The sequence below is a fragment of the Pseudarthrobacter sulfonivorans genome, assembly GCF_031454915.1.
Lineage (GTDB): Bacteria > Actinomycetota > Actinomycetes > Actinomycetales > Micrococcaceae > Arthrobacter > Arthrobacter sulfonivorans_C.
Map to the genome: position 1 here is coordinate 1 of NZ_JAVDRS010000003.1, position 115343 is coordinate 115343.

At 63.7% G+C, this 115343-nt stretch carries 107 protein-coding genes, 4 pseudogenes and 1 riboswitch (1 of these 112 running past the window's edge); of the genes and pseudogenes, 55 read left to right on the forward strand and 56 right to left on the reverse strand.

Annotation, left to right across the window (positions count from 1 at the left end; translation table 11 throughout):
• Positions 1-32 precede the first annotated feature (32 nt).
• Both J2808_RS07910 and J2808_RS22350 read right to left on the reverse strand, forming a co-directional pair.
• Positions 33-494, reverse strand: a complete 462-nt coding sequence (locus tag J2808_RS07910) for a hypothetical protein (RefSeq protein WP_309814272.1) — start codon at positions 492-494, stop codon at positions 33-35.
• Positions 495-735: 241 nt separating this feature from the next.
• Positions 736-1844: pseudogene (locus J2808_RS22350) on the reverse strand (IS30 family transposase).
• Positions 1845-2248: 404 nt separating this feature from the next.
• Between J2808_RS22350 and J2808_RS07915 the strand changes: the two are divergent.
• Positions 2249-3310: an IS110 family RNA-guided transposase gene (locus J2808_RS07915; RefSeq protein WP_309814277.1), complete on the forward strand. Its 1062-nt coding sequence runs from the start codon at positions 2249-2251 to the stop codon at positions 3308-3310.
• Positions 3311-3737: 427 nt separating this feature from the next.
• Here J2808_RS07915 and J2808_RS07920 read toward each other — a convergent pair whose 3' ends face one another.
• The 3 genes from J2808_RS07920 to J2808_RS07930 are packed head-to-tail and all read right to left on the reverse strand — an operon-like array spanning position 3738 to position 6340.
• On the reverse strand, positions 3738-4889 hold the full coding sequence (locus tag J2808_RS07920; protein WP_309814284.1) for a glycosyltransferase family 4 protein: 1152 nt from the start codon (positions 4887-4889) through the stop codon (positions 3738-3740).
• A 5-nt stretch (positions 4890-4894) separates the two neighbouring features.
• Positions 4895-5758, reverse strand: a complete 864-nt coding sequence (locus J2808_RS07925; RefSeq protein WP_309814287.1) for a glycosyltransferase family 2 protein — start codon at positions 5756-5758, stop codon at positions 4895-4897.
• Positions 5759-5791: 33 nt separating this feature from the next.
• Complete coding sequence (locus J2808_RS07930) at positions 5792-6340, reverse strand: LbetaH domain-containing protein (protein WP_309814290.1); 549 nt, start codon at positions 6338-6340, stop codon at positions 5792-5794.
• Positions 6341-6445: 105 nt separating this feature from the next.
• Between J2808_RS07930 and J2808_RS07935 the strand changes: the two genes are divergently transcribed.
• From J2808_RS07935 to J2808_RS07970, 8 genes are all read left to right on the forward strand, one after another.
• Positions 6446-7690 carry a glycosyltransferase family 4 protein gene (locus J2808_RS07935; protein WP_309814293.1) on the forward strand — a complete coding sequence of 415 codons (1245 nt, stop codon included), beginning with the start codon at positions 6446-6448 and terminating at the stop codon, positions 7688-7690.
• Positions 7691-7735: 45 nt separating this feature from the next.
• The gene (gene gmd, locus J2808_RS07940; protein WP_309814297.1) at positions 7736-8764 is read left to right on the forward strand and encodes a GDP-mannose 4,6-dehydratase; all 1029 of its coding nucleotides are present in this window, start codon (positions 7736-7738) and stop codon (positions 8762-8764) included.
• Positions 8764-9738: a GDP-L-fucose synthase family protein gene (locus J2808_RS07945; RefSeq protein WP_309814300.1), complete on the forward strand. Its 975-nt coding sequence runs from the start codon at positions 8764-8766 to the stop codon at positions 9736-9738. The genes gmd and J2808_RS07945 overlap by 1 nt, the downstream gene beginning before the upstream one ends.
• Before the next feature lie 10 nt (positions 9739-9748).
• Positions 9749-11197 carry a sugar transferase gene (locus tag J2808_RS07950; RefSeq protein ID WP_309814302.1) on the forward strand — a complete coding sequence of 483 codons (1449 nt, stop codon included), beginning with the start codon at positions 9749-9751 and terminating at the stop codon, positions 11195-11197.
• Positions 11198-11260: 63 nt separating this feature from the next.
• Positions 11261-12574 carry a UDP-glucose dehydrogenase family protein gene (locus J2808_RS07955; protein WP_309814304.1) on the forward strand — a complete coding sequence of 438 codons (1314 nt, stop codon included), beginning with the start codon at positions 11261-11263 and terminating at the stop codon, positions 12572-12574.
• Between the two features lie 2 nt (positions 12575-12576).
• Positions 12577-14451, forward strand: a complete 1875-nt coding sequence (locus J2808_RS07960) for a DUF4012 domain-containing protein (RefSeq protein ID WP_309814307.1) — start codon at positions 12577-12579, stop codon at positions 14449-14451.
• Between the two features lie 177 nt (positions 14452-14628).
• A complete protein-coding gene (locus J2808_RS07965) occupies positions 14629-15264 on the forward strand; it encodes an LPXTG cell wall anchor domain-containing protein (RefSeq protein WP_309814310.1) in 636 nt (211 codons plus the stop codon).
• A gap of 171 nt (positions 15265-15435) precedes the next feature.
• Positions 15436-15882 carry a VanZ family protein gene (locus tag J2808_RS07970; protein ID WP_309814311.1) on the forward strand — a complete coding sequence of 149 codons (447 nt, stop codon included), beginning with the start codon at positions 15436-15438 and terminating at the stop codon, positions 15880-15882.
• 23 nt (positions 15883-15905) lie between these two features.
• Here the strand turns inward: J2808_RS07970 and galU are convergent, their stop codons facing one another.
• Positions 15906-16796 (reverse strand): UTP--glucose-1-phosphate uridylyltransferase GalU, encoded by an 891-nt coding sequence (gene galU, locus J2808_RS07975; protein ID WP_309814315.1) that lies wholly within the window; start codon positions 16794-16796, stop codon positions 15906-15908.
• A gap of 165 nt (positions 16797-16961) precedes the next feature.
• On the opposite strand from galU, the gene J2808_RS07980 reads away from it, so the two are divergent.
• The 8 genes and pseudogenes from J2808_RS07980 (at position 16962) to J2808_RS08015 (ending at position 28410) form a co-directional block, all read left to right on the forward strand.
• Positions 16962-19718 carry a LuxR C-terminal-related transcriptional regulator gene (locus J2808_RS07980; protein ID WP_309814318.1) on the forward strand — a complete coding sequence of 919 codons (2757 nt, stop codon included), beginning with the start codon at positions 16962-16964 and terminating at the stop codon, positions 19716-19718.
• Between the two features lie 15 nt (positions 19719-19733).
• Positions 19734-22394 carry a LuxR C-terminal-related transcriptional regulator gene (locus J2808_RS07985; RefSeq protein ID WP_309814320.1) on the forward strand — a complete coding sequence of 887 codons (2661 nt, stop codon included), beginning with the start codon at positions 19734-19736 and terminating at the stop codon, positions 22392-22394.
• Positions 22395-22553: 159 nt separating this feature from the next.
• Positions 22554-23447 (forward strand): NAD-dependent epimerase/dehydratase family protein, encoded by an 894-nt coding sequence (locus J2808_RS07990; protein ID WP_309814325.1) that lies wholly within the window; start codon positions 22554-22556, stop codon positions 23445-23447.
• A gap of 1 nt (position 23448) precedes the next feature.
• Complete coding sequence (locus J2808_RS07995) at positions 23449-24939, forward strand: polysaccharide biosynthesis protein (RefSeq protein WP_309815550.1); 1491 nt, start codon at positions 23449-23451, stop codon at positions 24937-24939.
• Positions 24936-26276, forward strand: a complete 1341-nt coding sequence (locus J2808_RS08000) for a YveK family protein (protein WP_309814327.1) — start codon at positions 24936-24938, stop codon at positions 26274-26276. Before J2808_RS07995 ends, J2808_RS08000 begins: the two co-directional genes overlap by 4 nt.
• Positions 26273-26722: a PssD/Cps14F family polysaccharide biosynthesis glycosyltransferase gene (pssD, locus tag J2808_RS08005; protein ID WP_309814330.1), complete on the forward strand. Its 450-nt coding sequence runs from the start codon at positions 26273-26275 to the stop codon at positions 26720-26722. Before J2808_RS08000 ends, pssD begins: the two co-directional genes overlap by 4 nt.
• Positions 26723-26889: 167 nt before the next feature.
• Positions 26890-27291: a glycosyltransferase gene (locus J2808_RS22270; RefSeq protein WP_397428028.1), complete on the forward strand. Its 402-nt coding sequence runs from the start codon at positions 26890-26892 to the stop codon at positions 27289-27291.
• Positions 27292-27307: 16 nt separating this feature from the next.
• Positions 27308-28410 (forward strand): annotated as a pseudogene (locus tag J2808_RS08015) (IS630 family transposase).
• Positions 28411-28510: 100 nt separating this feature from the next.
• Here J2808_RS08015 and J2808_RS08020 read toward each other — a convergent pair.
• The 7 genes and pseudogenes from J2808_RS08020 to J2808_RS08050 form a co-directional block, all read right to left on the reverse strand.
• Positions 28511-28887 (reverse strand): annotated as a pseudogene (locus tag J2808_RS08020) (transposase); the annotation flags it as partial.
• 92 nt (positions 28888-28979) lie between these two features.
• On the reverse strand, positions 28980-30365 hold the full coding sequence (locus J2808_RS08025; protein WP_397428012.1) for a polysaccharide biosynthesis C-terminal domain-containing protein: 1386 nt from the start codon (positions 30363-30365) through the stop codon (positions 28980-28982).
• Between the two features lie 128 nt (positions 30366-30493).
• Entirely contained in the window at positions 30494-31621 is a 1128-nt protein-coding gene (locus J2808_RS08030) for an O-antigen ligase family protein (protein ID WP_309814341.1), read from the reverse strand.
• Positions 31622-31773: 152 nt separating this feature from the next.
• A complete protein-coding gene (locus tag J2808_RS08035) occupies positions 31774-32700 on the reverse strand; it encodes a glycosyltransferase family 2 protein (RefSeq protein ID WP_309814344.1) in 927 nt (308 codons plus the stop codon).
• Positions 32700-33452 carry a CDP-alcohol phosphatidyltransferase family protein gene (locus tag J2808_RS08040; RefSeq protein ID WP_309814347.1) on the reverse strand — a complete coding sequence of 251 codons (753 nt, stop codon included), beginning with the start codon at positions 33450-33452 and terminating at the stop codon, positions 32700-32702. Before J2808_RS08040 ends, J2808_RS08035 begins: the two co-directional genes overlap by 1 nt.
• Before the next feature lie 53 nt (positions 33453-33505).
• A complete protein-coding gene (locus J2808_RS08045; RefSeq protein ID WP_309814350.1) occupies positions 33506-36382 on the reverse strand; it encodes a fibrinogen-like YCDxxxxGGGW domain-containing protein in 2877 nt (958 codons plus the stop codon).
• Between the two features lie 22 nt (positions 36383-36404).
• The gene (locus J2808_RS08050; RefSeq protein WP_309814352.1) at positions 36405-37196 is read right to left on the reverse strand and encodes a hypothetical protein; all 792 of its coding nucleotides are present in this window, start codon (positions 37194-37196) and stop codon (positions 36405-36407) included.
• Between the two features lie 415 nt (positions 37197-37611).
• Between J2808_RS08050 and J2808_RS08055 the strand changes: the two genes are divergently transcribed.
• Positions 37612-39114, forward strand: coding sequence for a sugar transferase (locus tag J2808_RS08055; protein ID WP_309814355.1), 1503 nt, complete (start codon positions 37612-37614; stop codon positions 39112-39114).
• Positions 39115-39158: 44 nt separating this feature from the next.
• Entirely contained in the window at positions 39159-39620 is a 462-nt protein-coding gene (locus J2808_RS08060; RefSeq protein WP_309814358.1) for an FAD synthase family protein, read from the forward strand.
• Between the two features lie 23 nt (positions 39621-39643).
• Here J2808_RS08060 and J2808_RS08065 read toward each other — a convergent pair whose 3' ends face one another.
• The 5 genes from J2808_RS08065 to J2808_RS08085 form a co-directional block, all read right to left on the reverse strand.
• Positions 39644-40561, reverse strand: a complete 918-nt coding sequence (locus tag J2808_RS08065) for a nucleotidyltransferase family protein (protein WP_309814363.1) — start codon at positions 40559-40561, stop codon at positions 39644-39646.
• 8 nt (positions 40562-40569) lie between these two features.
• Positions 40570-42111, reverse strand: a complete 1542-nt coding sequence (locus tag J2808_RS08070; RefSeq protein WP_309814367.1) for a tyrosine-protein kinase domain-containing protein — start codon at positions 42109-42111, stop codon at positions 40570-40572.
• Positions 42112-42201: 90 nt separating this feature from the next.
• Positions 42202-43392 (reverse strand): hypothetical protein, encoded by a 1191-nt coding sequence (locus tag J2808_RS08075; protein ID WP_309814369.1) that lies wholly within the window; start codon positions 43390-43392, stop codon positions 42202-42204.
• A 35-nt stretch (positions 43393-43427) separates the two neighbouring features.
• On the reverse strand, positions 43428-43709 hold the full coding sequence (locus J2808_RS08080; protein WP_309814372.1) for a PqqD family protein: 282 nt from the start codon (positions 43707-43709) through the stop codon (positions 43428-43430).
• Entirely contained in the window at positions 43709-44395 is a 687-nt protein-coding gene (locus J2808_RS08085) for a hypothetical protein (protein WP_309814375.1), read from the reverse strand. The genes J2808_RS08080 and J2808_RS08085 overlap by 1 nt, the downstream gene beginning before the upstream one ends.
• Positions 44396-44771: 376 nt before the next feature.
• On the opposite strand from J2808_RS08085, the gene J2808_RS08090 reads away from it, so the two are divergent.
• The 4 genes from J2808_RS08090 (at position 44772) to J2808_RS08105 (ending at position 48746) form a co-directional block, all read left to right on the forward strand.
• Positions 44772-46886: an acyltransferase family protein gene (locus tag J2808_RS08090; protein ID WP_309814377.1), complete on the forward strand. Its 2115-nt coding sequence runs from the start codon at positions 44772-44774 to the stop codon at positions 46884-46886.
• 693 nt (positions 46887-47579) lie between these two features.
• Positions 47580-47777, forward strand: coding sequence for a hypothetical protein (locus tag J2808_RS08095; protein ID WP_309814380.1), 198 nt, complete (start codon positions 47580-47582; stop codon positions 47775-47777).
• A gap of 119 nt (positions 47778-47896) precedes the next feature.
• The gene (locus J2808_RS08100; RefSeq protein WP_309814384.1) at positions 47897-48334 is read left to right on the forward strand and encodes a helix-turn-helix transcriptional regulator; all 438 of its coding nucleotides are present in this window, start codon (positions 47897-47899) and stop codon (positions 48332-48334) included.
• 10 nt (positions 48335-48344) lie between these two features.
• On the forward strand, positions 48345-48746 hold the full coding sequence (locus tag J2808_RS08105) for a VOC family protein (protein ID WP_309814386.1): 402 nt from the start codon (positions 48345-48347) through the stop codon (positions 48744-48746).
• A 124-nt stretch (positions 48747-48870) separates the two neighbouring features.
• Here the strand turns inward: J2808_RS08105 and J2808_RS08110 are convergent, their stop codons facing one another.
• Positions 48871-49365: a DUF2243 domain-containing protein gene (locus tag J2808_RS08110; protein ID WP_309814390.1), complete on the reverse strand. Its 495-nt coding sequence runs from the start codon at positions 49363-49365 to the stop codon at positions 48871-48873.
• A 185-nt stretch (positions 49366-49550) separates the two neighbouring features.
• Here J2808_RS08110 and J2808_RS08115 point away from each other — a divergent pair, with 185 nt between their 5' ends.
• The 12 genes from J2808_RS08115 to J2808_RS08170 all read left to right on the forward strand — a co-directional run bounded on the left by J2808_RS08115 (position 49551) and on the right by J2808_RS08170 (position 57721).
• The gene (locus J2808_RS08115; RefSeq protein WP_309814393.1) at positions 49551-50720 is read left to right on the forward strand and encodes a zinc-dependent alcohol dehydrogenase; all 1170 of its coding nucleotides are present in this window, start codon (positions 49551-49553) and stop codon (positions 50718-50720) included.
• The gene (locus J2808_RS08120) at positions 50713-51318 is read left to right on the forward strand and encodes a hypothetical protein (RefSeq protein WP_309814397.1); all 606 of its coding nucleotides are present in this window, start codon (positions 50713-50715) and stop codon (positions 51316-51318) included. Before J2808_RS08115 ends, J2808_RS08120 begins: the two co-directional genes overlap by 8 nt.
• Positions 51319-51404: 86 nt before the next feature.
• A complete protein-coding gene (locus tag J2808_RS08125; RefSeq protein WP_309814400.1) occupies positions 51405-52331 on the forward strand; it encodes an alpha/beta fold hydrolase in 927 nt (308 codons plus the stop codon).
• Between the two features lie 231 nt (positions 52332-52562).
• Positions 52563-53447 (forward strand): hypothetical protein, encoded by an 885-nt coding sequence (locus J2808_RS08130; RefSeq protein ID WP_309814404.1) that lies wholly within the window; start codon positions 52563-52565, stop codon positions 53445-53447.
• Positions 53448-53563: 116 nt separating this feature from the next.
• Positions 53564-54298 carry a GAF and ANTAR domain-containing protein gene (locus tag J2808_RS08135; protein ID WP_309814407.1) on the forward strand — a complete coding sequence of 245 codons (735 nt, stop codon included), beginning with the start codon at positions 53564-53566 and terminating at the stop codon, positions 54296-54298.
• Positions 54299-54317: 19 nt separating this feature from the next.
• Positions 54318-54686, forward strand: coding sequence for a VOC family protein (locus J2808_RS08140; protein WP_309814410.1), 369 nt, complete (start codon positions 54318-54320; stop codon positions 54684-54686).
• A 48-nt stretch (positions 54687-54734) separates the two neighbouring features.
• Complete coding sequence (locus J2808_RS08145; RefSeq protein ID WP_309814412.1) at positions 54735-55118, forward strand: hypothetical protein; 384 nt, start codon at positions 54735-54737, stop codon at positions 55116-55118.
• 78 nt (positions 55119-55196) lie between these two features.
• Entirely contained in the window at positions 55197-55676 is a 480-nt protein-coding gene (locus tag J2808_RS08150; RefSeq protein WP_309814416.1) for a TRADD-N-associated membrane domain-containing protein, read from the forward strand.
• A 113-nt stretch (positions 55677-55789) separates the two neighbouring features.
• Complete coding sequence (locus J2808_RS08155; protein WP_309814418.1) at positions 55790-56539, forward strand: GAF and ANTAR domain-containing protein; 750 nt, start codon at positions 55790-55792, stop codon at positions 56537-56539.
• Between the two features lie 270 nt (positions 56540-56809).
• Entirely contained in the window at positions 56810-57067 is a 258-nt protein-coding gene (locus J2808_RS08160) for a hypothetical protein (protein ID WP_309814421.1), read from the forward strand.
• Positions 57068-57165: 98 nt separating this feature from the next.
• Positions 57166-57501, forward strand: a complete 336-nt coding sequence (locus J2808_RS08165) for a hypothetical protein (protein WP_309814424.1) — start codon at positions 57166-57168, stop codon at positions 57499-57501.
• 13 nt (positions 57502-57514) lie between these two features.
• On the forward strand, positions 57515-57721 hold the full coding sequence (locus J2808_RS08170; RefSeq protein ID WP_309814426.1) for a hypothetical protein: 207 nt from the start codon (positions 57515-57517) through the stop codon (positions 57719-57721).
• 132 nt (positions 57722-57853) lie between these two features.
• Here J2808_RS08170 and purU read toward each other — a convergent pair whose 3' ends face one another.
• The 14 genes from purU to J2808_RS08240 all read right to left on the reverse strand — a co-directional run bounded on the left by purU (position 57854) and on the right by J2808_RS08240 (position 72984).
• The gene (gene purU / locus J2808_RS08175) at positions 57854-58708 is read right to left on the reverse strand and encodes a formyltetrahydrofolate deformylase (RefSeq protein WP_309814429.1); all 855 of its coding nucleotides are present in this window, start codon (positions 58706-58708) and stop codon (positions 57854-57856) included.
• On the reverse strand, positions 58709-60202 hold the full coding sequence (gene cycA, locus J2808_RS08180; RefSeq protein WP_309814431.1) for a D-serine/D-alanine/glycine transporter: 1494 nt from the start codon (positions 60200-60202) through the stop codon (positions 58709-58711). It lies immediately after the preceding gene.
• A complete protein-coding gene (locus tag J2808_RS08185) occupies positions 60192-61022 on the reverse strand; it encodes a methylenetetrahydrofolate reductase (RefSeq protein ID WP_309814434.1) in 831 nt (276 codons plus the stop codon). The genes cycA and J2808_RS08185 overlap by 11 nt, the downstream gene beginning before the upstream one ends.
• Positions 61023-61047: 25 nt before the next feature.
• Positions 61048-62058 carry a lipoyl synthase gene (gene lipA, locus J2808_RS08190; RefSeq protein WP_309814437.1) on the reverse strand — a complete coding sequence of 337 codons (1011 nt, stop codon included), beginning with the start codon at positions 62056-62058 and terminating at the stop codon, positions 61048-61050.
• 13 nt (positions 62059-62071) lie between these two features.
• Entirely contained in the window at positions 62072-63484 is a 1413-nt protein-coding gene (locus J2808_RS08195; RefSeq protein WP_309814439.1) for an L-serine ammonia-lyase, read from the reverse strand.
• A gap of 145 nt (positions 63485-63629) precedes the next feature.
• Positions 63630-64952 carry a serine hydroxymethyltransferase gene (gene glyA, locus J2808_RS08200; RefSeq protein WP_309814442.1) on the reverse strand — a complete coding sequence of 441 codons (1323 nt, stop codon included), beginning with the start codon at positions 64950-64952 and terminating at the stop codon, positions 63630-63632.
• On the reverse strand, positions 64949-65332 hold the full coding sequence (gcvH, locus tag J2808_RS08205) for a glycine cleavage system protein GcvH (RefSeq protein WP_309814445.1): 384 nt from the start codon (positions 65330-65332) through the stop codon (positions 64949-64951). Before gcvH ends, glyA begins: the two co-directional genes overlap by 4 nt.
• Positions 65333-65500: 168 nt before the next feature.
• Positions 65501-66613 (reverse strand): glycine cleavage system aminomethyltransferase GcvT, encoded by a 1113-nt coding sequence (gcvT, locus tag J2808_RS08210; protein ID WP_309814447.1) that lies wholly within the window; start codon positions 66611-66613, stop codon positions 65501-65503.
• Between the two features lie 34 nt (positions 66614-66647).
• Positions 66648-69500: an aminomethyl-transferring glycine dehydrogenase gene (gene gcvP / locus J2808_RS08215; protein ID WP_309814450.1), complete on the reverse strand. Its 2853-nt coding sequence runs from the start codon at positions 69498-69500 to the stop codon at positions 66648-66650.
• A gap of 159 nt (positions 69501-69659) precedes the next feature.
• A riboswitch (glycine riboswitch) is annotated at positions 69660-69757 on the reverse strand.
• Between the two features lie 179 nt (positions 69758-69936).
• On the reverse strand, positions 69937-70332 hold the full coding sequence (locus J2808_RS08220) for a LapA family protein (protein ID WP_309814452.1): 396 nt from the start codon (positions 70330-70332) through the stop codon (positions 69937-69939).
• A gap of 71 nt (positions 70333-70403) precedes the next feature.
• Positions 70404-70988, reverse strand: coding sequence for a histidine phosphatase family protein (locus J2808_RS08225; protein ID WP_309814455.1), 585 nt, complete (start codon positions 70986-70988; stop codon positions 70404-70406).
• An 87-nt stretch (positions 70989-71075) separates the two neighbouring features.
• Positions 71076-71495: a hypothetical protein gene (locus J2808_RS08230; RefSeq protein WP_309814458.1), complete on the reverse strand. Its 420-nt coding sequence runs from the start codon at positions 71493-71495 to the stop codon at positions 71076-71078.
• Between the two features lie 17 nt (positions 71496-71512).
• The gene (locus J2808_RS08235; protein WP_309814461.1) at positions 71513-72613 is read right to left on the reverse strand and encodes a cation diffusion facilitator family transporter; all 1101 of its coding nucleotides are present in this window, start codon (positions 72611-72613) and stop codon (positions 71513-71515) included.
• Positions 72610-72984 carry an ArsR/SmtB family transcription factor gene (locus J2808_RS08240; protein WP_309814464.1) on the reverse strand — a complete coding sequence of 125 codons (375 nt, stop codon included), beginning with the start codon at positions 72982-72984 and terminating at the stop codon, positions 72610-72612. Before J2808_RS08240 ends, J2808_RS08235 begins: the two co-directional genes overlap by 4 nt.
• A 191-nt stretch (positions 72985-73175) precedes the next feature.
• Between J2808_RS08240 and J2808_RS08245 the strand changes: the two genes are divergently transcribed.
• The 5 genes from J2808_RS08245 to J2808_RS08265 all read left to right on the forward strand — a co-directional run bounded on the left by J2808_RS08245 (position 73176) and on the right by J2808_RS08265 (position 78666).
• Entirely contained in the window at positions 73176-75317 is a 2142-nt protein-coding gene (locus tag J2808_RS08245; protein WP_309814466.1) for a heavy metal translocating P-type ATPase, read from the forward strand.
• Between the two features lie 50 nt (positions 75318-75367).
• Positions 75368-75829, forward strand: a complete 462-nt coding sequence (locus J2808_RS08250) for a hypothetical protein (protein ID WP_309814469.1) — start codon at positions 75368-75370, stop codon at positions 75827-75829.
• A gap of 59 nt (positions 75830-75888) precedes the next feature.
• Positions 75889-76521 (forward strand): DUF305 domain-containing protein, encoded by a 633-nt coding sequence (locus J2808_RS08255; RefSeq protein WP_309814472.1) that lies wholly within the window; start codon positions 75889-75891, stop codon positions 76519-76521.
• 265 nt (positions 76522-76786) lie between these two features.
• A complete protein-coding gene (locus J2808_RS08260; protein ID WP_309814475.1) occupies positions 76787-77428 on the forward strand; it encodes an arsenate reductase/protein-tyrosine-phosphatase family protein in 642 nt (213 codons plus the stop codon).
• A gap of 134 nt (positions 77429-77562) precedes the next feature.
• A complete protein-coding gene (locus J2808_RS08265) occupies positions 77563-78666 on the forward strand; it encodes an LCP family protein (protein WP_309814477.1) in 1104 nt (367 codons plus the stop codon).
• Between the two features lie 365 nt (positions 78667-79031).
• Here the strand turns inward: J2808_RS08265 and J2808_RS08270 are convergent, their stop codons facing one another.
• Both J2808_RS08270 and J2808_RS08275 read right to left on the reverse strand, forming a co-directional pair.
• The gene (locus tag J2808_RS08270; RefSeq protein ID WP_309814480.1) at positions 79032-79757 is read right to left on the reverse strand and encodes a GmrSD restriction endonuclease domain-containing protein; all 726 of its coding nucleotides are present in this window, start codon (positions 79755-79757) and stop codon (positions 79032-79034) included.
• 333 nt (positions 79758-80090) lie between these two features.
• Positions 80091-80501: a hypothetical protein gene (locus J2808_RS08275; RefSeq protein WP_309814481.1), complete on the reverse strand. Its 411-nt coding sequence runs from the start codon at positions 80499-80501 to the stop codon at positions 80091-80093.
• Positions 80502-80746: 245 nt separating this feature from the next.
• On the opposite strand from J2808_RS08275, the gene J2808_RS08280 reads away from it, so the two are divergent.
• Both J2808_RS08280 and J2808_RS08285 read left to right on the forward strand, forming a co-directional pair.
• Complete coding sequence (locus tag J2808_RS08280; RefSeq protein ID WP_309814484.1) at positions 80747-81523, forward strand: histidine phosphatase family protein; 777 nt, start codon at positions 80747-80749, stop codon at positions 81521-81523.
• Positions 81507-82508 (forward strand): NAD(P)H-hydrate dehydratase, encoded by a 1002-nt coding sequence (locus tag J2808_RS08285; protein ID WP_309814486.1) that lies wholly within the window; start codon positions 81507-81509, stop codon positions 82506-82508. The genes J2808_RS08280 and J2808_RS08285 overlap by 17 nt, the downstream gene beginning before the upstream one ends.
• Before the next feature lie 98 nt (positions 82509-82606).
• On the opposite strand, the gene J2808_RS08290 is transcribed toward J2808_RS08285, so the two are convergent.
• Positions 82607-83029 (reverse strand): Hsp20/alpha crystallin family protein, encoded by a 423-nt coding sequence (locus tag J2808_RS08290; RefSeq protein WP_309814491.1) that lies wholly within the window; start codon positions 83027-83029, stop codon positions 82607-82609.
• Between the two features lie 66 nt (positions 83030-83095).
• On the opposite strand from J2808_RS08290, the pseudogene J2808_RS08295 reads away from it, so the two are divergent.
• A pseudogene (locus tag J2808_RS08295) lies at positions 83096-83579 on the forward strand (DUF4383 domain-containing protein).
• A gap of 369 nt (positions 83580-83948) precedes the next feature.
• Entirely contained in the window at positions 83949-86225 is a 2277-nt protein-coding gene (locus tag J2808_RS08300; RefSeq protein WP_309814494.1) for a S9 family peptidase, read from the forward strand.
• A gap of 72 nt (positions 86226-86297) precedes the next feature.
• Here J2808_RS08300 and J2808_RS08305 read toward each other — a convergent pair whose 3' ends face one another.
• Together J2808_RS08305 and J2808_RS08310 are read right to left on the reverse strand one after the other, a co-directional pair.
• Entirely contained in the window at positions 86298-86837 is a 540-nt protein-coding gene (locus tag J2808_RS08305) for a hypothetical protein (protein ID WP_309814497.1), read from the reverse strand.
• A gap of 349 nt (positions 86838-87186) precedes the next feature.
• Positions 87187-87654: an SRPBCC family protein gene (locus J2808_RS08310; RefSeq protein WP_309814500.1), complete on the reverse strand. Its 468-nt coding sequence runs from the start codon at positions 87652-87654 to the stop codon at positions 87187-87189.
• A 174-nt stretch (positions 87655-87828) separates the two neighbouring features.
• On the opposite strand from J2808_RS08310, the gene J2808_RS08315 reads away from it, so the two are divergent.
• Positions 87829-88047 (forward strand): hypervirulence associated TUDOR domain-containing protein, encoded by a 219-nt coding sequence (locus tag J2808_RS08315; RefSeq protein ID WP_309814505.1) that lies wholly within the window; start codon positions 87829-87831, stop codon positions 88045-88047.
• Positions 88040-89242 carry an NAD(P)/FAD-dependent oxidoreductase gene (locus tag J2808_RS08320; RefSeq protein ID WP_309814508.1) on the forward strand — a complete coding sequence of 401 codons (1203 nt, stop codon included), beginning with the start codon at positions 88040-88042 and terminating at the stop codon, positions 89240-89242. The genes J2808_RS08315 and J2808_RS08320 overlap by 8 nt, the downstream gene beginning before the upstream one ends.
• A gap of 95 nt (positions 89243-89337) precedes the next feature.
• Here J2808_RS08320 and J2808_RS08325 read toward each other — a convergent pair whose 3' ends face one another.
• The 5 genes from J2808_RS08325 to J2808_RS08345 all read right to left on the reverse strand — a co-directional run bounded on the left by J2808_RS08325 (position 89338) and on the right by J2808_RS08345 (position 93807).
• Positions 89338-89727 (reverse strand): RidA family protein, encoded by a 390-nt coding sequence (locus J2808_RS08325; protein ID WP_309814511.1) that lies wholly within the window; start codon positions 89725-89727, stop codon positions 89338-89340.
• 77 nt (positions 89728-89804) lie between these two features.
• Entirely contained in the window at positions 89805-90569 is a 765-nt protein-coding gene (locus tag J2808_RS08330) for an amino acid ABC transporter ATP-binding protein (RefSeq protein WP_309815553.1), read from the reverse strand.
• Positions 90569-91540 (reverse strand): amino acid ABC transporter permease, encoded by a 972-nt coding sequence (locus J2808_RS08335; protein WP_309814514.1) that lies wholly within the window; start codon positions 91538-91540, stop codon positions 90569-90571. Before J2808_RS08335 ends, J2808_RS08330 begins: the two co-directional genes overlap by 1 nt.
• Before the next feature lie 12 nt (positions 91541-91552).
• A complete protein-coding gene (locus J2808_RS08340; protein ID WP_309814516.1) occupies positions 91553-92506 on the reverse strand; it encodes an ABC transporter substrate-binding protein in 954 nt (317 codons plus the stop codon).
• Complete coding sequence (locus tag J2808_RS08345; RefSeq protein WP_309814519.1) at positions 92506-93807, reverse strand: alpha-hydroxy acid oxidase; 1302 nt, start codon at positions 93805-93807, stop codon at positions 92506-92508. The genes J2808_RS08340 and J2808_RS08345 overlap by 1 nt, the downstream gene beginning before the upstream one ends.
• 129 nt (positions 93808-93936) lie before the next feature.
• On the opposite strand from J2808_RS08345, the gene J2808_RS08350 reads away from it, so the two are divergent.
• On the forward strand, positions 93937-95562 hold the full coding sequence (locus tag J2808_RS08350; RefSeq protein WP_309814522.1) for a PucR family transcriptional regulator: 1626 nt from the start codon (positions 93937-93939) through the stop codon (positions 95560-95562).
• Positions 95563-95624: 62 nt separating this feature from the next.
• On the opposite strand, the gene J2808_RS08355 is transcribed toward J2808_RS08350, so the two are convergent.
• Together J2808_RS08355 and J2808_RS08360 are read right to left on the reverse strand one after the other, a co-directional pair.
• Positions 95625-96185 (reverse strand): GNAT family N-acetyltransferase, encoded by a 561-nt coding sequence (locus tag J2808_RS08355; RefSeq protein WP_309814524.1) that lies wholly within the window; start codon positions 96183-96185, stop codon positions 95625-95627.
• Between the two features lie 75 nt (positions 96186-96260).
• The gene (locus J2808_RS08360) at positions 96261-97421 is read right to left on the reverse strand and encodes an acetate kinase (RefSeq protein ID WP_309814527.1); all 1161 of its coding nucleotides are present in this window, start codon (positions 97419-97421) and stop codon (positions 96261-96263) included.
• 151 nt (positions 97422-97572) lie between these two features.
• On the opposite strand from J2808_RS08360, the gene J2808_RS08365 reads away from it, so the two are divergent.
• From J2808_RS08365 to J2808_RS08375, 3 genes are all read left to right on the forward strand, one after another.
• Positions 97573-98688 carry a GTP-binding protein gene (locus tag J2808_RS08365; RefSeq protein WP_309814530.1) on the forward strand — a complete coding sequence of 372 codons (1116 nt, stop codon included), beginning with the start codon at positions 97573-97575 and terminating at the stop codon, positions 98686-98688.
• A gap of 62 nt (positions 98689-98750) precedes the next feature.
• A complete protein-coding gene (gene ykgO, locus J2808_RS08370) occupies positions 98751-98873 on the forward strand; it encodes a type B 50S ribosomal protein L36 (protein ID WP_309814533.1) in 123 nt (40 codons plus the stop codon).
• A 110-nt stretch (positions 98874-98983) separates the two neighbouring features.
• Positions 98984-99262, forward strand: a complete 279-nt coding sequence (locus J2808_RS08375; protein WP_309814536.1) for a hypothetical protein — start codon at positions 98984-98986, stop codon at positions 99260-99262.
• Here J2808_RS08375 and J2808_RS08380 read toward each other — a convergent pair.
• The 4 genes from J2808_RS08380 to pta form a co-directional block, all read right to left on the reverse strand.
• The gene (locus J2808_RS08380; protein WP_309814539.1) at positions 99259-99504 is read right to left on the reverse strand and encodes a hypothetical protein; all 246 of its coding nucleotides are present in this window, start codon (positions 99502-99504) and stop codon (positions 99259-99261) included. The genes J2808_RS08375 and J2808_RS08380 overlap by 4 nt on opposite strands.
• A gap of 43 nt (positions 99505-99547) precedes the next feature.
• On the reverse strand, positions 99548-100237 hold the full coding sequence (locus J2808_RS08385; RefSeq protein WP_309814542.1) for a hypothetical protein: 690 nt from the start codon (positions 100235-100237) through the stop codon (positions 99548-99550).
• 151 nt (positions 100238-100388) lie between these two features.
• Entirely contained in the window at positions 100389-103151 is a 2763-nt protein-coding gene (locus J2808_RS08390) for a LuxR C-terminal-related transcriptional regulator (protein WP_309814545.1), read from the reverse strand.
• 169 nt (positions 103152-103320) lie between these two features.
• A complete protein-coding gene (gene pta / locus J2808_RS08395; protein WP_309814547.1) occupies positions 103321-105408 on the reverse strand; it encodes a phosphate acetyltransferase in 2088 nt (695 codons plus the stop codon).
• Between the two features lie 177 nt (positions 105409-105585).
• On the opposite strand from pta, the gene J2808_RS08400 reads away from it, so the two are divergent.
• Positions 105586-106674: a S1C family serine protease gene (locus tag J2808_RS08400; RefSeq protein ID WP_309814549.1), complete on the forward strand. Its 1089-nt coding sequence runs from the start codon at positions 105586-105588 to the stop codon at positions 106672-106674.
• Positions 106675-106689: 15 nt separating this feature from the next.
• Here the strand turns inward: J2808_RS08400 and J2808_RS08405 are convergent, their stop codons facing one another.
• The 3 genes from J2808_RS08405 to J2808_RS08415 all read right to left on the reverse strand — a co-directional run bounded on the left by J2808_RS08405 (position 106690) and on the right by J2808_RS08415 (position 110025).
• On the reverse strand, positions 106690-107097 hold the full coding sequence (locus J2808_RS08405; RefSeq protein ID WP_309814550.1) for a VOC family protein: 408 nt from the start codon (positions 107095-107097) through the stop codon (positions 106690-106692).
• 175 nt (positions 107098-107272) lie between these two features.
• Complete coding sequence (locus J2808_RS08410) at positions 107273-109309, reverse strand: S1 family peptidase (RefSeq protein ID WP_309814552.1); 2037 nt, start codon at positions 109307-109309, stop codon at positions 107273-107275.
• The gene (locus J2808_RS08415) at positions 109306-110025 is read right to left on the reverse strand and encodes a tyrosine-protein phosphatase (RefSeq protein WP_309814557.1); all 720 of its coding nucleotides are present in this window, start codon (positions 110023-110025) and stop codon (positions 109306-109308) included. Before J2808_RS08415 ends, J2808_RS08410 begins: the two co-directional genes overlap by 4 nt.
• A 164-nt stretch (positions 110026-110189) precedes the next feature.
• Between J2808_RS08415 and J2808_RS08420 the strand changes: the two genes are divergently transcribed.
• Positions 110190-111008 (forward strand): SGNH/GDSL hydrolase family protein, encoded by an 819-nt coding sequence (locus J2808_RS08420; RefSeq protein ID WP_309814560.1) that lies wholly within the window; start codon positions 110190-110192, stop codon positions 111006-111008.
• Between the two features lie 24 nt (positions 111009-111032).
• Here J2808_RS08420 and J2808_RS08425 read toward each other — a convergent pair whose 3' ends face one another.
• Positions 111033-111641 (reverse strand): GNAT family N-acetyltransferase, encoded by a 609-nt coding sequence (locus J2808_RS08425; RefSeq protein ID WP_309814564.1) that lies wholly within the window; start codon positions 111639-111641, stop codon positions 111033-111035.
• Positions 111642-111717: 76 nt separating this feature from the next.
• On the opposite strand from J2808_RS08425, the gene J2808_RS08430 reads away from it, so the two are divergent.
• Positions 111718-111951 carry a DUF6480 family protein gene (locus J2808_RS08430; protein WP_309814567.1) on the forward strand — a complete coding sequence of 78 codons (234 nt, stop codon included), beginning with the start codon at positions 111718-111720 and terminating at the stop codon, positions 111949-111951.
• 14 nt (positions 111952-111965) lie between these two features.
• Here the strand turns inward: J2808_RS08430 and J2808_RS08435 are convergent, their stop codons facing one another.
• Positions 111966-112628, reverse strand: coding sequence for a pentapeptide repeat-containing protein (locus J2808_RS08435; RefSeq protein WP_309814569.1), 663 nt, complete (start codon positions 112626-112628; stop codon positions 111966-111968).
• Positions 112628-113086: an SRPBCC family protein gene (locus J2808_RS08440; protein ID WP_309814571.1), complete on the reverse strand. Its 459-nt coding sequence runs from the start codon at positions 113084-113086 to the stop codon at positions 112628-112630. The genes J2808_RS08435 and J2808_RS08440 overlap by 1 nt, the downstream gene beginning before the upstream one ends.
• A gap of 132 nt (positions 113087-113218) precedes the next feature.
• On the opposite strand from J2808_RS08440, the gene J2808_RS08445 reads away from it, so the two are divergent.
• Positions 113219-113392 carry a CsbD family protein gene (locus tag J2808_RS08445; RefSeq protein WP_309814573.1) on the forward strand — a complete coding sequence of 58 codons (174 nt, stop codon included), beginning with the start codon at positions 113219-113221 and terminating at the stop codon, positions 113390-113392.
• Positions 113393-113562: 170 nt separating this feature from the next.
• On the forward strand, positions 113563-114306 hold the full coding sequence (locus tag J2808_RS08450; protein WP_309814575.1) for a dienelactone hydrolase family protein: 744 nt from the start codon (positions 113563-113565) through the stop codon (positions 114304-114306).
• Positions 114307-114530: 224 nt separating this feature from the next.
• Here J2808_RS08450 and J2808_RS08455 read toward each other — a convergent pair whose 3' ends face one another.
• On the reverse strand, positions 114531-115343 hold the 3' portion of the coding sequence (locus tag J2808_RS08455; RefSeq protein WP_309814577.1) for an amino acid permease. 648 nt of this gene lie beyond the right edge of the window; the window shows 813 of its 1461 coding nt (coding positions 649-1461); its start codon lies beyond the right edge, outside the window; its stop codon occupies positions 114531-114533.

Below are 115343 nucleotides of genomic sequence, written 5' to 3' on the forward strand. Positions count from 1 at the left end.
TGGGCAGATCTGTTGGCCATCACCGGGCAGCTTTACTGGCCCACAGCGGGCACATCAACTGGCCGCCCGTGGGCAGAACCTAATGGCCATTGACAGTTCCGCCGCCCCATTTCGGTCTCGTTATCCCAGATCAGCCGCCGAGGAGCCGCGCCGAGGGTCCCGATCAGCTCCCACATCCCGGTCAGCAGGTCCCGGGTCATCCGGGCCATGATGAACCGCGAATGCGAGGACACCATCACCGACACCGGCAGAACCCTCGGATTGCTCGACCCGACGGGTATCCGCACCTCCGGGAACCACAGAACGCACTGCGCCTGATCGCCCGGTTCGTAACTGATCCGGTCCGCGGGATCGGCAGGGGCATACTGCGGCCGGACCCTGGCCACCTTCTCACGGAACCACGCCGGAGACCCGGACCAACCCACACGCTCCGCGAGCACCGTTGCCGGCATCCGCGGGTTCTCCCTCAGCAGCGCACGAATGGCCGGTTCCACCGCCTTGATCCCGGAGTCCTGCGGCGCACGCACATAGGTCGGCGGCCTGTCAGCACGGACTGCCTTCGCGACCGTGTTCCGAGAAATACCCAACCGTGCCGCTATCGACCTCATCGACTCACCCTCGGCAAGATGCAACCGCCGAATAAGCGCCCAATCCTCCACTGCGATCACCCACCCAATCGTTTGGAACGGGTGGCTCCGTTTTCAAGCGGGCGGAAATCAGCAGTCGTTGCAACGGTTATGGTTCCGTCGAGGATGGAGCCAGTCTAGCCAGGGCTCCATAGGACTCTGCCAACCCAGCATTTCGCGCGGTCGCCGGTTGAGTTCAGCGGCCACCATAGCGAGGTATTCCGGCTTTGGACGCTGTTGGCATTTTCGTTTGAGCCGCGCTCCAGGGGCACTAGGGGTCACAGAAGTACACCGGGATTAGCGTCTGCCGCGTGAAATCCTGATGGCAGGACATTTCAGTGCCCTGATCCAAGTCAGGGAACGGCGGAGATGGGCCGGGAGCGGCCTCATCGATTCAGCCAACCCGTCGCGCAGATTTTCAGCGCCGCGGTTCCCTTCCAGATGCACAAGATGATGAAGCGCGTGGTCCGTTCTACCAGTGTGGCGATGGCCGAGCGGCTGCCCTTCCTAATGATTAAGTCCCCCTCCCAATGCCCTGGTACTAACCTGCCGATCGGTTCCGCGGGCCTGTCTCGGATCATGACCATGTCCGGGAAGCGCCTGGTCCGGTGCTCCTTCCGGCGGCGTGGCCGGCGACCGGTCCGTCCGCTGCGCAGGGAGACGGCCGGATCCACGGCTAGGTCCAAGCTTCCGCGCCCGTACAGGGCCTGATAAACGGTCTCAGGCACGATGTGCATTTCCGGGTTGTCCCGGGAAATCAGCGCGCAGACGGTTGCTGATCTGCCGGGGACTCCAGCGTTGTTTCAGGTGTTCGCGCACATACTCCCGCAGCTCCGGGTTGCCGGCGATCTTCCCAGGCCGCTGTCGGCTCCGTCTGCGCTCGGCAGTGCGCTGAGCCGTCCGCGGACGGTAACTCCCAGAGGGTTCCTTAATGTTCCGGCGGACCTCCCTGCTCAAAGTAGACGGACTACGCCCGAGCTCCATGGCAATGGCACGGATGCTGCGCCGGGCATGCAAGAGGTCCGCGATCGTGATGCGTGCGGACTCGGAGAGAAATCGGGCGGAGATCACGGCCGGCCTCTGATGGGAGATGGGAGCGTACTTCTTCATGTCTCCGGACTTCAGAACGACCGCGTGCCCGTGCCGCCATCGAGTGCCTGAACTACGGCTGATTCCTACGATCCGGCACGCTTCGGAATTGCCCATTCCCTGTTTCATCAGCTGATCATAGTGAGCCCGGGCAGCGTTCTTCAGAGGGGCGCCCCGGGACTTTCTTGGTCTTTTCATCTCTTCCAATTGCAACTCCAAAAAGCTCAGGTGTTGCAACTGTGAGAGTTGTTTGTAGCTGGTCTGGGACTGGCTGGCAGGATAGTTATCGGCCCGTTCCGCCCCGTGGACGTGACTCATGTTGCAACTGACCCCCAGGTGTCATTCGGTCGACTTGTCCGTCCATCGGGGTGGTCCGGCCGGCACCCGTCCGGCCCACCTCGGTAGCTTGATCAGAAGATTGCCCACCCCTTGCGGGGCGTGGCCCATCACAGTGCTGTTCCTTTGGTGACCTCTACCCGGACTGGTGCCGGCCGGTGACGGCCATGACCACATCCGTCAAGAGGAAGGTACGAATGACCGCCATGTCTATCGTCGCGCATGCCCATCCGTTTGTCGTGGGTGTCGACACGCACGCCCGAAACCATGTCTACGCCATCCTCGACGCTACCAACCGCGCACTACTGGATACGCAGTCGGTCCCCACCACCGCATCCGGGATCAACCGGGCCATCAAATGGGTCGCACGCCGCACCAACGCTGACGCAGACACGCTCTGGGTCATCGAAGGCGCTGCGTCCTACGAGGCGATCCTCGCCGGCACCGTGGCTGCCCACGGATTCCCGGTCGCCGAGGCCCCGTGGATGGATGCCAAGAAGAGCCGGGGCGTGGGCAAGTCTGATGCCTTGGACGCCCACCGGATCGCCATGGCCATTCTGCCTCTGCCGGTGGACAAGCTGCGCCGACCACGCCTTCATGACGGGGTCCGCCAAGGCGTGCGGATCCTGGTAACCGCGCGGGGATCCATGAGCAAGGACCGGACCCGGTCGGTCAACGCGCTCAACGCGCTGGTGCGCGGCAACGACTTGGGCATCGATGCCCGCCAGAAGCTCACAGACGCCCAGATCACGGAAGTCTCGAAGTGGCGTTCCCGCGAGGAAGAGCTTTCCTTGTCCATCGCCCGTGTCGAGGCAGTGCGGCTGGCCAAACACGTCCTGGCGCTGGATGAGCAACTCACGGCCAACGAGAACCAGCTGGACGATCTGGTGAAGGTCAGCGAGGCCGCACCGTTGCTGGAGGAGACGGGGTTCAGGGCGATCAGCGCTGCGAAGTGCCTCGCCGCGTGGTCGCACGAAGGCCGGGTCCGTAACGAGGCAGCATTTGCCTCCCTGGCAGGGGTAAATCCGATCCCCGCGTCCTCCGGGAACACTGTCCGGCACCGGTTGAACAGGGGCGGTGACCGGTCTCTGAATAGTGCCCTACACATGGTCGCGATCGTCAGGATGACCCATGACGGCGAAACCCGCGAGTACGTGGAGAAGCGACGCGCCGAGGGCCGTACAGACAAGGAAATTCGTCGTTGCATCAAACGCTACCTGGCCCGCCGCATCTACCGCACGCTCAGCGCGGCGCGGTAGGTGCGACGAACGCGGCTTGACAGATATAGAAGAGTCGACCACTAGACGCCAAGCCATCACGACGGCTCAGTTTTCGACCGTCACCGACACGGGACCCAACCATCAACTCGCCGCCTCGTCCGACAAATCGAAAGGCTCGGAGCGGAGGTCACCATCACCCGTCCAGCCAGCTGGCACACCTTCCCGACTCAACGCGGGGACTCACACTTCAGTGCCAGAAACGCCAACTGAAACAGGGCCACCGACCGGGAATAACGAGTTTTGATGTGTTTGCTCCCAGGGGGTGGGGTGCCATGGTTCCACGTCCCGGTTCCGGGCGAAGGTCGCCGCGATCCGGCCGGGATAAGCCCTACGACTGTATTGAGCGTTCTCTCGGAGACTCAGCAGAAGCGCCAAGCGAGATTTCGAAAGTCGATGAGTAGCTGTACTAGCTCACCCTGTGCCGGAGTGCATGCGCTCCCACTATGGCGGCCATCCATTGCTCGGCCGCCGCCGACCAAGAAAAGCTCTCTACCGCATAGTCACGAGAAATAGACTGAGCCGCAAGATATTCAGTCGGTGCCATTAGCTCTATTACGGCAGCGGCAAGTGTTTCACCGGTTGGATTCCTCACTAACCGGCCAGCCTGAACGGGCAAGTCCTTCGCCGCCGCAACATTCGTACTCACTACGCACGGTAGACCGAAGGAAACCGCCTCGGCAAAGCCAATGCCAAAGTTCTCATCCTCGCTTGGAAGCAAAAAAAAGTCCGAATCTATGAATGCCTTCATCTTTGCAGCGCCAGAGAGCTGCCCGACGAACCGTACGTTGTCCGACACTCCTCTACTCAATGCATGACCTGCAAGGCGCTCAATCAAATTGAGCGGTCCTTCTCCGGCAATTGTCAAACTCGCATCAATATTTCGTTCTTTTAGATGCGCCAGCGCATCAATCGAAAGATCGATTCGCTTTTTCTCGGCAATTCGTGAGAACGAAAGCAAACGAATAGGATCATGCGGCTGTGGTTCCTGCCTGTATTCTGTCGGGATGGGCACCCCAACCCCGGCAACCTGAACGTTCGCGCCGGCGAACTTCTGGACTAATTCCTCCCGCTCAATCATAGAACCCGTGACGAAGGAACACACTCGCAGTCTAGTAACCAATCCTGCACTTGCATCAAAAATAAACTTTTTGAAGCGGCTGTAACCTTGCTGACGAACTGTAAGAGCCCCATGCGGCATAATAAATACGCAACAATTGAAGAGTCTACCTAGAAGACTAGCGAACGGAACCCAAACCAAATAGTAACCATGGATAATCAAAGCATCCGCAGACCTGAGTGTTCGCAGAAACGGAAGAAGGCCCAACCACCTCCCGGCGTTATCAGAACGCAGGCCGATCCTCCGCGGGCCTGGCGACGGCAGGTCTGCAACAAGCCTGCTCTCCTCGTATAAAACCGACTGATGAATATCACCCGCAATCCAGAACAGGTCTGCCTTGCACTCAGGCATTCTGTTAAGTGCGCGGTTTAATTCAAATGAGTTCCGTGCTGGCCCACCATCAGCAATCGACAAAGTATTCACCATTTGAACAATCTTCATAGAAGTTAAATCGTTTCTTCTCGTTGGTCAGCCGTGAGAATATTGGTTCGCTCGATCTCGCGGACCTTTAGCCCGATCTGCCAGTAATAGGATGCAAGGGCAAAAGCATAATCAAATCCAGGTCGCCCGTCCCGGAATCCGTGCTTTCCTAGGTATGAATAGAGGAAGAAAAATAGCGGCTTGAACGGAACCTTGTCAAAGAGTCTTCCTTGGGGAGTGCGTCGCTGTGCCGCCGCTTCCCTCACCGCCGGATGCGTCCTTAAGAACGCCTCCCACTCAGAGTATCGATTATGGCGTTCAAACCAAGTTCTGACCGGATCCTTGTCATCGTGGAGTATCCGACCTAACAATTTCGGCACGTTTCCGATGGCAGTCGGCTGGTAGTGACCCTCAAGCTCACCCATACCCGGGGCAGCCAAATCGTCAATAACCGGAAACGCTACCAGCGCGCGGTTAACCAAAGCACGTTTAAAAACGCGATGACCGTGCTTAAGGATTCTTCCGGCAAAGACGTAGTCTAGCGGAATATCATAAGCGGCATTCACCTTGGCCTGGAGTTCAGGAATTAGACTACGCAACTCCTGGAGTAATCCATGGGTTGGAACCTCATCAGCGTCTATGAATAGGATCCATTCATGTTTCGTGACAACATTATCGAGCTGCCACTGTTTCTTCTTAGGATATTCTCCATTCCATGTGAAGTTAACAATAGAGAAGCCTAGAGACGATGATATTTCAACGGTTCTATCAGTACTATCTGAGTCCACGACTATGACTTCACTAAAGTCGCCCAGCCCCATCAAGCAGGCCTCGATTCCAACTTCCTCATTTTTAGTCTGCACCAGAACACTTATAGGTAGTTTTTCCATCAGTAATTCATTTCTAGTTCAGTTCCAATTTGCTTAGAATCGTGGACCCTTGACCTCTGCGTCCGGTGCACCATAAATTACACCGCTAGCCACCTCGCCCGAGACGACAGTCATAGGCTTTACAAGTGTTGAATCTCCTATTATTGCGCCCCCTGTTACAACACATCTCGCCGTGAGCCAGGTACCATTCCCAATCACCACTGGTTTCGTTATAAGGGCCATATCTCTCCTGTGCGCATGACTGCCTGTAGTGATCATGGTTTCTTGGGAAACAACGGTATCGTGACCGATCCGGACGAGATCTTGATTATGAATCCAGACCCCCTCTCCAATCCAAGACCGATCACCAACGCTTAACTTCCAGGGAAACTTGACTCTGGTTCGCGGCCGAAAGATCACTCCCGGTCCTATGTCCGCGCCAAAAGCGCGAAGGACGGCGACCCTCAGGCCTGAACTCACCTGCCACGGATTGGTGACGAAGATCAGCTCTACGGCTGCCCAGAGGTATATAACGGCTTTGGGTCTATCCCAAGCCATCGCTTCCCCCGGCGCCTTGGACAAGTCTATTACCTTGTTTGACATGACTTCCCGCCCCCATCGTCCTAAACTTGCCCCGTTCCGACGTGAACAGGCCCGGCGGGCCTGCCTCGAACAAAGACAAGGATGCTCCGCACTATTCTTACACTTGTGACTAAACCACATCTGCGGATAACCATCCTGGGCCTCAACTACGCACCAGAGCCCTCCGGCAACGCCCCATACACCACGAGCTTGGCGGAAGGGCTGTTTGCTGCCGGTCACTCTGTTCACGTCGTCACCGGTTACCCTCACTATCCCGAATGGGACCTACGGGCCGGATACACGGGCTGGATGAAGACGGAGATCATCAATGGCGTGACCGTGAAGCGTCTTCGTCATCACATTCCTCGCCACCCCACACCTCTGGGCCGCTTGCACATGGAGTTGAGCTTCGGATTTCGACTTATGTTTGCTCGTTGGCAGAAGCCTGACGTCGTTCTTGTTGTTAGTCCGGCTCTATTTTCGTGCGCACTCGCCATCCTGCGGATCCGACTGCGGCCCAACAGGCCCGCTGTCGGGATTTGGATTCAGGATCTATACAGTCGCGGAGTCAGCGAAACTGGCACCGGTGGAAGAAGATCGGCTCAGCTTGCTACCTCGTTGGAATCAACAATTCTCAACGCGGCAGACGGAGTTGCAGCAATTCACGAGCGGTTCAAGAGGCACATGGTGGTCTCCTTAGGAGTGCCGGAGAACCGGGTCGAAGTCATCCGCAACTGGACCCATCTGCCAACTTCCCCGACGTCGGGCATTGCTGAAATGAGAACCCAGCTCGGCTGGGCTTCAAGCGATATCGTGGTGCTGCACGCTGGAAACATGGGAAAGAAACAAGGACTTGAAAACGTCATCGAAGCTGCCCGGATCGCAGGCGCGCGAGGAAGTTCCGTACGATTCGTCCTTATGGGCGACGGGAACCAGCGCCGCCGGCTAGAGGAGCTAGCGCGAGACGTGCCTAATATCACCTTTGTCGATCCCCTTCCTGGACATACATTTCAAGTCGCGCTGGCCGCGGCCGATGTTCTCCTTGTTAACGAGCTACCTGGAGTCAAGGACATGGCAGTTCCAAGCAAATTGACCTCGTATTTCAATGCTGGGGTTCCTGTCATGGCAGCCACAGACTCGGACAGCGTCACGGCCCACGAAATAGAAACCTCAGGTGGAGGTGTGCGGGTGGACGCTGCTGTTCCCTTGGCATTGGTGGAAACTGCTGAGTCCCTCGCCCGCGAGCCAGCGATCGCAGCGAGGATGGTGGAAAACGCTCTGCGCTTCAGGCATGAAACATTGTCGGAATCCGCAGCCGTTGCCCACTATGATGAGTTCATCACGAGTCTGGCATCGTCGCGCGGCCGATAGGCCGGGCGACTATTTTTTGCATAATAACTATTTTCTGGGGGTAGCATGACCAAGCGCGCACTGATAACCGGGATCACGGGCCAGGACGGCTCGTATCTGGCGGAGCTTTTGCTCTCAAAGGGATACGAAGTGCACGGCCTCATTCGGCGGGCTTCCACTTTCAATACCGCCAGGGTTGATCACCTCTACGTAGACCCACACGATCCAAAGGCAAAGCTTTTCCTCCACTACGGAGATTTGAGTGACGGGGCCAGGCTGGTCACCCTTCTCGCGGAGATCAATCCGGACGAGGTCTACAACTTGGCTGCCCAGTCTCACGTCCGTGTGTCATTCGATGAACCAGAACACACCGCGGACACAACTGGCGTTGGCACCATCCGACTACTCGAAGCTGTCCGCATGTCCGGCATCGAAACCAGGTTCTATCAGGCCTCCTCCTCCGAGATGTTTGGCGCCACGCCTCCTCCTCAAAATGAAGGGACTCCGTTCTATCCGCGCTCCCCGTACGGGGCTGCAAAGGTGTACAGCTACTGGATTACTAAAAACTACCGTGAGGCGTACGGGATGTTTGCCGTCAACGGCATCCTCTTCAATCATGAGTCCCCCCGTCGTGGCGAAACCTTTGTGACGCGCAAGATAACCCGTGCCGTAGCGGCCATTAAGGCGGGCAAGCAGGACCTGCTTTACATGGGTAATTTGGATGCAGTTCGCGACTGGGGCTACGCAGCGGAGTATGTTGAAGGAATGTGGCGCATGTTGCAGGCCGATGAACCTGACGACTTCGTTCTGGCCACGGGTGGCAATTACACGGTGCGCGATTTCCTCCAGATTTCCTTTGAGCATGCTGGCTTGGACTGGGAGAACCACGTGCGATTCGATGAGCGCTACCTTCGTCCCACCGAGGTTGATGCCCTAGTCGGCGACGCCTCTAAGGCACAGGAAAAGCTAGGCTGGAAGGCCTCGGTTCACACTCCCGAGTTGGCCCGCATCATGGTCGATGCTGACATTGAAGCCCTTAAACACGCTGGGAATCATTGGATTGACTCCGTCGAGCTCGAAAGCTGGAAGAACTAGTGTCTGAAGACGTCAGATTTACTCCCAGCGCACTTGACCGATCATCGGCTTTTTACATTGCTGGTCACCGGGGACTTGTAGGTTCGGCGATCTGGCGGAACTTGGAATCCGAAGGGTTCACAAACCTTATTGGACTGACGTCATCTGAACTCGACCTAACAGACCGCGATGCGGTGTTTGCCTTCTTTTCAGAGTCAAAGCCCCGCTACGTCGTTCTTGCCGCTGCCAAGGTCGGCGGCATTCTTGCGAATAGTACATGTCCCGTTGACTTTCTTAGTGACAACCTGAGGATCCAGGTCAACGTCCTCGATGCGGCGCGTGAACACGGGGTGGAACGTCTGCTGTTCCTGGGGTCTTCCTGCATCTATCCAAAATTCGCCGATCAGCCTATCCGCGAAGATTCGTTGCTCACTGGGCACCTGGAACCAACTAACGATGCTTATGCCATTGCCAAAATCGCGGGAATCATGCACGTCCAGGCAACTCGCCGACAGTACGGACTACCGTGGATCTCGGCAATGCCGACTAACCTCTACGGGCCCGGAGATAACTTCTCGCCTACGGGTTCCCACGTCTTGCCAGCTTTGATAAGGCGCTATGACGAAGCGGCGCGGTCGGGTGCCCAAGTTGTGACCAACTGGGGCACCGGATCACCACGGAGAGAATTTCTGCATGTGGACGACATGGCGGCAGCGTGTCTACACCTGATGGAGAAGTACGACGGGCCATCGCAGGTCAACGTGGGAACGGGCAGCGACGTAACAATTCAAGAGCTTGCTTCGCTGGTGGCATCAGCGGTCGGTTATAAGGGCGAAATCGCCTGGGATGCTACGAAGCCCGACGGAACGCCTAGGAAGCTGCTCGATGTTTCCAAACTGGCCGACGCGGGCTGGTCTGCGTCAATCGGACTTGAAGAAGGGATTCGTACAACAGTCGAATGGTTCAGAGAGAATTCTCTGTCTGTTCGCAGCTAGCCTTCGGGGAATGGGGGATTCGGTGAGTGAGGACGCCAACTGGCGCAGGCGTTCGTCGCGGCGTTTACGAATGGTCGATGCCTTCGTCGTGATTTGGGCTGTTGTGGGGGCCTTCCTGATTCGTTTCGGCCTGGACCCGGATTTCAATTCTTCCAGCCAGGACGCCGCGTACGTGTGGTTTTCGGTGGTCCTCGCGGGAGCGTGGTGGTTGATGCTGGGAGCGTGGAACAGCCGTCAGAGCCGAATTCTCGGATCCGGGCCGGACGAGTACAAGCGAGTGGCTGCGGCCTCCCTCTGGCTGTTCGGCATAGTTGCCATAGTTTCCTATGTCTTTCGAATTGACACAGCGCGGGGGTACGTGGGGTTGGCGCTTCCCGTCGGGCTGCTCGGACTCCTGCTAGGTCGATGGCTGATCAGGCAACACCTCAGTATCAAGCGCGGGCAGGGCCATAGCATGTCCCGCCTACTCCTGGTGGGCGGACCCGGTGCTGTCTCGCATTTGGCGTCGTCGCTGAAAAGCGCAAAGCATGCCGGGTACCTTCCTGTTGCGGTTTACATGCCTGGGGTTGACAGTATGGTCAGTGTCGAACCAAATTCGGGACTTGAGATTGTGGGGCACAAACCCGACGCGCGCTCCATAGTCGCTGCTTTAGGTGCCTGCGGCGCGGATGCGGTGGCAGTCTCCGCAGGTGTTCAATTGCATCCGCAGACGCTCCGACACCTGGGCTGGGAGCTGGCTGCTCGGAATATTGGGCTGATAATGGCACCTGCCCTAACGGACATTGCTGGGCCTCGGATTCATACCCAGCAGGTCGCAGGTTTGCCTCTGATTCATGTCACGACGCCTACGCTTGAAGCAGGCCAACGAGTCGCCAAGCGGCTTTTTGACCTTGTCGCAGCGGGCATTCTGCTTTTACTGGCATCACCAGCGATGATCCTCGTGGCCGCCCTGATAAAGCTGGATAGCGCTGGCCCCGTCTTTTTCCGGCAGGAACGAGTCGGAATGGAAGGGAACCATTTCTATATGCTCAAGTTCCGGTCCATGGCCATCGACGCCGAAGCCCGCCTCGCAGAGCTGGCCCGGAAGAACGAAGGAAGTGGCCCGCTCTTTAAAATGAAGAATGACCCACGGGTGACACGCATCGGCGGAGTCCTGCGTCGGTTCAGCGTCGATGAATTGCCTCAGTTGTTAAATGTCCTCAGTGGATCAATGAGTCTAGTTGGCCCACGTCCTCCCCTTCCCCGGGAAGTCGAGGCCTATGAAAGCGACGTTCGTCGTCGACTGCTGGTCAAGCCCGGTCTCACAGGACTCTGGCAGGTGAGCGGGCGATCCAATCTGTCATGGCAGGACTCAGTCCGGCTGGACTTGTACTACGTGGAAAACTGGTCGCTAGCCGGCGACCTCGTAATCATTCTCCGAACCGTCCGTGCTGTCTTTGGCAGTGCCGGCGCCTACTAATCTCGCTGATCTCGTTTAAAAACCGACGCGAACAACTGACCCCTTGGGGAAGGAATCATCACAATGCGCATATCTGTAATCGGCTGCGGCTACTTGGGCGCTGTTCATGCTGCATGCATGGCGAAGTTAGGCCACGAGGTGGTCGGTATCGACGTGGACGTGCGGAAAATCGAGGAACTCTCAGCAGCCCGCGCGCCCTTTTACGAACCCGGACTTGAGGATCTCTTAAGGGAGGTTCAGGAAACGGGACGGCTGTCCTTCACAACCGACTTAGCGGCTGCCGCAGGAAGCGCTGTGCACTTCATTTGCGTCGGCACGCCCCAAAAAAAGGGTGAGAACGGTGCCGATATGACATATGTCGACGCCGCCGCTACAGGCCTCCTCCCCTACCTCTCGCCAAACGACGTCGTGGTAGGAAAGTCGACCGTGCCTGTGGGAACAGCCTCTCGTCTCGCGGAGCTTCTCCAGGCAGAACAACCTGATGCGCACCTAGTCTGGAATCCGGAATTCCTGCGCGAAGGCCATGCAGTTGCAGACACTCTCCATCCCGACCGCTTCGTTTACGGAGTTTCCGACGGCTCGGAGGACCATCCCGCAGTTGCCGTCCTGGATGAGGTTTACTCGTCCCCACTTGCATCAGGCACTCCCCGTCTCGTGACCGACCATCCGACGGCGGAGCTCGTCAAGACGGCCGCAAATTCCTTCCTCGCCACCAAGATTTCATTCATCAACGCCATGGCTGAAGTTTGCGAAGCAGCAGGTGCAGACGTAACACAACTCGCTGACGCTATTGGCATGGATGATAGGATCGGCCGGAAATTCCTTAATGCCGGCATCGGCTTTGGCGGAGGTTGCCTGCCGAAGGACATCCGTGCGTTCATGGCGCGCGCGGGAGAGCTCGGCGCCGATCAAGCACTGACTTTCCTCCGTGAGGTCGATGCCATCAACATGCGCCGCAGAAGTCGTGTGGTTGAGCTTACGCGCGACTTATGCAATGGGTCTCTCTTAGGGAAGAGAGTCACGGTGCTGGGTGCCGCCTTTAAGCCTGAAAGTGATGACGTACGCGACTCCCCTGCCCTCAGCATTGCGGCGCAGCTGCAACTGCAGGGCGCCGTCGTCACGGTGTCGGATCCGAAGGCTTTGTCAAACGCCGCCCGTAGATTCCCGGAACTCAATTACGAAGCCGACACTTCGGCTGCAGCCGAGGGGGCGGACGCATTGCTGTTGCTCACTGAGTGGCAGGAGTACCGCGACCTAGACCCTTACGCGTTGATGGAGTTAGTTTCTGCACCTCGGATCCTTGACGGCCGCAATGTCTTGGACGCAGCCAAGTGGCGTTCTGCTGGCTGGAACTACCGAGGTCTAGGCCGACCCTGATTATGGCTGAAACTCAGGGCACATCTGCCAATAATGCCCCGTCCAGGACCCGACGGCCTTCAAATTCCGGCCGGAAAGGTCTTCGCCGACGGACCCTAGCCATCCTGGTCTCACTGGGGGGCATCTTTCTCATCGTTTTAGCCGGAGCGGCCTGGCTGGGCAACAAAGCGTCGGAGATAAATTCCGAACTCACCTCGGCGACCGACCTGATCCCCTCCCTTAAGGAGGAGATATCAAACGACAACGCAGACGGGGCTGGCGCCACAGTTGATCAAATTCGCGCCCACACGGCCGCCGCCAAGCGCGCCGCTGACGACCCTGTGTGGACCTTGGGGTCGACCCTGCCCGGAATCGGAACTAATCTCAGCGCCGTCTCCGAGGTTGCACGCTCAGCCGATGATGTAGCAACCCTCGGTCTCGCGCCGCTCGTAAAGGTCTATAGCACTCTTGATTGGGAAACGTTGCTGCCCAGCAGCTCGGGTACCGATCTGGTGCCACTCAAAGCAGCTTCTCCAAGCATTTCTGCTGCAGCGCATGCCGTACGGCTGTCGGCGGACAGGCTAAGTCAGATCGACACCACGAAGCTCCTGCGGCAGGTGGCCGAGCCTTTGAGCAGCGCTAGAGGCCAACTGCAAGATATCACTGGAACCCTCGACGCCGCCGCCAACGCCTCGAAAATCGCGCCCGGCATGCTTGGCGCGGAAACACCACGCAACTACCTCCTCGTCATCCAAAACAATGCCGAGACTCGGGCCTCTGGCGGCATACCAGGAGCGCTTGCCGTCCTTAGTCTCGACAAGGGCAGCATGACGCTCGGTGCGCAAAGCAGCGCGGCTGACATGGGCGCCATGTCCCCCATAGTGCCCTTGGACCCCGAACAGCAGCAGATCTACTCCGGGCGCATGGGCAAGTTCATGCAAGACGTGAACCTGACGCCCGACTTCCCCACAGCCGCCAGCACGGCTCAGGCGATGTGGGAGCGGAAAACGGGACAGCGCGTTGACGGCGTGATCTCTATTGACCCGGTAGCATTGGGCTACATTTTGGATGCCACCGGCCCGGTGACCCTCAGGGATCCCGAGCTAGTGACCCTCGCATCCGGGGACCTGCCGACAAAGTTGACCGGTAAGAACGTTGTCCGGACCTTGCTCTCAGACGTGTATGCACAAATCGAGCAGCCTACCCTCCAGGATGCCTACTTTGCCGGCGTCGCTCAAGAGATCTTTGCAGCATTGTCAGGCGGCAAGGGCAACGCGAAGGGCTTGCTAGAAGGGCTTACGCGCGGAACCGCCGAGGGCCGCGTCTTGGTCTGGTCTGGGCAGCCGGCGGAACAGTCCGTAATTGGCAAATACGCCTTAAGCGGATCCATTGCTGGACCGAGCGTCGCCCCCGCACAGTTCGGTGTCTACTTCAACGACGGCACCGGCGCCAAAATGGATTACCACGTCAAGCGGACCGTCCAACTGGTGAAGGAATGCTCTCAGAACGGCTACGAGCAGACGACAGTGCGCGTTACAAGCACCAACACCGCACCCGCCGACGCCGCGACTTCCCTGCCTGCCTACGTCACCGGCGGTGGTGTTTTTGGTGTTCCCGCCGGATCGGTCCAAACCAACATTGTGGCGTACGGTCCCGTCCAGGCAAACGTGGAAACCGCGAAAGTTGACGGCGAGAGGGCCAGCTTTGCTCCCTATGTACATCGCAACCGGCCCGTGGGGGTGGTCGCTGTACGACTCGCGCCAGGTCAGAGCAAAGCGATCGACTTCACTTTCGGAAAGATCGTTCAACACACGGAACCCCTCGTTGTTGTCACTCCAACAATCCAAGATGTCAAAAATGTGATCTTGGCCACCAAGGAGGCGTCATGCAGCCAGTAATCATGGCCGGCTCGTTAACACTATGTAAACCGTTTTGATTGACGTTGCTCGGGTGGCGAGTTGGGTGGTACCGTCTTTTTGGGATATTTATCCGAATTTCCGCACAGGTCTCGCGCGGACAGGCAGTTCCTAAGTTCGGGTACATCAAAAAACTTTAACGTCTCCGGGGGGACAAGCATGAAAAAAGCATTCGCAGCGCTCGCACTTGCGGGCTCTATTGCACTTATTGGTTCGTCACCGGCAGTAGCTGCACGCTACCCTGCCATTCCGCCACAGGCAGCCGTTTCTGACGGCACCGTTGGCCCGGGCGAGCAGTTTATTTTCAGCGGCCAGGGTCCGTTCCGTGGCGAACGCCTTACAATTCGAGTCACGCCCGGCAACGCGCCTGCCGCCGGTGGGGCGAACATTGCGGGCGGCAGGTCTTTCTCAAGCAAAATCAGCATCTTCATTGAGGCCCAGACCCTATCCACCCAGGCTGACAGCGAAGGCAAGTTCTCCGTGCCCGTCACGATCCGCGAAGCAGGAGCCTATGTCCTTACGGCCACGAGCGACGTCACCGGTTACACCGTAGGGCCTGTCCGGGTTGTAGTTGCCGCGGGATTCGCTAACGGCGGAGCGTCCGGTTCCAACGCAGGGGGAAACAACGGAGTTCCGGCTTCCACCTCCCTCTCTAACTCCGGTGGCTCCCTCGCCAACACGGGCGCTGACTCCGGTCTGGTCCTGTGGACGCTGGTTGGCGCAGGCGCACTCGCCGCCGGCGCAACTTCTGTAGTTGTGGTTCGCCGCCGCGCCAAGACTGGGTCAGCAGCGTAACGCAGCAGCCAGAAAAACCAAAGAAGGTGGGTGGTCCTGGGTTTTCCGCGGACCACCCACCTTCTGTTTTGGGTTTCGCCAAGCTCAACCACCGAACAGACCGGCTCAGCCGCAGAACCGACCTGCTCAACCACCGAACGGACGGGCTCAACCACAGAATCTGGGAGCTCCGTGAAATACCTTGAGAGTTCTGGGCTCTGGCGTTTGATGCTGGTTGCCATGCTTATTCCCTTGGCGCTGGTTGCCTTCTGGCCCAGCCCTGTTGATGCTCCTGTCCAGGGCCACCTCACAAGCATCCTGAAATTCCTGCACGCGCACGGATTTCCCGCTTGGTTCAATTACCAGTTTGTAGAAGCGTCGGCCAACGTCATGCTCTTCGTACCCCTGGGCGCTGTGACGGCACTGGCCTTTCCGAAAATAGGCTTGTGCCGGATCGGAATTCTGGGGCTGATCATCTCCGGCTGCATAGAGCTGGGCCAGATGCTGTTTCTCGACAATCGATTCGCAAGCCCACTGGATGTTGTCACAAATGCCGGGGGGGCTGTCATTGGCGCCCTGCTGGTCGATGCGGTCCATAAACGACTACAGGCCCGCCGCAATTCAACGGGGGGCCTGTAGGGGCATCAGAGAGGCTTTAGCAGCTAGCCGACGAAAGCTTTGAGCCAGGTCTTGAGGTCCTCGCCGAACTCCACCCGCTCGGAAGCCAAGGTGATGACGGCTTTGAGGTAACTGAGCTTATCACCGGTGTCGTAGCGGCGGCCTTTGAAGACCACGCCGTACACGCCGGAGCCCTCCCCCTCGCCAGCGGCCAGGGTCTGGAGGGCGTCAGTAAGTTGGATTTCGCCGCCGCGGCCGGGTTCTGTCTTCTCCAGAACGCCGAACACTGACGGGTGCAGGACATACCGGCCAATGACGGCCAGGTTGGACGGGGCGTCGCCAACGGCTGGCTTCTCCACCAGGGTGTTAACGCGGACGAAATCTTGGCCCTCAATGGCCGTGATGTCAGCGCAGCCGTAGGCACTGATCTGGGTGGGATCCACCTCAATGAGGGCGATCACCGACCCACCAGTCGTCTGCTGCACTTCCATCATGGTGGTGAGTAGGTCTTCTGCTTCATCGATGAGGTCATCGCCCAGCAGTACGGCGAAGGGCTCCTCGCCCACGTGCTGCTGGGCGCACAGCACTGCGTGGCCCAGACCCTTGGCCTCGCCTTGGCGGACGTAGTGGATGGGACCGAGGTCAGAGGCTTCCTGGACTGATGCCAGGCGCTGCGTGTCGCCCTTGAGCTCCAGCGTCCTCTCGAGCCCGGGAGCGCGGTCAAAGTGGTCTTCGAGGGCGCGCTTACTGCGCCCAGTGATCATCAGAATATCGTCAAGGCCAGATTTGACGGCTTCCTCCACGACGTACTGAATGGCCGGCCGGTCAACCACCGGCAACATTTCCTTCGGCATCGCCTTGGTGGCGGGCAGGAAGCGTGTCCCCAGCCCGGCAGCAGGAATCACGGCTTTAGTAATAGATCTCCCCATTGTCATGAGTGAACCTTACAAAATCGATGGAGGAAACTCGCAATTCGGGGGCGTCGGTTACGGCCGTCGAGCACTCCGGTGATGTCCCAAGGAAAATCCAAGGTGTGTTACTTAGGTTTCGGAACCTAGGAAGAGCCCGCGGCTGTTCAGTGGGCGAGGAGGTACATCCGAATGTTGCCCGCAACAAGCGATGGTGTCAGCGCGCGCTGGGAGGCGGGCAACACCAAGTCGGAGAGCAGCCCACCGGCCTTGGACTTTGACCATGTACCGCTCGTGGGTCGGGACCGGATAATTGGACAGATTGTGGAGACTGTCGCGTCTCACGCCCGCGGCGTTTTGCTGGCAGGCGACCACGGTACCGGCAAGACCGCCCTGCTTGAGCACGTGGGCCAAACGTTCAACAGGGAAGTGTACGTGGTGCCGGTCCGTGGCAGCAGCATTGGCGCCCGGACCGACTATGGTGCACTGCGCTTCCTGATCGATGCCACGGAAGGCGAGGAACCGAAGAATCCGATCTTCGTGTTCCAGAAGGTGTCCAAACTGCTCCGCGTCCGCTCCGGTGGCCGGACAGTGGTTCTGCTGGTAGACAACGCTCATTTACTCGACGAACTGGCCGCGGTGGTCATCGGACTGCTGGTTCGAAGCGGCCAGGCCCGGACAGTGATTGCCTCCACCGGCATCTCCACGCTGTCTCCTGATCTTGTGGGTCTTTGGAAAGACGGTCTCCTCGACGTGCAGGACATCTTGCCGTTCACGCCCGCGGAGACCGAAACGTGGCTTGCAACTGCCTTCAACGCAAACATATCCCCTCTCGCCGTAACAACGCTCTGGGACCACAGTGGTGGCAATCCCCTCATTCTGAGAACTCTGGCGGCAGAACAGGTCCGTGCGGGGTCCCTAATGGAGAAGGATGGCACGTACGTTCTCGCTGCAGCCGTGGCACTCGATGGCAAGCCCCTATCCGACGTCCTTGCAGCGCGGCTGAGCAGGCTCTCCGTCGGGGAGCGCAATGCGTTGGAGCTGCTGGCTTTGTCAGGCGGGCTGTCCTTGGAGATGTTGCGAAGGATCACCACGCCGAAGGACATCGATTCCCTTGTGGAGCGGGGACTCGCCGTCCGCGCCGGCCGTGTGATGATCCGTGTCAAGAGCCCGGTGGTGGCCGAGATCGTAAGCCGCGAGGTTCCTCCCGGGCGGAGCATGCACCTGCAGAAACTCCTGGGCAGTTCAGTAGACCTTTCAGCTGATTCACAGGCCAGTATGAAGGCACTCGCGTCATGGCAGCTGACCTGCGGCTCCGCGCTTGAGCCGGAACTTGCACTTGGCGCTGCCGAGGCTGCCAACCGCAGCGGCGAGGGCGGGCCAGCACTACGCTTCCTGACACATCTCCGTGATCGACGCACCAGCCATCGTGCCGTCCTGAGTGAAGCTTCCGCCCTCCTCCAGCTGAACCGGCCGGCCGAGGCGGACGAGGTACTGGAGGCCTTCAGTCAAGGTCCACTGAATCTCTTGCCGCTGACTTCCATGGCGGATTTTATCCTAAAGCGCGCCGCGCTGGCCTGCATACAGAAGGACGCGCCCTCTGAGGCCGAAGGCTATCTGCGGGAGCTTCGTAAACGGCTCAGCGGGACGGAATCCGTCCCCCCTGTGGCATCAGAAATAATGCGGAGCCTCGGGGATCAGCTGACCCTTTCAGAGGCCACCATATCCAGCTACCAAGGCCGCTACAACGAATCCATTCCTGCGCTGACCTTGCTTTACGTGAATGGACGGGGCACATCCGAGGAACTGAGACTTCGAGCCGGCGCGCTGCTATCCGAAGCACTGGCGATGATTGGCCGCCAGGATGACGCCGTCCGCGTGGCGGAAGAAGTCGCCGAAAAGATGCAGGTCCCAGAGATTCCAAAACGGTTGCATGCCGAATTGCGGAAGCGCTTCATAGGCGTGTTCCTGACAGCCGGCATGTGGAACAAGTGCGCGGATATCCTCAGCCACATGACCGGCCCCCGGGCGGCATCCGGACTCTGGCTTGGCGAGCTTGACGTACTGGGTGCCGGGCTTATGCAGGCCTACGAGGGCAGGGCCCGGCAGACGCTTGAGGCACTCGAACCCATAATCGTCCAGCTTCGATTCCTGCGGTCGGAACCTGCGCTAGGTGTGGCTCTGGCGGCGTCCGCATATGCACATGCGCTCCAAGGCAATCTCCGGGAGTCGAGCGACTGCCTGCGGGAATTGAAGGCGCTGCCCCAAGGGAACGCCTGGCACTTTAATGGGCACCTTGAATATTTCTCCGCCCTCGCGCAAGCTGTGGCTGCGCCTGGCCCGGAAGCCACCGCCGAACTGCTGCAACGCGCCGACGAGGAACAACTGGCGGGCCGAGTATCACACGAGCTGTTTTTCCTGAGCGCGTTGGTGCGGTTAGGCGAACTGACTGCCGCTCCTCGGATGCTTGCTGTGGCGCGGCGATGCCAAGGCGCTTTCGCAGAGGCTTGCAGAATGCTGGCCACCGGCCTCATGGCTGAGAACCCCGAACTCCTCCTCACGGCAGGAGACCTCGCGAAGGGCTTCGGCAACGAGCGCTTCTGCCGGGATGCTGCCCTTGCTGCCCACGAAATCGCCGTCCGGACCACCAACAGGACTGCGGCGCGACGGGCACTCAATGTGGCGGGCGAAAGCGAGCGAAAGATCAACGGGCAATCTCCGCACCACGCAGCCATTGCGCTGCTGGATTGCCTTACCGGCCGTGAGCGGGAAATTGTGGAAAGGGTAACCGCCGGAGCCAGCAACAGAGATATCGCCCAGCAGCTGCACATTTCGGTCCGCACCGTAGAAGGCCATTTGTACCAGGCCTACACCAAGCTTCAGATCTCGGGCAGGGACCTTCTACACCAGGTCCATCAGGAAGCTGCCCGAGCGAGCGTGGGTGAGTGAACGATGGAGGAGGGTTTGGTAGGCCGTTCCGCTGCCATTGACTCGGTGATTGAAAGTGTGACTGGGCCAGCTCGCAGCGGGTGCCTGATTGTCGGTGAAATGGGAATGGGCAAGACCGCGCTGGCGCGGGCCGTCTCGGATGTCCTCAGCCCGGAACGGGCGGTATTCCATGTTTGCGGTACGCCCGCCTTGTCACAGATGGCGTTTGCTGTGCTGGCCCCATTCCTGGGCGGACTGGAAACAGGAATGGAGCCTTCCCAGGAGGGAGTCTTTCGTGCGGTGTGCGGTTTCCTCCGCCTTCACCGGGCGGAGAGCAAACACCCGCCAATCGTTGTGGTTGACGACGCTCATGACGTGGACCCGGAGTCCCGAACCATCCTGGCGCGCATGGTGGCCGCTGACGCTGCCCGGATCATAGTTCTCTCACGGCGCTCATCCATACCGGTTGAGTTCATGGAGCTCTGGACGGACGGTTTCCTGGGCCGGTGTGACCTCGATCCACTGAGCCCCGATGACATTCACGCCCTTTGTGAGAGAGTGCTCCGGGGAAAGGTCCTGCGGAGCGTCAGCGCCATGCTTGGGGACATGTCGAAGGGCAATCCCATGTTTGTCCTGGCGCTCCTACGGCAGAGCAGGGCGAACGGAAGCCTGTTCGAGCGGAACGGCGTCTGGCTGCCAGCCGACGTGCCCTCCCCAGATGTGCAATTATCCGAGCGCCTGAGAAGAGACTTGATGCGCCGGCCCCGGGATGAATTTGAGGTCCTCGAGGCCATAGCCTTGGCCGAGCCGATTCCCTTGGACGTCCTCACTCGCGGCGGTATGGGGCTCCTCCTGGACAGCTTAGAGTCGCAGGACCTGATTACCATCTCAAATGATTTCCCCCGGTCCGTGTGGCTAGCGAATCCACTTTTCTCGGACGTTCTTCGCAGGACTGTTCCGCCAGCCCGCAGTTCCGAACTACGGCACAAATACGGAGAATCGGCTGAAAATATGCCACCTGAGCGGCTAGTCCGTCATGTTTCGTGGGCTCTCGACTGCGGGGCTCCGCTGACCGACGAGGTGCTGGTCCGGGCCGCCCATGCCGGCAACGGGGAGTTCGACTTCCATTTTTCGCTCCAGGCCGCAGCCGCGGTGCAGGGATCCGCCCAGCGGGACGAGACTTTGTTGGAGACCGCGATCGCACACGCCCACCTTGGTCACCACGTCGTGGCCAGGGACCGTGTGGAGCAACTTCTCTATGCCTCGGACAACCTGCCCGTTTTGCTCAGGGCTGTCCTTTGGATCTGCCAAGGGTCCATGCCGGCCGGCGACCCCTGTCAGCATCGCGGGCTCAATATACTGCTTGAAAGAACCGCCGAGCGAATTGGCAGGCTTCGTGCCGGAGGCCCCGGCGACACGGACACTGAAACCATCACGGCTTTAATCGACGTTTTGCACCATATGGCGGAGGGGAAATCCGCCACCGTGGAGAAGGACCTGAACCTCATAGCTTGGCACACGCCCGCCATCGATATCAGAACGCGGGTAGTCTCCCTCGCCCTGTTGGGTGACCAGCTAAATGCGGCAGGACGCTTTACGGCCGGGCGTACTGCCACGTTATTGGCCCTGGACCTGGTTCAGAAGAATTTAACGCAACTCCGGATGGAATTCGAGTATGTATTCTACCTTCACGTCAAAGGTCTTCTTTTGGGGGGACTGTGGGATGAAGCGGCGGCTCGCTTGGCAGACTACCCGCGGGACTGCTCCCGAAACCTGATCTATTCGGGCGCGGCGCTCCAGCTCTTCGCCGGGACACTTGCAGTAGGACAGGGCCGGGTCTATTCGGGACTTGAACAACTTCGGCCAGCGATCGAAGGATTACGGGTTGGACACCATGCTGAGCTTCTGCCGTTCGGATTTGGAGTGATGGCCTACGCCGCCGCGCTGTGCGGCGACGCAGATTTTGTGGATGAGTGCGTTGAGTCCTTCCCACAGGAAGGCACCTGTGGCGATAAAGGCCTTTATCTTTTGGGAGAAGCGTACTCAGTGGCTGCAATGGCGGTGATCCGCAGGACGGATGACGCCGCGCAACAGCTGGCGGATCTCGCAGGGCAAGCGAAGTCGAGCGGCTTGCTGGCCGCGGAACGGCACGCCTTGGCTCTGGCCATACGCATCGGCGACGCCGGCTCCGCAGATCGCCTTGCTGAGCTGACATCAACGTTGGACGGGCCGATTTCGGAAGTCCTCCAGCTCTACTCCCGGGCCATCATTGCCAGCGACCCCGATGCGTTGGTTGAAGCCGCGGCGAGTGCGCGGCGCGAAGGGTTTCACCTGATGGCCGTGAGCTGTGTGGAGCGGGCGGTCACAATCCTTGATGCAGGCGCGGACCGCGGCCGGCGCAATGAGGCACAAGTGCTGCTGCGGCAATACAGGACGCTGCTCGATGGACCATTCGTCCTCGGCAACTACGAGTCATCCCGGGCGGGCCGCTTGACGCCCCGGGAACAGGAAATCGTTGAGTTGCTGCAGAGCGGGCAGTCCAACCGTGAAGTGGCTCGCAGCCTTTCACTTTCCGCACGGACAGTGGAAGGCCATCTTTATAGAATTTTCGCCAAACTTGGGGTGAACAGCCGAGCGGAGCTGCTCGCGTCAGGGTTCTGCCACGGCCCGCAAAGGACTGACCGTCCGCGCGCCTAATTGCAAGTAAGCGAAACGGGCAAGCCAAGTAGTCCCCGGTCCGGGATGAGTATATCTACCGAGCACCGCGGGTAGCCGGCGTTGGAATCAGAGTCCTCCCTACTCGTGTATTGGCTGGGGCCCGACTTTTAGGCTCAAGGCATTCGAGGAAGGGGCGCAGTGAAAACCTTGGTTATTGGAGCCGACGGATTTATAGGGCGCACCGTGTGCCGTGTCCTGGGGACTGACCGCGAAGTAATTGTGGGCGCGAGGGCTCTGGTCCATGGCAGAAGCAGCGCGCAATATGTCGATCTGCTACAGCCGTCATCGATAACTGCCGTCCTCGCGAAAGTTCAACCCGACGTCGTCATCAATTGTGCGGGGGTAGTCACCGCAGCCGGGTCCTCCACGAACACTGCGATGACAGGCAATCTGCTGCAGGCGGTACTTAAATCCGGGCTGGACATATACAGCATTGTGATCTGTGGGTCAGCCTCAGCATATGGCCCCGTTCGCCCGGAAGACCTTCCCGTCCACGAGTCAAAACAGTTGGGGGCCGTCAGCGTCTACGGATTAGACAAGGTGCGCGAAGAGAGCCTCGGACGCCTCTACCGCTACAGCTTTGGAATTCCTGTTGTTACTGCCAGGATTTTCAATCCCGTTGGTGCAGGTATGCCCGGCCGGCAGTTATTGCCTTCGATTTGCCGCCAGCTCCAGCAGTGGAAGGCTGGCCGCAGGGAAAGGCTGGAAGTGACCCGGCTGGATACACCCCGCGATTACCTCTCCGCAATTGACGTCGCCCGGGCGGTGTCAGCCCTGGCTTACGGACAGCCACGCGAATTCGCGTACAACGTCGGTTCTGGACAGGAAACGTCAAATGGGGAGCTCCTTCAACGTGTTTTCACGCTGGCGGGCGTGCACGATGTCCCCCCGGTCGACCAGACCAGCAGCGCTGCTGAGCTGCCCGTTGCGAGCAAGGCAGATACAAACACCATCAATTCCGAATTCGGGTGGACAACGGAGGTCGCACTCGACGACAGCATCCTGGAGGTACTCCATGAAACAGTTCGATAACATGAACGTTCTCATTGTCGGCGCAGGACGGGCCGGCGAGATAGTCTCCGCGGACTTGATGCGGGACCCGTCGTCACGTTTCAACGTGGTGGGGTTCGTGGATGACGACCCGCTGAAGCTGTTCTCATCCGTCCGCGGGCTACCGGTTTTGGGCTCGCTTTCGGACCTCCGGGACGTTGTGATTGGCAACGATGTGGCGGAGCTCATCATTTCGATCCCCTCCGAACGCGGTAGCGTCATCCGGCGCATTGTCGAAACCACCATGGGCCTTGGCCTTAACTACAAGATCCTTCCCCGCCAGGCTGAGGTTCTGCTCCAGAACTATGCGGGGAAATCGCGACAATTCATCAGGAAAGTCAAAGCAGAGGATTTGCTCGGCGGCGAGATATCAAAGTCGGACCAAGAAGACATCATGGACCACGCCCGGAACCAGGTAATCCTCATCACCGGCGCCGCCGGTTCTATCGGTTCAGAGCTAACGCGTCAGGCGGTCGCCTACGGTGCCCGCAAGGTGATCGCCTACGACTGGTGGGAAAACGGGATCTTCGACCTGCGCAACCACCTCATCCAGGCCTATCCGGACGCCGATATTGAATTCATTATCGGGGACGTTAAGGATCGCCGGAGATTGAACCAGGTCTTCAGCATGCACCGTCCGACGGCCGTTTTCCACGCGGCCGCCTACAAGCACGTCCCGCTTATGGAGGGCAACCCGGCCGAGGCGATCAAGAACAATATCTTCGGCACGAAGACCGTCGCGGAGGTCGCCATCAAGTTCTCCGTGTCCAAGTTCGTGCTGGTTTCGACAGACAAGGCCGTCAATCCCACCAACATCATGGGGGCAACCAAGCGTGCCACTGAAATGGCAATCCACACCCTGGCTGGAAGCCAGAGCACAACGACATTCTGCGCGGTTCGGTTCGGCAACGTCATCAACAGCAACGGCAGCGCCATTCCGATCTTCCAGGAGCAGATTGAGCACGGGGGCCCGGTCACTGTCACCCATGCGGAGGTCACGCGTTATTTCATGACCATCCCCGAAGCCGTCCACCTCATTCTGCAGTCCTGGATCATGGGCGAAAACGACGACCTCTTTGTCCTCAATATGGGAGAGCCCATCCGGATATATGAACTGGCACGGTTGTTGATCACCCTTAACGGGTACATACCGGAGACGGAAATCCCCATCCGGATCACAGGTCTCCGTCCCGGAGAGAAGCTTTACGAAGAAGTGCTCGTCAAGGAAGAGGAAACCTCAGCCACGAGTGTGGCCAAGATCTTCCGTACCCGGAATTATCTCAACTTTGAAGAATTAACCTTCTTGCACGGTCTGACCGTTCTTCGGGAAGCAGTTGAAGAACAAGGCTTGGACTGCGCAGCACTTAAAGCCCGCCTTGCCAACTTGGTCGAGACCTACGTTCCAGCAACCGAACTGGACGCCAGCAGCCTGCCATTACCTGTGGCGGCGAGCTTGGAGAGGGATGCGGCATGAGTGATGACCTTCCCGGCGCCACTGTTCGACTCAGGGAACTGGCGGCGCAGGTGTCGCGGCGGTGGATGATTCTCATATTTAGCATGGCAGTGGTTACCGCGGCCGCCCTGGGCGCCAGCACCTTGGTACAGAAGGAATACACAGCGGCCGCATCGCTTGCCGTAGCCCCGCTAACAACCAATCCCTTTTCGTCCGCTGCCGTCAATCAGCAGATCAACATCACCACGGAACGTGCCATTTTGGCATCTTCCGAAGTTGCGCGCATTGCGTCGGAAGAACTGGGGCCCGGCGCTGCTGCTCCGCACGTCTTACTAAAGCGGGTTGACGTGGCAGCGCCCTCGGGGTCGCAGGTCCTCGAAGTAAGCGTCACGATGCCCAGTCCGCAGGAGGCAGCTGACTACGCCAACGCGATGGCAGGAGCCTATCTTCGGTTCCGGGCGGAAGGGGCGTCTGAAGTGGCTTCCGGTTATGTCGCGGCCCTGGATAAGGAAATAGCCAAATTATCGGCCATTCGAAGTCCCACGACGCAGCAGGCACAGCGATTGTCCGACGCTGTCCAACAACGGCAGAACTTCGTCCTTGTCGCTGACAGCCCGGGACGGATCATCGGCGTCGCCAGCGCGCCATCTGAGCCTTCCTCCGTGAGCCAGCGGTCCTTTCTCGCAGCCGGGCTGATCGGGGGGTTCCTGATGGGCGTCGTCGCGGCTCTCCTGCGGGAACGCCTGGACAGGAGAGTCCGGACGCTCAGCAGGCTAAGTGAGGCGTGCTCCGGGCCCGCCGTCAAGGTGGTGGATAAGGACGATACTGAAGGGATCCGCTGGGTGCTCCGCTCGCTCACTGCGGTCGGTGCAAAGGCCAGCGGCCCGATCCTTGTCAGCACCGTGCCCGTTGTTGGCAAGAGTCCGTCCCCGCGGGAATTCGTGGACGGGCTCGCGGCCGCGGCGCGTGCGTCCGGGCTCTCGGTCCTGGTGGTCAGGCCGATGGACATCAGTCCCTCGAAGGTCGACCAAGGGTGGCCGGAATCAGCACTTTCTAGCTGGAATCGTCTGGACCTTGTCATTCTTGAGACCGACCATCGGCTCAGAGGGGCACGGCGCGCTCGCCTTGCCGACCACCTCGATGCGGTGCTGATACTCGCATACGCCATGAGCCCCCTAAAAGACCTGCGGCGGTTGGAATCCGAGCTGGGCGGAAGCACAGCCTTGCGGGTGCCGGTGCTGCTCGGAGACCGATTCAACGAGGAACCCCTCAAGAAAAGTGAGGCAGGCTCGCTTCTAACCCTTCCCCCGTCGGGGAGAACGGAACAGCATGCTGCGGAAAGAAAGGAATCAGCGTGAAAATACTCTTCGTGACCTCACCTGGCGGGCATTTAGGGCAGATCGTGCCCCTCCAACAATGGTGGCAGGAGCACAACCGCTCCTGGGTCACGTTCAAGCAGGCGGACGCCGAAAAGGCGCTTTCGGACGAAGACGTGACTTGGGCCTTTTTCCCAACCACCCGGAACTTCCCCAACGCCGTCCGGAACCTGGGCCTTGCCCTCCCCACCCTGCGGCGTCTCAAGCCCGACGTCCTGGTATCGGTTGGAGCCGGAGTCAGTGTCCCGTTCTTCATCGTCGCACGGTTTTTGGGCATCAGGACAGTGTTCATCGAAAGCATCGACCGGATCAGCCTACCCACCCTGAGCGGAAGGCTCTGCTATCCGCTCTCGGACCTTTTCTGCATTCAATGGGAGGAGCAGCGCCGCTTCTACCCGGAAGCCATCAATATAGGACCAGTGCTATGAACCTTCACGGAACACCGAAAACCGTTGTTTCCCTCGGGACCGATCACCACCCCTTCGACCGGCTGGTTACGTGGATGGATGAATGGCTGGAGCAGCAGCCCGCTCCCCCGAGCTGCCTGGTTCAGCACGGTTTCAGCCGCCCTCCACTCCATGCGCCAGGGGTAAAGATGGTCTCGCACCAGGAAATTCTTGATCTTTACTCCGCGGCCGAGATAGTTGTGGTTCAGGGCGGCCCAGGCTCCATCTTTGATGCACTCTCGACGGGACACATTCCCATCACAGTTCCTCGTCGTGTCCAGCTCAATGAGGTTGTTGACAACCATCAGGTCGAATTTGCGCGGCAAATGGCCCGGCAGGGACAGGCTGTAATCGCAGAAACGAAGGAGTGCCTGTGGGCCGAGCTTGACCATGCCATGCAGCAGCCCGGGGACTTCCACACCGTCCCGCGGCCCTCCGGGTCCAGTGAAGCTGCCCTCCGGCTCGGACGGGCCGTGCAAGAAATGCAAAGCCGGCCTGCCCGCATAGTTTCCATGAAGCGGCTCGGGCAGCTGCTAGTGTCCTGCGCCTGAAATCCGCTTCGTAATTATAGAACGGGGTACGGCGAACGTTGGACGGCCGAAGGCCCCTCTGGAACTGTTGGATGAAGAGCGGGAGACGCTGTCCCGGTGGGCGCGGAGGGCGAAGTCGGCCCAGGCGCTGGCCACGCGCTCGAAGATCGTGCTCGGCAGCGCCGAGGGCCTGACCAACGTGGAGGTGGGCGCCCGGTGCGGAGTCGAACCTCATACCGTGGCGAAGTGGCGGCGGCGCTTTCTGGAGCGCCGGCTGGACGGGCTGGTCGATGATCCCAGGCCCGGCCGGCCTGCCAGTATCACCGGTGATCAGGTCGAGGATGTTGTGGTTGCGACGCTGGAATCGACGCCGAAGAATGCCACGCACTGGTCAAGGGCGAGGATGGCCGAGCGCTCGGGGCTCTCAAAGTCAACGATCGGGCGGATCTGGAAGGCGTTCGAGCTCAAGCCCCACCGCGCCGACGGGTTCAGCTCTCCAACGACCCCTTCTCCGTGGAGAGGTCTATTACGTGGTGGGCCTCTACCTGAACCCGCCCGAATCGGCCGTGGTACTCAGTGTGGATGAGAAGTCGCAGGTCCAGGCGCTGGCCGGGTCGCAGCCGGCCTTCCCGATGATGCCCGGCATGCCGGAGAAGCGCACCCATGACTATCTCCGGCACGGGACCACAACCCTGTTCGCGGCGCTGAACACCGCGGACGGGTCCGTGATTTCCAGCCTGCACCGCAAGCACCGGGCCATCGAGTTCAGGAAGTTCCTTGCCAAGATCGATGCCCAGGTCCCCGAGGGCCTTGACGTGCACCTGATCTGCGACAACTACCAGACCCACAAGACTCCGGCTGTGAAGACGTGGCTGCAGAACCACCCGCGGGTTCCACGTTCATTTCACTCCGACTTACTCATCGTGGCTGAACCAGGTCGAGCGGTTCTTCGGCTTCGTCACCGAGGATCTGCTCCGTCGCAGCGACCATCGCAGCGTCCAGGCGCTCGAGTCCGACATCCGCAAATGGGTCAGTGAATGGAACACCAGCCCCACACCCTTCACCTGGACCAGGACAGCAGAACAGATCCTCGAATCCATCGGCCGACTTCTGAACCGAATTTCAGGCGCAGGACACTAGGGCGTGTCTGCTAGAGCTGCCAGCCAGATGGTGACTGGCGGAGAACGGCTCCTCCGCGGTACATGAGTGCGAGTTTGTCGTAACGCGTGCCGTCAGCAAACAGATTCATGTAATTCAACGGGGCCCCTGTAGTGCGGGGAAATTTGGTGCCATGCTGGTGGGCCCGGTTAACCGTTGAGTCAACCGAAACCGACCAGTCCACCTCACCACGGGCATCGGCAACCGTCAGGAGCCCGGCCCGGATCCTGTCCCAGGTCCCGTCTCCGCTGTGGCGGCGGTGGCGCTTCCAGATCGTCTGCCACGGACCAAACTCCGCCGGGACGTCACGCCAAGCGATCCCGCACCGATACCGGTAAATGAGCCCTCCACCACCCGGCGATCGTCACGGAATGGACGGCCCCGGCGACCAGCGGACGATGGCAGCAGCGGCTGAATGCGCGCCCACTGCCCATCAGTCAAAACAAAAGTACGCGACACCCATCAAGCATCCCGAACAACCAGCTCAGGATTTAGGAGACACGCCCTGGTGAACCGTTGACGGGATTGCGACCGGTAGGGACGCGTTGAAATCAGGGCCGGAGCGTAATGACTCCCCGCCGGTACAGCAGCGCCAGCACACCGGCGTAGACTGCCCCGCCGATGCCGACGGTAAGGAGCAGCCCCATGAACGTCTGGCCCCACTGAAGCACCGCCAGAAAGCCGCCCACCCCGAAAATCGTGAAAGCCAGAGCCATCGGCAACCACAGCATGCGCACGGGCGCTGCTATCTTCATGATGGTTCCCACTTGGTACGTTGCCAGTGAGCAATCGACCAGCACAGCTGCGGCCCATGCTGTGGCAGCACCGGAAATTCCCCAGACGGGTATCAGTGTGATGTTCAGGAGCACTGCAACGCAGAGGGCAGCAGATTTGTTCAGCAGCTGCCATCGGCTGTGGCCTCCCATCAGCAACATGCTTTGAACGCCGCCCGCCGACACTGCCAGCAGCATGGCGGGGCCGATGACCAGCAGCGCAGGGGCGCCAGCCTCAAATCCCGGACCGAAAATGGATAGGACCACAGGTCCGAAAATCGTCAGGAGCAGATAGAAGGGCCAGGCCCCAAGAATGAGAAGGCCCGTTGCCCCGGAAAACACCTGGCGGGCACGGACCATGTCACCGACTGCCAGGGCTGAACTGATAACAGGACCCGTGACGATACGGGCCGTATATTCCAGCATGACTCCGAGGCGAACGCAGCGGTTGATGGCGCCGTAGATTCCCCCAGCAACCGGTCCCAGCAGAATGAATACGGCAATAACATCGACCCACTCCAGTAAGACCTCCAGCATGGAGCTTGTCCCACGCGCCCCAGAAAATGCCCAGAACCCGCGCGCAGTCTCCATGCCTTCGGGCTTCAACCGGACCGCGGGGAGTCCTGTCCGGGAAAGCCGCATCTCACGGCGAAGTACCAGGACGGCACATAAGGCTGCCGCCAGGATTGGGAGCGCCCAGGCCGTGACGAGCTGTGTCAGCCCTGCACCCAGCGCCAGGACCAGCAGGACGCCCGCCAGCCGCAATGATGGCAGCACGAGGTTCTGCAGAACAGCGAACGCAATCGACGCGTGGAAGCCTCGAAGTGCGCCAAAAACCGCAGTGAGAAGGGCGGCGGCGGGCAGGTAGGGCACTGCGAGCCGCACGGCGTGGGACACCCAGCCCTCAGGGCCGCCCGGCAGCAGATTCATAGCCATGACCAGGTACAAGAGACCGCCCACGAGCAAGGAGGCGGCCGCTGCTGGGATGCAGGCAATAAGAAGTATGCGCCACACCATACGTTGCCGGCCAAGGGCCGCCGCAGCCGATATGGCCCTAACCAGCCCTGTATCCGCACCGAAGGTAGCCAGGCCCGTCGCAATAGCGAAATAGGCCACGATTTGGAAAAATACGCCAGCCCCTGCTTCTCCAAGTGCGTTGCTCACCACCAGCGTTGTTCCCAAGGCAACGACGGCACCGAAGATTACGCAAGCAAAGGTTGCGGCTCCTGCCTGAAGCAGTCTTCCGCCAGTCTTCCTCTCCCCGAATGCCTGCGCATCCGCCAGGCGGACGTTCATATCAGCTTTTCACCGAAGTAGCGCGCCCTCAATAGGACCGCCAGCACCAGGGTCATGACCGTCATCTGCATAACGTCAAAACTGTAGAAGCCTGCAATCCCGGCCCCTGCAACGGGCACGCTGTGCAGCCACAATCCGGTGTATCCGGGGGCACGCCAGGTCCGCACTATCCCCCCGGCAAGGAAAATCACAAACAGGCCCAGCCCCACAAAACCGTACGAGAACATCAACAGCCAAATATATCCTTGGGTTCCAAGTGAAACGCCGATGGTTTCGTCGAGCCGGGGTGCCCCGTATCCCAGCAACGGCGATTTCAGGGCGGCGGCAAACGTTTCCGAATAGATATTAAGGCGCCCGCCAGTAGTGTCGCTGTACTCTTGACGGCCGAGAATCTCTTCCAAAGTACCGCTGGCCACGAGGGCAAAGAATGCCGCCCCCGCCACTGACCCCAGAACTGCTACCCGCAGTAAATGGCCGCGAGCCCCTGTGCGCACCAGGACGTAGCCAAGTGCCAGGGCCACTCCGATTAGCATCCCGCGGTTGCCGGTAGCGAGTGCGGGAATCAGCGAAGCCGCCAGGAGCAACACCACCAGGGCCCGCTTCCACCTTGCCCGGAGGGTGCCGAGCGCGGCAATGGCCACAGGCGTCATCACCACAAACGCCACTCCCCAACTGTTGCTGTAGGGGAAGGGTGCAGCGGGCCGTTCGAAAGGCTGAGGCGCTCCCCATGGCTGCTGAATTTCGGACATAGGGGGGAAAGCCAGATCGTAAACCAGGGGGTTCGCGGTCAATGCCTTCGGCAGCAAGGCGCCTACCGGCGTCGAAAGCCGGAGCTCAGGCACCTGGGTTGCGATGAGGCCCAAAATAATGACTGTCGCCCAGACGCAAAGTACTCCATGAATGATTTTCCGTGGGCTGAGTGTTTCACGGGCATTGATGTAGTACAGCATGAAAATGCCCACGGCCAACAGATTCCCGTACCGCTGGATAAAGCCGACCATGCTAAGGGCAGACGGCAAATTGACTGCAGCCCCGGCGGCCCACAGGAGAAAAGCAAACCAAGGCAGGATACCGGGGACCAGGTCCAGCCGGCGCCTCAGAACCATCAAGGACACCATCAGCATGGCGATGACCGTGGGGGCAAATGGCGTGGCTCCCAGAACCCACCAGACCGGGAAACCGGCCAGTAACACGTACATGGGCCAGGCAGGGAGAGCCGCCGTATCAACCGCATGGACCTTAGCGATCGTTGGGGGCCGGGCCTGTACCTGAACGCTCACAGGCCGCGTCCCCGCCGCTGCACCGCGCTGAGTATGGCGGCGGCAGAAACTACGCGAAAGCCGACGAGGAGCGCGGCGTAGGCACGAAGCTGCCTGGCGTCCCTGCTCAATGCCCGGCGCGCCCAGATGCCTGCTTCCTTGGTGTTGCCGGCGGCGGCATGCGCAAAGGATATTTGTCCTTCTATCCGGGCTGTCCCCCGGGGACTGGCATCAAACTCGGGAAATTTGGCGAGCAGGTACGTCAGCCCGGCAGCAATGTTCTCCCATCGGCCCGAAAAGAAAGACGTCCGGTCCCAGTGCACGGCAACCAATGGCTCCAGCACTGACATCACGGGTCCGTGCCGCGTGGCTCGAAGAAGCAGGTCATAGTCTTCGCCGTAGGACGCCGGCAGGTCCTCGTCAACGAGGCCAATGTCCCCCATCAAGTCGGCCCTCCGGTACAACAGGCTGGAAGGGTGGATGGCTGTGACGCGCGATTCCAGGAAGTCTGCCATCCGCACGATAGCCGGCGGAACGCGGTCAACCGAATCGGTCCCGGTGTGGATGGTGATGCCCGTAGCCAGTGCGACGGCATTAGGATGGGCGGCCCAAAGCCGCATCTGCCGCTGGAGCTTGGACCGGTGCCATACGTCGTCGTCATCGCAGAAGGCCACGTACTCCCCCCGTGCCGCCACGATGCCCGTATTCCTCCCCCCGGCGAGACCTGGCGTCCGCCCATTCCGTATCGTCCTGACGCTCCGAAGCAAGTGCATGGGCAGGTCAGCCAGAGGATCAACATTGATGCGGTCGAACACCACGATGATTTCCACGGGCCCCTGGTAGTCCTGCCGCAGGATGGACTGCACGGCGCGGCGCAGGAGTTCGGGGCGGCCGCACGTGGCAACCACGACGCTCACCAGCGGAGATTGCTTCGGGTTTATCATTATTGCCTCCCTTGGGGGCTACTGAGGACCCGGTACTTTCGTCGAACAGAGGCCGCGAACACCGGGAGCTGCAGCAAAAACAGGGCTCCGTAGGCTGCGATGAACAGCTGTGGGTTGCCCCACAGCACGAAGACCCAGCAGAGGATGCCCATATCCGTGGGCAGGAGCAGCCAGGACCGTGATGTCCCTGCAGGAGCATGGCTGTTGCCTGCCCTGCCTTTAAGGAGCTGTTCAGCAAGGATCTGGCTCATGAAGTGCCCTGCACTGGTCAGGGCGTAAGCCAGTGGAAGCCAACTGGTCCACACTGGCAGCACACCGGCCTGCCAAATCCCCACAAGCACCGCCAGATGAATCGCAGGTACCCGGACACAGTCCACCATGTGGTCCAGCCACTCCCCTGCCGGGCTGCTGGACCCGGTGAGTCTTGCCACCTGGCCATCGGCCGAATCCAGCGCGTAACCGACGGCCAGGAGCACTGCTATCGGAATACCCAGCCACGCCGAGGCCGGGGCGATGGCCAGACACACGATGGCGACAAGCGAGCAGGCCGCGCTGACAACCGTGACTCCATTTGCTGAAATTCCCCTGCTCGCTGCAGCTGCCGCGGCGAGCCTGCCCAGCCGCCTGTTCACCCACCGGGTGTATGCCGGTACTCCGTGGCCTGGCTTCTGGGCTGTGTTGAGAAGTTTCAGTGCCTGTGTGAAGGTTGGCCGGGACTTCACCCCCTCTGGCATGACGGTTACGGGGGCCATGGCGAGCATTTCATTGTCTAGACTTGCATCGCTGCTCTCCCTATTGTGCATGGCTATGGCTCCAGCACAGCGAGGGCCGAGAGTTCAAAGCTGTGGTCCGGTGTACTTCTGTAGTTCGAGTGAACTTCAGCGCTCAGCACGTTCACTCCGGCAGCCAGCGCGGAACCAGGCAGGGTAATCTGCACCGGATTGGCGGTAGCGAAGGTGGTTCGGGGAGCTGCCGTGGCGTACGTGTTGTTGGTGATGGTTCCTGTAGGCATATTGACCCTTCTCACCTCGGTTCCGTTCAGGTACAGCACCAAGCCGTCATCCGCACGCGTCGTGATCCGCACTTCAGCCACTTTGTTTGGATCTTCAACCGTGAAGCTCTTCCGGTGATGGCTTGAGAGCGGTCGCGTTGTTCCTTCGAACACCAGTTGCGTGGCGATCGTTGAACTGCCCCACCCCAGAGGAGCCTTGCCGGTAGCCCACGTTGAATCGTTGAAGGCCACAGATGTCCACGCAGGGTCCGGAGCCTGTGTTGCAAAACGGTATTTCCAGTCCTCGCCGGTCTGTACCAGTTGTGTAGTAGCCACCACTTTAGGGGGGATGACGACTGAGGTGCTCGCCGAGTAATTGGCTGCCTCGTCTGCCGCCCGTACCGAGTAGCGGCCGCCAGCCAGCGCAGGAACCTTGATAGTGGTCTGGGTTGTGGTGGCGATCACGCGGTCCCCGCGGATGAGGTGATAGACGCTGGCGTCGCCGGTGGCTGCAGTCCAACTGAGCGTGTCAGTGACTCCGTCTGTAGTTGCGGTGAGGCCTGACGGGGTACCGGGGGCCGTTGTGTCCCGCGGCGGAAAGACAGCAAAACCGCCGGACCACTGGTTCACCCCGTTGGCGTTCACCGAGGTCTCCAAGTCGCCACCGGCCCAGACCTTGCCTCGGCTGTCAACGAAGACGCCCCATACGCCATAGCCCGCCCTGCCTTTCATGACAGGATTGAAATCCGGAATATAGGCTCCGTTAGCGGCATCCCAAGCGCCCACCAGGTTGATTCGATCCGCGGCTGTCCACTGCGTACCGACGTTGCTCCAGGTGAAGGCATTGGAGTAGTTCCAGTTGGCACAGTGGCATGCGCCGTATACAACTCCGTCCCCTTCCGATACCCGTTGGAAGTCGCCGCCGTTTTTAGTGATATTCCCGGAGAGGCGGGAGAAAGTCTGAGGATCGAAGCTGAAGAGATTGTGTTCGGAACCGCCCAGCCAGATCCTGTTCCCAACCTCCTGGATGCCTAGCTGGAAATTCCTGTTCGTCGAGGACGGAGTCCAGGACCACGCCGGTGTTGCCAGCGGGGCACCCGCAACCGTCTGGACTGCAGCCGCTCGAAGGGTGTCGACGCTATTTGAAGCGGAGAAATAGCCGGCCGCGTAAAGCCGTTCACCGTTCGCCGCTGCGTCTATGGCTGCAACAGTGCCATTGAAGGCAGGGTTCCAGCTCGCATCAGGCGTCCCGTTCGTGACCCGTACCCTTGCGCCGGCACGGGCATAGACCGCATTGGTTGTTGTTCCGCCGGTGAGGTGCGTGAATGCTCCTCCAAGGTAAAGCCAGTCGTTCTTCACTGACAGGGCGCGCACTTGGACAACACCTCCGGTAAGTCGGTTCTCCAGCTGCAAGCGCCAAGCCGGGTCAGTCGCGCCGGTCTGGGGATCCAGGGCAACTGCGCCCACCGCCGGGGACCCATTGGCTGTACTGAATTCACCGCCGGCAACGAGTTTCCCGTTCGGAAGAACAGCCAGGGACTTGACCTGGCCGTTGAGCACCGGACGGAACGTGCCCACCCACTCCCCGTTGTCAACGTTGAACCCGGCAATGTACGGCTGTTCCACCCTCTCCGCGCCCTGTGCATTGCGCTGTACGTAACGGAAATTTCCCGCTACATAAACCGTGTTGCCAATTTGGGCAAAATCCTGCACTTCGGTGTTCAGTTCTCCGCCGCGGCCGTTGGCCAGGCCCGATACCCCCCAGACCGTTGACTGTGCCGCGCTCTGTGGCAGGGGGCGCTGCGAATACCCGGGGTACCCGTTATCTCCAACCGGCGCAAAAGTGACGTCAGCCTGGGTCAGCTTCGGCCGGAGGTAAACCTGGGCAAAGGGACGTGCGTTGCCCGTACCGGAATTAGCAGACCAGAGGTAGCTTGAATCGTCAGGCGATCCTGTGATGGTGGAACCGTATGCCCAGCCCTGTGTCCATCCTTGGGCGGAGGACTCGGACGTGACCACCCTATTAAGGGCTTGATTACTCCCGAAGTTGCTCGTCAGGCCGCCGCTGGAGGTCGGCCCGCCGAATGAGTACGACGCGACCCGGTGCTCGGCGCTGATTGTCCATGCCCAGCGGTCCAGATTTGCGAATTTGAAACGGGCCTCCTGCCACTGACTGCCGTCTGCGGTGGTGGCACGCCGGAGACGGACGCCGTCCGGAAGGAGGTCCGGTGCCTGTCCGTTCTGGAGCCCGTCAATGACGGTGGAGGAGAGCTGCCGCGGTGCGAATGCCCCTGTCCCTGTCACCGTGCTGCGAACCTGGGCGGTAGTTCCTACGCCCTGGTGGAATTCCTTCCAGCCCTCCCGGCCACGGCCAATCAGAACCCAGCCTCCACCGTCGGTCTCCTGATCGCAGTAGAACTGTTCGGGAGCGGCCATCCGCGGCGTAAGGAGCCAAAAGGTCCCGGACGGCGCATCAGGAGTTGTTTGTTTGATTTCCCAACAGGAAGCCGCGGCCCGCAGCTGACTTGTTCCATCCCGGGTGATCACCTCTGCGGCTGCTATCTCTTCGGAAGCAGTGGCCGCGGGGAGGGATGAGAGGAGGGTGATGGGGAGCAATGCCGCCGTCAGTGCGGCAGCAAAAACCCTGGCGTTCTTCATTGCGCGCAGCGGGCGCAAGCGGAGGTTGGTCATCGGAAATGCCTTTCCTAACAGCTCAGCACGCAGCCACGTCAGGGAAGCTGTGGCCAACTACGACCCATTTCCCCTTGTGTTGCTGAATGTCATAAATGTTGTTGGCGGTCCGCGTCCCGGGCCGCGCAGCGGCAAGGACAACAGCTCCTGAAGTATCCCGAACTTCGACTCCGCTTGAGTCAACACAGATGGCGAACCTGTGAGTGGGGATTCCGTTTACGCGGACCACTTCCACCCTCTCGGTGCCGGTGAGGGTGGCAGACCCCGTCTGGACCCAGCCGTAGTGTTGATACTCGTCGTATCTGCCCTGCAGTTCACCCAAAGCGGCACCAATGGCTACGTCGGTGAAGTTCGGTTTGGCAGGATTTGGTGCTCCCGGTGCCGGGGCAGGACCGGGTGCTGACGCTTTGCCCGCAGCCGCCTCGAAGGCAGTACTGGCCCGCCTAAGTTCCGCGATGGGAGCGCCAGGCTCTCCCGGGGCCGCCGGTGCTTCCGCCGCAGGAGTAGGACTTTGGGGTTGTTTGACGGCCTGGGGCTGGACGGCTTTTGCAGGGGCGGCAATAAGCTCGCTGCCGGTGTCCGCGTTCGCTCCTGTTTGGGGGGCCTGTTGCCCGGAGACGGTAACGGTGACCTGAGGCTGGGCTTCGGACGGCCGGGGTGCCGAAGATGCAGCTGGTCCCAGGCCAACGAGGATGGTGAATGCCGCGGCTGCGCCGATTGTGCCAGCGGTCCGGAGCCGGCGAGGGGTGCCACGATCCGGGGTGCTGTCCCGGGGCGTCCGCGGCGAGCCTGATGCTGGTCGTTGTTGTTTCATGTGGGAACCTTTCGAGGCCGTTTCCAGTCCTTCGAGCAACGGGTTTGGGCCACGCTAGGCCCGTCCTGCGCCGTTGATCAAGGAACTTCCGGCCATTTCAGCGATGTCCCGTGACGGAATGAAAAAGTAGGGTAATCGGGTCTGCGATTCCAAGTAGCTGTCCCGGCATGCGAGTAGGCGGCTGAGGATTTTTCACGTACGAAAAGGCCTGTTTCGGGTTAGGGACACTCGTGGCGGCAGAGCTTCTGCTGCCTAGCCTTCTTGCCAATGGATCAATCAGAGGCGGACGCGACGCCCGCCGTTTTCATCGACAAGGGGACGCTCAGCCCCACGGCAAGACCCCTGGTCCCTATTTAGGGTCCCTTCGCTGATCCCACAGACTCTCCTACGATTCGAAGGTTACGTCATGACAGCTATGGACACGGGCACTCGAAAAATCGGCGAGAGCCTGCCGCGCAGCCAGGCATCGTCGGTCTGGCAACTTGGCGACGGATTCCTTGCGAAAGACTTGCAAGACGGGGCACGTCTGCCCGGACAGACCACAGTGCGCAGGCACCGTCTAGCCCTCATCCTCGTTGACCTTGGCATTATTGCCACGGCCACAGGGCTCGCAGCTGCAGCATTTCCGCACCGGACCGCTGGCTATATGTGCGGAGCTGTCGCCGTCCTTTGGTTTCTTTGCCTGGCGGCCTATCGGAGTAGGGATCCACGGGTTCTGGGTGCCGGCTCCGACGAGTACAAACGTGTGGTTACAGCTTCACTTATCACTTTCGGCGTGCTCTTCATGCTCGGCGAGATGCTAGTGCCTGGCATGGAGCACGGCTTCTTCGTAGTGGCCTATTCTGCCGGCCTTGGCGGCGTTCTATGCGGGCGCCTCGCGCTGCGGGTCTGGCTAGGACGGCAAAGAAAAACAGGCCGATGCCTCTCGCGGGTGGTGGTCCTCGGCGAAAAGAGTGACGTGGAGCACGTCATCGGGCAGATTCAAAGAAAGTCCCGGGGCGCCTACTTGGTAGTTGGTGCAGCCGTCCTTTCCGAAGAGACCACCGACCTCACAGTTGACGGCCAGCAGGTTTCCGTAATCTCCGACGTCCAATCCTTGGTCCCTTCGTTGAATACCCTTGCGCCCGACGCCGTCATTGTTGCGGGGCCGGTTCCAGGGGGCAGCGATTTCATCCGTGATCTCGCGTGGAGCCTGGAAAAAAGCGGCGCTGACCTGGTTCTGGCCAGCGGACTGACCAACGTGGCGGCGAACCGGATTTACGCTTGCCGGGCCGGAAGCTTGCCGCTATTTCATGTTCAGTTGCCCCGGTACAGCGGCTTAAAGCATGTCGTTAAAAGGTTCCTCGACGTGGTGCTCTCCGGCTTCGCCCTGGTGCTGTTGCTTCCCGTCTTCGCCACCCTGGCCGTGCTGATCATCCGGGACAGTCCCGGACCCGCACTGTTCCGCCAGGAACGTGTTGGACGCGGAGAGCGGACTTTCATGATGTACAAGTTCCGCTCCATGGTCGAAACGGCAGAGTCTGAGTTGGCCGGGCTCGAGGTGCACAACGAAGGCGCGGGGTTGCTGTTTAAGTTGCGGAAGGATCCCCGCGTAACCGGGGTAGGCAAGTGGCTTCGGCGCCATTCACTGGATGAGCTGCCGCAGCTCTGGAACGTTTTCAAAGGGGATATGAGCCTCGTCGGACCACGCCCACCCCTGCCAACGGAAGTTGCGGCCTATGAAAAGGCCGTGCACCGACGGCTGTACGTCAAACCCGGGCTGACGGGGCTCTGGCAGGTCAACGGTCGTTCCGAGCTGAGCTGGAAGGAGAGCGTGCGCCTTGACCTCTATTACGTCGAGAACTGGTCCCTCGCGGGTGACTTCATGATCATGCTGCAAACACTCGGGGTGCTCCTGAAGCCTCATGGCGCGTACTAGCAGTCCCCCCAAAATTTCTGAGTCTTACAGAGAAGGACCCTCAAATGACGATAAAAATCGGGTACGCGGCCGGTGCCTACGACCTTTTTCACATCGGACATCTCAACCTCTTAAAGCACGCCCGTGGCCAGTGTGACTACCTGATAGCCGGCGTCGTCGACGACGATCTCGTTGAATTGGCGAAAGGAAAACGGCCAGTCATTCCGTTGGCCGAGCGCCTGGAAATCGTGGCCAGCATCAGATTTGTTGACGAGGCACGGCCTGAAGTTCACCCGGACAAAATGAATACCTGGCGTGAGGTTGGCTTCCACGTTTTTTTCAAGGGAGACGACTGGAAGGGAACTCCGCAAGGAATGACTTTGGAACGGCGTTTTGGGGATGTAGGGGTAGAAGTCGTTTACTTTCCATATAGCCTCCAAACCTCAAGCAGTTTGCTTCGACGGGCCCTGGATGCCCTTACTGAGCAACCTGGCACGGGGAGAACGTCGTCGTTCGGTACTGGCTAGTCAGACGTCGAAATAGAGGGTGACTACTTTGCTGTGGCTCGGCGAAGCGGGCTAAGGTCCCTTGCAATTCTTGGTGCAGCGCTCAGGAACCGGGCCCACCGGTCTCTGTGGGACTTGAGCCTGCCCAGGAGGGACATGTCAGAGTAAATGTCACGAGACAGATGCACTTCCGGTGCCGGGAAGACCGCCCGGAACAGCATCTTGGGTTTCTCCCGCAGAGGGGCCTGGGCAATCGCGATCAGCCGGGCGCTCCCCGGCTCCTTGGCCATCACGCGGTTGCGCCACTCCGTGGATGCGTCCGGCCACTCTACGGCCGCGTTCTGGGGAAGCAGGTCCTCAAGGAAGGGACGCATTGCCGCTAGGGATTCGGTGGCCGTGGAAATGTCCAGGATGGTGGGGACGGCCGATTGCCATTTCGTATGGTGGGCCAGGAATTCGAGTTCCTGCCGGCACGCGGGCACGTGGGGTGATCGGAGCGCGTGCAGGGCAAGGATGACAGTTCCCAGCGCCTTTGATGGGACCCGCATCTCCTGCCCTGCAAGTTCAAACTGCTCGGTGTTCGCCCACATCACGTCATAGCAGCTATTGGGGGCCTTCTCCATTCCCGGAAAACGGAAGTGGACGTCGATGCAGCAGGGCCATTCTGGGTGATCAACCGTAACTGAATGCTTTGGAAACGTCGTGTTGTCCGGATCCACAGGGCGTCCCCGCCACCCCCGCTCGCGGAGGCCGGACAGCATCGCCTCAAGCTCTGCAGTGGACACAAAGACGTCAACGTCAGCGGACGTCCTGGGGAGGCGCAATCCCTGAATCACACTGGCCGGGCCCTTGATAAAGAAGGCCCGTATGCCCATGTTGTCCGCCACCCGTGACGCCAGGGCATGGCCCAGCAGGACAGCTTCCGGGATGCTGAGCTCCGTTTCATTCGCTTGGTTTTCCACGCCTGAGCCTAGCCACGCGTCCTGCGACCAGCGGGCACGGGTTCTTGGACGCTGTTTTCCGCACCGTCCTGATGGGAACCTGCGGGACGCGTTTCAGCCGAAGGCGCGGGAACGGACGCGGAGGTATAGGTGCCGTAGTACGCATAGGCGTCCGTTCCGCTGGTTGGCACGTAGTTGAGGACGGCGCCGAGGATTCTGCCCTTCACCTTCTCCAGGTTCCCCAGGGACTGGGCCAGCTGCTCTTGTGTCGTCTTGCCCGTCCGGATTACCAATACTGCCCCGTCCGCAACGCTGGCGAGGACCGCGGCATCCGTCACCGGCAGAAGCGGAGGAGCGTCAATCAGGACGATTGCATTCTCCGCCAACGCGCTGAGCATGTTCTTCATAGCCCGGGACCCCAGCAGCTCACTGGGGTTCGGCGGAATGCGTCCGGAGCCCAAGACCGAAAGGTTCGGCAGGGCACCCCAAGGCTGGAGTACATCCCCCAGTTCCGCGGTGCCGGTAAGAACATCGGTGACCCCGACTCCCGGGACCAGGTTGAAAACGTCCACCAGCGTGGGGCGCCGGAGGTCGCCGTCGACCACTACGACGTTTTCGCCGGCGGCCGCCATGGTGACCGCCAGGTTTGCCGTCACAGTAGATTTCCCTTCTGCCTGCATGGAGCTGGTGACCACGATGATCCGCGGCGGCTGGTCCACGTCAAGGAAGCTGAGGTTGGTGCGCAGTTCACGGAGGGCCTCGGCCATCGCCCGGCCGGCGTCATGGAGTTGGGCTGCGGTGCCATCTTCCAGGATGGTGCTTTTTCCGTCCAGACGGTGGTCCACAGGGAGGGTGCCGATGACCGGGACCTCGAAGAGCCGCTCGATTTCGGCCGCGCTGCGTATGCGCCGATCCAGATGGCGACGGACCAGCGCATACGCCACACCGAGGGCCAGGCCGATGAGCCCACCGAGCACAAGGGTGAGCTTGACGTTCGGGGAATCGGGACTGGTTGGAAGGACCGCTTTGCCCAACGGGAGCACCCGTACAGCCGATGCGGTGACGGTTGGTGAGGTGCCGGCGTCGGGCGCTGCCGTTTCGATCGCTTCCACTTGGGCAGCGAGGCCGTTGACCCAGGCGTCGGCCACGCGCTGTGCGATGGCCGGGTCCGTCGATTGGGCCGACACGCGGATCTCGGCGGTGTCCAGCGGCACCTTCACACTGATGGTGCCAAGCAGGGCGTCTGCCGTAGTCTCGAGACCCAGGTCTGCGATGACCCGGTCCGCCACGAGACGGGATTTTGCCACGGACTCGTAGTTCTTGACCTTTGCCTTGGCCAGGCTGTCGCCGGCGAGGGAGAGGCTTACGTTGTCCGAGCCCGGCGTCACCACGATGCCGCTGGAATCGGAGGAGTAGATCTTGGGCTGGAGGACTGTCCAGCCGAATGCCGTCAACGTGGCCAGCAGGGTGAACGCGACGGTTGCCTTCCAGTAGGTCCGGGCCACCCGCAGGTAGTCAGTCAGATCCAGGCCTGCAGGTGCCTCCCCGGGGGTGGCTGTTGTGACGCTCACGGCGGTTCCTTCCCATTCAAATTTGCGTGTTTTCGGACCGGTCCTCGTTGCCGGGTTACTGCGCCGAGCGGTCCCCCACTCGGATGGCGGCTAGTTGCTGCCCTGTTCCAAAACTGATTTCGCGATGAGCTGTCCCGCGGCAGCCGCGACGGCGTCCCGGTAGCCTTCCGGACGGCCGTGCACTTTTCCCACGTCGTCTGCCAGCTGGTCCGCTAGGACAGCCGTCTTTGTGGATTTCCAGATGGCCGGCCCGATCCCGCTCAGCCGCACAATCTCCGACTCCAGCATCACCAGCAGGTCGCCGTCGATGGTCACGGCATCCCTGGGTTCTGCGCGGCGGATGAAACCGTCCGGGATGGGACTTACGCCGGTTTCAGCATCAGGGGCTCCCCACGCGGGCTCCGAGCGACGCTGTTCCTGGAACAGCGGTTCCAAGGCTGCTGGCAGATCAACCGCTTCCGAATAGGTCACCCGCCGCACTCCCCCGACACTGTCGATCAGGCGGCACAGCGACTGCAACGGCTGCTCCATTTCGGCCTGCGACGAGGAATCCGGGATCAGTGCGAGCAGTGCGTCGGCGGGAGGGACTTTATTCAGGGTTGGGTGGACGGCGTCCTCAACCCGGTCCAGTAGCACGATTGACTGGATGAAGAGCTTGGCTGGGGCCGGCTGGAGTCCGCGCTCGTCCGGGCCTACCTGGCGCTTGGGTACACCGGGCCCCTGCTTGATGGACAGCGGCTTGGGGTAGGGAACCACTGACCCGTCGGGCCGGACTGCCACCGTCTCGTCGGTGACGTAGCCGTAGGCGCCGGCCAGAACGGAGGCTGCAGTGGTCTTGCCGGTTCCCGACTTGGCAACCAGCGCTACCACCGCCCCCGTGACCGGATCAGCCACTCCGCAGGCGTGCAGCATGGTGAGCTTTCCCGCGTTTGCCAGGATCGCCGCGACGGTGAGCCGGGAGGTGAGGATCTCAGCCAACTCCTCAAAGGAGGCGGCATGCAGGTGGAATGTGCCGCCGTCGTCCGTCGTTGATCGATACGCGACGTTTGCCGCGAAGGGCTGGGACTTGCTGGGTTCTACCGGCAGCGGCGGAACCAAAGGCTTGTCGCTGCTGGAACACCGCGCCCATGCTAAGCGCATGCTCTCCCGCTGCTCCCAGGTGACATCGCGGCCCCAGCGAACAGCGATTTGAACTCCCATTACGTTCAGGCAGAGCAGGTGGTCCGGCATCTCCTCAAACTGCACTGGCTCCCACGCCATCTTTATGCTGCTGCCGCTCATGTTTCCCCCGGATCTGGTGCTGGACTGCGAAGTGGTTACCGGCTTGTGACGCAGGCGGCCTCAATCAGCTGCTGGTCCTTTAAGTTCGCCAGAAAGCCTGTGACTTGGCCATGCATCTGGCCGCGTTTATCCTCGAAACATGCCCCTAGTTCAGCCAAGATGGTCTGCTCAGTCCGTTGGCCGTCGATCAGTCCCCAAATGGCTGCAGCCGTGCCTTCGAGAATCACCGGTTGGATTGCGTCGAGGTGGAGCAATGCCACTCGGTTCGAGCCTTCGGCATGGACCTGGGCCACGTGGTGGGAATGCTGCCAGATCATTACAAGAGCTTGAGTATTGTGGTGGATGAGAGGATTACGAGCCCCGTCGGGGATGTGAACGAGAGGTCTACCGTAAATTCGCGGGCAGCGATATTTCTACTTCCCGAGTAGTAGAAACCCATCGGGAATGTGACCATCGATCCCTTCGCCACTCCGCTGGCAAGCGCGAAGTTCGCGGAAAAGACCCCTCCGGTCACTGCCTGGTTGGTCAGGCTTCCCGTGGGGAACGAATAGATACCTGCCAATGCCGAGCCAGTACCACTCGGGGTGACCCTGACACTGCCTTGAATTGCAGCTGAGTCTGCCAATGTCGTGTTACGCAAATAAAAGGCTTTCGGACCGGTACCAGTCCGATTCATATCCGGCTTAGTTTCCTGGGTGGACCGCACAAGGATGACACTCTGGTCAGCTTCAAAGTCCCAGAGCACTTCAATTATTCCTGACGTCGCTGCGGCCGGCGCTGCGATGGCGGTCGCGATAACCGGAAGGGACCAGGCCACACCTTTTACTACCCTTCGGCGGCTGAATCCGCCTTCTTCGCTGCTCGTAACTTTTTCGTTCAAAACCTCAGACAATTGCGCCCCCATATAGTTTTCAGCTGCTGCCCTTTGAGGCCGGCCAATGCTTAGCGCGTTGTCGCTACACTGCCCACTCTTGCCAATCCGACTAAAGGTTTGGTCAATCACGTTGCAAGATTTGGTCAAGTTAAGCCGTAATGCGCTGTTAGTGCCTCTAACCCTGCGGTTTTGAAACCGCAGGAGTGTCAGCTAACCGGCCCGGGCCATCCTAGAAAGGGCAGGATGGAGAATGAGAAGGCGTCCCCGGCGTCGGTTGGATAGTCATCCTAGGCCGCGCGACCGGACACCCTGCCTCCGCTGTGACCGTACTCTTCCGCATGTATGCAGTGCCGCCGGAAGGTGCCCTCCTGCTCCGCTGCGGCTAGCCAGTGGCGCCCCAGGTGCAGTGCGCAAGGCAGCCTCCTGAGCATCACGCTCCATCCCGACCGCACGGCTGGCAGCATATCCGTATAATTTTGGGCAGGTCTCAAAATGTGGGGGAATCGTGGCGCAATCGACGCTGACCAAAATCAAGTTCTCGGCGGCCGCGGTGCCGGCGGAAACTAGCGGGAGGCGACCTGACATCCAGGGGCTACGGGCCCTTGCCGTACTGGCGGTGGTTTTCGATCATCTTGCTAAGTGGCCGTCCGGTGGCTTTGTCGGCGTTGACATATTCTTCGTGATCTCCGGTTTTCTGATCACCGGCCTTCTGATCCGTGAATGGGAGAAGTCCGGGGTAATCAGCTTCACTGGATTCTATAAGCGCAGGATCAAGCGAATCCTCCCGGCTTCGATACTTGTCCTGCTTGCCACTATCGCCGCAACCTTCATGCTGTTCACGACGTCCAGGGCGTTGGGCGTTTTGTGGGATGGGGTATGGGGAACTCTCTTCGTAGCCAACTGGCGGTTCGCCGCGGTCGGCACGGACTACTTCCAACTCGATGGACCAGTGTCGCCCCTGCAGCACTTCTGGTCCCTCGCTGTAGAGGAGCAGTTCTACTTCGTTTGGCCGTGGGTCATGCTCCTCGCTCTGGTCCTGGTCTCGAAGGCCAAGAACCCACGGGTTAGCCCGCGGGTTGCAACGGCAATTCTGATCCTGGTCGTTAGCGCCGCGTCGCTCGCGTGGGCCATTTCTGAGACGTCCACGTCACCGACACTGGCGTATTTCTCCACGCTGTCGCGGACATGGGAATTGGGCATCGGCGCACTGACTGCTCTCGCGGCCCCGTTTATCGCACGCATCCCTGCCTGGCTGACCCCGCTGCTGTCGTGGTCCGGCCTCGTTGGCATCATCGCCTCTTTGTTTGTCGTTGACGCCACATCGGGCTTTCCGGCGCCCGGGGCCTTGCTGCCGGTACTTTCAACTGGCCTTGTCATTGCCGCTGGCTGCGGGGGCCACCCTCACTACCTCGCACCGCTCACTAACAGGGTTTCCCAGTACTTAGGTGACATCTCCTTCAGCCTTTACCTGTGGCATTTCCCGATCATTGTCCTCGGCGGAGCCCTGATCAAAGAACCAACTCTGACAACCCATGCCATGACGCTCGCGGCCGTGATTCTGATGTCAGTGTTCGCGTACCATCTCGTGGAAAACCCCATTCGCAGGAGCCATTGGCTGGGAGGCGCGCACCGCCGCACGCTCAAAGACCCGACGTCGGAGAGTTGCAGGCGCACGTGGCTTGCTTTTCTTCTCGTCCTGACCGTCGGTGTGACCGCCATAGCTTTGACCTCGAATAAACAGACCCCAAGCGATGTTGCCACCACGCCGGCGGCATCTGCTGAGCCGCTCGCAGGGTTGCAGGTCGACATTGCACGGGCACTCCAAGCTCCAACTTGGCCGAAGCTGAATCCGAGCGTGGATCAGTTGGGCACGAAGCAATGGCTGGCGTCCCACCAGGATTCCGGCTGTTCAAACGTCGATCAAGCCAACCCCGGAGCCTGCCTCACCGGCCCCGCCAACGCCAAACTTTCCGCAGTAATCATCGGCGACTCGATTGCGATGGGCTGGGCGCCGGGCCTCCGGAAGGCGTTGGTCGGCCAGGGGTACAGCGTCCAGTCGCTGAACCGGACCCAGTGCCCTGCGGCCAAGGTCAGTGTGACCCGAAATGGCGGCGAGTCCTACCCGGAATGCGACCAGCACCAGGCTTGGGCACAGGAATACGCCGCCACCCTGGAGCCGGACCTGATCATCCTCGCCTCCGCCAGCAACACGCTGACAAGGCTGGCCTCCGGTGACGAGGGGCCGGCGGCGATGACGGAATACCAGAAGGGTCTCAAGAAGACCGTTGATGCGCTGAGCAAGACAAAAGCGCGGATCGTGGTCCTCTCGGCACCCCCGCGAGGACAATCTCTTCAGGAGTGCAACACCAAGATTTCTACTCCCCAAGACTGCGAGTCGTCAGGTGATGACACCCTGACGGGCCTGATTGAAGCCGAGCAGGCTGCGGTTGGGGCGTCTGGTGAAGCGATCGATACTCGTACCTGGTTTTGCTCCACGGATTTTCAATGCCCGGCCTTCGTCGGCACCACCCCCGTCCGGGCCGACACCCTGCACATAACCGCTGCCTACTCGGAGCGCCTCGCCCCTGTCATCACCGAAGCCCTCTCGAAGAAGAAATGACCGGAGCGAGGCTCCTTCAGGAGACGATTCCGGAGGCGATCAGGGCGGCCCCGGTGGCGTTGGCCAAGGCCCGTTTGGATATCGCGTCCGTGGCGGAAGCTGGCAGGGCCTGCTTCACAGCGCTGGCCCAGCCGGACGCGCTGCCAGCTTGTTCGCTGCCGCTCCGATCCGGATGGCAGCGACGTAGCCAGCCTGCAGACTGTCCCCGGCGCCGCCGATGTTCAGGCCGAACCCCCGCTATCCTCGCGTCAGCCCTGTTACCGACTCCGTGACCATGTTCCATCAGCGCTTTCGGGGACGTTTCGAAGTATCCAGAAGGCGAGGCAGGTGATGGCCGCTGCCAGGCCAATCAGGAGGACAATCACACCTCAAGGTTGAGAACAAACTCATTTCCCGCAAGGCCAGCCAGGGACATCACGGAGATCACGGTGCTTGTTGCCCCCCAAGGCCCCGGCCCGGCGCGAGACCAGCGCATATCCCGATCACCAGCCCGATCGCGGCGAGCTGTGCAATTGGTGCCGCCAACTGGGTGAACCGTGATGTGGGGGGATAATACGGCGGCGTAGGGTGACCGGCGCCATCACCCCATGAGGCGATCACTGGGGTGACACAGAAAAATCATCCGGTGGAAACGCTCCGGCAACCTGGGCGGTGCATGCTGTGCCTACGGGGACATCCAGCAGGAGGCACAGCATGACCATTCAACAGGCAGAGACACCGAAATTGCAGGCCGGCGACTACATCCAGGCGTGGCACAACGGCAAGCTCTTTCACCAGGGCCGGGTCACCGACGTCGTGCCTTCACTCGAACTGATCTGGATCCAGGACTCAGCCACCGGCACGCGGAAGCTGCTGGATCCGGAAGCACTGGAGATTGTTCGCGTCGATTAGCGGGATTTCAACAGGCTCAATCACGGGGGTTTCGAATGGCTCGGTGACCGGGGATTTCGACAGGCTCAATCACCGAATCGGGCAAGCTCAATCACCGGGGCCGCCGCTAGAATGGCGGCATGACACCGCAGGAACTGGCCAACCTGGCGCATTTGCGCCGGGCCCGTGACCTGATTGACCGCGAGTACGCCCGGCCGCTGGACGTGCCTACAATGGCCGCCGGTGCCCTGATGTCCGCGGCGCATTTCTCCCGCCAGTTCAAGGCCGCCTACGGCGAGACGCCGTACAACTACCTCATGACGCGGCGGATCGAACGCGCCATGGCGCTGCTGCGCGCCGGTGCCAGCGTCACCGATGCGTGCATGGAGGTGGGCTCCACGTCGCTGGGTTCTTTCAGCTCGCGGTTCACCGAGATCGTGGGCATGACCCCCAGCGCCTACCGCGCCCGCGAGCACCATGCGGTGAAGGCCATGCCGTCCTGCATTGCGCGGCAGCACACCCGGCCGGCGCGCAAACCGAGCAGGATTGAAGAAGCGCCCTCGCCAGCACTGCCATAGCGTGAATGACATGAACATTTCATTGAAGTACGCACACGTCACCGTCAACGATCTCGATGAGTCCCTCGCGTTCTACCGCGACGCCCTTGGCTTCGAAGTCCGGAACGACGTTGGCTCCGACGGACAGCGCTGGGTCACGCTGGGCAACGCCGCCCAGCCCGACCTTGAGCTTGTCCTCTCCCCTCCGCACGCCGGGCGCTCCCAGGCCGACGGGGACGCCATCCAGGAACTCCTCACCAAGGGCGTTATGCCCATGCTCGTGTTCACCACGGACGATCTCGACGCCACGTTCGAAAAGCTCCGCGCATCCGGCGCCGAGGTTCTCCAGGAACCGATCGACCAGCCGTGGGGCCCGCGCGACTGCGCCTTCCGCGATCCGTCCGGCAACATGATCCGCATCAACCAGGGCTGACGGTTTCGACAGGCTCAACCACCGGGGAGAGGCTCAACCACCGGCGACAGGCTCAGCCACCGGGGACAGGCTCCACCACCGCGCGCACGACGTCGGCACCCAGGCGGGGTGCCGACGTCGTGCGTTACGCGGCTACTGGCTTGCGTCGCCGGAAAGGCAGCAACCCAACTGCGACCAGGACCAGGCTGATGCCCAGGAAGCCGAGATCCCACACCAGCGGGCCGCCCAGATCGTCCCGCACATGATGGATTCCGAGCAGCTGGTGGTTGATCAGGCCCTCCACAACATTGAAGACGCCCCAGCCGGCCAGGACCAGTCCGGTGTGGAAACTCCAGCGTGGAGACAGCCTCCCCTGCTGACGGGCACGGATGGTGAGAGCGGCCGCGGCCACCACCAGGACCCACATGGCGCTGTGGAAGATCCCGTCGGCCAGGGTGTTCAGTTCAAGGCCCGCCACGGTTTTGGTGTTGCCGCTTTCGGTGTGGCTCAGCAGGTGGTGCCACTGCAGCAGCTGGTGCAGGACGATGCCGTCCACGAAGCCGCCCACTCCCATCCCGAACACAAGGGCGGGTGCCCTGGCCGGTGTCTTCTCTGACTGCGTGCGGGCTTCGTGTGACACTGTCCAACCCCTTCTGCAGGTGCACTTTCACCTTGTCCCGTACCCGCCGTCGGGCGTTCTAAGCAGCCCTTGACCTCCCCTGCCCGAGGTGGGAACGTAGGGCACGCGGTGGAACCTCAAGCAGCCGGGGTGGTTCCTGCACCAGACGGAACCGGGACACTGCCAGCCAGGAAAAGGCGGCACTCATGCGAGCAATGGTTTACCGCGGCCCGTACAAAATCCGGGTCGAAGAAAAAGACATCCCCCAGATCGAGCACCCCAACGACGCCATTGTGCGGGTCACCACCGGGGCGATCTGCGGCTCGGACCTGCACCTCTACCACGGGATGATGCCCGATACGCGGGTGGGGATGACGTTCGGCCACGAGTTCGTGGGGGTGGTGCACGAGGTGGGCTCCTCCGTGCAGAACCTGGCCCCCGGCGACAGGGTAATGGTCCCCTTCAACGTCTACTGCGGCTCCTGCTACTTCTGCTCCCGCGGCCTCTTCTCGAACTGCCACAACGTGAACCCGAATGCGACGGCGGTGGGCGGCATTTACGGCTACTCCCACACCTGCGGAGGTTACGACGGCGGCCAGGCCGAGTTCGTGCGGGTTCCGTTTGCAGACGTGGGACCCTCCAAGATTCCTGAATGGATGGACGAAGAGGACGCAGTCCTGCTCACCGATGCCCTCCCCACCGGCTACTTCGGCGCGCAGCTCGGCGACATCGCTGAGGGCGACACCGTGGTGGTGTTCGGAGCCGGCCCGGTGGGGCTCTTCGCCGCAAAATCCTCCTGGCTCATGGGCGCCGGCCGGGTGATCGTCATTGACCATCTGGAATACCGGCTCGAAAAGGCCCGGACTTTCGCGCACGCCGAGACGTACAACTTTGTGGAGTACGACGACATTGTGGTGCACCTGAAGAAAGTCACGGACTATCTGGGCGCCGACGTCGTGATTGACGCGGTGGGTGCCGAGGCGGACGGCAGCTTCCTGCAGCACGTCACCGGGACGAAGCTGAAGCTGCAGGGCGGCTCGCCCGTAGCTTTGAACTGGGCCATCGACTCCGTCCGAAAAGGCGGGACCGTGTCCGTGGTGGGCGCCTACGGGCCGCTCTTCAGCGCCGTGAAATTCGGCGACGCCGTGAACAAAGGCCTTACCCTGCGGATGAACCAGTGCCCGGTCAAGCGGCAGTGGCCCCGGCTGTTCGAGCACATCAAGAACGGGTACCTCAAGCCCAGCGACATTGTCACGCACCGCATCCCGCTGGAGCACATCGAGGAGGGCTATCACCTGTTTTCCGCCAAGCTGGATCACTGCATCAAGCCACTCATCATCACCAACGCGGACGGAAGGGAAGAGCACCATGCCTGACAGCACCATGCCAGATTCGGCAACGCCCCGACCCACGCCTTACACAGCAGGGAAGCCCGTACCGCCGGAGTCCGCGGCTGCCTTGCTGGCCCGGATTCCGGGCTGGGGTGCGGACCTGGACCCCAAGGACCGCCCGTCCTTCCCGCGTGAGAAGCCGGGGATCCCCACCGGTGCGCGCTGGGACTTCCCCGAGCGCCAGCCGGAGAAGTGGCCGCGCGAACGGTCCGTGGAGCATGCCTTCCTGACGCCGGTGTTCGGCACTTCCACGCCGCCCAAGGGAACCTCCGGTGCCATCCGGAAGTACGCCTACAAGATGTACAGCGAAGGGCGCGCCGCGCACTGGCTGCTGCTGATCGCCGCCGACCGGGTGGACGCCTGGGAACAGCACCTGCGCTCGCTCGCCACCCTCCGCCCGGACAACCCCGTCACGGAAACCGGCGTCCCCAGCGAGCTTTCCCGTGGTGGGGTGCGATCGCGGTTCGGCATGAGGCGGGCTGACGTCAACCATCAGTGGATCGACCCCATCCTGGTGGGCGGCCCCTGGGTGCTGGCGGGGCTCGGGGCCGCGGCTGTGGTGAGGGCGTTGAGGAGGAAGTGACGCCGAGGGGCAGCTCAGTCACCGGGGTTTCGACAAGCTCAACCACCGGACGGCCTCGACGGCGATGGCTGCGTGTCATCGCCGTCGTGGCATTGACGATACTCGGGCTGCTCCTTGTTTCAACCGCGGCTAACCTCATCATCGAAAGCGTTGAACGCTCAAACTCCACGGCCTACGGCGAACAAGTCCACATCGACCCAGGCACCATCAACGTCTCCCGCTCAGGTGACAGCGGTCCGACGCTGGTGCTGCTCAGCGGGCTGGGCACACCGGCACCGGCACTGGACTTCGCCCCGCTGATCCGGGAATTGCCCGGGTACCGGACCGTGGTGGTGGAGGGTTTCGGTTACGGCTACAGCTGCACTGACGTCAGGCCGCGGTCCATCGAGAACATCTCCGAGGAACTGCACTCGGTGCTCGCCACGCTCGGCATCACCGGTCCCTATGTCCTGGCGGGCCACTCGATCGCGGGCTTCACCACCCTCTACTACGCCAACAAATACCCCGCGGAAGTCTCTGCGGTGATCGGCATCGACCCCAGCGTGTCCACCGCACCCGCGCCGCAACCCGGCGCTACGGCACCTGCGGAGGCACCGCCGTCGGGCAATTTCTGGGAACGCATGCCGTCCACCACCGGCCTGGTCCGCTGGGCGGCGGCCCTGGGCATGACGGACCCGGACAGCAGAAGCTATACACCCGCTGAAATTGATCACATGCGCATGCTCACGAGCTGGAACTTCGGCAACGCGGCAGTGGCCGACGAAACAAACCGGGTTGGCGAGAACGCCGCCAAACTGCACGGCCTCAGCTACCCCAGCCGGCTCCCGGTGCTGATGCTCCTGTCGAAGCAGACCATGGACCACCGGCCCGAATGGTTTGGTCTGCATGAACGCCAGCTGCTTAACGTCACGCGCCACGAGCTGGTGGTCCTTGACGGCCATCACTACCTGCACTGGACCAAGGCGAAGGAGATGGCGAAAGAGATCAACGAGTTCCTGGAGCCTGCGCCTTAGGTTTCGCTCCGCACCGGACGGGCAGGCTAGACCACCGAGGGCAGTCATGGCGCGGACTCCAAGCCGTTGCTGCCCCGCGCCACGGAGGCGTATGATTCTGGGCATCTGAGGTGCAAACTCACCTAACCGATGGTTCCCGGTTAGGCGTAGGTCGCGGCACTACTGGGGAGTGGCTGCGATCAACTGCGCACCGGATGTGTAAGCATCCCTACTCGCTGATCAGAGGAACCCATGTATAAGAAGTTCGCCATTCTTGGCACAGCTACGCTCGCCGCCGCAGGACTTTTGGCCGTACCGGCAACAGCGGCACCCCCAGTACAACTCTCCGGAGCCATCTTCACCACCGACTCATCCGGCGTGCCGGTGAACCTGAACATTTATCCTTCCAAGGAGTCCGTTTATCTCAACGGCGGGCCGGGCATTAACGCGCCCAACGACGCCGCCGGCCTGCCCGCGGGAACGTACTCGTTCCAGGTGACGGACCCCTCGGGAGCGACGCTGCTCTCCACCGATGACGTGTCTTGCCGGCAGTTCACTGTCGATGCCAGCGGCGTCATCACCGGCGTCGTGGATAACTCCTGTGAGCATGCCACCGGCGCGGACGGGGAGGACGGTGGCGCAACTGTCCAGCTGTTCCCGTACGCGGACACCCCCAACAACGGCGGCGTCTACAAGGTATGGGTCAGCCCGACAAATCTGTTGGACTGCGACGCACCAGGCAACAAGAACTGTTTTGTCCCCCGTTACAGCAAAGTGGACAACTTCAAGGTGGTGAGCGACATCATCGTAGAAATCGATGTCCGGTTCTGGAAGTACGGTGTTGCCATGGACGGCTACAAGGCTGAATGGACCGATACTAACGGAGCCACCAACATCAAGTTCTCCGAATACAATCCAGCTGTACTGGCATACCACGAGGCACACTTCGAGGCCACGGAGCAGGGCCGGCACAGCATCAAGGTGGAGAACCAGCCCGGCTGCGACATCACCGCAGTCAAACTCCCGGACGGCAGTAACGGGAAGGTGCGGGGCAACAGCTCCACTGTCTCCTTCGACGTGGCTGCCGCCGGACCGGGGGCCGATGTCACCTACTTTGTGGATGTGACCTGCAAATAACTGATTGAGGCCGGCGGCCCGGGTCCCCTCGAAAGGTGCCCGGGCCGCCGTCGCGCGTTCAAGAGGCTAACCGCGCAGGCTTCGACAGGCTCAACCGCCGAGGACTACATTTGGGCATGACCATTTCCCCCGAACATGAGCTGCTCGTTGAGCTGCAGGACCTAATCATCGGCACGGGCTCGGTGGCCGAATTCCTCGGCGGGCTCTCCATCATGGCCGCATCCTCGCTCAGCCGTGCAACCGGCACAACCGTGGAGTGCGGAGTCACCCTCAAGCACAACAAAAAAACCCGAACGGTCGGCGGCAGCACCGAGCGGGCCATCCACCTGGACCGGATCGAACAGCAGGTGGGCGAGGGCCCCTGTATTGACGCCTTGAAGGTGAAAGCCCCCGTCCTCTTGGCAGACGTCCGGACGGATCCCCGCTGGCCTGTGTACCAGGAACGCCTATTCGACGAGGGTGTCCTAAGCGCCCTTGGTGTGCCTCTTGACCTCAGTGACGATGCCACTGCCGCCCTGAACTTTTTCGTGCCGACCACCGGCGTGTTCACTGAGGCGACCATCAACGAGGCGGTTAGCTTCGCCCGCGTGGCCCGCAGCGCCGTCCTCCTGGCTGTCAGGGTGGCTACCGCCGAAGGGGCTGCGGATGACCTCAGCGCGGCGATGGTCAGCCGCACCGCCATCAACCTGGCCTGCGGCATCATCATGGGCCAGAACCGCTGCACGCAGGCCGAGGCGATGACCATCCTCACGAAGGTCTCCAGCCACCGTAACCAGAAGCTCCGGGACGTGGCCGAGGAGATCGTCAAGAAGGTCTCGGGCGAGGAACCCACCACGTACTTCGACATTTAGGCCGGGTAGGGTGGCGGACATGGAACTCCGACTCGAGGTTGTACAGGTGCCCGTCTCCGATGTGGACCGTGCCAAGGCCTTCTACACTGACCAGCTCGGCTTTGTGCTCGATCACGATGTCGAACACATTCCCGGGATGCGGGTTGTCCAGCTGACCCCGCCGGGCTCTGCCGCGTCAATTGTGATCGGCACGGGCATGACCGGCATGGTTCCCGGCAGCCTCGAAGGCCTCCAGCTGGTGGTGCCGGACATGGCCGAGGCCCGCAGTGAACTGGTCCGCCGCGGCGCCCCCGTCAGCGAAGCGCAGGACATGGGCGGATTCGCCTTCGCCTACTTCAGTGACCCGGACGGCAACAAGTGGGTCATCCAGGAGATCCCTGCGCGTTAAGGCGCTACCACTAGCGACAGGCAGGGTCCTGACGCGATACTTGCCGTCATGGAGCAATCCAGCGACGAGCCACAGGTCCATTCGGCCCCTGCCGGGCACAAGGTAGTGCCAGAGGGGATTCCGGCGGCGGGAATGCCCCTCCTCTGGGCTCGGACGACGACCAAGATCAATTCGTTCCTGGCGAAATGGGGGAGGCCGCCGGCGATTGAGTTCAGCGATTCCTATCTCGAAAGCGTGCAGGCCAACCTTTGGGCAGTTAGCCCCGAACGCGAGTGGTACATGTTTCGAAGACCGAAAGTGTTTATCGCCGGGTTGGCCGGTGTAGGGCTCATTCTGTTCGCCGCGGTGCTCGCCCAGCCGTCGACTTCGGACTCTGCAAGATGGTGGGCTCTCGTGGTTACCGTCGGTGGAACGTCTTCGCTGATCTATTGAAGGCTTCCATACTGGGCAGCTAAGAGGGCATTCTCGGAGAGACGGGCGAAGACAGCATCCTATCGGGCCGAGATAGCTTTGAAGCGCCTCGCGACCGCCGATTCCATACCTTTTCCCGAGCTGTTCAGCTACAACAGAAAGCAACTGGACGCCTACCAAGAAGAATCATGCAATCAACAGCGATTGGCCTTCCGCCAGGCTCAGCGTGCCACGATCGCAGGACTGATTATCTTGACTGTCGGCATCGTCCTGTCATTTGGCCAGTCGTTCGGTGCCGGCCAGTACGCTGCGGCAAGCCTTGCTGGACTAGGTGCGGCACTGAGTGCCTTCATAGCAAATACCTTCGCCAAGTCAGCGAGGGAAGCTAATCAACAACTCAATCTGTACTATCGAGAGCCGCACATGGTGGGCCGTGTAATGGTGACTGAGCACCTGGCTCAAGAGTTGAGTGACGAATTCAAGCCCGAGCAGTTGTCCGCCATGATCGCGGCGCTGCTTGCCTGGCCCTTGCCGGGCGACCCGCCGACGCTCCAAGGCGAGGGCTCAAAGGTCAAATGAAGGACGATCCCACTTCCTCAGAGCAGCCCCCGAAAAACGAGTACTCACTACTCGTGCGCTCCCCTGCCCGGGTTTCCTAGGCTGAATCCGTACCGACTCTGGGGGTTTGGCGCATGCTAACTGAACAACATATGACCTGGCGTGGTTCCGGTTCGGGAGCCCTGCTGGACATCCACGGGCATTCCGAGGCCGCGCTGGCGAGGGCTCTGGTGCGGATCGCTGCCGCTGAAGTCAGCGATCTGGCCGGCTCCCCCGTGGAGGGCACTGTGACGCTGGTGCGGCCGGACGGGACACCGTGCACCGTGGCACCTGCTGAAGGCACCGGCGTCGAGCTTTCCCGCTGGGACCAACGCACCGGCACGGGTCCCACGGCGCGCGCGCTTGGGGGCCGGCTGTCCGTCGTCCTGAACCACCGCTGCCCGGACCCGCGGTGGCCTGAGTACGTCGGCAACCTCACGGCGGCAGGTTTCCGGTCCGCCGTCGCCGTCCCTCTTCGACTAGAGCGCGGTTACAGCGCCGCGCTGACGTTCTATTCCGCCACAGCAAACATGTTCGCGCCGGATCTTGGCTGCAAGGTCCTTGTCTTCTCCGGGGTGGCGGCCAAAAGCCTCCGGCTGGCGCTGAAACACCGGGCGGACCTGGCCGTGTCCGCAGAGCACCGCGCCAGCCTCGCCAGCCGCACGGCGATCGACACCGCCTGCGGGGTGATCATGGGCCAGAACCAGTGCTCCTACGAGACAGCGCTCCAGATCCTCACCCAGGTCTCGAAGCAACGGAACCTCAAGGTCCGCGAAGTGGCTGAAGACCTCCTGCGGGCCATGCCCGGCGGGGTCCCGGCTGCCTACTTCAAAGCCCGCGGCTGACGCGGCAGTTCCTGAGGCGACAACAGAGACTGGATGTAGGCGTCCACTTCGTATCCGCCGGCGGAACCACCGATGCACAACGCGGGCACCTCTCTCAAGGCTTCAGGGCAGCTTCAACGACTGGACAGGCCGGGAGGCAGTGCGTAGATTCTAAGTGGCGGGCATCACATCACGTGATGTCTTCCCCCTTTCAGCCTAGTGCGGGGCCGTTAGGAGATGCCGCTGTAGCCACATGGCGGCCCGAACGCACGCAGCGAAAGAGAGCCGATCATGGCCACCTCGCACTTCGACCAGTTCCTTGAGCAGGTCACCATTGCCGAGTTCGACACCGATTGTCCGCTGTCGGCGGATTGCCTGTATGGGCTGTACATCAGCTGGTGCTTACTCCACGGGCTGGAAGCCAAACCGGACGTCGCCTTCCGCGCCGCCATGTACCGGTGCGGTGTGGATGTTCATGACAGCCGGCTGCGGATGGTTGGCCCGGCCGCCGCGGACTACATCCTGTCCAGCTACCCTGCAGCAGCCTGACAATGTCCATCGATCCACACGGGCCCAGCAGTCACCCGTCCCGGGAACGGGCTGAAGATCCTCGGCTGGTTTGCGCAAAATGCGGCACCGACAGGACCTTGGCGCTGCATTCGATCACGGCCCTGCATCCGCCCTCCGACGACTGGGTGGAGGTGGGATATGCCTGCACCGCGTGCAATGCCCACTACCTTCACCAGGCAGACGTCGTGGCCGTCGCCGCCGTCCTCAACCGCGCCCCATGCTTGGAGGATGTCCTGGTGTTCGGCGGGCATTACATCCACTGCGGCCAACCAATGCAAACGCTCGGCTCACAGATCCGACGGCTCAGCGCGGCCGCTTACACGGACAGCCAACCGGAGGACGCAGTCGACGTCAATCTGGACACGCGGGTCTTGCGCTGTGCCTGCGGTTTCCAGATAGAGCTGCCCGAATAAGAAAGGCTCGAAAATGACCGAAGAAAACCTTGCAGGTGGAGAACCCGGAGTAGCCGGCCGTGGAAATAGCCCGCGTGATAAGGCGCCGGCTGCTGGGTCCCAGCCCACGGGTCCCGTTTCCGCAGAGCCGAAGGGCTATCCGGACGTCGTCGAACCAGACTCCGACGCCCGGCAGGAGCAGTCCGTTTCCGGAGAAGAAGAGGACTTCCTGAGCGAGTAAAGGTCTGAGCGTTGCGGCCCCTCCCACTTCCAGGTGGTCGAGGGACGTTCGGTGATTGAGCCTGTCGAGATTTCGGTTTTGACAGGCTCAACCACCGGGGACGCGCACAACCACCGGGGACGCGCAGGACGGTCAGCGCAGAATGACCGTTCGCCCGCCGTCGAGCATTACCCGTCCTTCACAGTGCCACCGGACCGCGTTGCTGAGCGCCTTGCACTCGGCGTCGCGGCCCACCCGCACCAGATCCTCCGCGGTGTGCGTGTGGTCCACCTCGATGACCTGCTGGGCGATGATCGGACCCTCATCCAGTTCGGCATTGACGTAGTGCGCGGTGGCGCCCACGGTCTTCACGCCGCGGTCGTAGGCCTGGTGGTACGGCTTGGCGCCCTTGAAGCTGGGCAGGAACGAGTGGTGGATGTTGATGGTTTTGCCCGTCAGCTTCGTGGACAGCTCATCGCTGAGGACCTGCATGTAGCGGGCCAGGACCACCAGTTCCACATCAAACTCGTCCACGAGCTCCAGGAGCCGCGCTTCCTGCGCCGGTTTGGTCTCCTTGGTGACGGGCAGGTGGAAGAACGGGATGCCATGCCACTTGACCAGGTCCTCGTGGTCCGTGTGGTTGGAGACCACGGCCACGATCTCCACCGGCAGGTCACCCGTGCGGGCCCGGAACAGCAGGTCGTTGAGGCAGTGCCCGAACTTGGACACCATCACCAGGACCCGGCGCTTGCGGCCGTTCGGCTCCAGCTGCCAGTTCATGGCCCACTCGCCGGCCAGCGGTTCGAAGTCCCGGCGCAGCTCCTCGGTGGTCAGCGGCTGCTTGCCGGACGCGAAGTGCACCCGCATGAAGAACTGCTGGGCGTGCCGGTCACCGAAGTGCTTGGTGTCGATGATGTCGCAGTCGTGCTCGAGCAGGAACCCGGTGATCGCGTGGACGATGCCCGGGGACTCGGCGCAGTTGAGGGTCAGGACGTGTTCGGTTTCCATTTAGCTGTCCCGCGATGCCTTGGCATCGGCGAGCTCAGCCTCGGCGAGGGCCTTCTCCTCGGCCACCACCTTCTCGCCGGCGAGGTCCTGCTGGAACTCGGCGTAGCGGGCCAGATGGGACGGGCGCTTGCGCAGGATGAACCAGGCGACGCCCAGGATGACGAACCAGATGGGTGTGACGAGGAGCGCCAGCAGCGTGTCCGGCTGCGTGGTCAGGGCCCACAGGACGAAGGCGAAGAACGCGAAGACCAGCCAGACCATGGGGATGCCGCCGGGCATCTTGAACTTGGACGCCGTGTGCAGGTGCGGGCGGCGTGAACGGAACTTCAGGTAGCTGGCCAGGATGATGGACCAGACAAAGACGAAGCAGACGGCGGCCACGGTGGTGACCATGTCGAAGGCCTTGGCGATGTCCTTGCCGGCGTACATCAGGACGATGCCGGAGAGCAGCAGGATGCAGGAGAGGAACAGGGCGTTCTGCGGGACCTTGCGGCGGGACAGCCGGCCGAACATCGTGGGGGCGTCGCCCTCCTGGGCCAGGCCGTAGACCATGCGGGAGGTGGAGTAGATGCCGGAGTTGGCCGAGGACATGGCCGAGCTGAGCACCACCAGGTTCACGATGGTGGCCGCGGCGCCGAGGCCGGCCAGGGAGAACATGGCGATGAACGGGCTGTGGCCGGCCTGGAACTGGGTCCACGGGGTGACGGACATGAGGATGATGAGGGCGCCGACGTAGAAGAGCAGCACGCGGATGGGGATGGAGTTGATGGCCTTGGGCAGGTTCTTCTCCGGGTCCTTGGCCTCGGCGGCGGTGGTGCCCACGAGTTCGATGCCCACGAAGGCGAAGACGGCGATCTGGAAGCCGGCTACGAAGCCCATGAATTCGTTCGGGAACATCCCGCCGTGGCTCCACAGGTTGGTGAAGGTGGCCGGGCCGGCGTCGGACTGGAAACCGCTGAAGATCATAAACAGGCCCACGATGATCAGCGCCGCGATGGCGATGATCTTGATCAGGGCGAACCAGAACTCAGTCTCACCGAACGCCCGCACCGTTGCGAGGTTCAGGACCAGCAGGATGACCACGGTGGCGATGCCCGGAATCCACAGCGGCACGCCCGGCCAGAGTTCCTCCGAGTAGGCGGCGATGGCGATGACGTCGGCGATGCCCGTGATCACCCAGCAGAACCAGTAGGTCCAGCCGGTGAAGAAGCCGGCCCAGGGGCCCAGCAGGTCGGCGGCGAAGTCGCTGAAGGACTTGTAGTGCAGGTTGGAGAGCAGCAGTTCGCCCATGGCCCGCATAACGAAAAACAGCATAAAGCCGATGATCATGTAGACGAAGATGACGGACGGGCCGGCCGCCGAGATGGTCTTGCCGGAGCCCATGAACAGGCCGGTGCCGATGGCGCCGCCAATGGCGATCAGCTGGATGTGCCTGTTGCTGAGCTGGCGCTCAAGGTGGGGTGTTTCCTGGGAAACGGTGGATTTAGTTGTCACGTGCTGCTCCTCGAATCAATTCTGGCTGGAGTGCTTTTGTGGAAGACGCGGCCGCTTCGTTGGGAACCGCGTCCAGGTTGTTGAAACTGTAAAGATGGATCCCTGCGATGCCGGGCTGGTTTTCCAGCGCGGCCACCAGGGCGTCGGGTGAGTAGCGGTCACCGCTGAGGAGCTTGCGCGCCAGCGGGCCTTTGCGGCTGAGGAACTTCAGGGAACTTCCGACGCCGATCTTCGTGGCAAGTGCCACCAGCTTGGTCCGCGGCACGGACCCCGCCACACCCGCCCAGACGGGCAGGTTTACTCCCTCGCGGCGCAGGAGCGCTGCGAAGTCGAGGATTTTCGGGGCGTCGAAACACATCTGGGTGACAACGCTCGTGGCCAGGTGCTGCTTGGCTTGCAGGGCATCGATCAGGTCCAGGGCGGCCACCGACGGGTGGCCTTCCGGGTAGCCTGCCACTCCTGCGCGCATCATGCCGCCGGTGTACTGGGCGATGTCTTCGAGCACCGGCAGGGCTGAATCGTACGGGCCGGCCGGATTCTTCCGGTCGCCGCCGATCACAAACACCTCGTTGATGCCGGCCACGTCGCAGTCGCGGAGGATTCCGGTCAGCTCGGCGCGGTCATGGATGCTGCGGGCGGCCAGGTGCGGGATGACCTTGTAGCCGAGCGTGCCCAGCTCCACCGACGCGCGCATGGTCCGTTCGATGCCGTGGTGGGGCAGGCACGTCATGGTCAGGGTGGTGGTCAGCGGGACATTCGCCTGGACCTGGTCCACGATCCCGGCTGATGGGATGATTTCGATCCTGGTGGGGAACATCATTGGTCCTTTCGGGAGATCGGCGCGGTCAGCTGGCACGGGCGGCGAGCAGTGAGCTGGCTTCCTGGCGGGTGCTGCCGGAGGACTCGATGTGGGCGAGTTCGGCGGGGATTTCCCAGCCCTTCTTGCGCATGGCGGTGGCCCAGAGCCGGCCGGCACGGTAGGAGGACCGGACCAGCGGGCCGGACATGACGCCGAGGAAGCCGAGCTCGTCGGCCTCGTTCTGCAGGTCCACGAACTCCTGGGGCTTGACCCAGCGGTCCACCGGCAGGTGCCGTTCGGACGGGCGCAGGTACTGGGTGATGGTGATCAGGTCACAGCCGGCCTCGTGCAGGTCACGGAGCGCTTCGGAGATTTCCTCGCGGGTCTCGCCCATGCCCAGGATCAGGTTGGACTTGGTCACCATGCCCAGCTTCCGGCCCTGCGTGATGACATCCAGGGACCGGTCATACCGGAACGCGGGACGGATCCGCTTGAAGATCCGGGGCACGGTCTCGACGTTGTGCGCGAAGACCTCGGGCTTGGAATCGCAGATCGCCGCGATGTGCTCGGGTTTGCCGGAGAAGTCCGGGATCAAAAGTTCCACGCCGGTGCCGGGGTTCAGCTCGTGGATCTTCCGCACCGTCTCGGCGTACAGCCAGACGCCCTCATCGGCGAGATCATCGCGGGCGACGCCGGTGACGGTGGCGTAGCGCAGCTGCATGGCCTGGACCGAGCGGGCCACCTTGGTGGGCTCGAACATGTCCACCGGGGAGGGCTTGCCGGTATCGATCTGGCAGAAATCACACCGCCTGGTGCATTCGGAGCCGCCAATCAGGAACGTGGCTTCCTTGTCTTCCCAGCACTCGAAGATGTTCGGGCAGCCGGCCTCCTCGCAGACTGTGTGGAGGCCCTCCTTCTTGACGAGGTTCTTGAGCTGGACGTACTCAGGACCCATCTGGACCTTGGCCTTGATCCACTCCGGCTTCCGCTCCACGGGGACAGCCGAGTTACGCTGCTCAACGCGCAGCAGCTTCCGGCCTTCAGGTGCCAGTGTCATCAGTTCTCTTTCCTTAGCATTCCACTACGTTGACGGCGAGGCCGCCCATGGCTGTTTCCTTGTACTTGGAGCTCATGTCCCTGCCGGTTTCCCGCATGGTCACAATCACCTCGTCCAGCGACACCCGGTGGGTGCCGTCGCCCCAGAGCGCCATCTTTGCCGCGTTGATGGCCTTCGCCGCCGCGATGGCGTTCCGCTCGATGCAGGGAACCTGCACCAGTCCGCCGATCGGATCGCACGTGAGGCCCAGGTTGTGCTCCATCGCGATTTCCGCGGCGTTCTCCACCTGCTGGACTGTGCCGCCCATGACTTCTGCGAGCCCTGCCGCCGCCATTGACGACGCCGAGCCCACCTCGCCCTGGCAGCCCACCTCGGCGCCCGAAATGGACGCCTGTTCCTTGTAAAGCACCCCGATGGCAGCGGCCGTGAGCAGGAATTTGACCACAACGTCGTCGCGGTCTTCCTGCGTGGCCTTGTCCATTCCGGGGGCGAAATGCAGCGCGTAATACAGGACCGCAGGGATGATCCCGGCCGCACCGTTGGTCGGGGCGGTGACCACCCGGCCGCCGGACGCGTTCTCCTCGTTGACCGCCAGGGCGATCAGGTTCACCCATTCCTGCCAGTACTTGGGGTCGCGGTCCTTGTCCTCCTTCAGGAGGCGTTCGTGCCAGTCAGGCGCACGACGGCGGACCTTAAGTCCGCCGGGCAGCAGCCCCTCACGCTTGAGGCTGACTTCCACGCACTCCTCCATGACGGAGTAGATGTGCAGCAGCCCTTCGCGGATCTCTTCCTCGGTGCGGGAGGCGCGTTCGTTGACGAACATGACATCCCCGATGGACAGGCCCTTGGACTGGCACCGGCCCAGGAGCTCCGCCGCCGTGCGGAACGGCAGCGGCAGTTCCTTCTTGGACTCGTCCAGTTCCTTCAGGGCCGCGTCCTCTTCGCCTTCGCGGACAATGAAGCCGCCGCCCACGGAGAAGAACGTGGCCTTGTGCAGGACCTCGCCGGCTTCGTCGCTGACGGTGAACGTCATGCCGTTGGTGTGCCGCGGCAGGACGGTCAGCGGGCGCAGGATCATGTCCGTCACGCCGTACGGAAGCTGCACGCCTCCCCCTTCACCGGCGCCGGCAAGCTGCAGCATCCCGGTCTCGGCGATGGCGGCGAGCCGCTCCTCCACCTCGGCCGGCAGGATCTTTTCGGGGTGGTACCCCTCCAGGCCCAGCAGGATGGCCGTCATGGTGCCATGGCCGTGGCCCGTTGCAGCGAGCGACCCATACAGGTCCACCCGCAGCCCCGCGACCCTGTCCAGGACGCCGGCCGCCTTCACTTCCTCCGCAAAAACAGCAGCGGCGCGCATCGGCCCGACAGTGTGCGAGCTTGACGGTCCAATGCCAATGGAAAAGAGATCAAAGACTCCAACGGCCATGATGACTTCCTAACTAAGTTATAAATCAGTGGGTTTCGACAGGCTCAACCACCGGTGGTTGAGCCTGTCGAAACCGGGCCCCCGGTGGTTGAGCCTGTCGAAACCGGGCCCCCGGTGGTTGAGCCTGTCGAAACCGGGTGAGGGGCTAGAGCCCCGGGTACAGCGGGTGGGCTGCGGCGAGTGCCTCAACCCGGTGACGCAGGCCGGAAAGGTCCGCGTCGGCGTCGGCAATCAATGCCTCGGCGATGATGTCCGCAACTTCACGGAACGCTGCCTCGCCGAAGCCACGGGTGGCCAGGGCGGGGGTGCCGATGCGGAGACCGGAGGTGACCATCGGCGGGCGCGGATCGAACGGCACGGCGTTGCGGTTGACGGTGATGTCAATCGCGGCCAGGCGGTCCTCGGCCTGCTGGCCGTCGAGCTCGCAGTTGCGCAGGTCAACCAGGACCAGGTGGACGTCGGTGCCGCCGGAGATCACGGAGATCCCCTTGGCGGTGACGTCCGGCTGGACCAGGCGGTCGGCCAGGATGCTGGCGCCGGCCAGGACACGCTCTTGGCGCTCCTTGAACTCGGGCGTGGCCGCGATCTTGAAGGCCACGGCCTTGCCGGCGATGACGTGCTCCAGCGGGCCGCCCTGCTGGCCGGGGAAGACCGCAGAGTTGATCTTCTTGGCGATGGCGGGATCGTTGGAGAGGATGATGCCCCCGCGCGGACCGGCGAGGGTCTTGTGCGTGGTGGAGGTGACCACGTGGGCGTGCGGCACCGGGCTCGGGTGCAGGCCAGCTGCCACCAGGCCGGCGAAGTGCGCCATGTCCACCATCAGGTACGCACCCACCAGGTCAGCGATCCGGCGGAACTCGGCGAAGTCCAGCTGGCGGGCGTACGCCGACCAGCCGGCCACGATGAGCTGCGGCTTGGTCTCCAGCGCCAGGCGCTCCACCTCGGCCATGTCAATGGTGTGGGTGTCTTCGCGGACCTGGTACGGGACCACGTTGTAGAGCTTGCCGGAGAAGTTGATCTTCATGCCGTGGGTGAGGTGGCCGCCGTGGGCCAGGTTCAGGCCCATGATGGTATCGCCCGGCTTGATCAGCGCGTGCATGACCGAGGCGTTGGCCTGTGCGCCGGAGTGCGGCTGCACGTTGGCGAACTCGGCACCGAAGAGTGCCTTGACGCGGTCGATGGCCAGCTGCTCGATGACGTCCACGTGCTCGCAGCCACCGTAGTAGCGCTTGCCCGGGTAGCCCTCGGCGTACTTGTTGGTCAGGACCGAGCCCTGCGCCTGCATGACCGCGACGGCCGTGTGGTTCTCCGAGGCGATCATTTCCAGGCCATCACGCTGGCGGCCCAGTTCGTCGTCGATCTTGACGGCGATTTCAGGGTCCAGCGTGCTCAGGTCGGCGTCCAGGGACGGCGAAACGACCTGCTCGAAAGCGACAGTTGTTGTGCCGGTGGCCCCTGCGGCGCTCACAGCTCGCCGCCGTTGGCCTCGGCGTATTCCTGCGCGGACAGCAGCGGGCCCTCTTCGGTCACGGTGACCTTGAACAGCCAGCCGGCGCCGTACGGATCGGAGTTGATCAGGGCGGGATCGCTGACGGCTTCGTCATTGATCTCGGTGACCTCGCCGGTGACCGGGGAGTACAGGTCCGAGACGGACTTGGTGGACTCGATCTCGCCGCAGGTCTCCCCCGCAGTAACAGTGGAGCCAACCTCGGGCAGGTCCACGTAAACGATGTCGCCCAGCGCCTCAGCAGCAACAGCGGACACGCCAATAAGGGCCGGGCCTTCACCGTCAATGGCGATCCACTCGTGCTCAGCGGAGTACTTCAGTTCAGCGGCAACTTTAGCCATGTGTATCAATCCTTACGTTTCGAAAATCTGTGGGTGGTCGGGTTGGGCCGGGTGATCCCCGAGGAACCGGCGGACCGGGGTTTTCGAAAGCGTGCGTCAGAGCGACGAAGGAGCAGCACGCGTGAGAACTCCGGTTTGCCGGTTCCGGACCCAAGAGGCGCGGAGGACTTACTTTTGGCGCTTGTAGAACGGCAGGGCGATTACCTCGAAAGGCTCTGCCTTGCCGCGCAGGTCGACGTCCAGGGCGGTGCCCAGTTCGGCGTGCTCGACGTCGACATAGGCCAGTGCAACAGGGTACCCGAGGGTGGGGCTGGGCTGGCCGGAGGTGACTTCGCCCACGACGTTGCCGTCCTTGAGGACCGGGTAGCCGCCACGGCCGGCGCGGCGGCCGAGGCCCTTCAGGCCCACGAGCTTGCGCTTGGACCCGGCTGCCTTGGACGCTTCGAGGGCCGAGCGGCCCACGAAGTCGCCTTCCTTGGACTTGAGCGCCACCACGGGGCCCAGACCGGCGTCGAACGGTGAACGCTCGAGGGACAGCTCGTTGCCGTACAGCGGCATGCCGGCTTCCAGGCGCAGCGAGTCGCGGGACGCGAGGCCGCACGGAATGATGCCGAACTCGGCCCCTGCTTCGGCGACCTTTGCCCACAAGTCAGCGGCGGCGTCGTTCGGTACAAAGAGCTCGAAGCCGTCTTCGCCGGTGTAGCCCGTGCGGGCCAGGATGACGTTGTGGCCGGCGATGGTGAGCTCGTTGAACGCGTAGTACTTCAGGTCGGTGACCAGCGCGTGCTGGGCCTCATCGGTCAGCTTGAGCAGGATGGCCTCGGCCTTGGGACCCTGGACGGCGATCAGCGAGGTTGCCGCGGAGGCGTCCTCCACCTTCACGTTGAAGGCCACGGCGCGCTCGGCCAGGGCGACGGCGACGGTGGGTGCGTTGCCTGCGTTGGGGACCACGAGGTACTTCTCGTCGCCGAAACGGTAGACGATCAGGTCATCGATGATGCCGCCGTCGGCGTTGCAGATGAGCGAGTACTTGGCCTTGCCGTCCGCGATGGCGGAGAGCTTGCCCACGAGGGCGTAGTCCAGGAACGCGCCGGCTTCCAGGCCGGTGACCCAGACTTCGCCCATGTGGGAGAGGTCGAACAGGCCGGCAGCCTTGCGGACTGCGTGGTGCTCGGCCAGCTCGGAGCTGTACTTCAGCGGCATCTGCCAGCCACCGAAATCGGTGAAGGAGGCGCCGAGTTTCTTGTGCTCTTCGTACAGAGCGGTGTAGTTCTCAGTCATTGGATAAGCCTTTCATGCGGCCGGGGGTGCGAATTTAGTTTTCGAATTCGGAGAGCGGCGGGCAGGAGCAGATGAGGTTGCGGTCTCCGCCGGCGCCGTCGATCCGGCCGACCGGCGGGAAGTACTTGTCCTGCTTGAGGTGGTGGACCGGGAAGACGGCCTGCTCACGCGGGTACTCTCGTTTCCAGTCGGAAGATACGACGGCGGCCGCGGTGTGCGGTGCGTTCCGCAGCGGGGAGTTCTCCACGCTGAAGTCCCCGTTGGCGACCTGGTCGATTTCCTGGCGGATGGTGATCATCGCGTCGATGAACCGGTCGATCTCGGCCAGGTCCTCGGACTCGGTGGGCTCCACCATCAGGGTGCCCGCAACCGGGAACGCCAGGGTGGGGGCGTGGAAGCCGTAATCGATCAGGCGCTTGGCCACATCCTCGGCCGTCACCCCGGTCTTGCCGGTCAGCTCGCGCAGGTCCAGGATGCACTCGTGCGCCACCAGCCCGCCCTCGCCGGTGTAGAGGACCGGGAAGTACTCATTCAGGCGGGCCGCGACGTAGTTCGCCGCGAGCAGGGCCGACTTGGTGGCCTCGGTCAGGCCCTCGGCACCCATCAGCTTCACATACGCCCAGGAGATCGGGAGAACCCCGGCGGAGCCGAAGTTCGACGCCGAGATCGCCACGCCGTGCCCATCTTCGTGGGCGGCCTTGTTCGCGTCCCCGGGCATGAACGGTGCCAGGTGCGCCTTCGCCGCGACCGGGCCCACGCCGGGGCCGCCGCCGCCGTGCGGGATGCAGAAGGTCTTGTGCAGGTTCAGGTGCGAGACGTCGCCGCCGAACTTGCCCGGCTGCGCCAGCCCCACCAGGGCGTTCAGGTTCGCCCCGTCCACATAGACCTGGCCGCCCGCGGCGTGGACCGCGTCGCAGATCTCGGTCACGTCCGCGTCGTACACGCCGTGGGTGGAGGGGTAGGTGATCATGATCGCGGACAGGGCGTCCCTGTTCGCCTCGATCTTCGCGTACAGGTCCGTGTGGTCAATGCTGCCATCAGCCGCCGTGGCCACGACCACGACCTTCATGCCGGCCAGGACCGCGGAGGCGGCGTTGGTGCCGTGCGCGGAGGCCGGGATCAGGCAGACGTTGCGCTGTGCATCGCCGTTGGCCAGGTGGTAGCCGCGGATCGCGAGCAGGCCCGCGAGCTCACCCTGGGAGCCGGCGTTCGGCTGCAGGGAGACCTGGTCGTAGCCGGTGATCTCGGCCAGGTCGTTCTCGAGGCCGCTGATCAGTTCGCGCCAGCCCACCGTCTGGGACTCCGGGGCGAACGGGTGGATCGAGGCGAACTCCGGCCAGGAAATCGCCTCCATCTCCGCGGTCGCGTTCAGCTTCATCGTGCACGAACCCAGCGGGATCATGGTTCGGTCCAGCGCCAGATCCCGGTCACTGAGCTTGCGGATATACCGCAGCAGCTGGGTCTCGGAACGGTGCGTGTTGAACACCGGGTGCTGCATGAACTCGGATGTGCGGAGCACTGACTCGGGCAGGTCGAAGCCCTTCGCGTCCACCACGGGACCGGCGCCGAAGGCGACGGCGATCGAGGACAGGACATCCGCCGTCGTGGTTTCATCAGCGGAAACACCGATGGTGTCCTCGTCGATGTGGCGCAGGTTGATGCCGCGTGCTTCGGCGGCGGCGATGACCTTGGCGGCCTTGCCCGGGACGGAGACCGTGACGGTGTCGAAGAAGGTCTCGGTGACCAGTTCACGGCCGGCGGCCTTCAGCGTGGTGGCCAGGGTGCGGGCGTGGTGGTGGACGCGCTCGGCGATCGCCTTCAGCCCGTCCGGACCGTGGTACACGGCATAGAACGAGGACACGATGGCCAGCAGCGCCTGCGCGGTGCAGATGTTGGACGTGGCCTTCTCACGGCGGATGTGCTGCTCGCGGGTCTGCAGCGCCAGACGGTACGCGGGGACACCGGCGTCGTCCTTGGACACACCCACCAGGCGGCCGGGCATCGACCGCTCCAGGCCCTTCGCAACCGCCATGTATGCCGCGTGCGGGCCGCCGAAGAACAGCGGCACCCCGAAACGCTGGGTGGAACCGACCGCGATATCCGCGCCCTGCTCACCGGGAGGGGTGATCAGGGTCAGGGCCAGCAGGTCGGCGGCGACGGTCACGAGCGCACCGCGTTCCTTGGCGGCGGCGATCACGCCGGCGTGGTTGAACACCCGGCCGGACACGCCCGGCTGCTGCAGGACGATGCCGTTGATGACACCCTCCGGCAGGCCCTGGGACAGGTCAGCGACCTCCACCTCAAAGCCCAGGGCCTCGGCCCGGCCCTTGACGACCGCGATGGTCTGCGGCATCACGTCGGCGTCCAGGACGGTCTTGCCGTCGCGGGCCTCTTTGTTCTTGTTCGCCCGGCGCATCATCAGGACGGCTTCGGCCACGGCAGTGGCTTCATCCAGCAGGGATGCATTGGCGATCGGCAGGCCCACCAGGTCCTGGACCATGGTCTGGAAGTTCAGCAGCGCCTCAAGCCGGCCCTGGGAAATCTCGGGCTGGTACGGGGTGTACGCGGTGTACCAGGCCGGCGCCTCAAGGATGTTCCGGCGGATCACGGCGGGCGTCACGGTGTCGTAGTAGCCCTGGCCGATCATCTGCACAGCCGTCTTGTTCTTGCCCGCGAGCTTACGCAGCTCAGCCAGGACCTCAACCTCACTCAGGGCGTCCTTGAGGGCAAGCGGCTTGGCCTGGCGGATGGAATCGGGAACGGCAACGTCAACAAGGCCATCAACGGTGTCGTAACCGACAGTTTTGAGCATGGTGTCGATATCGGCCTGGCGGCGCGCGCCAATATGCCGGTCGGCAAAGGTGGTGGGGGACGACTGAACGGTCATGAAGGAACTCCATAATTCAGGTGGCGTGCTGGGTACGCCACATTGATTCGGGTTCCTCCCCGCTCTGTAGGGGACCTGAGAGTTTCCGCGCCGCCTGCTTTTACAGGGTGGCACTTGCACCGTCGGTGAGCCCGTTGCCGGACTGCTTTCCAGAGTTGCCTAACCGCGGCGGTACGTGGGCCTGAGAGATTCCTGGGGAGGATTTGCTCCTACGGCGCCTGCTGAACGTACCGGCAGAACTCTCCCGCCGCAGATCAATAGCATGTGCCACTTCGTCAGTGACACGCCTCACAGCTTACTTGGATTTCCCGCTACCTGCAATTCTTGGGGGCGGGACGAACATCACACTTTCCCATCCCTCACCACAACGCGGGGTCACTTTTTGCTCGATAACGGCGGTGTATTGGGCGTGGAATGACCCCGCGTTGCTATCTGGCTAAGCGTTGGAGCGCTTGCGCCGCCGTCTTTCGTTATGACGCAGCTGCAGGATGCGCGCTCCGCCGGCGATGGCCACAAGAATCCCGCCTCCGACGGCAGCTATGAAGAAGGCCACGCCCTGGGCGAGGCTGCCCTCCCAGCCCAGGAACCGGACCGCGACCATGTCCTGGTTCTGGATAAAGAAAATGATCAAAAGCACCAGCACCACGAGGCTGACCGCCACCGCACTCCAGATGACCGCGGCCCGGGTTGTCCGAGTCTTATCAGCGGCATCGCCAGGACGTGCAGTGCCCGGCGCAGTTCGTGCAGGGCCAGGCGCGGGCCGCTGGTCCCTGGGCTGGGACGGCGGCGGCGGAGGCATCTCGGAAGGTTGCAGCGGTTCTTCTGAACTCATACCGTCATTGTCTCCCTCTCCGCGGGCTTTCGGGGTTAACCGGGCCGGGTGACGGTGTGGGCTTCGGGCCGTCAGGCCGGAACGTCGGCCGCCAGCCGCTCACCGTTGTAATACTCGAGGTGCCAGCCCTCGTCGGCGTGGTGGTGGGCCAGGTTAAGCACGGCGTTGTCGATGCTGTGCAGGGTGCGGCCGATTGCTCGGCTCAGGCTCACGCGCAGCAGGGTGCCGTGGGCCACCACCAAAACGCGCCGACCGCGGAACTCCTCGGCCAGTGCTTCCAGCGCGCCCAGCCCGCGGCTTGCTGCATCATCTTCGGTTTCGGCGCCCTGGAAACCGCCCGGAATGCGCAGCGCATCCAACTCAGGGCCATCCTGCATGCCTTCCGCCTGCCCAAAACTGCGCTCGGTGAGCTCCGGAACGTGCCGGGCCACGCTGATCCCGAGCCCCTCGGCGATGAGGTTGGCCGTTTCCGCGGCCCGGCTCAGCGGCGAGGACACCACGGCATCCCATTCGTGACCGGACAGGACACTGACGGCGTCGCGCGCCTGGCCGCGGCCAACGTCGTTCAGGGGAATGTCGGTTCCGCCCTGCAGCCGGCGCTGCGCGTTCCAGTCAGTCTGGCCATGGCGGACGAGGGCGAACGTCGTGAGGGTCATGCCTTCCATTGTCCCCGACGCGGGGCGGGCCCCGGACAACGCCGTGAACGCCCGTAGCCCTGCAGTCACGCAGAGCCGCTCAGGCGCTCAGACGCTCAGCCGCCCAGGCGCCCAGGCGCCCAGGCGCTCCGCCAGCATCCGGGCCACCGCAAGGCCCCGCGACTCGGGCACCCCGGGATCAGGTTCCCCGTCAGCGGCAGGGGCGGCAGCGCCGACGTCGGACGCCACCTGCTCCCAGCGGTGCAGCTCCTGAACCACAAACCGCCACGCGTCTTGCGGCAGCGCCACGGTGAGCTCGTCACCCTTGGGCGGCCAGCCGCCCCAGCCGTCCTGGTGCCGCGGGTGCGCACGGGTGGCCGCCCAGCCGGCTTTGCGGATCTCCGCGCCCTGCGCAACGACCGATTCGTCGCCGTCCGTGGACGCCATGGCCACCGTGTTGTCGATGGTCGCATCGATGATCAGCCAGTCATCCACGGGCATGGTCAGGCTGAGCGCTTCGTTCCCCATGCCTCGAAGTTAACGCACTATCGGTCCCGCGGCGGGACGCCGCCCACGAGGGGAACCACCGTGACCGTGGCGAGATTGCGCAGCGAGTCGCGCGCCCTCGCTTCCAGGCGATGCGCGACGGCGGCGAACTCCGCCAGGTGCGCGCCGCCGTCAGCCGGGACGCTGATTTCCGCGTGCAGGTGGTGGCCGCTCCACCTCAGCCGGGAGGAACTCCCCGCCGGCGCTTCGTCGGCGACCAGTGCGGCGAGCCGGTCCGACAGGGCAGGATCGACGCCGTCCAGCAGCCGGCGGCCGACGTCGCGGACGGTGCCCCACAGCAGCACACCGATGGCCGCGGAAATCAGCAGGCCAACAATGGGATCCGCGAGCGGGAAGCCCAGCCAGATGCCAATGACCCCCGCCACGACAGCCAGCGACGTGAAGCCATCGGTCCGGGCGTGGATGCCGTCCGCCAGCAGTGCCGCCGAACCGATTCGGCGGCCCACCCGGATCCGGTAGATGGCCACGAGCTCATTCCCGGCGAAACCCACCAGGCCTGCCGCCAGCACCCAGCCCAGGTTGTGCACGGGCTGCGGCTCAAAGAAGCGGCGGATGGATTCGACGGCGGCCACCACCGCCGAGAGGGCGATCATGGCCACAATGAACAGGCCTGCGAGGTCCTCCGCCTTGCCCAGGCCGTACGTGAAGGTGCGTGAGGCCGGCCTGCGTCCAAGGACAAACGCGATCCAGAGCGGGACGGCGGTGAGGGCATCGGAGAAGTTGTGGACCGTGTCCGCCAGCAGCGCCACGGAGCCGCTGATCAGGACGATGGCCAGCTGGAACAGCGACGTCGCCCCGAGGCCCAGCAAGGAGATTTTGACGGCCCGGATGCCCTGGGCGCTGCTCTCCAGCGCGTCATCAACGGAGTCTGCGGAGTCGTGGGAGTGCGGAACGAACAGTTGCTGGAGCCAACCCTTGAGCCCGGTTGCGTAGTCATGGGTGTGGGCGTCGCGGCCGTGGCTGTGGCTGTGGTGCGCCTCGTGGCCGTGGTGCGTATCCTCACCGTGGTGATGCCCGACGTCGAGCGTTTCCCCGTGCTCGTGCGGGTGGCTGCCGGCAGCGGCAGGCTTGTGGCTCATCTTCCGGGCTCCTGCCTGGGGTGCGGCGCCATGCCGTGGTGCGGGGCTGTACCCAGTGCGTGCTCGGCCTGGTGAATGGCGTCTGCCACCAGCTGCCAGGCGTGGCCGTCCTGCAGCCGGTAGAAGACTTTGGTCCCTTCCTGACGCGTGGACACCATCCGGGCCAGCCGCATTTTGGCCAGGTGCTGGGAGACTGACGGGGCTGACTTACCGGCAATCCCTGCGAGCGCGTTGACGGTCAGTTCGCCTTCGCGGAGGGCCAGGATCAGGCGTACGCGTGTGGCATCGGCGAGCATGGCGAAGACTTCCACAGCCAGTTCGACGTACTGGCTGTCCGCGGCGAGGCGGGAAGTATTCGTATCTGCATTCATACGCAGATACTTACATAGAAGTGGCCCGCGCCTCAAGTACATGGCATCCCAAACGGTTGACCAATATACCCCCTAGGGGTATATTCAAAGTGTTGTCAGTGAAGTGGTATGTCCAGGCCGGTGCCCCGCACCGCCGTCACAGCCGTTCAACCCCAGCGCTCATCCGTTCGTCGCGAAGGAAGAAACCTGACATGCCTGAGACCGGGCACCAAAACCACAACCACCACCAGCCGGGCGGAGTCGGCGTGCGGGGCCATAACGGCGCGAGCCACGGCTCCGGCCAGAGCACACAAAACCACCACGCACCGAGCCACCCCGACGATGACCACGCGGTCCACACTGCTGGCCAGCACGCCGGCCACAGCACGGCCATGTTCAAGAACCGGTTCTGGCTGACGCTTGCCCTCTCGGTTCCGGTGGTCTACTTCAGCCCTATGGTGGGGCACCTGCTCGGCTATATGCCGCCGATGTTTCCCGGTTCGGTCTGGATCCCGCCCGTGTTGGGAACCGTCATCTTCCTCTACGGTGGCCAGCCGTTCCTTAAGGGCGGCGTGCAGGAGCTGAGGAACCGCCAGCCGGGAATGATGCTGCTGATCGCCATGGCCATCACGGTGGCGTTCGCGGCGTCCTGGGTCACCAGCCTGGGAATCGGCGGCTTCGATCTGGACTTCTGGTGGGAACTGGCCTTGCTGGTGGCCATCATGCTGCTGGGCCACTGGATCGAAATGCGGGCCCTCGGCTCGGCACAGGGCGCCCTGGACGCCCTCGCCGCGCTGCTGCCGGATGAGGCGGACCGCATCACCGACGCCGGCACGGAGACGGTGCCGGTGTCTGAACTTCGCGAAGGCGACATTGTCCTGGTCCGCTCCGGGGCCCGGATGCCGGCCGACGGCACGGTGGTGGACGGCCAGGCCGAATTCGACGAGTCCATGATCACCGGCGAATCCAAAACCGTCCCGCGGTCCGTGGGTGACGCCGTGGTGGCAGGAACCGTTGCCACGGATAACAGCGTCCGCGTCCAGGTGACCGCCGTCGGCGAAAACACGGCCCTTGCAGGGATCCAGCGCCTGGTGGCCGAGGCCCAGGCCTCCTCCTCCAAGGCCCAGGCCCTGGCCGACCGCGCGGCAGCGTTCCTGTTCTACTTCGCCGCCGGCGCCGGCGTTATCACGTTCATTGCGTGGACCCTTATGGGCAGCATCCCGGAGGCCGTTACCCGAACCGTCACGGTACTCGTGATCGCCTGCCCGCACGCCCTGGGCCTCGCCATTCCGCTGGTGATCGCCATCTCCACGGAACAGGCAGCCCGGGCCGGCGTCCTGATCAAGAACCGGATGGCGCTCGAACGCATGCGTACCGTCGACGTAGTCCTGTTCGACAAGACCGGCACCCTGACCACCGGCGAACCGGACCTCAAGGACCTGGCGGTGGCGCCGGGCATCGAGCCGGACAGCCTGCTGGCCCTGGCCGCGGCCGTCGAATCCGACAGCGAACATCCCGTGGCCCGGGCCATCGTCCGTGCCGCCCGCCAGCGTGATCTGGCCCTGCCGGCTGCCAGTGGTTTCAGCTCGCTGACTGGACGCGGCGTGCGCGCCACCGTGGACGGACGCACCGTGCACGTTGGCGGGCCCGCGCTCCTGCGCGAGCTCGGCGTCGCCGTCCCTGTTTCCCTGGCAGTTTCCACCCGCGAATGGATGGACCGGGGTGCCGCTGTGCTGCATGTAATTGACGACGGCGGCCGCGTCTTGGGTGCCGTGAGTCTCGAGGACGCCGTCCGGACCGAGTCGCGGCAGGCCGTCGCGTCCCTGCAGAACCGCGGCGTCAGGGTTGCCATGATCACCGGCGATGCGCTGCAGGTGGCCCAGGCTGTGGCGGCGGACCTGCACATCGACGAGGTGTTCGCCGAGGTCCTGCCCGCGGACAAGGACAAGAAGGTGGCTGAGCTCCAGGCCCGCGGCCTGAAAGTGGCGATGGTGGGTGACGGCGTCAACGACTCCCCGGCGCTCGCCCGGGCCGAGGTGGGAATCGCCATCGGCGCCGGAACCGACGTTGCCTTGGAATCGGCGGGCGTGGTCCTGGCCGGGAACGACCCGCGGGCGGTCCTGTCCATGGTGGATCTCTCCCGTGCCAGTTACCGGAAAATGTGGCAGAACCTGGTGTGGGCCGCCGGCTACAACGTCTTGGCCGTGCCGGTTGCAGCGGGCGTCCTGGCCTTCGCCGGCGTAGTGCTGTCCCCCGCTGCGGGCGCGGTGCTGATGTCCGCCTCCACCATCGTGGTGGCGCTCAATGCCCAGCTGCTGCGGCGAATGAAACTCAACCCCACAGAGGAACGTTGACCCACTGTAAGGCCGGGATGATTCCAGGCACGATGAGAAGAGGCACCATCATGGCAGCAACGGCACGCGCGGTGGCCGGTACCCTCCTGCGCGCCGGCCTGGCAGCGGCCGTGTTGGCAATCATCGCCGGCATCTTCGGCATGCACGTTATGACCGGCAACCATGCTGCCCACGGAACCCATACTGCAGCGGTGCATGCGTCTGGGGTGCATGCGTCTGGTGCGCAAAAGGGGGCAGTGCACGCTGAGCATGGCCCCGCAGATCATCAGGAGCAGCCTAGCCCGGCCGCGCCCCCCGCCGGCGCCACGTCCTGCGAAGGCTCGTGCCAGAGTATGCAGGAGGCCGGAACATCCTGCATACCCTCCGCCCAGGCGGGGACACTGGCACTCTTCCCGCCGCATCAAACCGGTGCCGCGTTCCACGCACCCGCAGCCCGCGGCGGCCCCGCCGTGGCCTATGCCTACACTCCCCCGAGCCCAACACCCGGCGACTTGTCCATCAGCCGGACGTAACCCGGAACTGCACCATGCCCACCCACAGCAGTTCCCCCCACGTTTGAAGGACACTTTCCATGAACACCAAGATTCGCACCACCATGATCACTGCTGCCCTGGCGGCCTCCCTGGGCCTGGCCGGCTGCGCAACCAATTCCACCCCCGTCGGCGGGAACACCATGCCGGGCATGCCCCACGGCAGCTCCGGCCCCGTGTCCAGCATGATGCCGGACGCCAACGCCGACCATAACCAGGCGGACATCATGTTCGCCCGGATGATGATCCCGCACCATGCCCAGGCGGTGGAGATGAGCGACATCATGCTGGCAAAGTCGGACATCCCGGCCGACGTCACCACCCTAGCCACCCGGATCAAGGCGGCCCAGGCGCCCGAGATCGAACAAATGACAGGTTGGCTGAAGGCATGGAACCAGCCCACGGGAATGATGGACGGCACTACCATGCCCGGCCACTCGATGGGCGGCATGGTGGATGCGGAGGGCATCGAAAGGCTCAAGTCCGCCGCCGGAACGGACGCTGTCCGGCTTTTCCTCACCCAGATGATCGGCCACCATGAAGGCGCCATCACCATGGCAAAGCAGGAGATCTCGGCGGGCAAGTACCCCGAAGCCACTGACCTCTGCCGGGCCATCGTCACTTCGCAGGCAGCGGAAATCGTGGAGATGAAGTCGCTGCTCGCCGGCCTCTGACCCCCACCCCCTAGGACGCTCGTTACCTTTTTCGTAGCCCCTTTTCTGGTGCAGGATGTGGGGTGAACTGCTCCCCGAAAGTCGAAACTGAATTTCTCAGTCCAACTTCCGGGGAGCAGTTCAAAAGGTAACGAGCGTCCGGGAAAAACCCACATCAAGTGGGAGAGCGTCGGGGTGTGGGGAGAGCCTGAGGCGCGGGCGTGTTAAGTTGAAAGATACGTCCGGCCGTACCCGGTCCGGCGCCCCGGCTGGAAAGAGAACTTCCGTGGAATCCCCCGCACCTGCCCCTGCACCCGTGCGAATCCTGACCGTCTGCACCGGCAACATCTGCCGCTCCCCCGTTGCCGAACGGCTCCTGCAGGCGGGACTGGACCAGGTGATGCCGGGCGGATTTGTGGTGACCAGCGCCGGAACACGGGCCATGGTGGGCGACCCCATGCAGCCGCTGTCCGGGGACATCGTGCGCACCTTCGGCGGAAACCCGGACCGTTTCGTCTCCCGGCAGCTCACCAGCAAGATCCTCCGCGGCGTGGACCTGGTGCTCACCATGACCTCCGGGCACCGCGGCGAAGTGCTCCAGCTGGACGCCTCCCTGCTCAAACGCACCTTCACCATCCGCGAATTCGCCCGGATGCTCGATATTTTGGACGACCGCGCCGACGGCACCGCGCACCATCCGGGAACGGCCGACGGCGGCTCTCCCCTGAGTGCCAACACCGCCTTCTGGCGTGGGCTGCCCGCCCGTGCGGCAGCCGTCCGGCACCTGTCCCTGCCTGCGGACTCCGCCGAGAACGACATCATCGACCCCTACCGCCGCGGGCCCGAGGTCTACCGCCAGATGGAAGACGAACTGGCCCCGGCGATCGTCTCCGTGCTGCGCCACGCACGCCTGAATGTTCCCGCTTAACCCGGCGCGCCGGCGTCGTACGCCCACTGCCCCCGCGCTGACCCCTGGCGGCGGTATCTTCCCTGTTCAAGCGTTAGGAAAACGACACATACCTACCCATGGCGGGAACCGGCTCCGGGGGCGGACACTAAGTCATGGTGAGCACCCCAAGCGGTCCTGATCCGATCGGCCCCGGCACTCCAGGCACTCCTGGCCCCGAAACTCCTGCGCCTGCCGGGCAGAAGCGGCGGCGCGTCACCGCGGCCGTGCTGTCGCTGGTGCTGGTGGCCGTGGTGGCCATCTCCGCCCTCGTCTTCAGCCGCCCGGCTGTGGAAGTTGCAGCCCCGGAGCCGGTAGCAGCCGAGACCGCCACCCCGGCCCCGTCAAAGACGACGCCCCCGGCTCCCCCGCCGCCGGAACCCATAGCGAAACTCCGCGCCGGGCCCATGAACATCCTGGTGATCGGCAGCGACAGCCGCGCCAACGCCAGGAAACAGGCGGCCACCACCAAAGCCAAAGGCGAGTACCAGGATCACCGCGCTGACACCCTGATGCTGGTCCATGTCCCCGCAGACCGGCGGAGCGTGCACGTGGTCTCCATCATGCGGGACCTGTACGTGGACATCCCCGGCTACGGTGCCTCCAAGATCAACGACAGCCTGTCGGTGGGCGGCATTCCGCTGGCGGCGAAGACCGTGGCGGCCCTGATGGGCACCCGGATCGACCACACCTTAATGCTGGACTTCAACGGTTTCAGGGCTCTCACCGACGAGCTGGGCGGCATCAAGGTGAACGTCACAGTGCCGTTCCAGTCCACGCACGACACGAAGCACGTCTTCACCCGGGGCATCAACCACCTCAACGGTCAGGCGGCCCTGGAATTTGTCCGCGAGCGCTACGCCTTTGTTGATGGCGACTTCCAGCGGGTCCGGAACCAGCAGACGTTCCTCCGCGCCATCCTGGCCCGGCTGACCAGTGGCGGCGTGCTCCAGGACGTCACTTCCGTGCGGGCGCTGGTGAAGTTCGCGGGGAAGTACCTCACCGTGGACCAGGGCTTTGATCCCGTAAGCGTGGCGGTCCTGGCGTACGCGATGCGCGGAATCGACGCCAAGAGGATCGTCTCGCTCACCCTGCCCACCGCCGGGGTGGGCACGGCGCCGGGCGGCGCGTCCGTGGTGTTCCCGGACTACAACGGGATCGCCCAGATGGCCGCTGCGATGCGCGCGAGCCGGCTGCCCCAGTACGCGGCTGGGCGCTGACCTCTGCCTCGGTGGCGGGGTCCTTCCGTCTCCAGGGACACAGATGGCCCCCGGCTTGAGCCGGGGGCCATCTTGGGTCAACGCCGTGTCAGCTGCGCGTGGGGTCCGGGTGGAGCGGCACCGGCCCTGGGTCCGGGACGGGCAGCGGTCCGGGCGGCTCCGGGGTCGGGACCGGGCTGGGCCTGTCGGGCCCCGGATGCCCGGGATGCGTGGGATCCGGCGTTAAAGGATCCGGCCCCGGCTCGGGCGGGAACGGCTCGGGTTCGTGCACTGGCGGGATGGTCATTGAACTTCCCCTCTCACGCTGGGCGGATGCGCCTTTGCGTGATCAGGATACGCCAGCCCCTGTTTCCGGATCTACGGCGTCAGACTCTGTTGACGTTCACCTTTACGTTGGGGCACGAATCCGCGTAGCGGATCAGCGCGGCCTTCTCGGCGCTGTCCACGCGCAGGCCCCACCGGATCTTCACGGCGATCCACTGGCCGATGTAGGCGCACTTGTTCGCGGGCGGCATCCACGATTCCGGGCCCCTCGCCTGCTTGGCGGAGTTCAGGGCCGACGTCTGGGCGTTCAGGGACCTAGAGTCGCCCATATCGTTGTAAAACGCCACCCGCCGCGCCTGCGACCAGGAGCGCGCCCCGGAACCCCACGCCTCGTGGACCGGGACGGTGTGATCGATTTGCACCGCAGAGGCGGAGGTGTGGGTCCGGTTGTCCCAGCTGGTCAGCCAGCGGCCCGTACGGACCGTGCACCTCCGGCTGGTGGTGTATGTCGCGGCACTACGCGCCTCTTGGAGGAGCACTTCGGCGCGGGTGTTCTGGCAGTCGCGGTTGGTGTCGAGCCAGGAGCCGAAGTAGCGGGTCCGGTCGTACCCGGCGTTGCTTTCGGCAGCGACCGGAAGCGACCGCGCCGCGGTGCGCAGCGTCGCCGAGTAGTAGGTGGCGGCCTCCGCCGGCACGGCGATGCCCGCGAGCAGGAGTCCCGCGGCCAGGCCTGAGGCGGCAAGGGACCTGCCCACGGCCGCCCGGCCGAAAAATGAAACGAGCAGAGTCGCCCGAATCCAGACGTGTTTGAACCGGCCTGCCGGCATGGTGCCCCCAATAGGTAATGAAATTCTGATGCGCACTGGTTGACGCGACAACCAGCATGACAGCGGAAAAGTGCCGGGGACGGGTTCTTGATCGGGTCTTGATTCAAACCTGTGCCAATGCTTCGGCGGGCGACTCGAAGGCACCGCCGGTGTCACCTCCGCCGCGGAGGCCGTCCGGCAGCTGAAGGTGGAAGCCTCACAGTTGATGCGGGAAATTCCCGAACGCTTTATCAGTGCCCGACGTCGGTGCAACAGGAAGTGAGACAGCGTCGGTCAAAAACCCCATAAGTGAAGAGCGTCCGGGTGGGGCGGGCTGACCTCGGCGGGCAGCGTCTAGGCCGGGCGGCGCAGGGGGTGCGGGTTGTATGCCGGCACGTCCAGCTCGTCTTCGTCGTGCACCACCGGGACGGCGAAGGACACCACATAACGGGCTTCAGCGGCGTCAGTGGAGCGGATGGTCAGGCTTCTGGTGCCAGGCGGTAGCGACGGCTTGAATACCTGGATGTTTCGGGTACCCATGCTGACGGAATCCCGGAAGTGGTAAGCCGTGCCCCAATGATCCTCCACGACAATCTTGGGGATTGCACTTCCCGCAGCGGACTCGACATGGATGTTGACCACTAGGCAGGTGCTCCAGACCTCCACGGAGAGCACTGTAAAGTCGGCGGCCCGGGTCATGTGCAGCCCGAAAGTGGGCGGCAGGAGCATCAGGCGGAGGGTGCCTTTCGGGATTATGTTTCTCATTGTCATCGACCCCAATTACTAAGTGTGCTACCTATTACCGCGCGGTAATGACGCCATGTCAAGAGCCCGGCCTGCTCCCTGTGGAAAGCCGCACTGACCTGCGCTAACGCGTGGTACCGCGCGCGGTGACAGCCCTGCGGAACCAGGCCCGCCGCCGTCGGCCGTTAGACGTATCTAAAAGTGGGTACGCCGTCATTAATGCCCCTGCACCCGGCGGGCGGCATGCGGCGACGGGGTGATCGGTCTTGGAAAACAGCGGGTTGACGCAGGCGGTGCGGGAAGCCGGAGCGGTGGAGCTCATCCTGGTCCGGCACGGCGAAAGTGAAGGTAACGTGGCGGCCACCGAGGCCAGCCGGGCCGGGGCCGACGTGATCGATGTGCCTGCCCGGGATGCGGATGTCACTCTGTCCAACACCGGGCAGGACCAGGCACTCGCCCTCGGCAGGGCCCTGGCTTCCATCACGGAGGAGCTCAGGCCCGATGCCGTGGTTTCGTCCCCCTATGTAAGGGCGTACCAGACGGCGGAGATCGCCGTGGAAACCGCCGGCTGGCCACTCAAGGTCCGCACCGACGAGCGCCTCCGCGACCGTGAACTCGGCATCCTGGACATGCTCACCCGCCAGGGCGTGGACCGCCGGCACCCGGACGAGGCCGAACGCCGGCTGTGGCTCGGCAAGTTCTACTACCGGCCGCCGGGCGGTGAGTCCTGGGCGGACGTGGTGCTGCGGCTGCGCTCCGTGCTCAGCGAACTGAACAGCCTGGGCAGTGGCCACCGCGTGATGCTGGTGTGCCACGACGCCCTGATCCTGCTGGCCCGGTACGTCCTGGAAGGGATGACCGAAGCGGAAATCCTGGACCTGGCCGCCAGCACGTCGGTCCTGAACGCGTCCATCACCCGCTATGTGCGCCCGGAAGGACAGGGGCCCTGGACATTGGAAAGTTTCAACGTGGCGGACCACCTCACCGCCCAGGGCGTCGAAGTCACCGAACACGCAGGGGATGCCAATGTCCACCCGCGGTAACGGCCGCAGGCCGGCGCGTGGTGGGACCGGGTCTGGCAGGACTGGCTCTGGCGGACAGTCGGCGGACGGCTCCCTCGCGACGCCTGTCACGCCGTCCCTGCTGCGGGGCTGGCCGCTGCCGTCCGCCGGTGAGGACAAGTACTCCCGTGGGTCGGTGATGGTGATCGGCGGTGCCCGGGCAACGCCAGGGGCGGCTCTGCTTGCCGGCACCGCAGCGCTCCGTGCCGGCGCCGGCCGGCTCACCATGGCCGTCGCCGAATCTGTCGCAATGCAATTGGCCGTCACCCTCCCGGAAGCCGGCGTGACAGGAATTCCAGAAACCAAGGACGGCTCCGTGCGTGGCTTTGGACTGGAGCCGATCTATGCAGAACTTGAAAGCGCCGACGCGGTCCTGATTGGTCCGGGACTTGATGATATGGACGGTACCGAAGTGCTGCTCCGGACACTGCTGGAAGGGGATTCCGACGGCGGCAGCACCGGCGGGGGATCCGGAACCGGCGGTGCCACCATCATTCTGGACGCCTACGCGCTGGGTTGCCTGCCCAGGCTCGGCGATGCGTTGGAACCGTGGAAGGGGCGGCTGATCCTCACCCCCAATCCGCACGAGGCGAAGATCCTCCTGGGCCGGGAGGTGGACCAGCTGGAATCGGCTGTGGCCGCCATCGCCGGGCAGTACCAGGCGGTGGTCAGCTGCCAGGGCTTTATTGCGCGCCCGCCGGATGGGGAGGCTCCGGAGGGTCCCGAACTCTGGGAAATCACCACCGGTTTCGGTGGACTGGGCACCTCCGGCAGCGGGGATATCCTGGCCGGCGCCATTGCCGGGCTCCGCGCACGGGGAGCCAGCGACGCCCAGGCCGCATGCTGGGGAACGCACCTCCACGCAGCCGCCGCCGACAGGCTCGCCAGCAGGCTGGGCCCGCTGGGATTTCTGGCACGCGAACTGGCGGACGAATTGCCGGCCCTCATGCTGGAGCTGGCCACGTGATCCTGGCTTTTCGCCGGGCACGCGGGCAGGACTTTCGGATACGGGGCCTTCTCCGGTAAAAAATGACCCCCGGCCGCGCCGGGGGTCATCTGCTTACGCTAGGCGGAAATCCGGTGTTGCGCCTCCCTGGTTTCAATCTCGATCTTGCGAGGCTTGGCCTTCTCGGCGACCGGTATCCGCAACGTGAGGACACCGCCGTCGTACACTGCCTGGACGTTGTCCGCATCCAACGTGTCCCCGAGGATCAGCTGGCGGCTGAAGGTTCCGCGCGGACGCTCGGAGGCGATCAGCTCAATGTCCTTACCTGCCGGCTCCGGGCGCTGGGCCTTTACCGTCAGAACGTTCCGCTCCACATCGAGGTCAACTGAATCGAGGCTGACTCCGGGCAAATCAAAAGCCACTACGAATTCCTGGTCCTCCCGCCACGCATCCATCGGCATCGCCGCAGGATGGGCGGTGGTTCCGAGAACCTGCTGGGCCAGCCTGTCCAGTTCGCGGAACGGATCGGTTCGCATCAACATGACTTTCCTCCTCGTGAAAGATGGTTCAACACACCCATATCAGCAGATCTATATTGGCTGATACAGATTTTTTATAGCACTGCAGGGGAATCTGGCGCAAGCCGCAAGGGCCAGACCAATCTCCAGAAGGCAGCCCTAGCGGTGGGAGCCGCTTTCCTTCTGGTCGGCGTTCTGGGCTTCATTCCCGGCGTCACCACCAACTATGAGTCTGGGCTTCGCCGGGCACGGCTCGGAAGCCCTCCTCCTGGGAATCTTCCAGGTATCCATCCTGCACAACATCGTCCATCTGCTCTTCGGCGTGGCCGGCATCGCGCTGTCCCGCACCCACGGTCAGGCGAAGCAGTACCTCCTCTACGGGGGCGTGGTCTATCTGGTCCTGTGGCTGTACGGACTGCTGATCGGCCATGACACCCCGGCCAACTTTGTTCCGGTAAACACCGCTGACAACTGGCTGCATCTGGTCCTGGCCCTCGCTATGATCGGGCTGGCCATCCTTCTCTCGAGGGAAACGGCGCCGGCCCGTGCCACAGGCCGCGACACGAGGCGCTAGCAGCGCAAAGGGATGGCCCCCGGCGATGCCGAGGGCCACCTTATCGGGAGGGTCACCCGCAAACTGCCGATGCGCTATCTGGCGCTGTGACGTGCCGAAACGGCTAACCGCCCTCAAGAGGCAGATGAAAAAGAACGCGTCCGGATCCTCCCGGTAATGCCGTTTTAGCACCGCCGGGAGGACCGTTCAAGGGTTCCTGACCAGTAACTTGTCCGGCGCTCGTCACCTTGCCATTGCCGCGGCCCCAGGAACTGGGAGAGGATTCCGGAAAGCCCGCGTTAAGCGAGGGAGCGTCCGTGGGAGGAGAGGCCGCTACCCCGGTAGCGAACGGGCGGGCCCTTTGTCCGTGCGGGTCTATATATTGAAGGAATGACCCAGACTCCGCTGCAGGATTCCGCCAGCTCCTCCCCCGATTCCGCCGCCGCCATTCCCACCGCCGCCGCTAGCGCCGATAGTCTCCGGCCGCCGGTGGCCAAGAAGGTCCGGCACGAGCGGACCCACCACGGCGACACCTTCGTGGACAACTACGAGTGGCTGCGCGAGAAGGAATCCGCCGAGGTAGTGGACCACCTGAAGGCCGAGAACGCCTACCAGGAGGAGGTAACGGGGCATCAGGAGCCGCTGCGTGAGGCCATCTTCCAGGAAATCAAGGGCCGCACGCAGGAGACAGACCTGTCTGTCCCGAACCGCAAGGACGGCTGGTGGTACTTCAGCCGCTCCGTGGAGGGCAAGGAGTACGGCATCCAGTGCCGGGTCCGCGCCCAGGACACCGGCAACCCTGTGGCTGACTGGACTCCCCCCGCTGTGGAGGCCGGCGTCGAAATCCCGGGCGAGGAAGTCCTGTTGGACGGCAACGTCGAAGCAGAGGGCAAGCCGTTCTTCTCCGTGGGCGGCTCGGCCGTGACCGTGGACGGCAACCTCTACGCCTACGCCGTGGACAACGCCGGCGACGAACGCTTCACCCTGCACATCAAGGACCTGCGCACCGGCGAACTCCTGCCGGACGTCATCGAGAACATCTTCTACGGCGTCAGCTTCTCCCCCGACGGCACCCGCATTTTCTACACCGTGGTGGACGATTCCTGGCGGCCCTACCAGGTCAAGTCGCACGTCCTGGGCACGCCCGTCACCGACGATGAGGTGATCTACCAGGAGGACGACGCCGCCATGTGGCTGGGCTTTGAGCTCTCCTCTGACCGGCGCCACCTCGTGCTGGGCATCGGCTGCTCCGAGTACAGCGAAACGCGGCTGCTCCGCTTCGATGACCCGACGGCGGCACTCACCACCGTGATTTCCCGCAACGAGCGCGTGCTCTACGAGGCAGAGCCGTTCCTGCTGGAAGGCCCCGACGGCGAAAAGTCCGAGCGGATCGTCATCACGCACAACCGGAACGCCGTGAACTCCATGGTCTCCCTCGTTGACCCGGCCGAGCTCACCAAGCCGCTCGCCGAGCAGCACTGGAGCACCGTCGTCGAGCATTCCGACGACGTCCGCGTCAACGGTGCCGGCGTCACCTCCACGCACCTCATTGTGTCCATCCGGAAGGACACGATCGAACGCGTCCAGGTGATGGGGCTAACGGGGCTGGGAACGCCGGCACAGGAGGCACCGGTGGAGCCCGCGTTCGACGAGGAACTGTACACGGCCGGCGTGGGCGGTTCGGACTACGAGGCACCGGTGATCCGGCTGGGCTACACGTCCTACTTCACGCCGTCGCGCGTCTACGACTTTGTCCTGCCCACCCCGGCGCAGCCTGCCGGTGAGCTGCTGCTCCGCAAGGAAAGCCCCGTGCTCGGCGGCTACTCCGCGGCCGACTACGTGGCCACCCGCGAATGGGCCGTCGCCGCTGACGGCACGCGGATCCCCCTGTCCGTCCTGCGGCACAAGAGCATCAAGCAGGATTTGACGGCGGCTGGCCTGGTCTACGGGTACGGCTCCTATGAGCTGAGCATGGACCCCGGTTTCGGCATCGCGCGGCTGTCCCTGCTGGACCGCGGCGTGGTGTTTGTGATTGCGCATATCCGCGGCGGCGGCGAGCTGGGCCGGCACTGGTACGAGGACGGCAAGAAGCTTGCCAAGAAGAACACCTTCACCGATTTTGTGGACGCCACCGACTGGCTGGCGGGGTCCGGGTGGGTTGATCCGTCCCGGATTGCCGCGCTGGGTGGCTCTGCGGGCGGGCTGCTGATGGGCGCTGTGGCCAACCTGGCGCCGGAAAAGTACGCCGCCATAGTGGCTCAGGTGCCGTTCGTGGACCCGCTGACGAGCATCCTGGATCCGGAGCTTCCGCTGTCCGCGCTGGAGTGGGAGGAATGGGGCAACCCCATCACGGACCCCGAGGTGTACGCGTACATGAAGTCCTATACACCCTACGAAAACGTGCATTCCGTGGCCTACCCGAGGATCGCCGCGGTGACCTCCTTCAATGACACCCGCGTGCTCTACGTGGAGCCGGCCAAGTGGGTGCAGGCCTTGCGGTCCGCGACAACGGGTGCGGAGCCGATCGTCATGAAGATCGAAATGGACGGCGGCCATGGCGGCGCGTCCGGCCGGTATGTCCAGTGGCGTGAGCGGGCGTGGGACTACGCGTTCATCGCCGATTCCCTGGGCGCGGTTGAGCTCCTTCCGGGGGCTGGCCTGAAGTAACCACCCGGAGGGTTGAGAGGCCAAAGGCGGGGCAGCGTCGAGTGTCCGCTGCCCCGCCCGCCATGCCGGAACCTATCCGATGCCGTACCAGTTCGTCCCGTCGCGGGTAACCTGAAGGCCACCGCCGGATTCGATCGTCGCCGCGTTGTTGTCGTAGACGAACCCGCTGGGATTAGCCGGGCATGAGCCAACCTCGGGGCCGTCCGTGGCCAAAACCGGTGTTCCTTCATAGCCCGTGAGCTTGAAGCCGGTCACGGGACCGTCCTTACCCTTGGAGTTTTCACGCGCGACGGTGGTTACCAGGCCCTGGACGGTGCTTGTTGTGCTGCGCTGCTGGACAATCTCCCGGATTTCGTCATTGCCTTGCACGACGATCTTTGTGCACGTCCAGGACGTCTCGCTGACGGAGTTGACGCGGAAGTCCACCTTGGTGGCGTTGTCCTGTAGCGCCTTGTTGTTCCAGTCAAATACCAATTGCACGTCGCCCTTGCCAACGAACCCCGTACCTGTAGCCGGGTCAAACGTCACGGACGCCACCGCCGGCGATGCCAAGGCCATGATTCCCACGAAAGCAGCCGATACGGCCGCCACCCTCAATGATTTTGTTTTCATAGTGAGCTTAACGCCCCTTCTAGTTAGCTCGAGCCGGCACGCGGGTCGTCGCGGCCGGTAGGCCGAGCATAGAAAGGACTGCGGGCCATGAAACGAGTGGCGTGTACCCGATCAGCGGAGACTTCGCGGGAGGCGGACTACCCGGTACTCGCTTCCGCCCCTTGGACCCCGCCCCGCCACTCATGCGCTGGCCAGCCAGCTGGTGGTGACCGTGGACTGTCCGTTGAGCGCCGACGGGATGGAGCAACTGGCGGAACTTTGGGACGAAATCGACGAGTACGGCAGCGACCGTGAGAGCGTCCCCCCTCTCTGGGGTCCAGTCCCGGCTGGAAGCGTAAGGGCCGGAGCCTTAGGTACCGCTCACGCCATGATCGGGATGCTCGGCCAGCAAGTCGGCGAGGGTCTCAAGGTTGGCCCGGACCGTCCTGGCGTGGGCCTTCTGCACGAAGGTATCGGCCAGCTTGCCGAACACACCGCCGAGGCCTGAATCCGCGTCGATGCGGTACGTCAGCTGCGTCCCGTCACCCTGCGGTTCCAGGCTGTAGGAAATGGCGAAGACAAAGGGCCCTTCGGCGGTCCGGATCACGGTTTTGGCCGGCGGATCGAACTCGGTGTTCTCGGTGACCCAGTCGAACCGCCGGCCCATGATCTTGCTGGTGCCTTTGAACCGGGTGCCGACTTCAACGGGGCCGTCCCCAAGCTGCTCTGCCTGGATGACTGACGAATCCCAAACGGGGATGTTCGAGGTGGTAATCAGAAAATCGAAGACCTCCTGGCGCGGGCGGGAGATGAAGACGCTTTCCTCAATAACGGCCATGGGATTACTCCTCGGGAACGCCTGGTGACGGCACGGTTCGGCCGGCAGGTAGGCTCACGCGCCAGTGTGCTCGGGACCGCCCGCGGAGTCAACGGTCCGAACCGGTGACCCACGATAGTAACCGTGCTTACTATTGGTTGCAGCTTGTTTCCCCGCCCGGCCAAAGGAGCAGACATGTCGCTACGCAAGGGAACCTCCGTGGAATGGAACACGCCCCAGGGACCCACGCACGGCAAGATCGTTGAGAAAAAGACCAGCGACTTCGAACTGGAGGGGAACACCCACAGGGCAAGCGAAGATGAACCCCAGTACGTTGTGGAATCCGCCAAGACCGGTGCCCGCGCAGCCCATAAAGCGTCGGCACTGACCGAGAAGGGCCAGGGCCATGCCTGACACCACACATCACGAGGTTCTGATCATCGGCGGCGGCAACGCCGGAATTTCCCTGGCGGCACGGCTGCACCGATACGGCGTCCCGGACATCGCCGTCGTCGAACCCAAAGACCACCACCTGTACCAGCCACTGTTCTCGCACATCGCCGGAGGCAAGGCCAAGGCGGCGGAGGCCATCCGTTCGCAGGCCTCCGTCACTCCGCCGGGAGTGGAGTGGATCCGGGACGGCGCGTTGGTGATCAATGCCGCAGCCAACACGGTCACGCTGGACTCCGGCGAGCAGATCACCTACGGCCACCTTGTGGTCTGCCCGGGGCTGCAGCTGGACTGGGACAAGATCCCGGGCCTTGAGGCCGCGGTCCATTCGCCCTTCGGCGCCTCGCACTACGAGTTCGCGCTGGCCCCCAAAGCCTGGACCCTGCTCAGCAGCCTGAAGTCCGGCACCGCGGTGTTCACCATGCCGTCCGGACCGGCCAAATGCGCCGGTGCCGCCCAGAAACCCATGTACCTGGCGTGCGACTACTGGAAGGAACACGGGCTCCTCGACGACATCCGGGTGGTCATGGTCCAGCCCTATCCCACGGTCTATGGCGTCCCCGGCGTGGACGAGGAACTCAACCGGAAGATCGCCGAATATGGCATCGAACTGCGCCTCGACAGTGAACTGGCAGCCGTTGACCCCACCGCGCAGACCGTCCTGATCCGCAACAACACCGACGGCACCACCGAGGAACTCCGCTACGACGTCCTCAACGCCGTGCCGCCGCAGTCGGCACCGGACTGGCTCAAGGCCACGGACCTGCCGGCGGCCGGAAATGACGGCGGGTTCGTCGAGGTCGATCCGGAAACCCTCCGGCACACGCGCTACCCCAACGTCTGGTCCCTGGGCGACGCCGCCGCAACCACCAATTCCAAGTGCGGCGGCGCTCTGCGCAAGCAGACCAAGGTGCTGGCCAAGAACCTCGTTGCTGCGCGGAAAGGGGCGGCGCCGACTGAGAAGTACAACGGCTACGCGGTGTGCCCGTTCACCGTCTCCCGCTCAACCGTGGTGTTCGCCGAGTTCGACGCCGGCTACCGGCCCATGCCGACCATCCCCAAGGTCCCCACGTGGAAAGAAAGCCGTGCGTCCTGGGTGGTGGACCGCGACGTTTTCCCGCAGGTCTACTGGAACCTGATCCTCAAGGGCCGGGCTTAGGTTTCCCCATCGATTGCTCCGTAACCGCCGTTTTGGACCCTCAAAACGGCGGTTACGGAGCAATCGATGGGGTTCGGGCCTGGCCTACGCCGGCGTCACGCCCTTTCGGGAATGGCTGCGACGGCGTCGATCTCCACCAGGAAATCGCCCAGGAACGAGCCGACGGTGGTTCGTGCCGGGTACGGGCTTTCGACGAAGCGTTCGTAGGTGGCGTTGAAGCCTGCGAAATCCCGGCCTGGGTGGTGCAGGTGGACGGTGGTCTTGACGACGTGGGAAAAGTCCAGGCCGTGCGCCGCCAGGACCGCGGCCAGGTTCTCCATGGCCTGAACGGTCTGCTCCTCGATGGTGGCGCCGACCGTTTCGTCGGTGACGGGGTGGTGGGGTGTCTGCCCGGCGGTATAGAGGAACCCGTTGGCGGCGATGGCCTGGGAGTAGGGGCCCGCGGGCACGGGTGCGAGTTCTGTGGTGACCTGCTGTCGAAGCATGGTGCTGTTTCCTTTCAGCTGGCCGGGCGTAGCGCCCGGTGGCCGGGCGCAGGGCCCGGCCGGTTGGGGTGATGTTCCTAGAGGACCTTGGAGAGGAAGGCCTGGGTGCGTTCGTGCTGCGGGGAGCCAAGGACCTGCTCAGGGGGCCCGCTTTCCACCACGACGCCCTGGTCCATAAAGACCACCTGGTCGCTGACCTGGCGGGCGAAGCCAAGTTCGTGGGTGACCACCACCATGGTCATCCCGGCCTCGGCCAGGGACTTCATGACGTCAAGGACTTCGCCCACGAGCTCCGGATCAAGCGCGGAAGTGGGTTCGTCGAACAGCATGAGCTTGGGTTTCATGGCCAGCGCCCGGGCGATGGCGATCCGCTGCTGCTGGCCGCCGGAGAGTTCCTGGGGGTAGGAGTGGCCGCGGTCGCCGAGGCCCACGCGGTCCAGCAGCGTCTGGGCTTCGGCGGCGACCTCATTCCGGGGGCGGCCGAGCACATGGACGGGCGCTTCCACGATGTTCTCCAGCACGGTCATGTGCGGGAAGAGGTTGAACCGCTGGAAGACCATGCCGGCGTTCAGGCGTGAGCGGGCGGTCTGGCGCTCCTTCATCTCGTAGAGCCGTCCGTTGCGCTCCGTGTATCCGACGAGGTGCTCGTCCACGTACAGCCGTCCGGCGTCGACCTTTTCCAGGTGGTTGATGCACCGGAGGAAGGTGGTTTTTCCGGAGCCCGACGGTCCGATCAGGCAGGTCACGGACCCGCGTTCGATCCTCAGATCAATGCCTTTCAGGATCTCCGTTGAGCCGAAGCTCTTCCGGACCCCCTGGGCTTCCACCATGGCGGTGTTCATCATGCTGTCCTTGTCTGTGTCTGGGCGGCTGCCTGGGCGGCGTGCTGGGCGGTCTTTGGCTGGTTCTTGGGCTGGCGGGGCCGCCGCGGCGCTGCATCGAAGCCGCGGCCGTACCGCCGTTCGAGTTTGGTCTGGAAGAAGCTCAGGATGGTGGTCATCAGCAGGTACCAGAGGCTGGCGACGATGAGCAGCGGGATGGTCTGGTAGTTGGTGGCGTAGATGATCTGGGCCGAGTACAGCAGGTCCGAGATCGCCAGCACACTGACCAGGGACGTGCCTTTGAGCATGGAGATGACCTGGTTGCCGGTGGGCGGAAGGACAACGCGCATGGCCTGGGGCAGGATGACGCGGCGCATCAGCTTTCCGCCGTCCATTCCCAGGGCCCGGGCGGCGTCGTACTGGCCCTTGTCCACGGATCCGATGCCGCCGCGTATAATCTCGGCCATGTAGGCGGCCTCGTTCAGCGCCAACCCGAGCAACGCGGCGGCCAGCGGGGAGATGAGGACGTTCGCCGAGCCGAGGACAAGGGACGGGCCGCCGAACGGCAGGCCGAACGCGATCACCGGGTACAGGGCGGCGATGTTGTACCAAAAGATCAGCTGGACCAGCAGGGGCGTGCCGCGGAAGAACCAGATGTAGCCCCTGCTGATGGTGCTCAGGATCGGATTCGCCGAAAGCCGCATGACCGCCAGGATGGTGCCCAGGGCGATGCCGGCCGTCATGGACACCACGGTGAGCAGGACGGTCAGCCCGGCCCCGGCGAGGATCTGCGGCGCGAAGAGGTAGGAGGCCACGACGTCCCAGTGGTAACGCTGGTTCACCGCCACATCCCACGCGGCGCTTAAGGCAATCAAGATCAGGACGACGGCGATGGCTAACCGGACCGGGTGCCGGAGCGGCACCACCGGGATCGAGTCCGCGGCCGCCGTCGGGCTTTCCGCCCTGGTGTCAGGGATTGAATGTTGCTGCATGGTGTTCACGTCCTATTGGGCGAAATTGACGCGGGCGTCGGTGATTGCGCTGGATTCAAGGCCGTACTTGTCCAGCACCTTGCGGTAGGAGTCGCTCTTGACCACCTCGGAAAGTGCCGCGGAAACGGCCTTGACCATGCCGGAGTCCTTGGGGATCCCAACGCCCACCGGTGTGAAGTCGTACTTCGAGGCGATCTCGATCTGCGGGTTCTGCGTGGCGGCGAAGTCCAGGATGGGGGAATCCGCCAGCACGGCATCGAGCCGGCCGCTGGTGAGTGCGGAAATGGCCTGCCGCGTATCCTGGAACTCGCTGCGCTGGATGGTGCCGCTGCCCGCCGCCGTGCACTTTTCATCAACGGCGGGGACGTTGACCGCAAGCTGGTAGGAACCGGTCAGGAGGCCCACCTTCTTGCCGCACAGGGACCCTTCACTGCTGACCCCCAGCGGGTTGCCGCGGGGCACGGCGATGGAGTTGCCCATCTGCATGTAGTCCACAAAATCCAGGACCTCCATGCGCTTGGTGGTGGGGGTCATGGAGGAGACGGTCATGTCATACCGGCCCGCGGCCATTCCGGGAATGATGGAATCGAAATTGGCCACCTGGATCTCCACCTTCACGCCCAGGGCCTCGCCGATGAGGCGGGCGACGTCCGGGTTGGTGCCCGTCATCTCCTGGGTGCCTTCCCGGTAGAACTGCGTGGGCGGCTCGTTGGTGGGGATCGCCACGCGCAGGACTTTTGTGGCTTTGACCGAGTCCGGAAGGAGCTGCGCGGCAGCCTCGTTGACCGCCAGCGGCGGGACACCGGTGCCCTGCCCGGCGTCGGTCGTTGTGGACGCGGGCGCTTGCGTCCCGCAGGCGGTGACGGCCAGCATCAGCGCAGAAATTACGACGGCGGCGCGTCCGACGGCGGCAGGCGCGGCGGGCGCTGTGTGCCGGGTCCGCGGGGCTACTTGAGGAGTTTTCATCACGGGGCGCTCATTTCTGCCAGGCCCTTGAGCGCGGTCGGAGCGTCAGGGGCAGCTGAAGTGCTGGTGGAGGATGCGTTGCGGTGCCGGATCAGGTCGCGGCCTTCCAGCCGGAGCTCCTGGATGGTTGAGACGCCGAGGAGCATCATGGTGCGGGTCATTTCCGCCTGGAACATCTGCAGGACGTGGGCAACACCGGTCTGGCCGGCGGCGGCCAGGCCGTACAGGTACGGGCGGCCGATGGAACAGCCGTCGGCGCCGAGGGCGATGGCTTTGACCACGTCCGAGCCCCGGCGGATGCCGCCGTCGACGATGATTTCGAGCCGGCCTTCCACCCTGTCCACGATGTCGGGGAGCACGTCCAGCGGCGAGGCCATGTGGTCGAGCTGCCGGCCGCCGTGGTTGCTGACCTGGATGGCGTCGATGCCGATCTCGGCGGCCAGGACGGCGTCGTTCGGATTGACCACGCCTTTGAGGATGATGGGGCCGTTCCAGCGTGCCCGCAGATCCCGGAGGTCATCCCAGTCAGTCGGTTCGTAGGAACCTGCCAGCAGCGTCCGCCACATATCGGGGGTGCTGGACAGGGGGCCGTCGGGGATCTCGGCGTCCAGGTTGGGGAAGGCGATCGCGTCATTGCCCAGGAACCCCAGCGCCCACCGCGGGTGCAGGGCCCCCTCGACCACGGTCTTCAGCTTGATTGACGGCGGCGCCGTGAATCCGTTGCGGTAATCCCGTTCGCGGTGGCCGATGGCCCGGCAGTCGACATTGACCAGGAGGGCTTCGTAGCCCGCGGCCGCGGCCCGGTCCAGGACCGCCTGCAGCTCAACCTTGTCCCCTATCGGTTCGATGTTGAACCAGCGCCGCACTGCCGGAGCGGCGGCACTCACCTGTTCCATCGGCGTCGTGCTCAAATGCGCCAGGCCGTAGGGGACGCCGGCCTGCTGGGCGGCCCGGGCCACCGCTTTTTCACCGGCCGGGTGGAACAGCCGCGTGCCGCCGGTGGGGGCCAGCGTCAGGGGCATGGACACCGGGCCGCCGAGGAGGGTTGAGCTGAGGTCCAGGTTTTCGACCGAACCCCACTTCGGCAGGAAGGACCAGTCGTCGAAGGATGACCGGTTCCGCCGCAGCGACACCTCGTCCTCCCCGCCGCCCTCGATGTAGTCAAAAATGCTGCCCGGCAGGCGTTTCGCGGCCAGTTTCCGCATGTCCTCAACGCTGTAGCAACGCCGGGACAGGCGTTCGGATTCGGTCCGGGCCGGTCCTTGAACCGATGCCAGCGCCGTGATGTCACTGAATTTCATGTGCTAATCCTCTGGGGTGTTCTCAGGACTTCTCTGTCCTTCGCTTTCTCAATAGTGACCCAGATCTCGTCCCGTCCATATGTGAGTTCCGCCAAAAGATTCCTGAAGTACTTGTGATAACTTCCACGTATGGATAGTGCGGAACAGGGCCTGACAGAAGGCGATCTCCACGGCGCAGTGGTGCGGTTGTCGGACTGCATCCAGCTGATGCAGGCCGATCTGGTGCACGCCAACCCCACGCCCGAAAACCTCAACCATGCCGTCTCGGACGTCCTCATGTACGACCCCCTGGACGAATGGACCAGCGTGGACGACAGGATCATCCTGGCCGTCGGCCTGACCTGCGGCTCGGCGGATTTTGACCAGCTGCTGCACCGGGCCTCCAACAGCAACGCGGCCGCCGTGATCGTCAAAGCCCACGGGACGCCCATGGAACGGCTCCGGTCCGCTGCCGTCCTGCACAGCCTGGCCGTCCTGGTTGCACCCGACAACCTGGACTGGACGCGGCTGGTGGCCCTGGCCAGGGCATCCGTCATGGGCGCGGCCGCAGACTCCGTTTCCGGGGTCCGGCTCGGGGACCTTTATGCGTTCGCCAACGCTGCGGCGTCACTCACCAACGGCGCAGCCAGCATTGTGGACCCGCTCGGCCGGGTGCTCGGCTACTCCACCCTGCCGGGCCAGCCTGTCGACGAACTGCGCCGCGTCACAACCCTCTCCCTGCAGGAGGTCCAGCCGCCGGCCTTCGATAGTGACTTCAAGATCGTCTATGCGTCGGCGGGCGCGGTGATGATCCCCGGAGTGGACGAGGAGATGGCCAGGCTGGCCCTCGCCGTGCGGGCCGGCGGTGAACTGCTCGGTTCCATCTGGATCCTCGACCCGGGCGAAGACAAACGCGAGCCTGCACTGAACGCGCTCGACAGGATGGCACCCCTGGCCGGCCTCCACATGCTCCACGCCCGCTCGGCCTCGGACTTCGGGGAGCGGCGGAACGGGGACCTGATCCGCACGCTCATGGACGACCCCGAACATGCCTCGTTTGCCGCCGCCCAGCTCGGGCTCGACGCCGCCAACGGGCTCGCCGTCGCGGCATTTTCGATCGTCCGTCCCGAAACAGGGAGCCTCGAATCGGTGCGGGAGATCCAGCGGCTGCTGCACCTCGTCACCACCGTCTGCAACATCCAGTTCAACACCAGCCACAGCGCCCTCATCGACTCGGTGGTCTACGCCCTGCTGCCCTGCGAAGGAACCGGCCCAAGGGCGGCGCACCGGCGGGTGGTCCAGGAAATCGGCGCTTACGCGCACACCATCAGTTCCTACCCGCTGATCGCCGCTGTGGGTGGCATCGCCCCTCGTGTTGAGGACCTGCCGGCGTCCCGGTCTGAAGCGCTCCAGACACTGCAGTACCTGCTCCGGGCGCAGTCCCCCGCCGCCGGCCTATTCGAGGACTACCGCATCCCGCTGAACCTCCTGAAAGTCGGGGCGTTCATCGCCGAAACCGGGCTGTCCGACGTCGACGACATCACCAAGATCCAGGCCCACGACGCCCAACAACAGACCGACTATCTGGGCACGCTGCGGGCCTATCTGGCTTCGAACGGCAACATCTCCGCGATGGCTGAGCGCCTCCACGTGCACAACAACACCGTCCGCTACCGGGTCTCACGCCTGGCCAAGGACTTCGACCTAGATCTGGAGGACCCCCAGAAGCGGCTCTGGCTCTGGCTGCGCCTGACCACCATGGACCTCGGTGGTTGAGCCTGTCGAAACCCGGTGGCACGGCCCGTCGAAACGCGGTGGTTGAGCCTGTCGAAACCGGGTTACCCAGCCACCCGCGCCCGCCATTCGTCCACAAGGATCGCGTAGACCAGTTCGGTGGCCCACTGGCCCTTGTAGTGCCACTTGTCCAGGTGCCGTGCTTCCAGCCGCATGCCGAGCCGTTCGCACATGGCGGCCGATGCATAATTGAGGGCGTCCAGCCGCGCCTCGATCCGATGGAAGCCCAGCTCCCCGAAGCCGAGCTCCAGCACAGCTCCCGCAGCCTCGGTGGCATAGCCCTTGCCGCGCGCTTCCGGCGCCAGCGTCCAGCCGATCTCGGCCTGACCGCAGCCCGGCAACCACTTGAGCACCACTTCACCCACCAGGCCCGGCGACCCGGTTGCCTCGATGGCCAGGCAGACCCAGTCGCCCTCTTTGTCGAAGACAAAGTTGGCGTACTTGCCCACGGACTCCATGGACTTGGTAAAGCTCTTGGCCGGGCCGGGCAGGAAACGGGCGGTCTCCGGCAGCGAATGGTACGCATGGAAGGCGTCAAGGTCGTGGCCGTCGAAGCGGCGCAGGATCAAGCGGTCGGTGTGGATGGGCAGCGCAATGTCCGGCATGAACCGAGGCTACGCCATGGGTGCGGTGATTGAGCCCGTCGAAATCAGGGTTTCGCTCCGCAACCGGCGGCGTGCTCAGCCAGCGGGGCGGACGACGGCGGCAGTCGCCTCCGCGATGGCCTGTTCCTCGTCGGTGGGCACCACCAAAACAGGAATGGCGGACCCGGGTGTGGAAATGACCCGCGGTTCCTTGGACCGCTGACTGTTCAGGCCGGCGTCGAGCGCTATGCCCAGGGCACCCAGCTTGTCCGCGACCAGGGCGCGGAACTGGTGTGAGTTCTCGCCGATGCCCGCGGTGAACACCAGCGCCTTGGCGCCGCCCACGGCCACGTGGTAGCCGCCGATGTACTTGGCCAGCCGGTAGGAGGTGACCGCGAGCGCCATGGAGGCCTTGGCGTCGCCGGCTTCGGACGCGTTCACCACGGAGCGCATGTCATTGTTGCCGGCCAGGCCTTTCAGACCTGATTCGCGGTTGAGCATGGTGTCGATGTCCTCCGGGGTCCAGCCGGACCGGCCGAGGAACACCAGGATGGACGGGTCCAGATCGCCCGAGCGGGTACCCATCACCAGGCCTTCGAGCGGGGTGAAACCCATGGAGGTGTCCACGGACTTGCCGCCCCGGATGGCCGTGACGGAGGCGCCGTTCCCCAGGTGGGCGATGACGCCGTCGAACTCGTCCACCGGGAGATCCAGCAGCGCGGCGGCGCGGTGGGTGACGTACTCGTGCGAGGTGCCATGGAAGCCGTAGCGCCGGATCCCGTGGTTCGTGTACAGCGAGTCCGGGACGGCGTAGCGCCAGGCGTGCTCGGGCAGGCTGCGGTGGAAGGCGGTGTCGAACACGGCAACCTGCGGCAGGTCCGGCCACTTTTTGGTGATGGCGCGGATGCCCAGGACGTTGGCGGGGTTGTGCAGCGGGGCCAGCGGGTTGAGCCGCTCGATGGCGCGGGTGATCTCGTTGTCGATCAGGACGGGCTCGGCGAACCGCTCCCCGCCGTGCACCACACGGTGCCCAACGGCGCCGAGCTCAAGGTCGCCGAGCTCGGCATGGATGGCCGCGTCCACCTGCTCCAGCGCCTCCGCATGGTCCCGCGGACCCTCGATCTCGCCGTCGCCATCGCCGCCGTTGCCCATCCCGATCTTTTCGATCAGCCCCTCGGTCAGCACACTGCCGGCAGCCACATCGCGGACCTGGTACTTGAGCGAGGATGAGCCGGAATTGATGACGAGCACAAGCATGGGGGCCTCCTGGGACGTGCTGGCGTGGATACTGCCACTATAGGTGCGGCCGGCGACAGTTGGGCGGCTTCCCATCCCCCATGCAGGGCAGACCTTGGGCTTCAGGCACGGCGGGTTGTTTTTGAGAATCATTCTCATTAGAGTGATGGACATGCATCTCACTGTGATCAGTTCCCTGGACGCCCTGTGCCGCCAGCAGGCCTGCCATGACGCGGCCGCGGCCAACCCCGGCGCGGTGGTGGTCCTGCACGACCTGCTGGAGAACGGCGTGGTCATCCGCAGAATCTCAAGCCATTCCGGGCTCGTGGAGCGCGCCGAGACGCAGCTGGAACACGGCTGCCTCAGCTGCACCGTGCGGCTGGACCTGGTGCCCACCATCGAGCGGCTGCTGGAACGCGGGGAGACCAAGGCCATCATCGGGCTTCCGCCGGCGGTGTCCGCGGAGGCCGCGATCGGGGCATTGCGGCGGGGCCTTTCCCGTCCGGTGACGATTGATTCCGCGGTCCTTGCCTGCGCTGCTGACACGCTGGAGGACCACCTATGGGACCACCACACCCTGTTTGAATCCGGATTCACCCCGGTCCCGGAAGACCAGCGCACGGCGGGTGAATTCCTCATCGGCGAGCTGCAGTTCAATGACACCGTCCTGCTGGTGGAGGTGGACCTTTTTCCGGCCGACCCGGCCCTGCGCGTTCGCGGCACGCAACTGGTCAGGGAACTGGCTCCGCACGCTGACGTGGTGGAAAAGGCCGCCTTTATCCGCCCGGGCCGCCACGACTACCAGGACGCCCTGGGCCGGACAGCCCCCGGTACGGTTCGGATCCCGGCGTCGTCCTCAACCTCACCGTTCACCACGGTCACGCACCGGGCCCGGCGTCCGCTGCACCCTGAGCGGTTCCGGCACGCCCTGACGGCCCTCGCGGAAGGGTGCTGCTGGTTGCGGGGGCGCCTCTGGATCGCCGCCGCACCGCAGTGCCGCATCGCCATCCAAGGCATCGGCCCCCGTGTCTGGCTCGAAAATACCGGACCGTGGCTGGCAGACCGGGACGCCGGCGCGGCTCCCGACTCCCTCAACCATGTAGATGCCCACCTGGACTGGCATCCGGAACACGGGGACCGCGGCAGCGTGCTGGCCGCGACCGGTGAAGGCATGGACCCGGCAGAAATTGAACAGCTGCTCACCGCCTGCGAACTCACCGACGCGGAGATGGAGGCCGGGTTCGCCGGGCCGGCCGATCCGTTCCGGCTGGACCCCGCCCCGTCCTGACCCACCCCTAACAACCGCCACCGAACAAACAACCGAACAAGCCACCGCACAAGGAGCAAGCCATGAAAGTCAGAAATTCCCTTCGCGCCCTGAAGAAACTTCCCGGCGCCCAGACCGTCCGACGCCGGGGCCGCATCTTTGTGATCAACAAGAACAACCCGAGGATGAAGGCCCGTCAGGGCTGAGCCTGCGGCCGGGCTCAGCCGCGCCTGCCGTTGCGCCAGCAGCGGCAGGCGCTTAGAGTCGGCGGACACGTTGCACTACATCACGTTGCACCACGCAGAGAGGGACTTCCATGCCGAACGACACCACTCAGCCCGACAACACCGACAGCACCCCCGGTTCCGACGAGACAGGCCCGAGCCCCACAGGATCAGGCACCAAGGACCCCTCCGGCGTCGAGGGCGCCAACCCGGCCCTGGACGACACCGGACAGCCCAAAGCCAAGGAAACAGGCGAGGCCCCGGAACAGCCCGAGAATCCGGAGAACCTTGACCTCACGCCCGAGGGGCTGTCCGATGAGCCGGCCAAGCAGGAGGACCCGGACAGCCTGGCCAAGCCCGAAAACAGCTAGGGCCCTTCAACCTTTGGGGCCACGGCCTCCACGGAGATGAGCACAACACCCAGGTCCCGGACCTTCGTGAGCACCCCATACAGCGCTGCCTGATCGGCGACGAAACCGCGGAGCCGTGTGGTGCCGTCGCTTTCATGGGTCAGCGCAAGGCCGTCAAACCAGGCAGACCAGTGCTGGTCAAGGTGCCCGCCGATACGGATCTCGTATTGCGTGGGCACCTCCTGCTTTGGCCACGCAGTCATGACGCGCCTGGCCGCGCAGCCGCGCCGCTGGCCTTACTCCGGATCACTTCGCTCCCTCCGGTTGGACCGCCGGGCCGACGGTGCCCGGCACAGTCCGTGCCGGCGTCGTCCGGAGTCCGCTCCACAGCGAGTAGCCCAGGCCGATCATGGCGGCGCCAATCGGCAGGGCGAACAGCCTGTCGTTGACCTGCGGCAGCAGCGGGAGGAGGAGCGTTGCCACGGACCCGGCGGCGAGCAGCGCTGCGGCCCACCGGGCGAGCACCCTGGCGCGGAAGAGTGCGATGCCGAAGAGGAGACCGCCCCCCAGAAACGTGACAGCGGCGGCCAGATTCAGGCCCAGCATCGCACCGATGTCGCCGCTCACAGGGTCCCCCAGGACAGTGGCAAAAACGTCGTTAACGTACCCGGGCGTGCTTCGGGCCAGCGTGGGCAGGACCACCGCGCCGATCACTTCGATGCTGATCATGATGAGGTAGCCCGCACCGAACACGAGGTAGCCGATCAGCCCCAGCACTCCGGCCTGGGCCACCTGGCGCAGGTACATGCCGGTGATGCCGACGAGTGACAGGCCAGCAATAAGCACTTTCAGGCTTTGCCGGACCGCGTACTCGGTGGTGGTGGCGAACTCGGCATCCAGGTGGGGATGGTTGATCTGGACACCGATGAACAGCAGGCCCGCGGCGGCCGCGGACAGGCCGGCCCAGCGGGTGAGTTTGGTGGTGGTGATGGGCATGAGGGGGCTCCCTGGGTCTGCTTCCGGCGGCGGGCGCGGCCGGATAACTCAAAGGTAGGGACCGGTGGTGTGAGCCGGCATCACCCCATGATGTGACTGACGGGGTGAAAGCCGGCGGCGAAAAACTGGCGGCGTAAAACTGTTGGGCGGGCTACATCAGGCCGCGGTCGCGCGCACGGCTGACCGCCGCCCGGCGGCTGGTGACGCCAAGCTTGGTGAAGATGTGTTTGGTGTGCGTGCGCACCGTGTTGTGCGAAATGAACAGGGCCCGGGCGATCTCCGGGCCGCTCAGCTCGCTGTCGAGGAGCCTCAGGACCTGCAGCTCCCGCTCGCTCAGCGGGTCAACGTCCGACGGCGGCCGCTCGGCTGGGCGCGGAGGTTGCGGTTCCGAAGGCGCACCCAAGGTGAGGAGACGCTGTGCGTGGGCGGCAGCGGCGGCGTCGTGCGTTGCAGTATCCGGCGCGTCATGCATGGCTTCACTCGCGGCCTCACGGAGCAGCTCGATCATGGGCGGCCCTTCGTCCAGGAACAGCCGCACGTACTCGTCCGGTTCGGGCGATCCGGCAAACGCAGCCCCCAGCGCCTCGAGGGCCTGACGGCGATGGCCCAGCACGTCGTGCGCAAGAGCCTGCAGCATGCGGATCTCCACCACGCTGCCCCCACGCCCGGAGTCCGTGGCGCTGGCGAGTAACCGGTCCAGCAGGTCCACGGCACCTGCGGCCGCGTTCGTGTCCGGGTGGGCATGCTGTTGCGCAATCAGCAGCCGCACCAGGGTGAGGTGGCTGTACTCCTGCATGTAACTGGCGTCGTCTCTGACCGATAACCCGGCCGCTCGCGCCCAGCTGGCGGCCTCGGACAAGTTGCCCTGGCGTACCCAGACCCGGGCCTTGATGGCAGGAATGGGCCGTACATCCGGGAAGAACCCCGGCCGGAAAAGTTCCGCTGCCTGGTCCAGATAACTGAGGGCGAGGTCCGGCCCCTCATCCTGGGCCACCAGCGCACTGGCCACGAACCACCGGTAGCGGCTTTCGGTCATGGGCCCTTTTTCAACGAACGCGGAGGCCGTCTCGAGGTGCCTATTGGCGTCGCTGAGGTCCCCAGCCTGCCGGCAGATCTCGCTCAGTGCCACCTGCAGCTCTGCGCTTGCCCGCATCATGGAATCGCCCCGGGCGTCGGCCTGCCGCAGCGCGTTCCCGCAGATCCGGCGCGCTTCGCCGGGCCGGCCCGCCGCCAGCCACATGTCGGCGAGTATGACGGTGCTGCTGAGCTCGTCCAGCAGGTTTCCGGCCGCACGCAGGCTCGCCACAGCCTGCGTGAACGTCTCAAGCGCGCCCAACACATCGCCGTCCGCCCAGGCCGCGAGCCCCAGGAAAGCCGCCGCCGCGCCCCGCGCGAAATGGTGGTCCGGGCCGGCCATGTCGAGCGCGCGCCGGGCATGGGCCGATGTGCCGGCCACGTCGCCCCTGGCCTGGGCGAGCGAGGCCCGGTACATGGCGATGGTCGCCGGCAGCATCTGGAGCTCCTGGGTTTCGGCCCCTTCCAACCCGGCAGCGGCCGCACCAGCCGCCGGGCGTTGCGCCTCTGCGAGCGCCCGGTCGGCGTCGTCGAGCCGCTGCTCCACCCCGGCCAGGTCGCCGGAGGCCATCAGCATCCCGCCGTAGAAGACGTTCAGCAGGGGGCTGCGCCGGATCGCGGCGTCCGGAAGGGCCTTCAGCCAGCCGAACAGCACGGCGTCCTGGCGGCTGCGCCGGAGCATCGGCACGGCCAGTTCCGCCAGGTGGGCCGCGCGGTCAAAGTCCTGGCCGGCGAGGGCATGCCGGACGGCGTCCTCAACGTGTCCGTGGGACTCGTACCAGTGGCTTGCGCGCCGATGCAGCAGTGGAACCTGCGCGGGTTCCTCGCTGAGCAGGCGGCCCCGCAGGACGTCGGCGAAGAGGTGGTGGTAGCGGTACCACTCGCGCTGGTCGTCCAGCGGGACAACGAAAAGATTCGCCCGCTCCAGGGTCAGGAGCATGGTGCCTCCGTCGTCGCGGCCGGTGACCGCATCGCAGAGCGGCCCTGTCAGCCTGTCGAGGAGCGCGGTGTGGAGCAGAAAACTCCTCACGGCGTCCGGCTGGTGCTCCAGCACTTCCTCCACCAGGTAGTCCACGATGTAGCGGTGGTCCCCGGCGAAGCGTTCGATAAATGCGGCCGCGTCCTCACGATCCCTGAGCGAGAGCGCGGCGAGCTGAAGGGCGGCGATCCAGCCCTCCGTCCGCTGGTCCAACGTATTCACCTGTTCTGCCGCCAGGTCCAGCCCCGCCACCCCATTGAGGTAGGCCGCGGTCTCGTCCGGGGTAAACCGCAGGTCTGCGGCGCGGATCTCCGCCAGCTCTCCCCTGACCCGCCAGCGCGACAACGGCAGGTCGGGGTCCGACCTCGTGCTCACCACAACATGGACCTGCGGCGGAAGGTTCTCCAGGAAGTAGGCCAGGCCGGTGCCCACGGCCTGGCTGTCCACCGTGTGGTAATCGTCCAGCACCAGCCACACGTCCTGGGGCGCCGCCGCGAGGTCGTTCACGAGGGTGGTCAGAACCAGCTCAGTGGCCAGGGGCGAGGACCCGATGAGCTCCAGCGCCGTGGACCCAACCCCTGGCACCGCGCTCTGGAGCGAGGTGATAACGCCACTCCAGAATGTGGCCGGCTCGCCGTCACCCGCATCCAGCGAGAGCCAGGCAACGCGCCGCTCCTGGACAGTTGCGTCACCAAGCCAGTCGGCCAGGAGGGCGGTCTTGCCGAATCCCGCAGGGGCAGACACGAGCGTCAGCCCCGAGTCCGAGCCGAGGCGCAGCTTCTCACGCAGCCGGGGGCGTGCCACAAAACCCCGACGCGGCGCGGGGACGTACAGCTTGGTGGCCATCATCGAACGTTTCATGTGATCCCGTTCAGCCTAGGCGACGGCGGAACCCAACCCGGGTGCCGCCGTCGGACGTTTGGGCCTGTAAAAACCCCTAACCCCAACGCGGGGTCACTTAACGCCCAAAGTTCCCTCCCGAAGGGGCGTCAAGTGACCCCGCGTTGCTGTCCGCCGTCGGACACTCACCCTAAACGGCCGCCGGGGCCGGCACCTGGGCCTGGATCGCGGTGATGGCCACCGTGTTCACGATGTCCTCCACAGTGCAGCCACGGGAGAGGTCGTTGACCGGCTTGCGGAGCCCCTGCAGGACGGGCCCGACGGCGACCGCCCCGGAGCTCTGCTGCACCGCCTTGTACGTGTTGTTGCCGGTGTTCAGGTCAGGGAAGATGAACACGGTCGCCTGTCCGGCCACGGACGAGCCCGGCATCTTGGACTCCGCGATGGAGGCGTCCACGGCGGCGTCGTACTGGATGGGGCCTTCGACGGCGAGATCCGGGCGGCGCGTCCGCACCAGTTCGGTGGCCTGCCGGACTTCGTCCACGGCCTCGCCGGAGCCCGAGCCGCCGGTGGAATAGGACAGCATGGCCACGCGCGGCTCCACGCCGAACTGCGCCGCGGTTTCGGCCGAGGCCAGGGCAATGTCCGCCAGCTGTTCCACGTTGGGGTCCGGGTTCACGGCGCAGTCGCCGTAAACCAGCACGCGGTCCGGCATCAGCATGAGGAACACCGAGGACACGATCTTCACGCCCTCGCGGGTCTTCACGAACTCCAGCGCGGGCCGGATGGTATGCGCGGTGGTGTGGGCGGCGCCGGATACCATCCCGTCCACCACGCCCAGCTGGACCATCATGGTGCCGAAGTAGCTGCCGTCCTGCATGGTTTCCAGCGCCTTGGGCAGGTCCACGCCCTTGTGCGCCCGCAGCTCGGCGTACTTCTCGGCGAACCCCTGGCGCAGCTCCGAGGTGGCCGGATCCACGATGTTGATCCCGGACAGGTCGATGCCATTGGCCGCGGCCAGCTCCCGCACGTCCGATTCGGGCCCGAGCAGGGTGAGGTCGCAGACGTCGCGCCGGTGCAGGATTTCAGCCGCGCGCAGGATCCGCACGTCCGTTCCCTCCGGCAGCACCACGTGCCGGCGCTGCCCGCGGGCCCGTTCGATGAGCTCGTGCAGGAACCGCAGCGGGGTCATCCGTTCCAAACGGGGCAGGTGGAGGCGTTCCACCAGCTCGGCCTCGTCCACGCGCTTGGACCACAGGCCCAGGGCGGAGGCCACCTTGCGGCGGTGCCCGGACCAGATCTCGCTGCGGACCTCGGAGACGCGCTTGGCCGTGGTGTAGGTGTCCTCGCCGGCGGCAAAGATGGGGAAGGGAGACTGCGCCAGCAGGGGCAGGATGTTGGCGTCCGGGGCCAGCCCGCCGGTGAGGATCAGCGCCGACGGCACCGGGAATTCCGGCGAGAACGAGGACGCCAGGCAGGCCACCATCACGTCCGCGCGGTCGCCGGGAACGATCACCAGGGCACCCTCGTCCAGCACGTGCAGGAAGTTGCCCACGTTCATGGCCGCCACCTTGATGTCCCGCACGTCGCGTTCCATGTCGGCGCGGCCGGCGATCTGCCGCACGCCGAGCGCCGCGGCCACCTCGCCCGTGGTGGGCCTGGCGATCTCCTCCAGCTCGGGCAGGACATACACGGGCCGGCCGGAGGCGCCCACCGTCACCTCGGCGGCGATCCTGTCCACCAGCTCCGGGTCGGCGCGGTTCACCATGATGGCCAGCAGCGCGCACTTCTCCGCGATCAGCTCCTTGCGGGCAACCTCGACGGCGGCCGCCGCCTCGGCCACGCTGAGTCCCTTGGCGCCCACCACGGCAACCACGGGCGCGGCCAGGTTGTTGGCCAGTCGGGCGTTGAGGTCAAACTCGACGGCGGCGTCCTGGCCGGTCAGGTCCGTCCCCTCCACAATCACCACGTCGCATTCCTTGGCGATGTCGGCGAAGATCTCCACGCAGCGGGCATCGATCTCGGCGCGTTTTCCGTCTGCGAGGAGGGCACGCACCTCGGTGGACGTCAGGCCCCCGCGGCACCGGTCGTCGTCGAGCCCGAAACGGGCCTTCATCAGTGCCACCATGGGATCCTCGGCCGCGTCCGGGCCGTGGACCACCGGCTTGAAGAAGCCGATCCGGTCCGCGTGCCGGTGGAGGGTGTCCGCGAGGCCCAGGGCTACAAGGGATTTGCCCGAGCCCGGAGTGGTTGCGCTGACGTAAATGCCTTTGGCCATGGTCCGCCCTTTGCTGTGCTGGTGCCGGTACCAACCATCCTTGCACTTCCGGGCCCGGCACAGGCCCCTCCGCAGCCGCGTGGGCTCCACTCGGCAGCGCCAGCCTTTGCTCTGGCGGCGCATTACAGCCGGCGCTACCGTGGAGAGATAGAGCCAACGTCCATTTGGAGGTTGTCGATGAAACCATCATCAGGCTCATTGCGCCGCCGTCGGGCCGCGTCCTTCGCAGCGGTGCTCAGCGCTGTCGTGGGGCTTTCCGCCTGCATAAGCGAGCCAGAGCCGGCCCCTCCCCCCGTCACTGCCGGATCTGCTTCCACCGGCGACGGTGCGCTGCCCGGCCCGGCCAACCCTGACGCGGCCTCGTCTATCACGCAGATCGTGGAGAACCTGGCACCGTCGGTCGTGACCATTTTCATTGACGGCGGCGTGGGCAGTGGGGTGGTCTATTCCGAAGACGGCCTCATCCTGACCAACGAGCACGTGGTCCGGGGCAACACCGAGGTGGAGGTGGCCTTCGCTGACGGCCAGCGCGTTGCTGGCACCGTCAAAGCCACCGATCCCGTAACGGACCTGGCGCTGGTCCAGGCCGCCAGGAAGGGCCTGCCCAAACCCACCTTCCAGACCGCCTTACCCAAAGTAGGTGAGGGTGCCGTTGTGCTGGGTTCGCCCCTCGGCTTCGAAAATACCGCCACCGCCGGAATCATCTCGGGCCTCCACCGGTCCATCCCGGGCTCGGCACGGAACAGCCTGTCTTTGGTGGACCTCATCCAGACCGACGCGCCCATCAGCCCGGGCAACTCGGGTGGCGCCGTGATCAATATGCGCGGTGAAGTGGTGGGCATCAGCGAGGCCTACATCCCGCCTACGGCAGGTGCGGTGGCCCTGGGCTTCGCGATCCCGGCGGCCACCGCCGTAGAAGTGGCTGAAGAGCTGCTGGCCGACGGCACAGCCGAGCACGCGTACGCGGGTCTCACGCCGGGCGAACTGACCCGGCCCATTGCCCAGCAGCTAGGCATCGATGTAAGCACCGGCGTGGTCGTCCTGTCCGTGGACGCGGAGGGCCCGGCCGGACGCGCCGGCATCCGCCCGGGCGACGTCCTTGAGTCCATGGAAGGCGTGGCGCTGTCCGCCCCGGAGAAGCTGCTGGCCGAACTCAGGAGCCGCAGCCCGGGCGACACCGTCGGATTCAAGGTCAGGCGTGGCGGCGAGAGCCTGGATGCCAAGGTTGAACTCAGCGAACGGCCGGCCGGAAACACCGGCCGGTAGCCGTCCGGTGAGCGGTCAGAGCTGGTATTCGGGCTCGCCGCCAAGGGTTTCGTGGACGCAAAGGATGTTGTGTTCGGTGTCCATGAACCAGGCGCACTTCTCGGAGTCCGTGGTGCAGATATGGTTTTCGGTTTTCAGGTTGGGCAGGTCATAATCCTGGAATCGGACGCCCTTGGCCTCCATGTCCTGCACAATCCGCTCAATATCGCGCACCTCGAAGCTGAGGGCGGTGTGCTCGGAATGCTTTCCGTCCGAGACCGGCTTCAACTGCAGCATCGGGCCGCCGTCGCTGCCGAGCAATTCGCTTCCATCCTCTGTCATCCCGCGGTGCGGAAGGCCCAGTTTCTCGGTGTAGAAATTGTGGGCTCGGGCCGCGTCATCGACGGGCAGGATGGTTCTGGCTGTGGTCATCGCTAGGGTCATTTCGCCACCTCCTACGGTGGAAATTTTACGCCCGGGCGGCCCGGAAAGATCCGCCGAAGGCCCCCGCCTGCCTCCCTAATCAGACGCTGTCCCAGTGACGGCCGCGGCAACAGGCCGAAGTGCAAGAGGGTGCCGAAATAACCCGCATTAGGGGAGAGAGCGTGCGTGGGGGTGGCTACTTCGCTTTGGGGTGCCGCTTCCGCCTGGCAAACGCCAACAGCAGACCGCCGACAGCCAGCGCAGCGGCCGCGATGCCGGCGGCCAGGATGAGCCCGGACACACCCGTGTTGGCCAGGTTTGCGGGCGGGTCAGCCGCGAGCGGAAGGACGACTGCGGCACTGTTGCTGAGGGAAGCCGGCGCACCGCCCGCGGCGGGCACCCCAGCCGGGGCTGGGGGTTCCGTGGCCGGCTCCGGCTGTGTGCCGGTAGTGGCAGGCGGGAGGGCGGCGAACTCAAATGCCCGGGACCCCGACGCGCTGAACCCGTTGACCGTTTCGGCAGTGAAACGCAGCGGCCCGGATACGGCGGGAGCCGTAAACGACCACGCACCGGCCGAATCTACGGGGACCTCAAATGGCGCCTCGCCGGCCACCGTAATCCTGACCTCCGAACCGGCTGCGACGGCCGACGCCGGAGCCGCGGCCACCAGGCCGGTGATGGCCTGTCCGGCGCTGAAGGCTTCACCGGGGGCTGGCGAAGTCACCGTGGGCTTGTTGAGGAAGAGTTCGAGTTGATGGCCGGGGAGAATGGCGAGCGCATCCTCGAGCGTGGCCGCCACGGCGAAGTTCACCGGTGGTGCCTCGTTGGGCCTGGGCGCTTCTTCCCCTGCCGAGTGCGTGCCCACCGCGTAATTTCCACTGAGCCAAGGTCCTCCGGAGTCCCCGCCGCTGGACTGGACACCGAAGGACAGGAAGCCAGTGAATGCCCTGAAGTCCAGGTGGTCGGTAGGGTAGTCAAGCCCCGGGACCACAAAAATCCCCACCTCGTCGATGGTTCCGCAGGACCACGCGGACGTCCGTCCGGAGCGGCATACCGGCATGCCCAAAACGGGGGCGGCGGTTCCGATGACCTTCACGTCCGGGCCGGATTCTGAGGTGTCCCCCCAGGTGCTGGCGGCCGGCAGCGGGTCCAGGTCGGCGCGCAGGTTTTCTATCACGGCGATGTCTGTTCCGATGTTGCCGGGGTCCGCATCGTCGCCAGGGCTCAGGACGGGCGAATTTCCGGTTCCGCCGAACTGGCTGAATCCGAAGTCTCCGAGCAGCCCGGCGGGCACCCCCTGAAAATGAAGCGTGGCGGACTGTGCAGCGCCGTCATTGGTGCAGTGGCCGGCGGTGAGGACGGCGGGAAGTCCCGCCGGGTCAAAGGCGGCGAAACCGGTGGAGCAGATGTAGCCGGTGTCGGCCGCGTAGCCCAAACCCCCGGGGACGTCCGCTTCGGGCGCGAGCCGTACGCCGGCATCGAGTTCAACGTTGGCGTAACGGGCCACAAATTCCTCGGCCGAGATTTTGCCCTCGGCGGCGGGGTTGGCCGGGCCTACTGCATCCTGCCCGCCGTCCTGGACGCCATCAGTGCCGGCTTGGGCGCTGTTGATTCCGCCCGTTCGGATGACAAACGAGCTGCCGGTGTAGGCCACGGCCTGGAGCCCTGCGGGTCCCACGTCGCGGAGGTAGGCCTGGTACAGCTGCTGGGTGCTGTGGGCGAGCTCGGTACCGGTTGGGGTTTGTGTGCCGGACGTGGCCGGGGTGCCGCTGACATCAGCGGACGCGTCCGACGGCGGCGCGGCGGGCGCCGCCTCAAAGGTCACCGCCGGGATGGTCACCGCGAGTTCAGCCACCGCAGTTTCCAGGTCCTGACCGCTACCGGCAATCAGAATGCTGCCAGCCTCGAGCCGCGTTCCGAGGTAGCCAGGGACGTCGCGCAGGGCCGCGGCGACCTCGGCGGCTTGCTTGCCCAGCTGGCCAGCGGCGGCAAATTCCTCGGGCGTCAGGCCAAGATCCCGGAGGGCGGCCTCGGACAGGTGCGCCTCCGAAAGGCCACTACCCGCCGTCGGGCTTTCCACTGCCTCCGGCGACGGGACTTCCAGTGACGAAACGTCCGGCGCAACCGCAGACGCCGGGACTCCCCCAAACCCAACGGCCAGTGCCATACCGGCGGCCGCTGCTGCTCCCAATACGCGCTTCAAACCGGCCGCCTTCACTGTTGTTCTAGTCATCTGCTGCCCTGGTGATCTGCGTCGAGCAGTCGCAGGATGTTGTCCAGTTCGGTGTGCCGGAGGCCGTTCTGCAGCAGGAACGTGCGAGTGTTCAATTCCCGGACGAACTTCACCACGGACCGGCCGCGTTCCTCCAGCAAGGGCGTCAGTTCAGCCTCGGAGAGGTAGCGTTCCCGCTCGTGGGGAGGCCCGTGCGTCCGGTAGCGCTCGTTAATGCCGCGGGCCGCTTTCGCGTAGCCGTCGGCGATGCGGTGGTCGGGGTGGTCGGCGAGGTCCTGGAGCATGGCGGCCACCATCCCGCTGCGGTCCCGTCCGGCAGCGCAGTGGACAACCACGGCGCCGGCTGCGGCCTCAGATATGGTGCGAAAGACGTCGACGAGTTTTTCCGGGTAGAGCCTGACGTTGTGCAGGTAATGGGCCGGATCGTTGAGGTAGGGGCCGCAGACGGCGGTGAACCTCGGATCGTCGGGCTCCTCGGTGGGGGCGATAACGATGTTCACACCCGCCAGGGCATCGTCGGGCACGGCCGGGTCGGTGTCCCGGCGCCGCGCCTCGCGGGGGTGCCGGAGATCCACCACGGTGCGGACGCCGTCGTGGTGCGCCTGCCGCCACCCGGCTGCGGTGAGCCATTCGCGGCGGCCCATACGGTAGACGCCGCCGGCGACGTGCCAGGCATTAACGGCTCCGTCCCAGCCCACGGCCCCTGATTTATCCACCCGGACAGCTAACCACACGTGCGTGCTTGCTGCACGCCGCCATTAGGGGGAAACCCGGGTCCGAAATGAGGGTAGTTACGGGCAATGACGCGGCCGCCCGGCCACGCGTAGCGTGGGCGATTACCTGCCCTCATTCCAAGGGCCGATTGATCAAGGGGACAATCATGATGCATCAGGCAGTACGACGGCGGCTCTCGGCTTGTGCGGCCGGCCTCGCCACCATGGCAATGGCGCTGGGCTTCGCGGCCGTTCCGGCTCAGGCGGCTCCGCCGCCGACGGCCGACTACGTCGCGCTAGGTGATTCCTTCGCGGCCGGCCAGGGTGCAGTCCCGTATACAGACCAAAACTGCTTCGTAAGCCGCAAGGGTTATCCGGAGATTGCTGACAACCGCCGGGACATCAAGCTGACGACAAACGCGGGGTGCTCCGGTCACTTGATTAAGGATGTCGTCGCTGACGCGCATGCCTCAGTTGGCAGCGACACGAAAATTGTCACGGTTACGGTCGGCGGGAACGACCTCGGCACCACTGAGGTGCTTATGGTGTGTCTGCCGGCGCCGGAGTCAGTAGAGTGCGGGAGGGCCGCGGCAACAGTCAGGACAAAGCTCGAGAGCGACAGCTTCGCTTTGTCGCTGGCTGAAGTGGTGGCAGCCATCCGGACAAAATCCCCTACAGCCAAGGTCGTCTTCACTGGATATCCGCGGCTCTTTGCCCCCGGCCACCCATTTGCCGCGGTGGCGAATCCTTTGGCCGATGGGTTGAACCGTGTCATCTCGGGTGTTGCAGACGCAACCGGGTCAGATTTCGTTGATGTGTCCGGAGCTTTCGCAGCCCACGGCATTGGTTCAGCGGAGCCGTGGATCAACTTCAGCGCGGCAGGCATCCAGGATCCCGCCAACTTCCACCCCAACGGAGAGGGCTATAGGCACGGCTACTATGCATCCTTGGTCGGCCAGAACGCTTTTGACCTGTCTCTGAACTGAAATCCCATGACTCGCCAAGCACTCCTACGCGTGCTTAGCAAGCCTGTGTTCGAGCCCGTTGCGGACCATGGGCCACTCGTGCTCCAGGATGGAAAACACCGCTGTGTCGCGGAGTACGCCGTCACCGGTGCGCGAGTGGCTGCGCAGGACGCCGTCCTGCTTGGCACCTAGCCGGGCAATGGCCTCGCGGGACTGGTGGTTAAGCCAGTGCGTCCGGAACTCCACTGCCACGCAGCCCAGCGTCGTGAAGGCGTGCCCCAGCAACAGCAGTTTGGAGTCCGGGTTGGTGCCGGTGCCATGGACTGACGCGGCATTCCACGTGTAGCCGATCTCCACGCGGGGCGTGACGGCGTCGATATTGCAGTACGTCGTCATGCCGATGATCCGGCCCGGACCACCCGTGGCGGGATCGATCAGACGGGTGGTGAACGGCAGCATGGACCCCTGCTCCTGCATTGCCAGCCTGCGGTCCATCTCCGCGGCCATCCCGTCCGGGGTGGGAACGGACGTGTACCAGAGCTGCCACAGCTCGCCGTCCCGGGCTGCGGCCACCAGGCCATCGTGGTGCTCATATCCCAATGGCTCAAGGATGACGTGCCGGCCGGTCAGGGTCACAGGTTCAAGAAAACTCACGGCACCAGCCTAGGCCCATCAACTGCTGCCGGTTACTCTGGGGACACCATCAGGACGCCGAGACGAGGGAGTTATCGTGACAGGACCTAACCCCGATCCGCAGGACGACAAGATCACGGGCCTGGAACCGGGCGGCGGTGTTCCTCCCGGCGAAACCCCGCCCGGTGAGGGCTCGGTGGCAGGCACTCATGAGCCAACCCAGCGAGGCTCCGGAAAAGGCCAGCAGGTCTTTTGGATATCGGCCATCGCGGGCGGAGTGCTGCTGTTCCTGCTCTTTTTCATTGGGTACATCGTGGGATTCTTCGACTGACCGCTGGCCGTTGGTCAGGCGACGACTACGCCCAAGTGCCCTGCCAGGAGCGGGGCCAGCAGGCTCAACTGGTAATCATCGATCACCACGCCGGCCAAACTGCCCAGCCCGCTGATGGTCCTGAAATCCGTGCCGCGGATATCGAAATCCTTCAACCGGGCACCAGTGAGGTCCAGTGTTCCGATGGTGCAGTTCTTCAGCGCCACCCTGGTCCCGGCGGCGGAACCCAGGTCAAGCTCGTTGATGATGCAGTCGGTGATCAGGACGTCCGTCAGCTTGGCTCCCCGAAGGTTGAGGAAGTCCAGCTTGCCGCCGTCGATCCGCACGGACTGCCAACCGCTCTCGTAAAGTTCAGCCGACCCGAGCCGGGGGTTGTTCAGGTGCACGTCGCGCCAGGTGGAACGTGCCGCCCGGAACACAGGGGCGTACAACTCGGACAGCACACAATCGCGGAAGCCGGCCCCGCGGAGCTGGGTGTCGTTGAAGGAGGCGCCCTGGAAATCACACTCGGCAAAGTCGGTGCCGCTCAGCTCCAGACCGTCCGCGGCCACACGGCTGTACCGGACGCCGTCGTACTTCTCACCCCGCCGGAAATCCGGGGCTGGATCCTCAGCCAAGTCCTCCAAGCGGATCTCGCTAACGCGGGGAGCGGTGACTTTCGGCTGCTTCGCCGCCACTACAGGGATTCGGCCTTGGCCGCGATTTCCGCCAGATCCTTGGCCAAGGCCTTGCGGGTGATGCTCATGCCGAGCTTGCCGAACACGGCCATATAGATCTTGCTCAGCGCGGTGGGGTTGACCACGTCGGCGCCGAAAGTCACCGTGAGGTCTGTCCCGCCGTCCCGCTCGGCCAGGCTGAAGCGGGTGGTGTAGTCGGCCCCGCCCTGATTGGCCTTGACGGTGGTGGTGCGGGGCGGATCCGCCTGGTTCACCCACATTTCAACCGTTTCCGCCCGGCCCATCATCCTCCGCGTTTCCTTCCAGCGTGTCCCCTCACCGTAGGGTCCGTCGCTGAGCATCTGGACGGCCTCGATGCTGGACAGGGTGGCAGCAGAGCCCGGGATGTCCGAGATGACGGCCCAGACCTTGTCCGGGCTGGCATGGATGTGCTGGGTCAGGCTTGTTGAGTGGTCCATGCATCGAGCCTAGCCGGGGCCACCGACATTCGACAGGCGACCGCCAGCGGGGGCTTGAAATGGTAAGCATGCTTTGTGTTATTGTGAAAAGGCACTGTTGGATCAACGGGAAACGAAAGGCGGCCAGAGATCATGGGCCTCGGAGACAAGATCAGCAACGAAGCAGAGCACCTGGGCGGCAAGGCCAAAGAAGCTGCCGGCAACGCTACCGACAACGACCAGCTGAAAGCTGAAGGCCAGGCGGATCAGGTCAAGGCTGACGCCAAGAAGGTCGGCGAAGACGTCAAGGACACGTTCAAGGACTAGTTCTTCAAGAACCGGGCTTCTCAAGAACCGGGCGGCGGCGGATTCCCATGGGGGATCCGCCGCCATCCTTTTGCCGTTTTCCCATCGATTGCTCCGTAGGCGCCCTTTAGCAGCTTCTAAAGGGCGCCTACGGAGCAATCGATGCACCACGGCGGCGCTACCCTTGCCCCATGACGTACGTCGACCTGAGCGCCGAAAGTGCTGCCGCCGGCGGCTCGCCTTCGCTGGGTGGGTATCTCGCCACCCCATCCGGAGCCGGACCCTTTCCCGCCGTCCTGATGATCCACGAAGCCTTCGGCCTCAACGACCCGATTCGCGGACACGCGGACCGGCTGGCCCACGCCGGCTACCTGACGCTGGCGGTGGACCTGTTCAGCGACGGCGGCGCCCGGCGCTGCCTGGTCAGCACCATGCGGAGCATGATCACCGGGAGCGGCCGGGCCTTCACCGATCTGGCCACGGCCCGGACCTGGCTGGCCACTTCACCGCTGTCTACCGGCAAAACGGGTGTGATCGGGTTCTGCATGGGCGGCGGATTCGCCCTGCTGGTGGCCCGCGACGGCTTTGACGCAGCGTCGGTCAACTACGGCCGGCTGCCCGGCGACATGGAGGGTGCGCTCCGCGGCGCCTGCCCCATCGTGGGCAACTTCGGCGGCCGGGACGTCACGCTCAAAGGCGCGGCCCGCAAGCTGGAGACGGCACTGGACAACCTGGGCATCGAAAACACGGTCAAGGAATTTCCCACCGCCGGCCACGCGTTCCTCAACGAAACCGATGAGGGCCCGGCAATGTTGCGGCCCCTGATGCGCGTGATGGGCATCGGCCCGGACCCGGAGTCCGCCCCCGAAGCCTGGCAGCGGATCGAGGACCACTTCGCCCGGCACCTCAAGAGCGTGGACGCCACCCGCGCCTGAGCGCAGCCCCTGGCCCATCGATTGATCCCCACCGGCCCCCTCGCCTCACAAGTTCGACCAGGGAACCCTGCCGGTGTGGGCCCTCGGCCCTTTTGAGGCCCCATAACGGCGGTTATGGAGCAATCGATGGGGTACGTACGACGACGGCGGGCCGCCCCTGAGAGGGTGACCCGCCGTCGTCGGGGTTTCGACAGGCTCAACCACCGACCTGCCGCAAGAAATCCCTAGCTGAAGAGCTCGCTCTTGGGCTCGTTGTGCTTGACCTTCTGCCAGCCCAGCCACAGGACCAGCGCGAAGAACGGGATGGTAGCCAGGGTCCAGAGGCCGAGGTGGAAGACCTCGCCGGACTTGCTGGTCATGGTGTCGAAGCCGATCAGGATGGTGATGGCCAGCAGGGCGATCAGGCCGGCCCAGCTGCTCCAGATTCCGCCGGGCGCGGGCAGGGAGGAGACCTTGCCCTTCTTCGTGCGCAGCGCGATCTGGCTGGCGAAGATGGCGCCCCACGTGAAGATCACGCCGATTGATGCGGAGTTCAAGGCAAGGTCGAAAGCGTGGGAGCCGCCCAGCCAGATGTTGAGCAGGATTCCGACGAGGTAGACGGCACCGATGGCAAGGATGGCGGCGTACGGCACGTGGCTCTTGGACATCCGGGTCAGCCACTCCGGAGCATGCCCGTTGTTGGCCATGGTCCGGAAGATCCGGCCGATCGAGTACAGGCCCGAGTTGCAGGAGGACAGTGCGGCGGTGATGACGATCATGTTCATGACGTCGCCCATCCAGCCGAGGCCCATCTGGCCGAACACGGTGACGAACGGCGAGGTGCCGGCCACGTACTGGTCCGAGGGCAGCAGCATGGCCAGGAGGGTCACGGAACCCACGTAGAACACCACGATGCGGAAGACGACGGCGCGGATGGCCTTGGGCACTTCCTTTGCCGGATTCTGCATTTCGCCGGCGGTGATGCCGACGAGCTCAATGCCGTTGTAGGCGAAAATCACGGCGTTCAGGACCAGGATCATGACCAGTGCGCCCTTGGG

Coding starts and splice junctions, on each gene's coding strand:
- J2808_RS07915 (WP_309814277.1), top strand. CDS start 2,249: ATGACCGCCATGTCTATCGTCGCGCATGCCCATCCGTTTGTCGTGGGT.
- J2808_RS07920 (WP_309814284.1), bottom strand. CDS start 4,889: ATGAAGATTGTTCAAATGGTGAATACTTTGTCGATTGCTGATGGTGGG.
- J2808_RS07925 (WP_309814287.1), bottom strand. CDS start 5,758: ATGGAAAAACTACCTATAAGTGTTCTGGTGCAGACTAAAAATGAGGAA.
- J2808_RS07930 (WP_309814290.1), bottom strand. CDS start 6,340: ATGTCAAACAAGGTAATAGACTTGTCCAAGGCGCCGGGGGAAGCGATG.
- gmd (WP_309814297.1), top strand. CDS start 7,736: ATGACCAAGCGCGCACTGATAACCGGGATCACGGGCCAGGACGGCTCG.
- J2808_RS07950 (WP_309814302.1), top strand. CDS start 9,749: ATGGGGGATTCGGTGAGTGAGGACGCCAACTGGCGCAGGCGTTCGTCG.
- J2808_RS07955 (WP_309814304.1), top strand. CDS start 11,261: ATGCGCATATCTGTAATCGGCTGCGGCTACTTGGGCGCTGTTCATGCT.
- J2808_RS07960 (WP_309814307.1), top strand. CDS start 12,577: ATGGCTGAAACTCAGGGCACATCTGCCAATAATGCCCCGTCCAGGACC.
- J2808_RS07965 (WP_309814310.1), top strand. CDS start 14,629: ATGAAAAAAGCATTCGCAGCGCTCGCACTTGCGGGCTCTATTGCACTT.
- galU (WP_309814315.1), bottom strand. CDS start 16,796: ATGACAATGGGGAGATCTATTACTAAAGCCGTGATTCCTGCTGCCGGG.
- J2808_RS07980 (WP_309814318.1), top strand. CDS start 16,962: ATGTTGCCCGCAACAAGCGATGGTGTCAGCGCGCGCTGGGAGGCGGGC.
- J2808_RS07995 (WP_309815550.1), top strand. CDS start 23,449: ATGAACGTTCTCATTGTCGGCGCAGGACGGGCCGGCGAGATAGTCTCC.
- J2808_RS08000 (WP_309814327.1), top strand. CDS start 24,936: ATGAGTGATGACCTTCCCGGCGCCACTGTTCGACTCAGGGAACTGGCG.
- J2808_RS22270 (WP_397428028.1), top strand. CDS start 26,890: ATGGTCTCGCACCAGGAAATTCTTGATCTTTACTCCGCGGCCGAGATA.
- J2808_RS08030 (WP_309814341.1), bottom strand. CDS start 31,621: ATGCTGATGGTGTCCTTGATGGTTCTGAGGCGCCGGCTGGACCTGGTC.
- J2808_RS08035 (WP_309814344.1), bottom strand. CDS start 32,700: ATGATAAACCCGAAGCAATCTCCGCTGGTGAGCGTCGTGGTTGCCACG.
- J2808_RS08040 (WP_309814347.1), bottom strand. CDS start 33,452: ATGGCCCCCGTAACCGTCATGCCAGAGGGGGTGAAGTCCCGGCCAACC.
- J2808_RS08045 (WP_309814350.1), bottom strand. CDS start 36,382: ATGACCAACCTCCGCTTGCGCCCGCTGCGCGCAATGAAGAACGCCAGG.
- J2808_RS08050 (WP_309814352.1), bottom strand. CDS start 37,196: ATGAAACAACAACGACCAGCATCAGGCTCGCCGCGGACGCCCCGGGAC.
- J2808_RS08055 (WP_309814355.1), top strand. CDS start 37,612: ATGGACACGGGCACTCGAAAAATCGGCGAGAGCCTGCCGCGCAGCCAG.
- J2808_RS08060 (WP_309814358.1), top strand. CDS start 39,159: ATGACGATAAAAATCGGGTACGCGGCCGGTGCCTACGACCTTTTTCAC.
- J2808_RS08075 (WP_309814369.1), bottom strand. CDS start 43,392: ATGAGCGGCAGCAGCATAAAGATGGCGTGGGAGCCAGTGCAGTTTGAG.
- J2808_RS08080 (WP_309814372.1), bottom strand. CDS start 43,709: ATGATCTGGCAGCATTCCCACCACGTGGCCCAGGTCCATGCCGAAGGC.
- J2808_RS08095 (WP_309814380.1), top strand. CDS start 47,580: ATGACCATTCAACAGGCAGAGACACCGAAATTGCAGGCCGGCGACTAC.
- J2808_RS08100 (WP_309814384.1), top strand. CDS start 47,897: ATGACACCGCAGGAACTGGCCAACCTGGCGCATTTGCGCCGGGCCCGT.
- J2808_RS08105 (WP_309814386.1), top strand. CDS start 48,345: ATGAACATTTCATTGAAGTACGCACACGTCACCGTCAACGATCTCGAT.
- J2808_RS08115 (WP_309814393.1), top strand. CDS start 49,551: ATGCGAGCAATGGTTTACCGCGGCCCGTACAAAATCCGGGTCGAAGAA.
- J2808_RS08120 (WP_309814397.1), top strand. CDS start 50,713: ATGCCTGACAGCACCATGCCAGATTCGGCAACGCCCCGACCCACGCCT.
- J2808_RS08130 (WP_309814404.1), top strand. CDS start 52,563: ATGTATAAGAAGTTCGCCATTCTTGGCACAGCTACGCTCGCCGCCGCA.
- J2808_RS08135 (WP_309814407.1), top strand. CDS start 53,564: ATGACCATTTCCCCCGAACATGAGCTGCTCGTTGAGCTGCAGGACCTA.
- J2808_RS08140 (WP_309814410.1), top strand. CDS start 54,318: ATGGAACTCCGACTCGAGGTTGTACAGGTGCCCGTCTCCGATGTGGAC.
- J2808_RS08145 (WP_309814412.1), top strand. CDS start 54,735: ATGGAGCAATCCAGCGACGAGCCACAGGTCCATTCGGCCCCTGCCGGG.
- J2808_RS08155 (WP_309814418.1), top strand. CDS start 55,790: ATGCTAACTGAACAACATATGACCTGGCGTGGTTCCGGTTCGGGAGCC.
- J2808_RS08160 (WP_309814421.1), top strand. CDS start 56,810: ATGGCCACCTCGCACTTCGACCAGTTCCTTGAGCAGGTCACCATTGCC.
- J2808_RS08170 (WP_309814426.1), top strand. CDS start 57,515: ATGACCGAAGAAAACCTTGCAGGTGGAGAACCCGGAGTAGCCGGCCGT.
- purU (WP_309814429.1), bottom strand. CDS start 58,708: ATGGAAACCGAACACGTCCTGACCCTCAACTGCGCCGAGTCCCCGGGC.
- J2808_RS08185 (WP_309814434.1), bottom strand. CDS start 61,022: ATGATGTTCCCCACCAGGATCGAAATCATCCCATCAGCCGGGATCGTG.
- lipA (WP_309814437.1), bottom strand. CDS start 62,058: ATGACACTGGCACCTGAAGGCCGGAAGCTGCTGCGCGTTGAGCAGCGT.
- J2808_RS08195 (WP_309814439.1), bottom strand. CDS start 63,484: ATGGCCGTTGGAGTCTTTGATCTCTTTTCCATTGGCATTGGACCGTCA.
- gcvH (WP_309814445.1), bottom strand. CDS start 65,332: ATGGCTAAAGTTGCCGCTGAACTGAAGTACTCCGCTGAGCACGAGTGG.
- gcvT (WP_309814447.1), bottom strand. CDS start 66,613: ATGACTGAGAACTACACCGCTCTGTACGAAGAGCACAAGAAACTCGGC.
- gcvP (WP_309814450.1), bottom strand. CDS start 69,500: ATGACCGTTCAGTCGTCCCCCACCACCTTTGCCGACCGGCATATTGGC.
- J2808_RS08220 (WP_309814452.1), bottom strand. CDS start 70,332: ATGAGTTCAGAAGAACCGCTGCAACCTTCCGAGATGCCTCCGCCGCCG.
- J2808_RS08225 (WP_309814455.1), bottom strand. CDS start 70,988: ATGACCCTCACGACGTTCGCCCTCGTCCGCCATGGCCAGACTGACTGG.
- J2808_RS08230 (WP_309814458.1), bottom strand. CDS start 71,495: ATGGGGAACGAAGCGCTCAGCCTGACCATGCCCGTGGATGACTGGCTG.
- J2808_RS08235 (WP_309814461.1), bottom strand. CDS start 72,613: ATGAGCCACAAGCCTGCCGCTGCCGGCAGCCACCCGCACGAGCACGGG.
- J2808_RS08240 (WP_309814464.1), bottom strand. CDS start 72,984: ATGAATGCAGATACGAATACTTCCCGCCTCGCCGCGGACAGCCAGTAC.
- J2808_RS08245 (WP_309814466.1), top strand. CDS start 73,176: ATGCCTGAGACCGGGCACCAAAACCACAACCACCACCAGCCGGGCGGA.
- J2808_RS08250 (WP_309814469.1), top strand. CDS start 75,368: ATGGCAGCAACGGCACGCGCGGTGGCCGGTACCCTCCTGCGCGCCGGC.
- J2808_RS08255 (WP_309814472.1), top strand. CDS start 75,889: ATGAACACCAAGATTCGCACCACCATGATCACTGCTGCCCTGGCGGCC.
- J2808_RS08265 (WP_309814477.1), top strand. CDS start 77,563: ATGGTGAGCACCCCAAGCGGTCCTGATCCGATCGGCCCCGGCACTCCA.
- J2808_RS08270 (WP_309814480.1), bottom strand. CDS start 79,757: ATGCCGGCAGGCCGGTTCAAACACGTCTGGATTCGGGCGACTCTGCTC.
- J2808_RS08275 (WP_309814481.1), bottom strand. CDS start 80,501: ATGAGAAACATAATCCCGAAAGGCACCCTCCGCCTGATGCTCCTGCCG.
- J2808_RS08285 (WP_309814486.1), top strand. CDS start 81,507: ATGTCCACCCGCGGTAACGGCCGCAGGCCGGCGCGTGGTGGGACCGGG.
- J2808_RS08290 (WP_309814491.1), bottom strand. CDS start 83,029: ATGTTGATGCGAACCGATCCGTTCCGCGAACTGGACAGGCTGGCCCAG.
- J2808_RS08300 (WP_309814494.1), top strand. CDS start 83,949: ATGACCCAGACTCCGCTGCAGGATTCCGCCAGCTCCTCCCCCGATTCC.
- J2808_RS08305 (WP_309814497.1), bottom strand. CDS start 86,837: ATGAAAACAAAATCATTGAGGGTGGCGGCCGTATCGGCTGCTTTCGTG.
- J2808_RS08310 (WP_309814500.1), bottom strand. CDS start 87,654: ATGGCCGTTATTGAGGAAAGCGTCTTCATCTCCCGCCCGCGCCAGGAG.
- J2808_RS08315 (WP_309814505.1), top strand. CDS start 87,829: ATGTCGCTACGCAAGGGAACCTCCGTGGAATGGAACACGCCCCAGGGA.
- J2808_RS08320 (WP_309814508.1), top strand. CDS start 88,040: ATGCCTGACACCACACATCACGAGGTTCTGATCATCGGCGGCGGCAAC.
- J2808_RS08325 (WP_309814511.1), bottom strand. CDS start 89,727: ATGCTTCGACAGCAGGTCACCACAGAACTCGCACCCGTGCCCGCGGGC.
- J2808_RS08330 (WP_309815553.1), bottom strand. CDS start 90,569: ATGAACACCGCCATGGTGGAAGCCCAGGGGGTCCGGAAGAGCTTCGGC.
- J2808_RS08335 (WP_309814514.1), bottom strand. CDS start 91,540: ATGCAGCAACATTCAATCCCTGACACCAGGGCGGAAAGCCCGACGGCG.
- J2808_RS08340 (WP_309814516.1), bottom strand. CDS start 92,506: ATGAAAACTCCTCAAGTAGCCCCGCGGACCCGGCACACAGCGCCCGCC.
- J2808_RS08345 (WP_309814519.1), bottom strand. CDS start 93,807: ATGAAATTCAGTGACATCACGGCGCTGGCATCGGTTCAAGGACCGGCC.
- J2808_RS08350 (WP_309814522.1), top strand. CDS start 93,937: ATGGATAGTGCGGAACAGGGCCTGACAGAAGGCGATCTCCACGGCGCA.
- J2808_RS08355 (WP_309814524.1), bottom strand. CDS start 96,185: ATGCCGGACATTGCGCTGCCCATCCACACCGACCGCTTGATCCTGCGC.
- J2808_RS08360 (WP_309814527.1), bottom strand. CDS start 97,421: ATGCTTGTGCTCGTCATCAATTCCGGCTCATCCTCGCTCAAGTACCAG.
- J2808_RS08365 (WP_309814530.1), top strand. CDS start 97,573: ATGCATCTCACTGTGATCAGTTCCCTGGACGCCCTGTGCCGCCAGCAG.
- ykgO (WP_309814533.1), top strand. CDS start 98,751: ATGAAAGTCAGAAATTCCCTTCGCGCCCTGAAGAAACTTCCCGGCGCC.
- J2808_RS08375 (WP_309814536.1), top strand. CDS start 98,984: ATGCCGAACGACACCACTCAGCCCGACAACACCGACAGCACCCCCGGT.
- J2808_RS08380 (WP_309814539.1), bottom strand. CDS start 99,504: ATGACTGCGTGGCCAAAGCAGGAGGTGCCCACGCAATACGAGATCCGT.
- J2808_RS08385 (WP_309814542.1), bottom strand. CDS start 100,237: ATGCCCATCACCACCACCAAACTCACCCGCTGGGCCGGCCTGTCCGCG.
- J2808_RS08390 (WP_309814545.1), bottom strand. CDS start 103,151: ATGAAACGTTCGATGATGGCCACCAAGCTGTACGTCCCCGCGCCGCGT.
- pta (WP_309814547.1), bottom strand. CDS start 105,408: ATGGCCAAAGGCATTTACGTCAGCGCAACCACTCCGGGCTCGGGCAAA.
- J2808_RS08400 (WP_309814549.1), top strand. CDS start 105,586: ATGAAACCATCATCAGGCTCATTGCGCCGCCGTCGGGCCGCGTCCTTC.
- J2808_RS08405 (WP_309814550.1), bottom strand. CDS start 107,097: ATGACCCTAGCGATGACCACAGCCAGAACCATCCTGCCCGTCGATGAC.
- J2808_RS08410 (WP_309814552.1), bottom strand. CDS start 109,309: ATGACTAGAACAACAGTGAAGGCGGCCGGTTTGAAGCGCGTATTGGGA.
- J2808_RS08420 (WP_309814560.1), top strand. CDS start 110,190: ATGATGCATCAGGCAGTACGACGGCGGCTCTCGGCTTGTGCGGCCGGC.
- J2808_RS08440 (WP_309814571.1), bottom strand. CDS start 113,086: ATGGACCACTCAACAAGCCTGACCCAGCACATCCATGCCAGCCCGGAC.
- J2808_RS08445 (WP_309814573.1), top strand. CDS start 113,219: ATGGGCCTCGGAGACAAGATCAGCAACGAAGCAGAGCACCTGGGCGGC.
- J2808_RS08450 (WP_309814575.1), top strand. CDS start 113,563: ATGACGTACGTCGACCTGAGCGCCGAAAGTGCTGCCGCCGGCGGCTCG.